The sequence below is a fragment of the Demequina lignilytica genome (assembly GCF_030418305.1).
Lineage (GTDB): Bacteria > Actinomycetota > Actinomycetes > Actinomycetales > Demequinaceae > Demequina > Demequina lignilytica.
The window spans coordinates 568,938-680,944 of record NZ_JAUHPX010000001.1 but is presented as its reverse complement, the minus strand read 5'-3'; the positions used below and the strand labels follow the sequence as shown (position 1 = coordinate 680,944).

At 73.3% G+C, this 112,007-nt stretch carries 109 protein-coding genes and 2 tRNA genes (1 of these 111 only partly in view); 79 read left to right on the top strand and 32 right to left on the bottom strand.

What is annotated here, in order from left to right; genetic code table 11:
* Positions 1–388: 388 nt before the first annotated feature.
* The 3 genes from QQX10_RS03170 (at position 389) to QQX10_RS03160 (ending at position 2,098) form a co-directional block, all read left to right on the top strand.
* Positions 389–461 (top strand) — tRNA-Glu (locus tag QQX10_RS03170).
* 178 nt (positions 462–639) lie between these two features.
* A complete protein-coding gene (locus tag QQX10_RS03165) occupies positions 640–1,191 on the top strand; it encodes an RNA polymerase sigma factor (protein WP_301120058.1) in 552 nt (183 codons plus the stop codon).
* A 31-nt stretch (positions 1,192–1,222) separates the two neighbouring features.
* Complete coding sequence (locus QQX10_RS03160) at positions 1,223–2,098, top strand: hypothetical protein (RefSeq protein ID WP_301120059.1); 876 nt, start codon at positions 1,223–1,225, stop codon at positions 2,096–2,098.
* Here the strand turns inward: QQX10_RS03160 and QQX10_RS03155 are convergent.
* Positions 2,095–2,556, bottom strand: a complete 462-nt coding sequence (locus QQX10_RS03155) for a thiol-disulfide oxidoreductase DCC family protein (RefSeq protein WP_301120060.1) — start codon at positions 2,554–2,556, stop codon at positions 2,095–2,097. The two genes, QQX10_RS03160 and QQX10_RS03155, sit on opposite strands and share 4 nt — an antisense overlap.
* Positions 2,557–2,674: 118 nt before the next feature.
* On the opposite strand from QQX10_RS03155, the gene QQX10_RS03150 reads away from it, so the two are divergent.
* Entirely contained in the window at positions 2,675–4,576 is a 1,902-nt protein-coding gene (locus QQX10_RS03150) for an acyltransferase family protein (protein WP_301120061.1), read from the top strand.
* 18 nt (positions 4,577–4,594) lie between these two features.
* Here the strand turns inward: QQX10_RS03150 and QQX10_RS03145 are convergent, their stop codons facing one another.
* On the bottom strand, positions 4,595–5,317 hold the full coding sequence (locus QQX10_RS03145) for an IclR family transcriptional regulator (protein ID WP_301120062.1): 723 nt from the start codon (positions 5,315–5,317) through the stop codon (positions 4,595–4,597).
* A gap of 54 nt (positions 5,318–5,371) precedes the next feature.
* Between QQX10_RS03145 and leuC the strand changes: the two genes are divergently transcribed.
* The 4 genes from leuC to QQX10_RS03125 all read left to right on the top strand — a co-directional run bounded on the left by leuC (position 5,372) and on the right by QQX10_RS03125 (position 8,965).
* Complete coding sequence (gene leuC, locus QQX10_RS03140; RefSeq protein ID WP_301120063.1) at positions 5,372–6,796, top strand: 3-isopropylmalate dehydratase large subunit; 1,425 nt, start codon at positions 5,372–5,374, stop codon at positions 6,794–6,796.
* A gap of 16 nt (positions 6,797–6,812) precedes the next feature.
* Positions 6,813–7,454: a 3-isopropylmalate dehydratase small subunit gene (gene leuD, locus QQX10_RS03135; protein ID WP_301120064.1), complete on the top strand. Its 642-nt coding sequence runs from the start codon at positions 6,813–6,815 to the stop codon at positions 7,452–7,454.
* A gap of 78 nt (positions 7,455–7,532) precedes the next feature.
* Positions 7,533–8,327 carry a CPBP family intramembrane glutamic endopeptidase gene (locus QQX10_RS03130; RefSeq protein ID WP_301120065.1) on the top strand — a complete coding sequence of 265 codons (795 nt, stop codon included), beginning with the start codon at positions 7,533–7,535 and terminating at the stop codon, positions 8,325–8,327.
* On the top strand, positions 8,324–8,965 hold the full coding sequence (locus QQX10_RS03125) for a nucleoside/nucleotide kinase family protein (protein WP_301120066.1): 642 nt from the start codon (positions 8,324–8,326) through the stop codon (positions 8,963–8,965). Before QQX10_RS03130 ends, QQX10_RS03125 begins: the two co-directional genes overlap by 4 nt.
* A gap of 12 nt (positions 8,966–8,977) precedes the next feature.
* On the opposite strand, the gene QQX10_RS03120 is transcribed toward QQX10_RS03125, so the two are convergent.
* Positions 8,978–9,850, bottom strand: coding sequence for a PfkB family carbohydrate kinase (locus QQX10_RS03120; RefSeq protein ID WP_301120067.1), 873 nt, complete (start codon positions 9,848–9,850; stop codon positions 8,978–8,980).
* 59 nt (positions 9,851–9,909) lie between these two features.
* On the opposite strand from QQX10_RS03120, the gene murA reads away from it, so the two are divergent.
* From murA to QQX10_RS03100, 4 genes are read left to right on the top strand one after another with little or no spacing between them, the layout of a single operon-like run.
* A complete protein-coding gene (gene murA, locus QQX10_RS03115; RefSeq protein ID WP_301120068.1) occupies positions 9,910–11,220 on the top strand; it encodes a UDP-N-acetylglucosamine 1-carboxyvinyltransferase in 1,311 nt (436 codons plus the stop codon).
* 4 nt (positions 11,221–11,224) lie between these two features.
* On the top strand, positions 11,225–11,950 hold the full coding sequence (locus tag QQX10_RS03110) for a lysophospholipid acyltransferase family protein (protein ID WP_301120069.1): 726 nt from the start codon (positions 11,225–11,227) through the stop codon (positions 11,948–11,950).
* Positions 11,947–12,948, top strand: coding sequence for an NAD(P)H-dependent glycerol-3-phosphate dehydrogenase (locus tag QQX10_RS03105; RefSeq protein WP_301120070.1), 1,002 nt, complete (start codon positions 11,947–11,949; stop codon positions 12,946–12,948). Before QQX10_RS03110 ends, QQX10_RS03105 begins: the two co-directional genes overlap by 4 nt.
* Positions 12,948–14,042 carry a D-alanine--D-alanine ligase family protein gene (locus QQX10_RS03100; RefSeq protein WP_301120071.1) on the top strand — a complete coding sequence of 365 codons (1,095 nt, stop codon included), beginning with the start codon at positions 12,948–12,950 and terminating at the stop codon, positions 14,040–14,042. The genes QQX10_RS03105 and QQX10_RS03100 overlap by 1 nt, the downstream gene beginning before the upstream one ends.
* Before the next feature lie 167 nt (positions 14,043–14,209).
* Here QQX10_RS03100 and QQX10_RS03095 read toward each other — a convergent pair whose 3' ends face one another.
* Positions 14,210–14,680: a DUF3515 family protein gene (locus tag QQX10_RS03095; protein WP_301120072.1), complete on the bottom strand. Its 471-nt coding sequence runs from the start codon at positions 14,678–14,680 to the stop codon at positions 14,210–14,212.
* A 54-nt stretch (positions 14,681–14,734) separates the two neighbouring features.
* Between QQX10_RS03095 and QQX10_RS03090 the strand changes: the two genes are divergently transcribed.
* Positions 14,735–16,087 carry an MATE family efflux transporter gene (locus tag QQX10_RS03090; protein ID WP_301120073.1) on the top strand — a complete coding sequence of 451 codons (1,353 nt, stop codon included), beginning with the start codon at positions 14,735–14,737 and terminating at the stop codon, positions 16,085–16,087.
* 6 nt (positions 16,088–16,093) lie between these two features.
* On the opposite strand, the gene QQX10_RS03085 is transcribed toward QQX10_RS03090, so the two are convergent.
* Both QQX10_RS03085 and QQX10_RS03080 read right to left on the bottom strand, forming a co-directional pair.
* Positions 16,094–16,714 (bottom strand): YitT family protein, encoded by a 621-nt coding sequence (locus QQX10_RS03085; RefSeq protein WP_301120075.1) that lies wholly within the window; start codon positions 16,712–16,714, stop codon positions 16,094–16,096.
* Positions 16,715–16,814: 100 nt separating this feature from the next.
* Positions 16,815–17,150: a TfoX/Sxy family protein gene (locus tag QQX10_RS03080; RefSeq protein WP_301120077.1), complete on the bottom strand. Its 336-nt coding sequence runs from the start codon at positions 17,148–17,150 to the stop codon at positions 16,815–16,817.
* Between the two features lie 51 nt (positions 17,151–17,201).
* On the opposite strand from QQX10_RS03080, the gene QQX10_RS03075 reads away from it, so the two are divergent.
* A complete protein-coding gene (locus tag QQX10_RS03075) occupies positions 17,202–18,143 on the top strand; it encodes a thiamine-phosphate kinase (RefSeq protein WP_301120079.1) in 942 nt (313 codons plus the stop codon).
* Between the two features lie 72 nt (positions 18,144–18,215).
* Here the strand turns inward: QQX10_RS03075 and rpmB are convergent, their stop codons facing one another.
* Positions 18,216–18,407 (bottom strand): 50S ribosomal protein L28, encoded by a 192-nt coding sequence (gene rpmB / locus QQX10_RS03070; protein WP_301120081.1) that lies wholly within the window; start codon positions 18,405–18,407, stop codon positions 18,216–18,218.
* A 220-nt stretch (positions 18,408–18,627) separates the two neighbouring features.
* Here rpmB and QQX10_RS03065 point away from each other — a divergent pair, with 220 nt between their 5' ends.
* The 10 genes from QQX10_RS03065 to QQX10_RS03020 all read left to right on the top strand — a co-directional run bounded on the left by QQX10_RS03065 (position 18,628) and on the right by QQX10_RS03020 (position 28,023).
* Positions 18,628–20,142: a DAK2 domain-containing protein gene (locus QQX10_RS03065; RefSeq protein ID WP_301120083.1), complete on the top strand. Its 1,515-nt coding sequence runs from the start codon at positions 18,628–18,630 to the stop codon at positions 20,140–20,142.
* Positions 20,139–22,364 carry an ATP-dependent DNA helicase RecG gene (locus QQX10_RS03060; protein ID WP_301120085.1) on the top strand — a complete coding sequence of 742 codons (2,226 nt, stop codon included), beginning with the start codon at positions 20,139–20,141 and terminating at the stop codon, positions 22,362–22,364. Before QQX10_RS03065 ends, QQX10_RS03060 begins: the two co-directional genes overlap by 4 nt.
* 96 nt (positions 22,365–22,460) lie before the next feature.
* Positions 22,461–23,714: an AGE family epimerase/isomerase gene (locus QQX10_RS03055; protein ID WP_301120087.1), complete on the top strand. Its 1,254-nt coding sequence runs from the start codon at positions 22,461–22,463 to the stop codon at positions 23,712–23,714.
* Positions 23,715–23,718: 4 nt separating this feature from the next.
* Positions 23,719–24,312, top strand: coding sequence for a 16S rRNA (guanine(966)-N(2))-methyltransferase RsmD (gene rsmD, locus QQX10_RS03050; protein ID WP_301120089.1), 594 nt, complete (start codon positions 23,719–23,721; stop codon positions 24,310–24,312).
* Positions 24,309–24,785: a pantetheine-phosphate adenylyltransferase gene (coaD, locus tag QQX10_RS03045; protein ID WP_301120091.1), complete on the top strand. Its 477-nt coding sequence runs from the start codon at positions 24,309–24,311 to the stop codon at positions 24,783–24,785. Before rsmD ends, coaD begins: the two co-directional genes overlap by 4 nt.
* Before the next feature lie 127 nt (positions 24,786–24,912).
* Complete coding sequence (locus QQX10_RS03040; RefSeq protein WP_301120093.1) at positions 24,913–25,467, top strand: YceD family protein; 555 nt, start codon at positions 24,913–24,915, stop codon at positions 25,465–25,467.
* Positions 25,468–25,469: 2 nt separating this feature from the next.
* A complete protein-coding gene (gene rpmF, locus QQX10_RS03035) occupies positions 25,470–25,664 on the top strand; it encodes a 50S ribosomal protein L32 (RefSeq protein WP_301120095.1) in 195 nt (64 codons plus the stop codon).
* Between the two features lie 31 nt (positions 25,665–25,695).
* Entirely contained in the window at positions 25,696–26,394 is a 699-nt protein-coding gene (gene rnc / locus QQX10_RS03030) for a ribonuclease III (RefSeq protein WP_301120097.1), read from the top strand.
* A 60-nt stretch (positions 26,395–26,454) separates the two neighbouring features.
* Positions 26,455–27,384: a bifunctional DNA-formamidopyrimidine glycosylase/DNA-(apurinic or apyrimidinic site) lyase gene (mutM, locus tag QQX10_RS03025; RefSeq protein WP_301120099.1), complete on the top strand. Its 930-nt coding sequence runs from the start codon at positions 26,455–26,457 to the stop codon at positions 27,382–27,384.
* Positions 27,385–27,405: 21 nt separating this feature from the next.
* Positions 27,406–28,023 (top strand): response regulator, encoded by a 618-nt coding sequence (locus tag QQX10_RS03020; protein ID WP_301120101.1) that lies wholly within the window; start codon positions 27,406–27,408, stop codon positions 28,021–28,023.
* Between the two features lie 18 nt (positions 28,024–28,041).
* Here the strand turns inward: QQX10_RS03020 and QQX10_RS03015 are convergent, their stop codons facing one another.
* The 5 genes from QQX10_RS03015 to QQX10_RS02995 are packed head-to-tail and all read right to left on the bottom strand — an operon-like array spanning position 28,042 to position 35,432.
* On the bottom strand, positions 28,042–29,664 hold the full coding sequence (locus QQX10_RS03015) for a GAF domain-containing sensor histidine kinase (protein WP_301120103.1): 1,623 nt from the start codon (positions 29,662–29,664) through the stop codon (positions 28,042–28,044).
* On the bottom strand, positions 29,657–31,318 hold the full coding sequence (gene cydC, locus QQX10_RS03010; protein WP_301120105.1) for a thiol reductant ABC exporter subunit CydC: 1,662 nt from the start codon (positions 31,316–31,318) through the stop codon (positions 29,657–29,659). Before cydC ends, QQX10_RS03015 begins: the two co-directional genes overlap by 8 nt.
* Entirely contained in the window at positions 31,315–32,913 is a 1,599-nt protein-coding gene (locus QQX10_RS03005; protein ID WP_301120107.1) for an ABC transporter ATP-binding protein/permease, read from the bottom strand. The genes cydC and QQX10_RS03005 overlap by 4 nt, the downstream gene beginning before the upstream one ends.
* Before the next feature lie 7 nt (positions 32,914–32,920).
* Complete coding sequence (gene cydB, locus QQX10_RS03000; protein WP_301120109.1) at positions 32,921–33,940, bottom strand: cytochrome d ubiquinol oxidase subunit II; 1,020 nt, start codon at positions 33,938–33,940, stop codon at positions 32,921–32,923.
* 13 nt (positions 33,941–33,953) lie between these two features.
* Positions 33,954–35,432, bottom strand: a complete 1,479-nt coding sequence (locus QQX10_RS02995; protein ID WP_301120111.1) for a cytochrome ubiquinol oxidase subunit I — start codon at positions 35,430–35,432, stop codon at positions 33,954–33,956.
* Positions 35,433–35,884: 452 nt separating this feature from the next.
* Between QQX10_RS02995 and QQX10_RS02990 the strand changes: the two genes are divergently transcribed.
* The 22 genes from QQX10_RS02990 to QQX10_RS02885 all read left to right on the top strand — a co-directional run bounded on the left by QQX10_RS02990 (position 35,885) and on the right by QQX10_RS02885 (position 57,981).
* Positions 35,885–38,545: an Rne/Rng family ribonuclease gene (locus tag QQX10_RS02990; RefSeq protein ID WP_301144498.1), complete on the top strand. Its 2,661-nt coding sequence runs from the start codon at positions 35,885–35,887 to the stop codon at positions 38,543–38,545.
* Entirely contained in the window at positions 38,427–38,720 is a 294-nt protein-coding gene (rplU, locus tag QQX10_RS02985) for a 50S ribosomal protein L21 (protein WP_301144519.1), read from the top strand. The genes QQX10_RS02990 and rplU overlap by 119 nt, the downstream gene beginning before the upstream one ends.
* Before the next feature lie 15 nt (positions 38,721–38,735).
* The gene (rpmA, locus tag QQX10_RS02980; protein ID WP_301120116.1) at positions 38,736–38,987 is read left to right on the top strand and encodes a 50S ribosomal protein L27; all 252 of its coding nucleotides are present in this window, start codon (positions 38,736–38,738) and stop codon (positions 38,985–38,987) included.
* 113 nt (positions 38,988–39,100) lie between these two features.
* Positions 39,101–40,627 (top strand): GTPase ObgE, encoded by a 1,527-nt coding sequence (gene obgE / locus QQX10_RS02975; protein WP_301120117.1) that lies wholly within the window; start codon positions 39,101–39,103, stop codon positions 40,625–40,627.
* 34 nt (positions 40,628–40,661) lie between these two features.
* Positions 40,662–41,777, top strand: a complete 1,116-nt coding sequence (gene proB / locus QQX10_RS02970) for a glutamate 5-kinase (RefSeq protein ID WP_301120118.1) — start codon at positions 40,662–40,664, stop codon at positions 41,775–41,777.
* Positions 41,778–41,843: 66 nt separating this feature from the next.
* On the top strand, positions 41,844–44,594 hold the full coding sequence (locus QQX10_RS02965) for a cation-translocating P-type ATPase (protein ID WP_301120119.1): 2,751 nt from the start codon (positions 41,844–41,846) through the stop codon (positions 44,592–44,594).
* Between the two features lie 64 nt (positions 44,595–44,658).
* Complete coding sequence (locus QQX10_RS02960; protein ID WP_301120120.1) at positions 44,659–45,945, top strand: glutamate-5-semialdehyde dehydrogenase; 1,287 nt, start codon at positions 44,659–44,661, stop codon at positions 45,943–45,945.
* A 54-nt stretch (positions 45,946–45,999) separates the two neighbouring features.
* Positions 46,000–46,146: a hypothetical protein gene (locus QQX10_RS02955; protein WP_301120121.1), complete on the top strand. Its 147-nt coding sequence runs from the start codon at positions 46,000–46,002 to the stop codon at positions 46,144–46,146.
* A 4-nt stretch (positions 46,147–46,150) separates the two neighbouring features.
* Positions 46,151–46,741 carry a nicotinate-nucleotide adenylyltransferase gene (gene nadD / locus QQX10_RS02950; protein WP_301120122.1) on the top strand — a complete coding sequence of 197 codons (591 nt, stop codon included), beginning with the start codon at positions 46,151–46,153 and terminating at the stop codon, positions 46,739–46,741.
* A complete protein-coding gene (locus tag QQX10_RS02945; RefSeq protein WP_301120123.1) occupies positions 46,734–48,611 on the top strand; it encodes a hypothetical protein in 1,878 nt (625 codons plus the stop codon). The genes nadD and QQX10_RS02945 overlap by 8 nt, the downstream gene beginning before the upstream one ends.
* Positions 48,611–48,973: a ribosome silencing factor gene (rsfS, locus tag QQX10_RS02940; RefSeq protein ID WP_301120124.1), complete on the top strand. Its 363-nt coding sequence runs from the start codon at positions 48,611–48,613 to the stop codon at positions 48,971–48,973. Before QQX10_RS02945 ends, rsfS begins: the two co-directional genes overlap by 1 nt.
* Entirely contained in the window at positions 48,970–49,584 is a 615-nt protein-coding gene (locus QQX10_RS02935) for a histidine phosphatase family protein (protein WP_301120125.1), read from the top strand. The genes rsfS and QQX10_RS02935 overlap by 4 nt, the downstream gene beginning before the upstream one ends.
* Entirely contained in the window at positions 49,581–50,186 is a 606-nt protein-coding gene (locus tag QQX10_RS02930; RefSeq protein ID WP_301120126.1) for a histidine phosphatase family protein, read from the top strand. Before QQX10_RS02935 ends, QQX10_RS02930 begins: the two co-directional genes overlap by 4 nt.
* 66 nt (positions 50,187–50,252) lie before the next feature.
* A tRNA-Ala gene (locus QQX10_RS02925) sits at positions 50,253–50,325 on the top strand.
* Between the two features lie 113 nt (positions 50,326–50,438).
* The gene (locus QQX10_RS02920; RefSeq protein WP_301120127.1) at positions 50,439–50,870 is read left to right on the top strand and encodes a hypothetical protein; all 432 of its coding nucleotides are present in this window, start codon (positions 50,439–50,441) and stop codon (positions 50,868–50,870) included.
* Between the two features lie 70 nt (positions 50,871–50,940).
* Positions 50,941–52,497, top strand: coding sequence for a succinic semialdehyde dehydrogenase (locus QQX10_RS02915; protein ID WP_301120128.1), 1,557 nt, complete (start codon positions 50,941–50,943; stop codon positions 52,495–52,497).
* 32 nt (positions 52,498–52,529) lie between these two features.
* Positions 52,530–53,342, top strand: coding sequence for an SDR family oxidoreductase (locus QQX10_RS02910; protein ID WP_301120541.1), 813 nt, complete (start codon positions 52,530–52,532; stop codon positions 53,340–53,342).
* 145 nt (positions 53,343–53,487) lie between these two features.
* Entirely contained in the window at positions 53,488–54,489 is a 1,002-nt protein-coding gene (locus QQX10_RS02905) for a hypothetical protein (RefSeq protein WP_301120129.1), read from the top strand.
* Positions 54,473–54,829, top strand: coding sequence for a GntR family transcriptional regulator (locus QQX10_RS02900; protein WP_301120130.1), 357 nt, complete (start codon positions 54,473–54,475; stop codon positions 54,827–54,829). Before QQX10_RS02905 ends, QQX10_RS02900 begins: the two co-directional genes overlap by 17 nt.
* 124 nt (positions 54,830–54,953) lie before the next feature.
* Positions 54,954–56,639 (top strand): FAD-binding protein, encoded by a 1,686-nt coding sequence (locus QQX10_RS02895; protein ID WP_301120132.1) that lies wholly within the window; start codon positions 54,954–54,956, stop codon positions 56,637–56,639.
* A gap of 82 nt (positions 56,640–56,721) precedes the next feature.
* On the top strand, positions 56,722–57,486 hold the full coding sequence (locus QQX10_RS02890; RefSeq protein WP_301120134.1) for an SGNH/GDSL hydrolase family protein: 765 nt from the start codon (positions 56,722–56,724) through the stop codon (positions 57,484–57,486).
* 9 nt (positions 57,487–57,495) lie between these two features.
* A complete protein-coding gene (locus QQX10_RS02885; RefSeq protein WP_301120136.1) occupies positions 57,496–57,981 on the top strand; it encodes an NUDIX hydrolase in 486 nt (161 codons plus the stop codon).
* A 6-nt stretch (positions 57,982–57,987) separates the two neighbouring features.
* On the opposite strand, the gene QQX10_RS02880 is transcribed toward QQX10_RS02885, so the two are convergent.
* The 3 genes from QQX10_RS02880 to QQX10_RS02870 all read right to left on the bottom strand — a co-directional run bounded on the left by QQX10_RS02880 (position 57,988) and on the right by QQX10_RS02870 (position 62,047).
* Positions 57,988–58,860, bottom strand: coding sequence for an HAD hydrolase family protein (locus QQX10_RS02880; RefSeq protein ID WP_301120138.1), 873 nt, complete (start codon positions 58,858–58,860; stop codon positions 57,988–57,990).
* Positions 58,861–58,870: 10 nt separating this feature from the next.
* Positions 58,871–60,322, bottom strand: a complete 1,452-nt coding sequence (locus QQX10_RS02875; protein ID WP_301120144.1) for a glycoside hydrolase family 43 protein — start codon at positions 60,320–60,322, stop codon at positions 58,871–58,873.
* A gap of 156 nt (positions 60,323–60,478) precedes the next feature.
* A complete protein-coding gene (locus QQX10_RS02870; RefSeq protein ID WP_436968549.1) occupies positions 60,479–62,047 on the bottom strand; it encodes an MDR family MFS transporter in 1,569 nt (522 codons plus the stop codon).
* Positions 62,048–62,205: 158 nt separating this feature from the next.
* Between QQX10_RS02870 and QQX10_RS02865 the strand changes: the two genes are divergently transcribed.
* The 5 genes from QQX10_RS02865 to QQX10_RS02845 are packed head-to-tail and all read left to right on the top strand — an operon-like array spanning position 62,206 to position 68,215.
* Positions 62,206–63,222: a hypothetical protein gene (locus QQX10_RS02865; protein WP_301120148.1), complete on the top strand. Its 1,017-nt coding sequence runs from the start codon at positions 62,206–62,208 to the stop codon at positions 63,220–63,222.
* Between the two features lie 26 nt (positions 63,223–63,248).
* The gene (locus QQX10_RS02860) at positions 63,249–63,902 is read left to right on the top strand and encodes an NADPH-dependent F420 reductase (protein WP_301120152.1); all 654 of its coding nucleotides are present in this window, start codon (positions 63,249–63,251) and stop codon (positions 63,900–63,902) included.
* 42 nt (positions 63,903–63,944) lie between these two features.
* Entirely contained in the window at positions 63,945–65,912 is a 1,968-nt protein-coding gene (locus QQX10_RS02855; RefSeq protein ID WP_301120153.1) for a family 43 glycosylhydrolase, read from the top strand.
* Complete coding sequence (locus QQX10_RS02850) at positions 65,909–67,177, top strand: glycoside hydrolase family 43 protein (RefSeq protein ID WP_301120155.1); 1,269 nt, start codon at positions 65,909–65,911, stop codon at positions 67,175–67,177. Before QQX10_RS02855 ends, QQX10_RS02850 begins: the two co-directional genes overlap by 4 nt.
* Before the next feature lie 15 nt (positions 67,178–67,192).
* A complete protein-coding gene (locus QQX10_RS02845; protein WP_301120157.1) occupies positions 67,193–68,215 on the top strand; it encodes a glycerate kinase family protein in 1,023 nt (340 codons plus the stop codon).
* Here the strand turns inward: QQX10_RS02845 and QQX10_RS02840 are convergent.
* The 5 genes from QQX10_RS02840 to QQX10_RS02820 are packed head-to-tail and all read right to left on the bottom strand — an operon-like array spanning position 68,190 to position 71,778.
* A complete protein-coding gene (locus tag QQX10_RS02840; RefSeq protein WP_301120159.1) occupies positions 68,190–69,107 on the bottom strand; it encodes a pirin family protein in 918 nt (305 codons plus the stop codon). The two genes, QQX10_RS02845 and QQX10_RS02840, sit on opposite strands and share 26 nt — an antisense overlap.
* A gap of 17 nt (positions 69,108–69,124) precedes the next feature.
* On the bottom strand, positions 69,125–69,412 hold the full coding sequence (locus tag QQX10_RS02835; RefSeq protein WP_301120161.1) for a GNAT family N-acetyltransferase: 288 nt from the start codon (positions 69,410–69,412) through the stop codon (positions 69,125–69,127).
* A complete protein-coding gene (locus QQX10_RS02830; protein ID WP_301120164.1) occupies positions 69,412–70,113 on the bottom strand; it encodes a CE1759 family FMN reductase in 702 nt (233 codons plus the stop codon). Before QQX10_RS02830 ends, QQX10_RS02835 begins: the two co-directional genes overlap by 1 nt.
* Positions 70,110–70,580, bottom strand: a complete 471-nt coding sequence (locus tag QQX10_RS02825) for a MarR family winged helix-turn-helix transcriptional regulator (protein ID WP_301120184.1) — start codon at positions 70,578–70,580, stop codon at positions 70,110–70,112. The genes QQX10_RS02830 and QQX10_RS02825 overlap by 4 nt, the downstream gene beginning before the upstream one ends.
* A gap of 10 nt (positions 70,581–70,590) precedes the next feature.
* A complete protein-coding gene (locus tag QQX10_RS02820; protein ID WP_301120186.1) occupies positions 70,591–71,778 on the bottom strand; it encodes an LLM class flavin-dependent oxidoreductase in 1,188 nt (395 codons plus the stop codon).
* Positions 71,779–71,907: 129 nt separating this feature from the next.
* Between QQX10_RS02820 and QQX10_RS02815 the strand changes: the two genes are divergently transcribed.
* From QQX10_RS02815 to QQX10_RS02805, 3 genes are all read left to right on the top strand, one after another.
* Positions 71,908–72,552: an MBL fold metallo-hydrolase gene (locus QQX10_RS02815; protein WP_301120188.1), complete on the top strand. Its 645-nt coding sequence runs from the start codon at positions 71,908–71,910 to the stop codon at positions 72,550–72,552.
* Between the two features lie 98 nt (positions 72,553–72,650).
* Positions 72,651–73,004: an ArsR/SmtB family transcription factor gene (locus QQX10_RS02810; RefSeq protein ID WP_301120190.1), complete on the top strand. Its 354-nt coding sequence runs from the start codon at positions 72,651–72,653 to the stop codon at positions 73,002–73,004.
* Between the two features lie 11 nt (positions 73,005–73,015).
* Entirely contained in the window at positions 73,016–74,641 is a 1,626-nt protein-coding gene (locus QQX10_RS02805) for a SulP family inorganic anion transporter (RefSeq protein ID WP_301120192.1), read from the top strand.
* Positions 74,642–74,677: 36 nt separating this feature from the next.
* Here the strand turns inward: QQX10_RS02805 and QQX10_RS02800 are convergent, their stop codons facing one another.
* The 3 genes from QQX10_RS02800 to QQX10_RS02790 all read right to left on the bottom strand — a co-directional run bounded on the left by QQX10_RS02800 (position 74,678) and on the right by QQX10_RS02790 (position 79,038).
* Positions 74,678–75,448: a fructosamine kinase family protein gene (locus QQX10_RS02800; RefSeq protein ID WP_301120194.1), complete on the bottom strand. Its 771-nt coding sequence runs from the start codon at positions 75,446–75,448 to the stop codon at positions 74,678–74,680.
* A gap of 75 nt (positions 75,449–75,523) precedes the next feature.
* A complete protein-coding gene (locus tag QQX10_RS02795) occupies positions 75,524–76,765 on the bottom strand; it encodes an MFS transporter (RefSeq protein WP_301120196.1) in 1,242 nt (413 codons plus the stop codon).
* Positions 76,766–76,794: 29 nt separating this feature from the next.
* Positions 76,795–79,038 (bottom strand): glycoside hydrolase family 3 N-terminal domain-containing protein, encoded by a 2,244-nt coding sequence (locus QQX10_RS02790; protein ID WP_301120198.1) that lies wholly within the window; start codon positions 79,036–79,038, stop codon positions 76,795–76,797.
* Between the two features lie 125 nt (positions 79,039–79,163).
* Between QQX10_RS02790 and QQX10_RS02785 the strand changes: the two genes are divergently transcribed.
* The 3 genes from QQX10_RS02785 (at position 79,164) to QQX10_RS02775 (ending at position 81,194) form a co-directional block, all read left to right on the top strand.
* Positions 79,164–79,754, top strand: coding sequence for a TetR family transcriptional regulator (locus tag QQX10_RS02785; RefSeq protein WP_301120543.1), 591 nt, complete (start codon positions 79,164–79,166; stop codon positions 79,752–79,754).
* A 133-nt stretch (positions 79,755–79,887) separates the two neighbouring features.
* Positions 79,888–80,469: a DoxX family protein gene (locus QQX10_RS02780; RefSeq protein WP_301120200.1), complete on the top strand. Its 582-nt coding sequence runs from the start codon at positions 79,888–79,890 to the stop codon at positions 80,467–80,469.
* A gap of 170 nt (positions 80,470–80,639) precedes the next feature.
* The gene (locus tag QQX10_RS02775) at positions 80,640–81,194 is read left to right on the top strand and encodes a DoxX family protein (RefSeq protein ID WP_301120202.1); all 555 of its coding nucleotides are present in this window, start codon (positions 80,640–80,642) and stop codon (positions 81,192–81,194) included.
* Between the two features lie 21 nt (positions 81,195–81,215).
* Here QQX10_RS02775 and QQX10_RS02770 read toward each other — a convergent pair whose 3' ends face one another.
* Genes QQX10_RS02770 through QQX10_RS02760 form a run of 3 tightly spaced genes read right to left on the bottom strand, consistent with a single transcriptional unit; the run spans position 81,216 to position 84,249 of the window.
* A complete protein-coding gene (locus QQX10_RS02770) occupies positions 81,216–82,010 on the bottom strand; it encodes an SGNH/GDSL hydrolase family protein (RefSeq protein ID WP_301120204.1) in 795 nt (264 codons plus the stop codon).
* A complete protein-coding gene (locus QQX10_RS02765; protein WP_301120206.1) occupies positions 82,007–83,131 on the bottom strand; it encodes a glycosyltransferase in 1,125 nt (374 codons plus the stop codon). The genes QQX10_RS02770 and QQX10_RS02765 overlap by 4 nt, the downstream gene beginning before the upstream one ends.
* Positions 83,128–84,249 carry a glycosyltransferase family 4 protein gene (locus QQX10_RS02760; RefSeq protein WP_301120208.1) on the bottom strand — a complete coding sequence of 374 codons (1,122 nt, stop codon included), beginning with the start codon at positions 84,247–84,249 and terminating at the stop codon, positions 83,128–83,130. Before QQX10_RS02760 ends, QQX10_RS02765 begins: the two co-directional genes overlap by 4 nt.
* A 117-nt stretch (positions 84,250–84,366) precedes the next feature.
* On the opposite strand from QQX10_RS02760, the gene QQX10_RS02755 reads away from it, so the two are divergent.
* From QQX10_RS02755 to QQX10_RS02655, 21 genes are all read left to right on the top strand, one after another.
* Positions 84,367–84,981 (top strand): copper resistance CopC family protein, encoded by a 615-nt coding sequence (locus QQX10_RS02755; protein WP_301120210.1) that lies wholly within the window; start codon positions 84,367–84,369, stop codon positions 84,979–84,981.
* Between the two features lie 2 nt (positions 84,982–84,983).
* Positions 84,984–85,652 carry a metal-dependent transcriptional regulator gene (locus tag QQX10_RS02750; protein WP_301120212.1) on the top strand — a complete coding sequence of 223 codons (669 nt, stop codon included), beginning with the start codon at positions 84,984–84,986 and terminating at the stop codon, positions 85,650–85,652.
* A gap of 7 nt (positions 85,653–85,659) precedes the next feature.
* On the top strand, positions 85,660–86,880 hold the full coding sequence (locus tag QQX10_RS02745; protein ID WP_301120214.1) for an MFS transporter: 1,221 nt from the start codon (positions 85,660–85,662) through the stop codon (positions 86,878–86,880).
* 26 nt (positions 86,881–86,906) lie between these two features.
* Entirely contained in the window at positions 86,907–87,824 is a 918-nt protein-coding gene (gene hemC / locus QQX10_RS02740; RefSeq protein WP_301120216.1) for a hydroxymethylbilane synthase, read from the top strand.
* Positions 87,821–88,618 carry a uroporphyrinogen-III synthase gene (locus QQX10_RS02735; protein ID WP_301120218.1) on the top strand — a complete coding sequence of 266 codons (798 nt, stop codon included), beginning with the start codon at positions 87,821–87,823 and terminating at the stop codon, positions 88,616–88,618. The genes hemC and QQX10_RS02735 overlap by 4 nt, the downstream gene beginning before the upstream one ends.
* Positions 88,618–89,589: a porphobilinogen synthase gene (hemB, locus tag QQX10_RS02730; protein ID WP_301120220.1), complete on the top strand. Its 972-nt coding sequence runs from the start codon at positions 88,618–88,620 to the stop codon at positions 89,587–89,589. Before QQX10_RS02735 ends, hemB begins: the two co-directional genes overlap by 1 nt.
* Positions 89,586–90,890 carry a glutamate-1-semialdehyde 2,1-aminomutase gene (gene hemL, locus QQX10_RS02725; protein WP_301120222.1) on the top strand — a complete coding sequence of 435 codons (1,305 nt, stop codon included), beginning with the start codon at positions 89,586–89,588 and terminating at the stop codon, positions 90,888–90,890. The genes hemB and hemL overlap by 4 nt, the downstream gene beginning before the upstream one ends.
* Positions 90,891–91,381: 491 nt before the next feature.
* Positions 91,382–92,782, top strand: a complete 1,401-nt coding sequence (locus QQX10_RS02720; RefSeq protein WP_301120224.1) for an MFS transporter — start codon at positions 91,382–91,384, stop codon at positions 92,780–92,782.
* Position 92,783: 1 nt separating this feature from the next.
* The gene (locus tag QQX10_RS02715) at positions 92,784–94,982 is read left to right on the top strand and encodes a molybdopterin oxidoreductase family protein (RefSeq protein ID WP_301120226.1); all 2,199 of its coding nucleotides are present in this window, start codon (positions 92,784–92,786) and stop codon (positions 94,980–94,982) included.
* Positions 94,979–96,472, top strand: coding sequence for an FAD-dependent oxidoreductase (locus QQX10_RS02710; RefSeq protein WP_301120228.1), 1,494 nt, complete (start codon positions 94,979–94,981; stop codon positions 96,470–96,472). Before QQX10_RS02715 ends, QQX10_RS02710 begins: the two co-directional genes overlap by 4 nt.
* Entirely contained in the window at positions 96,472–99,042 is a 2,571-nt protein-coding gene (gene nirB / locus QQX10_RS02705) for a nitrite reductase large subunit NirB (protein WP_439710122.1), read from the top strand. Before QQX10_RS02710 ends, nirB begins: the two co-directional genes overlap by 1 nt.
* Positions 99,039–99,422: a nitrite reductase small subunit NirD gene (locus QQX10_RS02700; protein ID WP_301120232.1), complete on the top strand. Its 384-nt coding sequence runs from the start codon at positions 99,039–99,041 to the stop codon at positions 99,420–99,422. Before nirB ends, QQX10_RS02700 begins: the two co-directional genes overlap by 4 nt.
* Positions 99,419–100,633 (top strand): uroporphyrinogen-III C-methyltransferase, encoded by a 1,215-nt coding sequence (gene cobA, locus QQX10_RS02695; RefSeq protein ID WP_301120234.1) that lies wholly within the window; start codon positions 99,419–99,421, stop codon positions 100,631–100,633. The genes QQX10_RS02700 and cobA overlap by 4 nt, the downstream gene beginning before the upstream one ends.
* A 24-nt stretch (positions 100,634–100,657) precedes the next feature.
* A complete protein-coding gene (locus QQX10_RS02690; protein WP_367281252.1) occupies positions 100,658–101,773 on the top strand; it encodes a uroporphyrinogen-III synthase in 1,116 nt (371 codons plus the stop codon).
* Positions 101,770–102,462: a sirohydrochlorin chelatase gene (locus tag QQX10_RS02685; RefSeq protein ID WP_301120237.1), complete on the top strand. Its 693-nt coding sequence runs from the start codon at positions 101,770–101,772 to the stop codon at positions 102,460–102,462. The genes QQX10_RS02690 and QQX10_RS02685 overlap by 4 nt, the downstream gene beginning before the upstream one ends.
* Positions 102,452–103,171 (top strand): HesA/MoeB/ThiF family protein, encoded by a 720-nt coding sequence (locus QQX10_RS02680; protein ID WP_301120239.1) that lies wholly within the window; start codon positions 102,452–102,454, stop codon positions 103,169–103,171. The genes QQX10_RS02685 and QQX10_RS02680 overlap by 11 nt, the downstream gene beginning before the upstream one ends.
* A 5-nt stretch (positions 103,172–103,176) precedes the next feature.
* Complete coding sequence (locus QQX10_RS02675; RefSeq protein WP_301120241.1) at positions 103,177–104,376, top strand: molybdopterin molybdotransferase MoeA; 1,200 nt, start codon at positions 103,177–103,179, stop codon at positions 104,374–104,376.
* Entirely contained in the window at positions 104,373–104,846 is a 474-nt protein-coding gene (gene moaC / locus QQX10_RS02670; RefSeq protein WP_301120247.1) for a cyclic pyranopterin monophosphate synthase MoaC, read from the top strand. The genes QQX10_RS02675 and moaC overlap by 4 nt, the downstream gene beginning before the upstream one ends.
* Entirely contained in the window at positions 104,843–105,430 is a 588-nt protein-coding gene (gene mobA / locus QQX10_RS02665) for a molybdenum cofactor guanylyltransferase (RefSeq protein ID WP_301120249.1), read from the top strand. The genes moaC and mobA overlap by 4 nt, the downstream gene beginning before the upstream one ends.
* Positions 105,427–105,684 (top strand): DUF6457 domain-containing protein, encoded by a 258-nt coding sequence (locus tag QQX10_RS02660; RefSeq protein WP_301120250.1) that lies wholly within the window; start codon positions 105,427–105,429, stop codon positions 105,682–105,684. Before mobA ends, QQX10_RS02660 begins: the two co-directional genes overlap by 4 nt.
* Entirely contained in the window at positions 105,681–105,944 is a 264-nt protein-coding gene (locus QQX10_RS02655) for a MoaD/ThiS family protein (protein WP_301120251.1), read from the top strand. The genes QQX10_RS02660 and QQX10_RS02655 overlap by 4 nt, the downstream gene beginning before the upstream one ends.
* A 40-nt stretch (positions 105,945–105,984) precedes the next feature.
* Here QQX10_RS02655 and QQX10_RS02650 read toward each other — a convergent pair whose 3' ends face one another.
* Positions 105,985–107,562: an HNH endonuclease gene (locus QQX10_RS02650; RefSeq protein WP_301120252.1), complete on the bottom strand. Its 1,578-nt coding sequence runs from the start codon at positions 107,560–107,562 to the stop codon at positions 105,985–105,987.
* A gap of 177 nt (positions 107,563–107,739) precedes the next feature.
* Here QQX10_RS02650 and QQX10_RS02645 point away from each other — a divergent pair, with 177 nt between their 5' ends.
* Positions 107,740–108,957, top strand: a complete 1,218-nt coding sequence (locus tag QQX10_RS02645) for a mechanosensitive ion channel family protein (RefSeq protein ID WP_301120254.1) — start codon at positions 107,740–107,742, stop codon at positions 108,955–108,957.
* 5 nt (positions 108,958–108,962) lie between these two features.
* Here the strand turns inward: QQX10_RS02645 and moaA are convergent, their stop codons facing one another.
* The 5 genes in view from moaA to QQX10_RS02620 are tightly spaced (at most 10 nt apart) and all read right to left on the bottom strand, a layout consistent with a single transcriptional unit that may run on beyond the window.
* Entirely contained in the window at positions 108,963–109,958 is a 996-nt protein-coding gene (moaA, locus tag QQX10_RS02640; RefSeq protein WP_301120256.1) for a GTP 3',8-cyclase MoaA, read from the bottom strand.
* Positions 109,955–110,374, bottom strand: coding sequence for a molybdenum cofactor biosynthesis protein MoaE (locus QQX10_RS02635; protein WP_301120258.1), 420 nt, complete (start codon positions 110,372–110,374; stop codon positions 109,955–109,957). The genes moaA and QQX10_RS02635 overlap by 4 nt, the downstream gene beginning before the upstream one ends.
* Positions 110,374–110,865 carry a MogA/MoaB family molybdenum cofactor biosynthesis protein gene (locus tag QQX10_RS02630; protein ID WP_301120260.1) on the bottom strand — a complete coding sequence of 164 codons (492 nt, stop codon included), beginning with the start codon at positions 110,863–110,865 and terminating at the stop codon, positions 110,374–110,376. Before QQX10_RS02630 ends, QQX10_RS02635 begins: the two co-directional genes overlap by 1 nt.
* A gap of 10 nt (positions 110,866–110,875) precedes the next feature.
* Positions 110,876–111,934 carry a sulfate/molybdate ABC transporter ATP-binding protein gene (locus tag QQX10_RS02625; protein ID WP_301120262.1) on the bottom strand — a complete coding sequence of 353 codons (1,059 nt, stop codon included), beginning with the start codon at positions 111,932–111,934 and terminating at the stop codon, positions 110,876–110,878.
* Positions 111,931–112,007: the end of an ABC transporter permease gene (locus tag QQX10_RS02620; protein ID WP_301120264.1), read on the bottom strand. The gene runs 688 nt beyond the window's last position; 77 of the gene's 765 nt are visible here — the last part of the coding sequence; its start codon lies beyond the right edge, outside the window; the stop codon is at positions 111,931–111,933. The genes QQX10_RS02625 and QQX10_RS02620 overlap by 4 nt, the downstream gene beginning before the upstream one ends.

Here is a 112,007-nt window from a genome sequence, read left to right as displayed (position 1 = left end):
CGGGGTTGAGCCGCCTGCACTCAACTTTACATAACGCCCAGCCGATGCGCAAGGATCACCCGGCCGGGGGGAGGGCTTGCCCGGCACATCGGAACGCGCGTTCCCCGGTCCGGTCGGGGAGTCTCACGGTCGATCTCGCGCCCCCTCGGCCCGGCAGGGGAGGCTGAGCGTGGGCACGCCGCGATCGCGGACGCTGAGCCTCCCCTGCGATGCGGTTCCCGGCGGCGCGCGTCCCTCAGGCTCCGTTCCCGATGCGAGGATGGAGGGGCCGACCGTGGGCGAGCCGCGGGCGTGGAGAGCGGCGCTCGAGCGGATTTTGGAATCGGCTCGCGGTCGTGTACAGTTTTATCTCGCGCCAGCCGCCCGAAACGGCAGCCGGAGCAGCTAGGGCCCCGTTGTGTAGCGGCCTAGCACGCCGCCCTCTCAAGGCGGTAGCGCGGGTTCGAATCCCGTCGGGGCTACTCATCGAACTCCTCGCCGTCAGCGGCGGGGAGTTTCGTGCTTTCCGGCAGGTTCCGGACCGGCGCCGTGCCCGCGTCGGTTTGCGCGTCGCGCTGGAGCCGGTGCTACCGTCGCCGCCATGCACGCCCCCCTCTCCCGTGCGGCTCGCCGCTCCGCGCGCTCCCGAGGAGCGCGCGCGTGACGCTCGGCGCCGCCTTCGACGGCGTGCTCGCGGCCGCGCGCACCGGCGAGGAGTGGGCGTGGACGCGCCTCTACCAGGACCTCGCCGGGCCGGTGCGCGGCTACCTCGCGGGTCGGGGCTCTCCGGACCCGGAGGACGAGGCGGCGGACACCTTCCTCCACATCGCGCGCGGCCTCTCGTCGTTCAAGGGCGACGAGGCGGACTTCCGCGCGTGGGTGTTCTCGATCGCGCATCGTCGGATGGTCGATGCGCATCGCAAGGCTGGCCGGCGGCCGCAGGTGACGTCGGGCGAGCCCGATGACCGGCTCATGCGCGAGACGGTCCCCTCGGCGGAGCAGCAGGCGCTCCTGCGTGACGAGGCCAAGGCGGCGGCCGCGCTGCTCGAGGGCCTGAGCCGGGACCAGCGGGAGATCCTGCTCCTGCGCGTGGTCGGCGAGCTCTCGGTGCGTGAGACCGCGGAGGTGATGGGCAAGAGCGAGTCCGCGGTGAAGGTGTCGCAGCATCGGGCGCTCCAGTCGCTCCGCGTGCGGCTCGCGCGGCGGATGTAACCTTTCCGGCCGCTCGTGCGATGACACAGGCATGACGAGCAACGACTTCACCGACCGCGACGCGGAGCGCCTCCTGCGAGGGAACGCGCCCGAGGCCCTGCAGGACGCCGCGCCCGCGGTCGACGCGCTCCGCGCGCTGTCGATCGCGCCCGACGGCTCCGAGGCCGCCCGCGCGGGCGCCGTGCTCGCAGCTGTCGCCGCGGGGGCCGCGGGCCCCCTCCCCGTGCCCGCGGCGGCGCCTTCGCGCTGGCGCATCCGTGCCGCGATCGCGGGCGCCTGCGCGCTGGTGGGTGCGGGTCTGCTCGGCACCGCCGCCGCAGCGGACGATGCGGCGCCCGGCGACCTGCTGTACCCGGTCGACAAGGCCCTCGAGGACCTGGGCATCGGGGACGGCGGCACCGAGGAGGCGTGTGAGGAGGCCGAGAAGCTCGCCGAGGAGGGCGAGGTCGAGGAGGCCGTCGAGCACCTGGCCGAGGCCGTCGAGGAGGACGAGGACCTCGACGAGGGCTCCGCCGCCGCGCTCATGGCCGCCGCCGAGAAGATCCGTGAGAACGGCTCCGAGGCCTCCGCCGAGGTCCACGAGCGCGTGGCCGCGATGCTCGAGTGGATGGCCACCACCGACTCCACCGGCAAGGAGTTCGGCCAGGGCGTCTCGCAGCACGCGCGTGGCGTCTGGGTCGACCCCGAGGACCAGGCGGTCGAGGACGACGCCGCGGCGACGGACGAGGCCAGCGAGGCCGACGAGGCCGACGAGAAGTCCACGGGCAAGCCCGAGACCACCGGCAAGCCCGAGACGGCAGGCAACAGCGGCAAGGCGCCGGGCAAGCCCGACACCGCAGGCTCCTCCGAGAAGACCACAGGGAAGCCCGAGAGCACGGGCAAGCCCGAGACGACCGGCAAGCCCTAGGCGCCGGCCGACAGCTGAGGGAGCCGCCTCGCGTCCTCCACGGACGCGAGGCGGCTTCGCCATTCCTGGGCCAGCCCGGGCGGCGGCGTGCCGCAGGCGGGGTCCTCGGCCGGGCGGCGCGGACGCCGACGGGCGACGGCGTCGTAGACCGCGTCGCGCATCCGCCGCGGGACGGCGCGCAGGACCATGCCCGCCCGCCAGGGCCACGGCAGGCCTGCCGTGACCCTCGCCACCGCATCGGATCGCAGTGCTGCCGCCTTGCCGTCCCACACCACGAGCGACGATGCCGCGATCGATGCGGGAAGCCCGCCAGCCTCGAGCACGGCGCGCCCGGGAGCGCCCGCGCTGCCCGCGATCAGGAACCGCCTTCGGCGATCGCGCCTGATCAGCCAGGCGACGAAGCCGTTGCACAGCCCACAGTCGCCGTCGAACACCACGATCGCGACCGCCTCCGTCATGGTCACGACCCTACGCGTGGCGGAGAGCACGGTCTGGCACGCCGGTGCGCGCGGCTCCCACGCATCGTCCCTGCTCGGACGTAGCCTGACGCCGTCGGAACCCGTGAAGGGAGGCGCCATGGCCGTCGCCGCACCGCCCGTGGTCAGCCGCCATCGCGGCTCCGCGGACGACTACTCGTCGACCCCGATGCGCATCCGGGGGCTCGACGGGCTTCGCGCGATCGCGGTCGCCGCGGTCGTGGTCTATCACCTGGGGACGGGCGCCCTGCCCGGCGGCTTCCTCGGCGTCGACGTGTTCTTCGTCATCTCGGGGTTCCTCATCACCACCCTGCTCATGACGGAGCGCTCCCGGCACGGCCGGATCCGCTTCGGGCGCTTCTACCTGCGTCGCGCCCGCCGACTGCTGCCTGCGCTGCTGCTCATGCTCGCGGGCAGCGCCCTGCTCGCCGCGACCGTCGCCCGCGACGCCATCGAGGGGTTCCGCGGCAACGTCGCCGCGGCCCTGCTGTATGTGTCGAACTGGTGGTACATCGCCCAGGAGCAGTCCTACTTCGAGCTCATCGGCCGCGGCAACATGCTCGCGCACCTGTGGTCGCTCGCCGTGGAGGAGCAGTTCTACCTGGTGTGGCCCGCCGTGGTGGCGCTGGTGTGGGGCATCGCGCGTGCCCGCCGCAGCTCGGTGCGGCTCGCGCTGCTGGCGACGGCGGGGACCCTCGCGGTGCTGTCCACCGTCGCGATGACCGTGATGTCGATCCGGCACGGCTTCCCCCTCGACGCCGATCCGACGCGCGTCTACTTCGGCACCGACACCCACGCCATGTCCGTGCTGATGGGCGCCGTGCTGGCGGCGCTGTGGCGGCCGGGGCGCGCGTCCGCCCGCATCGCCGGCGGAGCCCGGGGTGCCCTCGGGCTGATGGGCGTGACGCTCCTCGCCCTCCTCGCCTGGATCCTGGTGGACGCGCACGAGTACAGCTCCTGGCTGTACCGCGGCGGCTTCCTTCTGGTGTCGATGCTCGTGGCCGCGATCATCGCGGTCGCGACGCACCCGGCGTCGCCGCTCGGGACGCTCCTCGACCACCGCGGCCTGCGCTGGATCGGCGAGCGCTCCTACGGCATCTACCTCTGGCACTGGCCGATCTTCCTGGTGACGCGGCCGGGGCAGGACATCCCCTGGCACGGCTGGTGGGTCGAGGCGATGCGCATCGCGCTGGTCCTGGTGGTGGCCGCCGCCTCGTACCGGTGGGTCGAGGAGCCGATCCGCCACGGCGCCCTCGGGCGCGGGTGGCAGCGGCTGCGCACCGACGGCCTGGTCGCGCACCAGCGCTCCCTGCTCACGGGGTTCGGCGTGCTGGTCGCGTTCGCGCTGATCGTCGGGGTGTCGTTCACGGTGGGCGTGCCGAAGGCGACGGATACCGCGCTCGGCTCCACCGTCGCGATCACCGCCGAGCCCGTGGTCGCGCGGTCGTCGGTCCCGCTGGAGACCTCCGAGGCGACGTCGTCCGGGGACCCGGCCTCCGCATCGTCCACCCCGACCGTCACCACCGAGGACGTGGCCATCTACGGCGACTCGGTCTCGCTGTGGTCTGCCGAGGTGCTGAAGGCGGAGATCTCCGGATCGACGGTCGACGCGGCCATCAACCGGTCGCCCGGCAACATCATGGGCGCGGTGCTCGACGCGCAGCGCGCCGGCACCTTGCGCCCCGTGGTGATCATGCACATGGGCACGGCCGGGCCGGTCAAGGAGGGCGCGCTGCGCGACACGCTCGACCAGCTCGCCGATCGCGACCGGGTGGTGCTGGTCGACTCGACGGCACGCTTCGCGTACGTCCAACCGTCGAACGAGGCGATGGAGCGCGTGGCCGCCGACTACGGCAACGTGGTGTTCGCCGATTGGCGCGGCTACGTCGCGGGGCACGACTCGTGGCTCGAGGACGGCCTGCACCTCACCGAGGAGGGCAAGCCCGAGTTCGCCGCGTTCCTCAGGTCGCTGGCGCTGACGGGGGAGCCGCCGACCGCCTGACCCGGGCGATGAGGCCGATCAGGCGATGACGGTGCGCTGCAGCACCTCGGTGAGCTGGCGGGCGGCGTCGACCACCGCGCCGGCGTGGATCGCGCCGGGGTTGGACGTGAGCCGCTCGGCGGGCCCGGAGATCGAGACCGCGGCGATGACCGTGCCGGCGGCTCCCCACACGGGAGCCGAGACCGAGGACACGCCGGGCTCGCGCTCGCCGGAGCTGTCGGCGTAGCCCTGGTTGCGGACCTTCTCGAGCTCGGCGGCGGTGAAGCGGGCGCGGGCGAGGCCGCGGTGCATGCGCTCGGGCTCGGCCCAGGCCAGCAGCACCTTCGCGGCCGAGCCCGCCGTCATGGTCATCGTGGTGCCCACGGGGATGGAGTCGCGCAGGCCGACGGGGCGGTCGGCGGAGGCGATGCAGATGCGCTCCTCGCCGTGGGGGCGGTAGAGCTGCGCGGACTCGCCCGTGCGGTCGCGCAGCACGGTCAGCACGGGCTGCGCGGCGGAGACCAGCCGGTCCTCCGACACGGTCGCCGCGAGCTGGGCGAAGCGGCGACCGAGCACGAACGCGCCGTTCACGTCGCGGCCCACCAGGTGGTGGTGCTCGAGCGCCAGCGCGAGCCGATGCACGGTCGGGCGCGCAAGATGGGTGGAGGCGACGAGCTCGGCGAGCGTCGCGGGCCCCTTCTCGAGCGCACCGAGGATGGCGGCGGCCTTGTCGATCACGCCGACTCCGCTATGATTGTCCATAGTTCGATACTAACGTCTCAATATCTGAGATGTCGACAGGTCAAGGAGATCGCCATGGGAACCACCCTCGCCGAGAAGCTCTGGGCCAGCCACCTGGTCCGCAAGGGGGAGGACGGCGCCCCTGACCTCATCTACATCGACCTCCACATGTGCCACGAGGTCACCAGCCCGCAGGCGTTCGAGGGCCTCCGCCTCGCCGGTCGCCCGGTCCGTCGCCCGGACCTCACGATCGCGACCGAGGACCACAACACCCCGACGCTCGACATCGACCTGCCGATCGCGGACGAGACCTCGCGCGTCCAGATCAACACGCTGCGCAAGAACGCCGAGGAGTTCGGCATCCGCATCCACTCGCTGGGCGACGCCGACCAGGGCGTGGTCCACGTGGTCGGCCCGCAGCTCGGCCTCACCATGCCGGGCATGACGGTGGTCTGCGGCGACTCGCACACCTCGACCCACGGCGCGTTCGGCTCGTTGGCCTTCGGCATCGGCACCTCGGAGGTCGAGCACGTGCTCGCCACGCAGACGCTGCCGCTCAAGCCCTTCAAGACCATGGCGATCAACGTGAACGGCGAGCTGCCCGAGGGCTCCACCGCGAAGGACATCATCCTGGCGATCATCGCCAAGATCGGCACCGGCGGTGGCCAGGGCTACGTGCTCGAGTACCGCGGCGACGCGATCCGTGCGCTCTCCATGGAGGCGCGCATGACCATCTGCAACATGTCGATCGAGGCGGGCGCCCGCGCCGGCATCATCGCCCCCGACCAGACCACCTTCGACTACGTGCAGGGCCGTCCCCACGCCCCCGAGGGCCAGGACTGGGACGATGCGGTGGCCTACTGGAGCACCCTGGTCACCGACGACGACGCCACCTTCGACACCGAGGTGAACCTCGACGCGGCCGACCTCGAGCCGTTCGTCACCTGGGGCACCAACCCGGGCCAGGGCCTGCCGCTCTCGGCCGCGGTCCCCAACCCCGCCGACATCCCCGACGAGGTCGACCGCGAGGCCGCCGCCAACGCGCTCGAGTACATGGGCCTCACCCCGGGCACCCCGCTGCGCGAGATCGCCATCGACACGGTCTTCCTCGGCTCCTGCACCAACGGGCGCATCGAGGACCTCCGCGCTGCCGCCGACGTGATCAAGGGCCGCACCAAGGCCGAGGGCGTTCGCTTCCTGGTGGTCCCCGGCTCGGCTCGCGTGCGCCTGCAGGCCGAGGCCGAGGGCCTCGACCGGGTCTTCCTCGACTTCGGCGCCGAGTGGCGCAACGCCGGCTGCTCGATGTGCCTGGGCATGAACCCGGACCAGCTCAAGCCGCAGGAGCGCTCGGCGTCCACGTCGAACCGCAACTTCGAGGGCCGTCAGGGCAAGGGCGGCCGCACCCACCTGGTGTCGCCGCTGGTCGCCGCCGCCACCGCGGTCCGCGGCACGCTGTCCAGCCCCGCCGACCTGGTCGACGCCCCCGCGGCGCTGGTCTGAGACAAGGAGAACAGTCATGGAGAAGTTCACGACCCACACCGGCGTCGGCGTCCCGCTGCGCCGCTCCAACGTCGACACGGACCAGATCATCCCCGCGGTCTACCTCAAGCGCGTCACCAAGACGGGCTTCGACGACGCCCTGTTCGCCGCCTGGCGCGGCGACTCGGAGTTCATCCTCAACCAGGACGCCTACAAGCACGGCTCGGTGCTGGTCGCGGGCCCGGACTTCGGCACCGGCTCCTCGCGCGAGCACGCCGTGTGGGCCCTGAAGGACTACGGCTTCAAGGTGGTGCTGGCCTCCCGCTTCGCGGACATCTTCCGCGGCAACTCGGGCAAGCAGGGCCTGCTGACCGGCATCGTCTCCCAGGAGAACATCGAGCTGCTGTGGAAGCTGCTCGAGACCGAGCCCGGCAAGGAGATCACGGTCTCCCTCGAGGACCGCACGGTCACCTGCGGCGAGCTCACGGTCCCGTTCGAGATCGACGACTACGTCCGTTGGCGCCTCATGGAGGGCCTCGACGACATCGGCCTGACCCTCCAGCACGAGGAGGACATCACGGCGTTCGAGGGCACCCGCGCCGCGTGGCGTCCGCAGACGCTCCCGGCCAAGACCCTGCCCAAGGTCGAGATCGAGGCGGCGCGTCCCGTCGACGCCTGACCCCGCGCCGCGCATCGTCCGTCGAGGCCCGCACCCCGCCCGGGGTGCGGGCCTCGACGCATCTGGCATAGTCCCTGCATGAGGTTCGCGCTGAGGGTCGCCGCCGCCGTCCTGGTGGTGGGCGCCGCGGTGCTGCTGTTCGCCGTGCACGTGCGCCCGCTCGGCTACGTGCCGCTCGCGGCGGGCGTGGTGCTGGGTCTGATCGTCGATCGGGCGCTCGGCCGCGACCTGGGGCTGATCGCGCTCGGCCAGGTGATCATCTCCACCATCTCCCTCAAGGCGGACCTGTCGGACGCCGGGATGATGCGCTTCACCCTCGCGCTCGGCGCGGCCGTCCTGGTGCCGACCCTGATCTCGCGGCTCGTCTTCAAGGAGTCGACCATCCAGTTCCCGATCGGCACCGGCCAGCGATGGACCCGGACCATGTGGATCTACCTCGGGATCGTGGTGCTCGCGGGCTATCTGATCCTGCCGTTCTACTTCATCTCCTCGGGCGTCTACGCGAACTGGCCGGACCTGGACAGCGGGGGAGAGATCGCGCGGCTGTTCGTCGGCGTCAACGCGGTGGGCCTGTGGGACGAGCTGTTCTTCATCTGCGTCGTCTTCGCCCTGCTGCGCCGCCACTTCCCGATGCCGCTCGCCAACGTGCTCCAGGCCGTCGTCTTCGTCAGCTTCCTGTGGGAGCTCGGCTACCGGTCCTGGGGGCCGCTGCTGACCATCCCGTTCGCGCTGGTGCAGGGCTGGATCTTCGCGCGGACCAAGTCCTTGCCGTACGTTGTGGCCGTGCACCTCCTCTTCGACGCCGTCGTGTTCGGCGTGCTGGTCCACGCGCACCATCCGGAGCTGCTGGACATCTTCGTGACCGCGCCATGATCAAGATGCTCGCCGAGCGGGCGCGCGCCCTCGCCGCGGGCGGCGGCCGCGTGGTGATCGGGATCGCGGGCATCCCGGGCTCCGGGAAGTCGACGGCGGCGACCGCGCTCGTGCGGCGGCTCGGCGCCTACGGCACGCCCGCGGCGTACCTGCCCATGGACGGCTTCCACCTGTCCGCGTCCACGCTGGCCGCGCAGGGCCTCGCCGACCGCAAGGGCGCGCCCGACACGTTCGACGTCGACGGCTACGTCGCGCTGCTGCGTCAGGTGCGCTCGGGGTTGGGCATGGCCCAGTGGGCGCCGGACTACGACCGCGAGAGCCACGACGTGGTGCCCGCACGGATGCTCATCCACCCGGATGCGCGCGTGGTGATCACCGAGGGCAACTACCTGGCGCTGCCCGAGGGGCCGTGGGCGGCCGTCCGACCGCTCCTGGCCGAGCTCTGGGGCATCGAGGCGTCGTGGGAGGGCGCGCGGGAACGGCTCATCGAGCGGCGCGTCACGACGGGGAGGACGCTCGATGAGGCGGTGGCGTGGGTGGATCGCGTGGATGCCGCGAACGCGGCGCTGGTCGCCCCGACGATCGACCTGGCGGACGTGGTCGTCGCGTTCGACGAGATGCACCCCGAGTCCGTCTGAGCCGGCCGCCGGTCAGGCCAGCCAGGCCCGGGTGCCGAAGCTGCCGAGCGACTCCGCGACCACCGCGGAGGCGAACGCGATGTCGTCGGCGAGCCGCGCATCGTCCCGTCCCAGCGACGCGATGCGCCACGTCAGCGCGCCGTGGAAGAAGTCTCCCGCGCCGAGGGTGTCGACCACGGGCGAGACCCGGGGGACCTCGACCTCGCCGGACGATGCGGGCGTCGAGAACAGCACGGAGCCGCCGCCGCGCGTGATGACGGCGGTGGCGACGCCGAGGCCGGCGAGGTAGGCGAGCACGGCCGACGGCTCGCCGCCGGTGCCGGGCGGCGCGAAGTCATCCGAGACCACAGCGATGTCGCAGGCGGCGACCACCTCATCGGTGTGCGGCTTGTGCGACCCGGCGTCGAGGATCACGGGGATGCCGGCGTCGCGGGCGCGCCGCGCGATCGGCAGCGACACGTCCGGGAAGTAGCCGTCGACCAGCACGGCCCCGATGCCGTCGATCGGGGTCTCGCGCTCGGCGGCCACACCGCCGGCGGTCGCGATCCCGCTGGGCGAGACCACGGCGCGGTCGCCGGTCGCCCGCGTCACCATGATCGAGGCCGTCACGGGCGGGCCGTCGTACGCCGCGACCGCCTCGAGCCGGACGCCGCACCGGTCGAGGTCCGCGCGGATGAGCGCGCTGAGGTCGTGGCGCGGGAGCGCGGTGACCAGGGCCGGTGCGCCGCCGCAGCGCGCGAACGCGACCGCGGCGTTCGTGGCGGGCCCTCCGGCCGCGACCAGGAAGTCCAGGGCCGCGACCTTCTGATTCGACGCCGGCAGGCGCTCGACCAGCTGGACGATGTCCAGCGTGCTCAGCCCGGCGAAGATGGCGGCGGCGGTCACGCGGCGAGTCTACGTCGGACGATGCGTGAGGCCGCCGCGAGTAGGGGATGATGGTCCCCATGACCGATTCCATCCGGGTCACCGGCGGGCGCCCCCTCACGGGCGAGATCACCGTCCGCGGGGCCAAGAACTTCGTGTCCAAGGCGATGGTCGCGGCGCTGCTCGGCAGCACTCCGTCGACCCTGCGCAACGTCCCCGAGATCCGCGACGTCGCGGTGGTGTCCTCGCTGCTGCGGCTGCACGGCGTCGGCGTCGACTACGACGTCGAGACCGGCGTGCTCGGCATGGACACCAGCGAGCTGGTGAAGGCGGACGCCGCGCAGATCGCGGCGCACGCCGGCTCCTCGCGCATCCCGATCCTGTTGTGCGGGCCGCTGCTCCACCGGCTCGGCCACGCCGTGATCCCCGACCTGGGCGGGTGCCGGATCGGCGACCGGCCCATCGACTTCCACCTCGAGATCCTCACCAAGTTCGGCGCCCACGTCGAGCAGATGGAGGACGGGCTCTACCTCACCGCGCCGAGCGGCCTGAAGGGCATCAAGCACAAGCTCTCGTACCCGTCCGTCGGGGCGACCGAGCAGCTGCTGCTGACCGCCGTGATGGCCGAGGGCATCACCCACCTCGAGGGCGCGGCCGTCGAGCCGGAGATCAAGGACTTGATCGACACGCTCCAGAAGATGGGCGCGATCATCTCGGTCGACACGGACCGCTCGATCACCATCGAGGGCGTCAAGCGCCTCCACGGCTACGACCACTTCTCGCTCACCGATCGCATCGAGGTCGGCTCCTGGGCGTCCGCGGCGCTCGCGACCAAGGGCGACATCTTCGTCCACGGCGCCCAGCAGCGCACCATGGGCATGTTCCTCAACGTGTTCCGCAAGGTGGGCGGCGAGTTCGACGTGGTGCGGGACGGCATCCGGTTCTACCACCCGGGCGGCGACCTCCGGTCGATCGCGCTGCAGACGGATGTGCACCCCGGCTTCATGACGGACTGGCAGCAGCCGCTCGTGGTGGCGCTCACGCAGGCCAAGGGCCTCAGCATCGTCCACGAGACGGTCTACGAGCAGCGCTTCGGCTTCACGCAGGCGCTCAACCAGATGGGCGCACACGTGCAGCTGTTCCGAGAGTGCCTCGGGGATCGCGCCTGCCGGTTCGGCGCCCGCAACTTCAAGCACTCCGCGGTGATCTCCGGGCCCACGCCGCTCGCGGCGGCCGACATCGAGGTGCCCGACCTCCGGGGCGGGTTCTCCCACCTGATCGCGGCCCTCGCGGCGGAGGGGACCTCGACCGTGCGCGGCATCGGCATCATCGACCGCGGGTACGAGAGCTTCCGCGGGAAGCTCGCCGCGCTCGGGGCGGAGGTCGAGTAGCCGCATGGCCACCGCACCCAGCCGGTTCTATCGCAACGCCGCGAGACCGCTCCAGGCGCTGATGACGTCCGTGACCCGCAAGGACTGGCACGGCGCCGAGCACCTCCCGTCGGACACGGGCTACATCGCCGTGTCCAACCACGTGACGTACGCGGATCCCATCACGCTCGCGCACTTCCTCTACAACAACGGGCAGGTGGTGCGGTTCCTCGCCAAGTCGTCGCTGTTCTCCGCCCCCGTGATCGGGGCGGCGCTGCGCGGCTTCGACCAGATCCCGGTGTACCGCGGCACGTCGCGCGCCAAGGAGGCCGTGGACAAGGGCGTCGAGGTGCTCGAGCGGGGCGACATGATCGCGATGTTCCCGGAGGGCACGCTCACCCGCGATCCCGACCTCTGGCCGATGGCGGGCCGCACCGGCGTCGCGCGCATGGCGCTCGAGACCGGCGTGCCCGTGATCCCCGTCGCCCAGTGGGGCGCGCATCGGCTGCTCGGGCGCTACGAGAAGGTGCCGCACCCGTTCCCGCGCAAGACCATCACGGTGGTCGCCGGCCCGCCCGTCGACCTCGACGAGCTCCGCGCCCGGGTGGCCGGCGGGAAGGTCGACACCGAGACGCTGCGCGCCGCGACGGACCGCATCATGGCTACGCTGACGAGCATGGTCGCGGAGATCCGAGGCGAGACGCCGCCCGAGAAGCCCTACGACATGCGGGCGCAGGGGGAGAAGCGGTGACCCGCGCCGCGGTGCTCGGCGCCGGCGCCTGGGGCACCACCTTCGCCGCCGTCCTCGCGGACGCGGGCACCGACGTCACCCTGTGGGGCCGCGACGAGGCGGTGATCCGTGCGGTGCGTGACGAGCGTCGCCACGACACGTCGCTGCCCGGCATCGAGCTGCCCGCCGGGATCCACGCGACCACGGATGCGACGGAGGCGCTCGCGGACGCGGAGCTCGTGGTGATCGCGGTGCCGTCGCAACGGGCGCGAGCGATCCTCGAGCCCTTCCGCCCGCTGCTCGCGGACCACGCTCTCGCGGTGTCGCTCATGAAGGGCATCGAGCTCGGCACGCACGAGCGGATGTCGCAGGTGATCTCCGAGGTGTGGGGCCTGCCCGACGACCGTGTGACGGTGGTGTCGGGACCGAATCTCGCGCGCGAGATCGCCGAGCGGCAGCCGACCGCGACGGTCGTGGCGTCGACGAGCACCGAGGCGGCCGAGCGCGTGGCCGCCGCCACGGCGTCGTCGTACTTCCGTCCCTACACCAACGCCGACGTGGTCGGCGTGGAGCTCAGCGGCGCCTACAAGAACGTCATCGCGGTCGGCGTGGGCGTCGCGGACGGCCTGGGCTACGGGCACAACACGACCGCGACGGTGATCACCCGCGGGCTCGCGGAGATCACCCGGCTCGGTCTCGCGCTGGGTGCTCGTCCGGAGACCTTCTCGGGGCTGGCGGGGATGGGCGACCTCATCGCCACGTGCGCGTCGCCGCTGTCCCGCAACCACACGCTGGGCGCGCACATCGGGCGCGGTGCCTCGCTCGAGGAGGCCATCACCCTGACCCGTGGCACGGCCGAGGGCGTGAAGACCGCGCAGTCGATCCGCGAGCTCGCGGCCTCCGCGGGCGTCGAGGTCCCCATCTGCGACGGCGTGGTGCGGATGCTCTCCGGCGAGGTGCCGCCGTCGACCGTGGTGGAGACGCTCCTGTCGCGTCCCCGCAAGGCCGAGGTCGGCTGATGGGCCGACCCCGGGTGGCGGTGCTGTTCGGAGGCCGCTCGTCGGAGCATGGCGTGTCCTGTGTCACCGGCGGCGGCGTGCTGGGCGCGATCGACCGCGACCGGTGGGACGTGGTCGCGATCGGGATCACGCGCGACGGACGGTGGACGCGGGTGTCCGACCGGCCCGAGGACTGGCGGATCGTCGACGGCGAGATGCCGTCGGTCGCCCCGACCGACGCGGTCGTGGTGCCGCCCTTCGAGGCCGGGGTGAGCGAGTGGCGCGAGGTCGCCGACTCGGGGTCCGTGAGCTCGCTCGGATCGATCGATGTGGTGTTCCCCCTGCTCCACGGCCCCTGGGGCGAGGACGGCACCATCCAGGGCGCGCTCGAGCTCGCCGACGTCCGCTACGTCGGCTCCGGCGTGCTCGCGTCCGCGCTCGGCATGGACAAGCAGTTCATGAAGATCGCCTTCCGGGCCGCCGGCCTGCCCGTGGCGGACGATGTGGTGGTCACCCCCGCGCTCGGCGCCGATGAGCAGCGGGAGGCGATCGAGGCGCTCGGGCTGCCGGTGTTCGTCAAGCCCGCGCGCGCCGGCTCGTCGATGGGGATCTCGAAGGTGTCGTCGTGGGATGCGCTCGACACGGCCCTCGCGGAGGCAGTGCGGCACGACCCGAAGGTGCTGATCGAGGCCGCCCAGGTGGGCCGCGAGATCGAGACTGCGGTGCTGGCGACGCCCGACGGGCTGCTCGCCTCGCCCGCCGGTGAGATCGTGACGGGCGGCGACCACGAGTTCTACGACTTCGAGGCGAAGTACCTCGACGAGGACGCGGTGCAGCTGCTGTGCCCGACGTTCCTCGAGCCGGACGTGGCGAACGTGGTCGCCGACTTCGCGCGCCGCGCCTTCGTCGCCGTGGGGGCCGAGGGCCTCGCGAGGGTCGACGTGTTCGTGGCGCCCGACGGTGGCGTGGTGGTCAACGAGATCAACACGATGCCCGGCTTCACCACCACCTCGATGTACCCGCGGATGGCCGCGGCGGCCGGGATCGCGTACCCGGCGCTCGTCGAGACGCTCCTCGCGACCGCGATGGCGCGCCCGGCGGGCCTGCTGCGCTGAGCTTCAACCCGCGCCTCGGCCCGACCTCCCGCCCCCGGACAGCCCGCACGGAACCGGGGCCGACACGCCGTCCGGGGGACGCGCATCGTCGCTCCTGACCGGCGTGTCGCGCCCAGATCCGTGCGGAGTGTCCGGGAAAGGGCCGGGCGGGACCGGATGGGACCGGGTCAGCGGCACTCGAGGCCGTTGGCGGGCGCGAGGGCGGCCGCCGGGGAGACCTCCGCGAGCACGTCGCCCAGCGCGTCCTGCGCCCGCTCCTTCGGCACCACGAGCTCGACCGCAGGGGAGCGCCCGAAGGTCACGGTGCGCCACGTGCCGCCCTCGTCGATCACCAGCCAGTCGACGGTCGCGGCCGACGTCTCGATGCTGAGGCACTCGTCGGTGGTGGGCCCGGGCGGCTCGACGCCGCAGCGCATGACGAGCGGGTACTCCTCGCCCCACGCGGCGGTCGCCTGCGAGCTCGTGGGCTGCCCCGGCAGCCCTCCCAGGTCCTCCGGCATGGCCAGCATCACGCGCGCGCAGTCGACGTCGGCGGCGTACGGCGCGGGGTCGACCACCAGCGGCGACGCGCAGCCCGTCAGCAGGGGTGCGGCGGCCGCGGCGAGCACGGCTGCGGCGGCTGCCGGACGGGGGATCATGCCTCTCAGCCTAGGGGCGTCCGGGGCGTCCGCCGGACCGGGTAACGTCGCCGTGTGACACCCGCGCCGCTCCCGCATCGCCGGGCCTTCTCCCTGGCCTGGCCCGCGATCGTCGGCAACGTCACGGTGCCGCTGGTGGGCCTCGTCGACACCGCGATGCTGGGCCATTTCTCGACCGCGACGCACATCGGCGCCGTGGCGCTCGGCTCGACGGTCCTGAGCGCGCTGATGTGGCTCGTCGGGTTCCTGCGGACCGGCACCACGTCGCTGGTCGGACGCGCGCGCGGCGCGGGACGGGACGATGCGGCGCTGACGCACGCGCAGCGCGCGGCGCTGCTCGCGGTCGCCCTGGGCGCGGGGGCCCTGGTGCTCCAGTGGATCGCCATCCCGGCCCTGATGTCGGTGCTGGCGCCCGCCGGCGACGTGCGCGAGCTCGCGATCCAGTACGCGTGGATCCGCATGACCTCGGTGCCCGCGGCGCTCCTCACGCTGGTGATCAGCGGATGGTTCGTGGGCTCGGGCGACACCCGCCGCCCGCTCGCGATCGTCGCCACCGTCAACGTGGTGAACCTGGGCCTCGACGTCGCGTTCGTCGGCGGGCTCGGGTGGAACTCCGCGGGCGCGGCCTGGGCGACCGTGATCGCCGAGTGGCTGGGCCTCGCGCTGGCGCTCGTGCTGTGGTGGCGGGCGGCACCGTCCTCGCTGCGCGCGGGGGCGCGGCGCTGGCGCGGCCGCGGGCTGCGCTCGGGATGGCGCCGCCTCATGGCGATGAACACCGACCTGGTGATCCGCACGGCGCTGATCTACGCGGTGCTCATGTTCGTCACCGCGTACGGCGCCCGGCTGGGCCCCGAGATCCTCGCGGCGAACGCGATCCTGATGCAGCTGATGCTGCTCGCCAGCTACGGCCAGGACGGCTACGCGCACGCCGCCGAGGCGATGGTGTCGCGCGAGATCGGCGCGCGCGACGTGCCCGCCTTCCACCGGGCGGTCGCCGCCTCCGCCCTGCCGGCCGTCGGTATCGGCGCGGCGTTCTCGCTGCTGTACCTGGTCGCCTCCGGCCCGTTCGTGTCGGTGCTGACCTCCCTGCCCGAGGTGACGCAGGCGGTCGACGACTACATCGGCTGGGTGGTGTGGCTGCCGCTGGTCTCCGCGGGCGCCTACCTTTTCGACGGCGTGTTCCTGGGATCGGGACGCACGCGCGCGATGGCGTGGACCATGGCGGCCTCGGTGATCGTCGTGTTCGTGCCGGTGCTGCTCGCGGGGCTCGCCTGGATCCCCGACGGCCGCAACCACGACCTGTGGCGCGCGTTCCTGCTGTTCAACGCCGCGCGCGGGGTCTTCCTGGGGATCGCGTACTGGCGGATCACGCGCCGGGGTGCGTGGCTGCACGCCGCGGAGGCGTGAGCGGGCTCAGTAGCCCGTGTACCGCCCGGGCTTGTGGTTCATGGTGATGATGACGCTCAGCGCGATGGCGCCCAGAGCGGAGATCGCCACGACCCACGGCTCGCGCACGGTGAAGGACAGCAGGATCACCGAGGTGTCCAGCACCATCAGCACGTGACCGGCGCGGATCCGCGTGCGCTCCTGCAGCATGACCGCGATCACGGAGAAGCCGCCGACGGAGGACTTGTGGCGGAAGATGATGAGGATGCCCACGCCGCAGATCACGTTGGCGGCGATCGCGGCGAACACCGTGTCGACGTTCTCGATGTGCAGGAACTGCTGGGCGACCGCCGAGGTGATCGACACGAGCCCGACGGTCGCGGCGGACCGCAGCGCGAACGTCCAGCCCGACTTCCATGCGGCCAGCGCGATGAACGGCAGGTTGACCAGGATGAGCAGGACCGGCAGCGGCACGTGCATCGCGTAGCTCAGCAGCAGCGACAGACCCGCGGTGCCGCCGGTGACCAGGCCGCCGGCCTTGAGCAGCACCAGGCCGACGCCGAGGAGCGTGCAGCCCGTGAGGACGCCGACCACGTCCTCGAGGACGGTGTGCGGCGTCCCGGCGGGGGCGGTGGTGGGCTCGGTCATGAAGGCGCTCCTCGGATGCTGACGGGATGAGCGCGCGGCGATGGGCGCACCGCAGAGGATACCGGGCGCCGCGCCGGGACCCGCGCCGGCCGCGTCCCGGTCAGCGGCGGGGCGGCTTCGGCGGCAGCGTCGCGACGTAGGCGAGCGCCCGGTCGGTCTCCTCGCCGGACTCGGCCGCGAGCGGCAGGGAGACGTACTCGCGCATCGTCCGTCCGCCGGGCGCGAAGGGCGCGGCCTCGGGGCGGGACAGCGCGGCCTCCAGGGCCGGCTCGTCGAGCTTGAACGCGACGCGGTCGCCGAACAGGCACATGAACATGTTCCCGCCCACGAACGCGGCGAGCTGGCCGAACATCGGTCGCACCTCGACGCCGGGCGCGTCGGGCACCAGCGAGCGGAAGGCGTCCTTCTGGGCGTCGGTCGGGCGGGGCATCTCCATGCCGCCAGCGTAGGTGTCCGGACCCGGTCCCGCCCGGCCTACGCTGGCCCCATGACGACGATCGGCGAGATGGGGGAGGACGCGCTCATCGCGGCGTTCGCCCCGCGGCTGCCCGTGACGGACTCCGAGATCCTCGGGCCGGGCGACGATGCGGCGGTGGTCGCCGTCGACGGCGACCTGGTGGTCTCCTCGGACATCCTGGTGCAGGACGTCCACTTCCGGATGGACTGGTCCAGCCCCGAGGACGTGGGGTGGCGGGCGGCCATGCAGAACCTCGCCGACATCGACGCCATGGGTGCGGTCCCCACCGCGCTGCAGGTCACGCTCGCGGCGCCCGCGTCGCTCGACGCGGACTGGGTGCTGCGCTTCGCCGACGGGCTGCGCGAGGCGTGCGAGCCGCACGGGGTGGGCGTGGTGGGCGGCGACCTGTCCGGCGCGCGCGACGTGATCGTCTCCGTCACGGTGCTCGGCGAGACCCACGGGACCGAGCCGATCACGCGCGCCGACGCGCTGCCCGGGCAGCTGGTCGCGGTCTCGGCGCCGCTCGGCGCGGCGGCCGCCGGCTACGTCCAGCTCGCCGAGGGCCGGGAGATCGACGCCGAGAGCATCGGGCTGTTCCGCCGACCGCGGCCGCGGATCGGCGCGGGCCTCGAGGCGGCCCTGCACGGCGCCACCGCGCTGATGGACATCTCCGACGGCCTGCTCCGCGACGCGGCACGTATCGCGCGCGCGTCCGAGGTGGGCATCGAGATCCTCGGCGCCGACGTCCCGCTGCACGAGGGCGCGCGGCTCGTCGCCATCGAGCTCCAGGTGGACCCGCGCCCGTGGGCGCTCACCGGCGGCGAGGACCACGCGATGCTCGCGGTCTTCCCGCGCGCCTCGATGGTGCCCGGCGGGTGGACCGTGGTGGGCGAGACGACGGACGCGTTCGCCGGGATCCGGGTCGACGGCGAGGAGCCGGACCGGCTGGGATGGGACCACTTCGGCGCCTGAGCCGGCGCCGCGTGAAAAAGAAAACGGACGCCCCCGTCAAGGGAGCGTCCGTCGGGGACGGGCAGGTCCGCGTCAGATGGCGCGGGTGACCTTGCCGGCCTTGAGGCACGAGGTGCACACGTTGACACGCTTGGGGGTGCCGGCGACCACGGCACGCACGCGCTGGATGTTCGGGTTCCAGCGACGCTTGGTGCGGCGGTGCGAGTGCGAGATGGAGTGACCGAAGGACGGTCCCTTGCCGCAGACGTCGCAATTTGCAGCCACGATAGTTCTCCTAGAGTCGGCGCAGGCCGATAGGTGCCTGCAAATCTGTGGGGCCCGGGTGCTCGGGCAACCGCACTAGGGTAACCGACGCATCCCGGGTCCGGCAAATGCGCGCGCGAGGGGCCTCGCGGCGTCGCCGGGTGCCCGCCGTGTCGGCGGGCCGTGCCACGATAGTACGCGGGCGGCCACCGCTGCGCCGGCCCGCGACCGGAGGTGTTCAGTGAGCGAAGCGCACGCCCTGCGCCGCTGGCTGCGCTCGGGTCTCGAGGCCGTGCATTCGTCGCGCGGCGAGCTCGACGCGATCAACGTGTTCCCGGTCGCCGACTCGGACACCGGCACCAACGTCTACCTCACGCTTCAGGAGGGCAGCCGCGCCATCGCGCGCCTGCCCGCGGACGCCTCCCACCGCGATGTGGCCGCCGCCTTCGCGCGAGGCGTGCTCATGGGTGCGCGGGGCAACTCCGGGGTGATCGTCAGCCAGTACCTGGGCGCGCTGCTCCGGGTGCTCGACGACCGCGGCGGGCTGGAGGAGGTCGACTCGCACGGCATCGCGCAGGCGCTCGCCCGCGCCGCCGAGGCCGCCTACGCCGCGGTCAGCACCCCGGTCGAGGGCACGATCCTCACGGTGGCGCGCGCCGCGGCGCGGTCGGCCACCGACGTCGCCGCCGAGCGCGGCACCCGCGAGGCGGTGATCGTCGCCGCCGTCGAGGGGGCGCGTGCCGAGCTGGCCCGGACCCCCGAGAAGCTGCCGAGCGCGCGCGAGGCCGGGGTGGTCGACGCCGGTGCGGCGGCGCTCGTGCTCCAGCTCGAGATGCTCGCGGAGACCATCGCCGGGCCCGACGCGCTGAAGGACTTCCCCGAGGTGAAGTGGGAGCTGCCCGGCCGTCGGCGGCGTACCGCGCAGCCGGGGCACCTCGACCATGGCCAGGAGCACGGCGGCGCCTACGAGGTGATGTTCGTCGCCGAGCGTGCCGAGGACCTCCGCGCCCAGCTGATCGCGCGCCTGGAGGAGGTCGGCGACTCCGTCACCGTGACGGCGGGCCACGGCCTGGTCCACGCCCACGTCCACACCGACCACCCGCACCGCGCCGTCGACATCGCCGCCGAGACCCACGCCCACCAGATCGTGGTCCGCTCGATCGCGATGAGCATCGGGAACGACCGCGCCGCCACCGGGGTGGTCGCGCTCACCGTGTGCCCCGGGCTCGCGGAGCCCCTCGCCGACGCGGGCGCCGTGGTGCTCGTGGTGCCCGACCCGGGAGCGCTCGGCAGGCGCGACCTCGCCCGCGCCGTGCGCGACGCCTCGGGCGCCGAGGCGATCGTGGTCGCGGGCGACGCGCAGCTGCTCGGCGCGGCGCGCGCCCTCGCGGCGAGGAAGGGACGGCCGCGCCTGGTGGTGATCGACGCGTCGCACGAGGCCCACGTGATCGCGGCCGTCGCGGCCTCGGCCCTCGCCACGCCCGGCGAGGACGTCGTCGCGCTCATGCGCGCGGCGGTCGCCGCCACCACGGTGGCGGACAGCACGGGCGACGCCCTGGACGATGATCTCGACCGGATCGTCGACCGGGACACCGACGTCGTGACGCTCATCCTCGGCAGGGGTGTGGAGATGGGCGTCGCCGACCACGCGCGGCTGTCGCTCGAGGCGCGGGCCCCGGAGGCCGAGGTCGTCGTCCACGCCGGGGGTCAGGTGTGGCCGCCCGTCCTCATCGGGGTGGAGGCGGCGCCGGGATGACCGGCCTGCTCGCGGAACCGCTCGCGAAGGTGCTCGGCGCCCGCACGGCCGACTCGCTCGAGAAGCTGGGGCTCATCACCTCGGGGGACCTGCTCCGCCACTACCCGCGCCGCTACGGCGCTCCCGGCGAGCTGACAGCGCTGGGCGACCTCGCGCTGGGCGAGCATGTCACCGTGATGGCGCAGGTCAGGTCCGCGACGGTGCGGCAGATGCGCTCGCGGGGCGGCGCCATGCTGGAGGCGATCGTGACGGATGGCCGCGACTCGCTGCAGCTGACGTTCTTCGCCAAGCGGGCGGGCGTGCTCCGCATGCACGAGGACAAGCTCCGCCCCGGGCGGCGCGGGCTGTTCACCGGGACGGTCGGCGACTACCGCGGTCGCCGCCAGCTCACGCATCCCGACTACCTGATCGTCGGGGTCGACGCCGCGGATGAGGATCAGGCGATCGCCGAGGCGTCCCGCCCGATCCCGCTCTACCCGGCCGCCGCGTCCGTGCCCACCTGGCGCATCGCGCGCGCCGTGCGCGCCGTGCTCGATCCGCTGACGGAGCAGGACGTCCCCGACCCGATCCCCGCGGACCTGCGCGAGACGCGCGGGCTGCCCACGCTGCTCGAGGCGCTGCGCCTGGTGCACACGCCCGAGACGGAGTCCGACCACCGTCGCGGGCGCGACCGCCTGCGCTTCGAGGAGGCGCTGGTGCTGCAGACCGCGCTCGCGCGACGGCGGGCCGACCATGACGCGCTCGCCGCGGTGCCGCGACCGCGCGCCGCCGACGGCCTGGTCGACGCGCTCGACGCCAGGCTCCCGTACGCCCTCACCGCGGGCCAGCGGTCGGTGGGCGAGGAGATCGCGGCGGACCTCGAGCGCTCGACGCCGATGCTGCGGCTCCTTCAGGGCGACGTGGGCGCCGGCAAGACCGTGGTGGCGCTGCGCGCGATGCTGCAGGTGGTGGACGCCGGCGGGCAGGCCGCGCTCCTGGCGCCCACCGAGGTGCTCGCCGCGCAGCACGCCCGATCGCTGCGCGACCTGCTCGGCCCGCTCGCCGACGGCGGGCTGCTCACCGCGGCTGACCGCGCGACCCGGGTGACGCTGCTCACCGGCTCGCAGGGGTCGAAGGAGCGTCGGGCGGCCCTCGCGGAGGCCGCCTCGGGCGCCGCCGGCATCGTCGTCGGCACCCACGCGCTGCTCGGCGACACCGTCCAGTTCGCGGACCTGGGCCTGGTGGTCGTCGACGAGCAGCACCGCTTCGGCGTCGAGCAGCGCGACGCGCTCCGCGCACGGGGCGAGCGCGTGCCCCACACGCTGGTCATGACGGCGACGCCCATCCCGCGCACGGTCGCGATGACGGTCTTCGGCGACCTCGAGACATCCGTGCTGAGCGAGCGGCCCGCCGGGCGTCGGGAGACCGTGACCCACGTGGTCCCGGCCGGCAACGCCGCCTGGGTCGAGCGGATCTGGGGCCGCGTGCGCGAGGAGATCGACGCGGGCGGTCGCGCGTACGTGGTGTGCCCCCGGATCGACGGCGACACCGAGGAGGAGCCGGAGGACGTCCCGTTGGACGCCCCGGGGGACCGGGACGATGCCGGGGACGACGAGCCGTCCCGCCCGCCGCTCGCGGCGGTCGCCGAGGTGGCGGCCGAGCTGCACGGCGTGCCCGCGCTCGCGGGGGTCGGGATCGGGGTGATGCACGGACGGCTGTCGCCCGACCAGAAGGACTCCGCGATGCGCGCCTTCGCGGACGGCGCGGCGCCCGTCCTGGTCGCCACCACCGTGATCGAGGTCGGCGTCGACGTGCCGGCGGCGACGGCGATGGTGATCCTCGACGCCCAGCACTTCGGCATCTCCCAGCTCCACCAGCTGCGCGGCCGTGTGGGCCGCGGCGACCGGCCGAGCCTCTGCCTGCTCGTGTCGGCGGCGGAGCCGGGCACCGTCGCCCACGAGCGGCTGGCCGCGCTGGCCGCGACCACCGACGGGTTCGAGCTCGCGGAGAAGGATCTGGAGCTGCGCCGCGAGGGAGACGTGCTCGGCGCGGCGCAGTCGGGCGGGCGCAACTCGCTTCGGCTGCTGCGCGCCGTCCGCGACGCCGCGATCATCTCGGAGGCGCGCGACCTGGCGTCCTCCCTGGTGCGGGAGGATCCCGAGCTCGCCGCCCAGCCGGCCCTCGCCGCCGCGATCGCGGAGATGCTGGACCCGGAGCGGGAGAAGTTCCTCGACCGCGGATGACGCCGATGCAGGCCCTGCACGATGTGATCAATCCCACGGGCGCGCCGGGACATAACGATGTCCCCGCCGGGAATGTTAGCGGTTACATTGGACGCCATGCTCGACCGTGACGACCTCCAGCTCCGCGCGCTGCGCCAGATGGCCCAGCGCGAGCTCGCCGCCGACATCCTGCCGTTCTGGGAGGCGCACGCCTTCTCTGCCGAGGGCGCCCTGCGAGGGGGCGTGACCGGCCGCCTCGAGTACGTCGACGAGCTGCCGCGTCACGCCGTGCTCGCCGCCCGCATCCTGTGGACCTTCGCCGCCGCGGCCGAGGCGCTGCCCGAGCAGCGCGAGCGCCTGCTGGCCACCGGGCAGAAGGCGCACGACGCGCTGACCGGCCCGATGTGGGACAGCCTCCACGGAGGCGTCTTCTGGTCGCTGGGCGCGGACGGCGCGGTCGTCGACCCGCGCAAGCAGGTGTACGCGCAGGCCTTCGCGGTCTACGGGCTCGCCCGCTGGGCGCGCACCACCGGGGACGCGGCGGCGCTCGACCGTGCCCTGTGGCTGGCGGCGGCGCTGGACTCGAGCGCGCGCGACCGCGAGTACGGCGGCTACGTCGAGGCGCTGGCGCGCGACTGGACGCCCACCGAGCGGACCGCGCTGTCCGAGCGTGACCCCGACGTCCCCAAGTCGATGAACACCAACCTGCACGTGCTCGAGGCGCTCACCGAGCTGCTCCGCGCCAGCGGTGACGCCGCGGTGCGCGAGTCGCTCGAGACGCTGCTGCGGACCACGCTCGAGGCGATCCTGGTCGAGGAGCCCTTCCCGCACTGCGGCCTGTACTTCGACGAGTCCTGGGAGCGTCGCGACGCGGGCGTCTCGTACGGGCACGACATCGAGGCGTCGTGGCTCCTGTGGGACGCGTGGACCGCGCTCACCGAGCACGGGATCGAGGACCCGGACCTCGAGTGGGGGGCCCGCGAGGCCGCGCTCGGGCTTGCCGCGGCGGTGCGCGAGCGCGGCGTCGACCGCGACGGCGCAGTCATGTACGCGGGCACCGTCGACGGGCCGACCGACACGGACCGCCACTGGTGGCCGCAGGCGGAGGGCGTGGTCGGCTGGCTGAACGCCTATGCGGTCGGCGGGCGGCCGGAGGACCGCAAGGCCGCGATCCGTGCCTGGGACTTCATCGAGACTCACGTGGTGGACCGCGAGAACGGCGAGTGGTTCGCCCGCCTCGATGCGCAGAACCGGCCCCTGGCGGACGACGACGGCGACCTCAAGATGGGGCCGTGGAAGTGCCCGTACCACAATGCGCGTGCGTGCCTGGAGGTGCTGCGGCGCATCGCGGCCGAGCCCGCCTACGCTTGAGGGCGTGACCAGGATCATCGCGGGCCGCTGGGGCGGCCGGAGGCTCGCCGTGCCGCCGCGCGGCACCAGGCCCACCACCGACAGGGTGCGCGAGGCCGTCTTCAGCCGGCTCGACCACGGCGGCCACCTGCGCGGGGCGCGCGTGCTCGACCTCTTCGCCGGCTCCGGGGCGCTCGCGTTCGAGGCGCTGAGCCGGGGGGCGTCCGAGGCGACCCTGGTCGAGTCCGACGCGCGCGCCGTCAGCGTGCTGCGTGCCAACGCCCGCGACCTGGCGGTGGGACCGGACGCGCGGGTGGTGAAGGAGCGGGTCAGGCCGTTCCTGGGACGCGCCGCGGGCCCGTGGGACGTGGTGCTCCTCGATCCCCCCTACGACATCGCGCGGGACGAGCTCGCCGCGGTGCTCGAGGGGGTCGCCGAGGCGGTCGACGCCGACGGCATCGTGGTGCTGGAGTGGTCCACGCGGGCGGGCGACGCCCCCTGGCCGTCGGCGCTCGAGGAGGTCGCCGCAAAGGCCTACGGGGAGACCACCGTGCGCTACGCGGTGCCGCGTGCCGGCGGTCCCGACGTGTCCGTCGGAGGAGGTAGCGTCGAGGCATGACCACCGCAGTCTTCCCGGGCACGTTCGATCCGGTGACGTGGGGGCACGTCGACATCGCGACGCGCGCCCGCGCCGTCTTCTCCCACGTCATCGTCGCCGTGGCCCACAACTCGACCAAGACCCCGCTGCTGGACCTCGAGACGCGCGTCGCGCTCGCGCGCCGCGCGGTCGGACCGATCGACGGGGTCGAGGTGGTGCCGGTCGACGGCCTGCTGGTCGACTTCTGCAAGCAGGCGGGCGCGACCGTGATCGTCAAGGGCCTGCGCGGCGGCACGGACTACGACTACGAGCGCCCCATGGCGCTCATGAACCGCTCGCTCACCGGCATCGAGACCGTCTTCATCACGGGAGACAACGCCCTCAGCCACGTCGCATCGTCCCTGGTGAGGGACGTCGCCCGGCACGGCGGCCCGATCGGCCGCTACGTGCCGGACGGCGTGGTCGAGGCGGTCGACGAGGCCCTGCGTCCCTGAGCGCCGGCGCCGTCGCCGCGCGGGTTGGCCGAATCGGCCCGGATCCCGTACGATAGTGCGCTGGCCCTGCCGTTCGGGTGCGGGCCGAGGTCCTTGCGGACCGGAAGCGAACTTGGAGGCGCGTGTGGTGCACACTTCACGCCCCGCCGCATCGCCGTTCCAGTTCTCTGCGCGTGACATCGTGCGGCGTCCTGGTGCGCAGCGGCTCGTCTCCGAGACGTTCCCGGCCCCTGCGGTCCTCGGCACCGACGTGATCGGTGTGCCCGTCGGCACGGACGTGACGCTCGACCTGAGCTTCGAGTCCGTGCAGGAGGGCATCTGGGTCTCCGGAACCGTCAACGCGACGGCGACGGGGGAGTGCGGACGATGCCTCGACGAGGTGCGGCAGGATGTTGCCGCTCCTCTGCAGGGACTGTTCGAGTACCCCGACGTGCGGCGTGACGACGAGGACGAGACCTCGGAGGACGTCTTCGAGTTCGATGGCGAGAGCCTCGATCTCGAGGAACTGGTGCGGGACGCGGTGGTGACGAACCTCCCGTTCACGCCCCTGTGCGGACCGGACTGCCCGGGACTGTGCGACCAATGCGGCGCACGGCTCGCGGACGACCCGGACCACACGCACGAGGTGCTGGATCCCCGATGGTCCGCACTCCAGAGCTTGATCGACGAGAAAGAGAGTTAGCCGTGGCTGTTCCCAAGCGCAAGATGTCGCGCAGCAACACGCGTGCACGTCGCTCGCAGTGGAAGACGACCGCTGCCAACCTTTCGACGTGCCCGCAGTGCAAGGCTGAGAAGCTGCAGCACACCGCGTGCCCGTCGTGCGGCGCCTACAACGGTCGCCAGTACGCCGAGGCGCTGCGCACCGAGCACGAGGCCTGAGCGCCTCCGCCGTGAGGCGTGAGGTGGGCGCATGACGTTCGCGGGGCAGCAGCACGCTGATGCCCTGATCAGCAGGTTGGGAGTCCAGGTGGACCCCGACCTGCTGATTCTTGCGCTCACGCACCGGTCGTTCGCCTACGAGGCCGGCGGCCTTCCGACCAACGAGCGGCTCGAGTTCCTGGGCGACTCCGTGCTGGGCGTGGTGGTCACCGACCGGCTGTACCACGCGCACCCCGACCTGCCCGAGGGCGAGCTCGCCAAGATGCGCGCCGCCTGCGTGTCCCAGCGCGCCCTGGCCGAGGTCGCCCGCCAGATCGAGCTCGGCCCCTGCATCCTGCTGGGCAAGGGCGAGCGCACGACCGGTGGCCACGACAAGGACTCGATCCTCTGCGACGCGTTCGAGGCGGTCCTGGGCGCGATCTACCTCACGCACGGGATCGAGGTCTCGCGCGAGGTGGTGCTGCGGCTGGTCGGCCCCAGCCTCGAGGCCGCGGCGCAGTCGGGTGTCGCGCTCGACTGGAAGACCTCATTGCAGGAGGCCTGCGCCGAGCGCGGCCTCGGCAGCCCCGTCTACGACGTCGTCGGCGAGGGCCCCGACCATGCGCGCCGCTTCACCGCCACCGTCCTGGTCGGCGGCGAGCCGTGCGGATCCGGCACCGGCACCGCCAAGAAGCACGCCGAGCAGGAGGCCGCGTCCCAGGCCTACGCCGCGGTCACCGCGAGCCCCTGAGCCGCGCCGTGCCGCGCATCGTCCCCTCCGCGCCGACACCGCGCATGACCGATCCGAGCCATGCCCGAGCTGCCTGAGGTCGAGACCGTCCGCCGCGGCCTCGAGGGCCTGGTCGCGGGCGCCCGCATCGACGGTGTCGAGATCTACCGCGACTCGTGCGTCCGGCTGCTCCCCGGCGGGGCGGCGGAGATGACCGCCGAGATCACCGGGCTGCGGCTGTCGCGGCTCGCGCGCCGCGGCAAGTTCCTGTGGGCCGAGCTCGCCCCGGACGCGGGCGACGGCTCCCCGCTCCTCGCGCTGTCCGCCCACCTCGGGATGTCCGGGCAGTTCCGCGTCCACGCCGACGCGCCCGCGCCGCATCGCCACTGCCGCGCGCGGCTGACCCTCGGCGACCCCGCGCTCACCCTCGACTTCCTCGACCAGCGCACGTTCGGATACCTGCACGTGGAGCCGCTGGTGCCCACCCGCGACGGGAGGCCCGCCGGCCAGGGGACTCCGCTGCCGCTGCTGCCCGCCTCCGTCGCGCACATCGGCCGGGACGTCCTCGACCCGGCGTCGGACGATGCGGCGGTCGCCCGGGCGCTGCGCCGCGGGCGGCGCGGCATCAAGCAGGTGCTGCTCGACCAGACGGTCGTGAGCGGGATCGGCAACATCTACGCGGACGAGGCGCTGTGGCTCGCCCGAGTCCATCCGGAGCGGCCCGCGGAGGCGGTGACACCCGCCCAGGCGCGCGCGCTGGTCGCCGCCGCGCGCGCCGTCATGGAGCGGGCGCTGTCGCAGGGCGGCACCAGCTTCGACGCGCTCTACGTCAACGTGAACGGCGAGTCCGGGTACTTCTCGCGCTCGCTCGAGGCCTACGGGAGGGCGGGCGAGCCGTGCTCGCGATGCGGGACGCCGCTGCGCCGCGAGACCATCGGCGGCCGCTCCACGCACTGGTGCGCGCGCTGCCAGCGCCGCTGGAGCGCGCGTCGCAAGGGTCCCGGGTCCTAGGACCGCGCTACCATCGGGGTTATGTCTGACATCACCGTGCTGGTCCTCGACGACCATGAGGTCGTCCGCCGTGGCATCTGCGACATCCTCGAGCGTGCCGATGGCATCGCCGTGGTCGCCGAGGCGTCCACCGTCGCGCAGGCCGTGCGCCGCGCGGAGGCCGTGCGCCCGCAGGTGATCCTGTCCGACCTGCGCCTGCCCGATGGCACCGGCCTCGACGTCATCGGCCACGTGCGCGGCAAGCTGCCCGACACGCGCATCGTCGTGCTGACCAGCTACGACGACGACGAGGCCCGCGCGGCGGCCCGCAGCGCCGGCGCCGACGTCTTCCTCGCCAAGACCGCCGGCCCCAACGAGATCCTGCAGGCGGTCCGCGACGCCGCCTCCGGCCGCGAGCACGGGCAGCACATCTCCGTTCACGAGGACGACGTGGTCGCCCGCCTCACACCGATGGAGCGCCGGGTGCTCGACCTGGTGGGCGCCGGGCTGGCCAACCGCGAGATCGCGGAGAAGCTCGGGATCGCGGAGAAGACCGTCAAGAACCACGTCACCAGCGTGCTCGCGAAGATGGGCCTGCAGCGCCGCACCCAGGTGGTCGCGTGGGCGACCGCCAAGCGCGCGCACTCCTTCCGCGGCTGACGCGAACGGCGCCGGGTCCTAGCCCTGCGCCTCCACGTTCCACTCGGCGACGGTTCCGGGACGCTCGGCGCCGGGACGCGACGGCGCCAGGGTGAACGTGCCGTTGCGCCGCAGCGCACGATTCGCCAGGTTCGAGGTCCCGGAGTGACGGTTCGTGGCGCCGCCCGGGCCGATGCCGTCGTCCGTGACCTGGACCGCGAGCCTCCCGTCCGCGCCGGACAGCGACATGGTCACCGCCGTCGCGCGCGCGTGCCGCGCCACGTTCGAGAGCATCTCGCGCACCACCGCGACCACGTCGTCGGAGAGGGTCGGGTCGCCCGCGATGGCGTGCGAGACCTCCGCCCAGTCGACCTGCACGCGGGGCGCGAAGCCCAGGGAGTCCTGCGCGAGCACGATCTCGCGGCGGATGCGCTCCGAGATCGGCTCGGAGGTGCGCTGGCCCGCGAGCGATCCCATCACGCCGCGCACCTCGCGCTGGGCCCGCTTGACGTGGTCGAGCGTGCGCAGCAGCCGGTCGCGCAGGGCGTCGGGGCACTCGTCGGCGATCGACTCGATCTGCATCGCGGTCGCGAACAGCTCCTGTGACACGAAGTCGTGCAGGTCGTCCGCGAGCCGCTGCCGCTCCTCGAGCATCGAGGTCATGTTCTTGACGTGGGACAGCTCGGCGACGGACAGCGCCATGGCGGCCTGGTTGGCGAAGCGCTGCGCGATCGCCAGGTCGTCGGGGGAGAAGACCGCGGCGCCGCGGTCGCGCCACAGCATCAGCAGGCCGACAGTCCGCCGCTCCGCGCGCAGCGGCGCGTACATGGTCGGGCCGAAGGACTGGACCACGTCGAGCACGATCGCTCCCGGCGGCTCCGCCGAGATGACGCCCTTGCCCGTCTCGATCGCGTTGACCGCCATGCCCTTGGGCGGGAGCTGGAGCCCCAGCAGCTCCGCGAAGCGCGGTCCCGACGTGATCTCCATGGTCCATGAGCCGTCGACCCCCGGCAGCACCAGCGCCGCGTGCTGCGCGTTCGACAGGTCCTTCGCGGCCTCGACGATGGTCTCGAAGACCTCCTCGTCGCCGGGGTCGGCCAGCAGCGCGGTCGTGATGTTCTGGGAGGCCTTGAGCCAGTTCTCGCGATGGAGCGCCTGCTCGTACAGCTGGGCGTTGTCGATCGCGACGGACGCGGCGGCGGCGAGCGCCTCGACCACGTGCTCGTCGCGCTCGGTGAAGCCGCCCTCCTTGCTCGCGAGGTAGAGGTAGCCGAACACCGACCCGCGCACCTTGAGCGCCGTGCCGAGGAAGGAGCCCATGGGCGGGTGATCCTTGGGCATGCCGCGGAAGGCGGGGTGCATCGTCAGGTCCTCGAGCACGAGCGATCCCTCCGCGGGGATCTGCCCGAGCACGCCCACCGCGTTCGGGGCACGACCGATGCTGGCCCACACGCCCTCGGGCATGCCGCGGAAGTGGAACTCGACGCTCTTGCCGTCGTCGTCCAGCACGTTGATCGCGGCGAACTTCGCGCCCGTGTGCTCGGTCGAGGCCGTGAGGAACATGTCGAGCGTGTGCGCGAGGTCCAGCTGGGCGTTGAGGGAGACGATCGCCTCGGTCAGGGCGTCGGCCACGGGTCCGTCCTTCGGGGTGAGGTCAGTCATCGAGGGACACCACCGTATCGGCCACGTCGAGCAGACCGAGGTCGTGGGTCACGATGACCACGCTACGGCCTTCCGCACGCATCCTCGCGACCATGGCGCGCAGCGCGGCCGCGCCGGACTCGTCCAGGTGCTCGGCCGGCTCGTCGATCAGGTGCACGGGTGCCGGGGCGAGCGCCGCCCGGGCGAGCAGCAGGCGACGTCGCTCGCCGCCGGAGACGGTGCGGCCGCCGCTGCCGAGCTCGGTGTCGAGGCCGTCCGGCAGGCCCCGCACCCATCCGGCGAGGCCGACGAGCTCGAGCGCCTCCCACGCCTCGTCCGTGGACACGTCGCCGCGGGCGACGCGGAGGTTCTCGAGCACGGTGGTCCCGAACACGTGGGCGTCCTCCGCGGTCATCGCGACCACCGCACCGGTGTCCGCGGGCCCGACCGGGTCACCGTCGAGCCGCACCGCGCCGCCGACCGGCGGGAGCGCCCCCGCGAGAGTCGTGAGCAGCGTGGTCTTGCCGATGCCGGACCGGCCCACGACCGCGAGCACGCCGCCCGGCGGCACCGTGGCGCTCACCGGCCGGGTGGGAGCCATGCCCGGCCAGGCGGCGCTCAGCCCGTCGAGCACCAGCGTCGGGGTGGACGATGCGGGCGAGGCCTCCTCCGGGCGGATCGCCGCGGCGTCGGCGGGGGTCTCGAGCTCGGCGAGGCGTCGGGCGGCGGCCGCCGACCGGTAGAGCTGCATGACGGCGGTCGGGACGGCGCCCACCGCCTCGAAGGCGGCGAGCGGCAGCAGGGCGACCACGGCGGCCCACGGGCCGTCGACGTCGCCCGAGCGGACCGCCAGCACGCCGAGCGCGACCAGCCCGACCAGCGCGAGACCGGAGAACAGCGCCTGCGCGCCGGCGGCCCAGGCGGTCGGACGGGCGGCCAGCTCCTCGGCGCGCTCGGCCTCGCGATCGGCGGTCCGCAGCTCCTCGGCGGCGGCCGCGCTCGTGCCCCACACGCGGTGCTCGACGGCGCCGTCCATCGCGGACAGCGCCGCGGCCGAGACCTCGGCGCGCGCGCTGGTGCCGACCCGAGCCGCGATCCGGGCGGAGCGTGCCGTCAGCACCGCGGGCACGATCCCCGCGAGGAGGATGCAGGCGGCGAGCACCAGGCCGGCGAGCGGCAGGATCGCCGTGACGATCCCGACCGAGATCGCGGACACCGTGACGGCGACGCCGAGCGGGATGATCGCGCGGACCACGGCGTCGCCCACGGCGTCGAGGTCCGCCCCCATGCGGGCCACGATGTCGCCGCGGCGCAGCCCGAGCACCCGGTCCGCCGAGGCGCCGGCGAGCCGGGCGTACGCGCGCTCGCGCAGCGTGACCACGCCGCGCAGCGCGGTGTCGTGCGACGCCAGCCGCTCGAGGTAGCGGAACAGACCCCGGGAGATGCCGAAGAAGCGCACCGTGGTCGCGGCGAGCGCGACGTCCGCGGGCGAGGGCATCTGGGCGGCGCGCGCGATCAGCCAGGCGGCGACCGCGGCCAGTCCGACCGCCGAGCCGAGCGCCATGGTGCCCGCGAGCGTCGCACGGATGACGGGCCAGGGCCGCACGCCGGTGTCGCGCAGCGCCGCACGCAGCGCCGCCCCGTCGGACACGGGCCGAGGCGCGGGCGCGCTCATGACGCCTCCTCCGAGGCGACCGCGGCGCCGACGACGTCGACCACCGCGTCCGCCGCCGCCAGGACCTCGTCCTCGTGGGTCGCGACCACGACCGTGGCGCCGCGGTCGGCCAACGCACGGATCCGGTCGATCACCTCGGCTCGCGCGCCCCGGTCGAGGTGCGCGGTCGGCTCGTCGAGCAGCACGAGCGGACGGCCCGAGTCGAACGCACGGGAGAGCGCCACCCGCTGACGCATCCCCAGCGACAGCGTGCGGCCCTCGACGCCGAGGTCCGGCCGCTGCGGGACCCACGCGACCTGCGCCAGCCACCCGTTGAGCTCGACGGCCGCATCGTCCGTCAGCACGTCGACCCCGCCGACGGCGACCGTGCCGCCGTCCGGGCGCAGCAGCCCGGTGATCGCGAGCAGGGCCGTCGACTTGCCCTCGCCGTTGGGGCCGCGCAGCGCGGTCACCTTGCCGGGCCTGGCCTCGAAGGTGAGGCGAGCGGGCGCGAGCCGGGCGCCGTCGGGGGTGAGCACGTCGAGTGAGCTCACGCGGACGGTGGCCCCGGTGAGCGCGGGAGCGGCGCCGAGCGAGCGACGGGCGCCCGCCGGGTCGGCGTCGTCCACGAGCGCGAAGGCCGCGTCGGCGGCGGCCAGGCCGTCCGCGGAGGCGTGGAAGTGCGTGCCGACGTTGCGCACCGGGAGGTAGACCTCGGGCGCGAGCACCAGCACGGCGAGCGCCGTCTCGACGCCGATGTCGCCGTGGATGAGCCGGAAGCCCATGGTCACGGCGACGATCGCGACCGCGAGGGTGGTGAGCAGCTCGAGCACCATGCCCGACAGGAAGGCGATGCGCAGCGACCCCATGGTCGCCTTGCGCTGGGCGTCACCGAGGCGGCGCACGCGCTCCGCCGGCCCGCGCTCGCGCCCGAGCGCCTTGAGGGTGGGGATGCCCTCGATCAGGTCGAGGGTGCGCGTGCCGAGCCGCTGCATCGCCTCGAGGTGCCGGGCGCTGCGCTCGCGGGTGAGCAGGCCGACCAGGACCATGAACAGCGGGACCAGCGGCAGCGTCGCGACGACGATGACCGCCGAGAGCCAGTCGAGGCCGAGCACGACGACGATCATCACCGGGGTCACCGTGACCGCCAGGGCGAGCTGGGGCAGGTAGCGCACGAAGTAGGGCAGGAGGTCGTCGAGCCCGCGGGTCACGAGCGTCACGACGTCGGCGGTGCGCCCGCTCGCGTTCCAGCGGGGCCCGAGCCCGGCGACGTGGGCGACGACCATCTCGCGCATCTCGGAGATGACGCGGACGCCGGCGCGATGCGCGAGGCGCTCCTGCAGCCAGGCGACCGCGGTGCGCGCGGCGACCACCGCCCCCAGCCACGCGAGCCCGACCGCGAGCTCGCGCGCGGGCTCGGCAACCAGCCAGCCCCACCACCGCAGGCCGTCGTCGGACAGCGGGGCGGGGGAGAGGACCGGGGCCAGCAGCCGCGCGATGAGCAGGGCCTGGACCAGGATGAGCAGGGCCGTCAGAAAGCCCAGGCCCGCCGTCACCAGGATGTAACGGCGGGCCGGGCCGATCCGACGGATGAGACGCGGATCGAGGGGACGCATCAAGCGGTCAGCTCTTCGAGAACGTCAGCTCGGAGTGCTCCGGGATGTGCTCCATCGACAGGCGGCGGCGGAACACCCAGTAGGTCCACGCCTGGTAGGCGAGGACGATCGGGGTCATGATCGCCGCGACCCACGTCATCACGGTCAGCGTGTAGTCGGTGGACGACGCGTTGTCGACCGTGAGGGAGTTGACCCCGTCGATGTCGGGCAGCACGTCCGGGTAGAGCGAGCCGAAGATCAGCGCCACGGCGCCGACGATCGCGACGGCGTTCGCGATGAACGCCCAGCCGAAGCGTCCCTGCAGCGACGAGTACCAGGCGCCGGCGAGGCCGAGCGCGGCGACCACCACGGCGGCCCAGGTCCACGCCACGGAGAAGGCGAGCTGCAGCCAGATCGCCCACACCGCGGCCGCGGCGAGCGATGCGAGCGAGATCTTCTTGGCGAAGGCCTCGGCCCGCGCACGGATCTCGCCGTCGGTCTTGAGCGACAGGAAGATCGCGCCGTGCGAGAGGAACAGCAGCAGCGTGACCACGCCGCCGAGCAGCGCGAACGGGTTGAGGAATGTGAAGAAGTTCCCGACGAACTGGTGGTTCTCATCGAGCGGCACGCCGCGGACGATGTTCGAGAACGCCACGCCCCACAGGACCGCGGGGATCCAGGCGGTGATGATGATCGCCCAGTCCCAGCGCGTGCGCCACGTCTCGTCGTTGATCTTGCCGCGGTACTCGATCGCGACAGCGCGCACGATCAGCGCGAGCAGGATCAGGAACAGCGGCAGGTAGAAGCCGGAGAACATGGTGGCGTACCACTCGGGGAACGCCGCGAAGGTCGCGCCGCCCGCGGTGAGCAGCCACACCTCGTTGCCGTCCCACACGGGGCCGATGGTGTTGAGCACCACGCGGCGCCCCTTGTTGGACTTGCCGATGATCGGCATGAGCATGCCGACGCCGAAGTCGAAGCCCTCGAGCACCAGGTAGCCGGTCCACAGGACCGCGATGAGGATGAACCAGACGAGTGCGAGATCCATGAGCGGGGACTCCTTAGTACGCGAACGACATCGGCTTGGCCGCGTCGTCGTCGTCGGACTGGACGGTGGGCTCCTCGACCTGCGGCGCGCCCTCGACGGCGTAGCGCTGGATGAGTCGGAACCAGAAGACCCCGAGGATCGCGTACACGACCGTGAAGATCACGAGCGAGGTGATGACCTCGCCGGCGCTCACCGAGCTCGAGTAGCCGTACTGGGTCAGGAGGAACACCTGGTCCGATCCGGTCGGGTTGGGCGCGACCACGAACGGCTGGCGGCCCATCTCGGTGAAGATCCAGCCGAAGCTGGCCGCCAGGTACGGCATCGGCAGCGAGACGATCGCGAGCGTCTTCATCCAGCCCGGCATGCCCGAGGCCTTCTTGCGCGTGAACCAGAGGATGCCGAGGGCGAGCGCCGCGGAGAACGCCGCGAGGCCGATCATCAGGCGGAACGACCAGTAGGTCACGGCGAGGTTCGGCTGGTAGCTGATCTCGTTGCCCTCGGTGTCCGTCGCGCCGTAGCGCTCGGCGTAGGTCTCCTGGAGCTCGTCGAGACCGGTGACCTCCGCGTTCCAGTCGCCCGTCGCGAGGTACGACGTGAGGCCCGGGACGGTCAGGATGTGCGACACCGAGGAGCAGTCGTCGCCCGCGAGGTTGCCGATGGTCAGCAGGGAGAACTGCGCGGGCTGCTCGGTCTCGCACAGCGCCTCGGCGGCCGCCATCTTGATCGGCTGCTGCTCGAACATGAGCTTGGCCTGCACGTCGCCGGTGACGATCACGGCGATGCCGGAGATGATCATCACCAGCGCGCCGAACCGGGCCGCGGTGCGGTACATCGGCAGGTCCGCCGAGTCCTTGTCCTTCCGAGCGGTCTTCACCATCCAGAACACCGCGATGCCGCCCACGAAGGTGCCCGCGACCAGGAAGGCCGTCGCGATCACGTGCGGGAAGGCCACCAGGGTGGTGTTGTTGGTGAGGACGGCGAGGATGTCGTTCATCTCGGCGCGGCCGGTCTCGGGGTTGTACTCCGCCCCGACGGGGTGCTGCATCCACGAGTTCGCCGCGATGATGAAGTACGCGGACAGCACGGTGCCGATCGAGAACAGCCACACGGTCAGCAGGTGGAGCTTCTTGGGCAGGCGGTCCCAGCCGAAGATCCATAGGCCCAGGAAGGTGGACTCCAGGAAGAAGGCGAGCAGCGCCTCCATGGCGAGCGGGGCGCCGAAGATGTCGCCGACGAACCGCGAGTACTCGGACCAGTTCATGCCGAACTGGAACTCCTGCACGATTCCGGTCGCGACGCCGAGCGCGAAGTTGATCAGCAGCAGCTTCCCGTAGAACTTGGTGAGCCGCAGCCACTTCTCCTTGCCGGTGCGCACCCATGCCGTCTGCATGATCGCGACCAGGATCGAGAGGCCGATCGTCAGCGGGACGAGGACGAAGTGGTAGACGGTCGTGATGCCGAACTGCCAGCGGGCAAGCTCCAGCGCTTCCATAGGTGGGGACCTTCCTGTGTCAAGGTATGCCAGAAAACTACCCGGGGTGCCCGAAAAACGCACCGGGACGTAGGTCCCGGACGGGGTCACGTTCGGGTAAACCACCTGGGGTATCACCGTCATGCCTGATCAGGCCCCCGCGCGTGGCCCGGACCGGTCCGCGCGGCGCGCGGCGTGCCTCGCCTGACGTGTCGGCGGGGCGGCATGTGACACAATGTCCCTCAGGTCAGACCTCCAGCCACACCGGGGGTCAAACCACTCGGCAGACGCAGCGACTGCGCAGCAGCCAGTCCCGCCGGATCCCGCAGGGCTACCGCCCTCCGCGGCGATATCGGGGATGGGCGCTCGAGATCGCCGCCGCCCGCCGTGACCAGCAGACTTCCGTGGCCACGAGCCGCGAACGACGATGAGGTCGGGACCGCGTGTGGGCGGTCTCGATTCGAGGTACCCGCGTGAGCGAGGACAGCACCACCGCACCCGAGACCGCCGCACCGTCGGTCACCGCCCCGATCTTCCAGGCGCCCGAGCCCCAGCGCTCGCGTCGCGCCTCCGCGCCGGCCGGCCCGCCCGCTTCCGCGGCGGCCCCCACCGAGTCGCCGTTCGCGCCCCCGGCGTCCGCGCCGGCGAAGGACGCGAAGGAGCAGGGCGAGGCAGACGACGCTCCCGCGAAGCCGAAGCGCAAGCGCTCGAGCGGCAAGAAGAAGACCCAGGCCGCGGACGCGGCGCCGGCCGCCGAGGCCCCCGCCGCCGACCAGGACGCCACGGACGCTGCCTCCGCCGATGGCGAGCAGGGCGACGGCTCTGCGGATGGCGACGACTCGGGCGAGGGCGGTCCCCGCCGCCGGCGCCGCCGCGGCGGCCGAGGGCGCGGCAAGAAGAAGCCCGCCGACGAGTCGGGCGAGACCGAGCAGCAGGACGAGTCCGAGGGCTCCGACCAGCCCGACCAGGGCTCCGACGCCGAGGGCGACGACTCCGCCGACGGCGACGAGTCCGGCGAGGGCGGCTCGCGTCGCCGTCGCCGCAGCCGCAGCCGCGGATCGCGCTCGTCCTCCGGTGGCTCCTCCGCATCGTCCGACGACCAGCTCCAGGGCTCGACGCGCCTGCAGGCCAAGCGCCAGCGCCGCCGCGACTCCCGCGACGGTCAGCGCCGCCGCCCGGTGATCTCCGAGGCCGAGTTCCTCGCGCGCCGCGAGTCCGTCAAGCGCTCGATGGTGGTCCGGGAGAAGGACTCCCGCGTCCAGATCGCCGTGCTCGAGGACGACGTGCTGGTCGAGCACTACGTGTCGCACCAGGCCCAGCAGTCGATGGCCGGCAACGTCTACCTGGGCCGCGTGCAGAACGTGCTGCCCGGCATGGAGGCCGCGTTCGTCGACATCGGCCGCGGCCGCAACGCCGTGCTCTACGCCGGCGAGGTGAACTGGGACGCCGCCGGGCTCGAGGGCAAGGCCAAGCGCATCGAGCTCGCGCTCAAGCCCGGCGACCAGGTCATGGTGCAGGTCACCAAGGACCCGATCGGACACAAGGGCGCACGCGTCACGTCGCAGATCTCGCTGGCGGGCCGCTTCCTGGTCTACGTGCCCGGCGGCGGCGTCACCGGCATCTCCCGCAAGCTCCCCGACACGGAGCGCAACCGCCTCAAGAAGCTGCTGCGCGAGGTGATCCCGTCGGACGCCGGCGTGATCGTCCGCACCGCCGCGGAGGGCGCCTCGGAGGAGGAGCTGCGCGCGGACGTCGAGCGCCTCAAGCGCCAGTGGCAGACCATCCTCGACGAGTCGACCGGCAACGCCAAGGCGCCCAAGCTGCTGCGCGGCGAGCCCGACATGGCGATCCGCGTGGTGCGCGACATCTTCAACGAGGACTTCGACTCGCTGACCATCCAGGGCGAGGACACGTGGAACTCGCTGTCGATGTACGTCGGCCAGGTCGCCCCGGACCTCGCGCAGCGTCTCCACCGGTTCACCGGTGACCGCGACGTGTTCGCCGAGGCCCGGATCGACGAGCAGCTCGCCAAGGGCATGGACCGCAAGGTCTGGCTGCCCTCCGGCGGGTCCCTCGTGATCGACCGCACCGAGGCGATGACGGTCATCGACGTCAACACGGGCAAGTTCGTCGGCAAGGGCGGCACGCTCGAGGAGACGATGACGCTCAACAACCTCGAGGCGGCCGAGGAGATCGTGCGCCAGCTGCGGCTGCGCGACATCGGCGGCATCATCGTCATCGACTTCGTCGACATGCTGCTCGAGGCGAACCGCGATCGCGTGCTGCGCCGCCTCATCGAGTGCCTGGGCCGCGACCGCACCAAGCACCAGGTCGCCGAGGTGACCTCGCTGGGCCTGGTGCAGATGACGCGCAAGCGCGTGGGCCAGGGCCTGGTCGAGGCGTTCTCCGAGACCTGCGAGCACTGCAAGGGCCGCGGCTTCCTGGTGCACGGCGAGCCCGTGGCGGAGGCGACCGAGAAGCAGCCCGAGGCGAGGCGCTCGCGCGGCTCCCGCGGGGGGGCAGCAGGGCAAGGGCCAGCAGCAGCAGGCCAAGCCGCAGCAGCAGCCCGAGCCGAAGAACGACGCGCACGTGCACGCGCCCATCCAGGGCGAGACGCACGCGCTCGACGACCGCGAGGAGGCGCGGGCCGCCGTCAAGGCCACGCTCGCGTCCATCGCCGCGGCCGCGGAGAAGGCCCACCACCACGAGGACGAGCCCGGCTCCGAGCCCCTGCCGGGGGCCGAGGACCGGGTCGAGCTCGAGGTGCCGGTGGTGCTGCCGGACCGCTCCGACGAGCCCGCCGACGCCCCCGTGGCCGAGGACTCCGAGGAGCAGTAGCCGTCGGGCGCGTCTGGTTTGACCGGACGCCGTCAGAGCGGGTACATTTGTACGTCGGCGCGCCGCGCGCCAATGCCCTGCCAGCGCCCTCGACGGGAGCGGCTGCGGCAGGAAATCCGATCCCGCTCGGGATCGAACAACGAGTTTCACGAGGAATAGATCATGGTGTACGCGATTGTGAAGGCCGGTGGCCGCCAGGAGAAGGTCTCCGTCGGCGACATCGTCGTGGTCGACCGTCTCCAGGCGGAGACCGGGGCGACCGTCGAGCTGGCTCCGCTGCTGCTCGTCGACGGTGAGAAGGTGACCTCCGACGCGAAGTCGCTGGCCAAGGTCAAGGTGACCGCCGAGGTCGTGCGCGACGAGCGCGGCCCGAAGATCACCATCCTCAAGTACAAGAACAAGACTGGCTACCGGAAGCGCATGGGTCACCGTCAGGACCTCACGCGCCTCAAGGTCACCGGCATCAAGTAAGGCGAGGAGACACTCATGGCACACAAGAAGGGCGCGAGCTCCTCGCGCAACGGCCGCGACTCGAACCCCCAGTACCTGGGCGTGAAGCGCTTCGGCGGCCAGGCCGTCAACGCCGGCGAGATCATCGTCCGCCAGCGCGGCACCCACCACCACCCGGGCCACAACGTGGGCCGCGGCAAGGACGACACGCTCTTCGCGCTCGTCGCCGGCACCGTGCAGTTCGCGCAGCGTCGCGGCCGCAAGGTCGTCGACATCGTCGAGGCGTAAGCACTCGACCACGCAACTTCTCGTCAGGGGCGCGCCGACAGGCGGCGCCCCTGACGTGTTTCTAGGCTAGGGACGATGCGCATCGTCCCGCCGGATCGACCACAGGAGGACCCATGGCCACGTTCGTGGACCGCGTGACGCTGCACGTCACCGCGGGCAACGGCGGCCACGGCGTCGCCTCCGTGCACCGCGAGAAGTTCAAGCCGCTCGGCGGACCCGACGGCGGCAACGGCGGCCGGGGCGGCTCGGTCATCCTGGTGGTCGATCCTCAGGTCACCACGCTGCTCGACTACCACCACGCCCCCCACCGGACGGCGGAGAACGGCAAGCAGGGCGCCGGCGACATGCGTCACGGCGCCAACGCCGCCGACCTGCGCCTGGGCGTTCCCAACGGCACCATCGTGAAGTCGCGCGACGGCGAGTTCCTGGCCGACCTGGTCGGCGACGGTGCCGAGTACGTGATCGCCGCGGGCGGCCGCGGGGGGCTCGGCAACGCCGCCCTCGCCACGCAGAAGCGCAAGGCCCCCGGCTTCGCGCTGCTGGGCGAGCCGGGTGACGAGGCCTCGGTCGTCCTCGAGCTCAAGTCGATCGCCGACGTGGCGCTCGTGGGCTACCCGAGCGCGGGCAAGTCCTCGCTGATCGCTGCGATGAGCCGCGTGCGCCCCAAGATCGCGGACTATCCGTTCACCACGCTGGTGCCGAACCTGGGCGTGGTCGAGTCCGGCGGCACCAAGTTCACCATCGCCGATGTGCCCGGGCTGATCGAGGGGGCGTCCGAGGGGCGCGGTCTCGGCCACGACTTCCTGCGTCACATCGAGCGCTGCTCGGTGATCGCGCACGTGCTCGACACGGCGACCCTCGAGAGCGATCGCGACCCCATCCGCGACCTCGAGGTGATCTCGAAGGAGCTGCGCGCCTACACCGGCGACGAGGCGATCAGCGGCGTGCCGCTCGCCGAGCGCCCGCAGATCATCATCCTCAACAAGATCGACGTGCCGGACGGCCGCGACCTCGCCGCGATCGTGCGTCCCGAGCTCGAGGAGACCGGGATGCCGATCTTCGAGGTCAGCGCCGTGAGCCACGAGGGCCTCCGCGAGCTCGGATTCGCGCTCGCCGCGATGGTGTCCGAGGAGCGCGCGAAGGCGCCTGTGCTGGAGGCCGCGCCGATCGTGCTGCGCCCCCGGGCCGTCGACGAGTCGGGCTTCACCGTGACGCACGTCCGCGACGGTGCCGAGGACTACTACCAGGTGCGCGGCACCAAGGTCGAGCGCTGGGTGAAGCAGACCAACTTCGCCAACGACGAGGCCGTGGGCTACCTGGCCGACCGCCTCGCCAAGGCGGGGGTCGAGGAGGCGCTTTTCAAGGCGGGCGCGACGCCCGGCTGCGAGGTGGTGATCGGCCCGCGTCAGGGTGGCATCGTCTTCGACTGGGAGCCCACCATGATGGCGGGCGCCGAGCTTCTCGGACAGCGCGGCTCCGACCTCCGCATCGAGCAGCACGAGCGCACCCAGCGCGCCACCCGCGCCGAGAAGCGCGAGCAGTTCAAGGAGAAGATGGACGGGCGCGCCGCCGCACGCGAGGAGCTGTGGACCGAGCGCGACGCCGGCCACTGGACCGATCCGGCCGAGGACGACGAGTAGCCTTCTCCCAGGCATACGTCCCCCAGGAGGTCAGGTGAGCGAGGCGCGCGCGAGCGTGGCGCAGGCACGGCGCATCGTCGTCAAGGTCGGGTCGTCGTCGCTGACCGGGTCCGACGGCACGCTGGACGAGGTGCGCCTGGGCGCGCTGGTCGACGCGCTCGGCGACATCCGGACGCAGGGGCGCGAGGTGCTCCTGGTGACGTCCGGCTCGATCGCCGCGGGCATCGGCCCGCTCGGCCTCGAGGCCCGGCCCACCAACCTCGAGCTGCAGCAGGCCGCGGCCTCCGTCGGGCAGGGCAAGCTCATCCACGCGTACACGGTCGCGTTCGCGCGGTACGGACTCACGGTCGGGCAGGTGCTGCTCACCGCCGACGACATGGTGCGGCGCGCCCACTACGGCAACGCCCGCCGCGCGCTCGAGTCGCTGCTCGGGCTGGGCGTGGTGCCGATCATCAACGAGAACGACACGGTCGCGACGGACGAGATCCGGTTCGGCGACAACGACCGGCTCGCCGCGCTGGTGGCGACCGCGGTGCGCGCCGACGCGCTGGTCCTGCTCACGGACGTCGACGCGCTGTACACCGCGGCCCCGGACTCGCCCGGCGCGCGTCGCATCGCGGAGGTGCGCAGCCCCGAGGATCTCCAGGGGATCGACATCTCGCGGCGCGGCTCCGCCGTGGGCACCGGCGGGATGATCACCAAGATCGAGGCGGCCTCGCTCGCCACCAACTCCGGCGTCACGGCGGTGCTCGCCGCGGCCACCGACGCCGCGCGCGCGGTCGCGGGTGACGACGTCGGCACGGTGTTCCTGCCCACCGGCAAGGCGGAGACGACCCGCCTGCAGTGGCTCGCCGACGCGGCGAAGACCCGCGGCGGGATCGTGCTCGACTCGGGCGCCGTGCGCGCCTTGCGCGGGCGGCAGGCGTCGCTGCTCGCCGCCGGCGTGGTCGAGATCCGCGGCGACTTCGAGGCGGGGGAGCCGGTCGACCTGCTCGGTCCCGACGGCGCGCTCGTCGCGCGCGGCTTCGCGGGCTTCTCCTCGGAGGAGGCCGACCGCATGAAGGGCCTCAGCACGGAGGCGCTCGGCGAGGTGCTCGGCGACGCGTACGCGCGCGAGCTCATCCACATCGATCACCTCGTCGTGCTGTAGCCCGCGCGCGCCCACCTGCGTCTGTCTAGACTCGACAGCGGGGGAGAGCGACGCAAGGGGCCTGCTATGAGTGCTGATGGACCGACGACCGGCGCCGTGACGCCGTGGTGGACGCTCGAACCCGCGGACGCCGCGGCGCGTCTCGACGCCTCCCTCGACGGGTTGAGCGCCTCCGAGGCCGCCTCGAGGCTCGCGTCCCACGGGCGCAACGAGCTCACCGCGGCGAAGGCCGCGACATTCTGGCAGCTGGCGCTGCGCCAGCTGGCCGACCCCATGAACCTCATGCTCGTGGCGGTCACGGCCATCTCGGCGGCGATCGGGCAGGTCTCCACCGCCATCATGGTCGGGCTGCTGGTCGTGTTCAACGTGCTGTCGGGCGCGAGCCAGGAGCGCAAGGCCCAGGCCAGCGTCGACGCGCTCGCGACGATGCAGGTGCCTCAGGTGCGCGTGCGTCGCGACGGTGCCGTGACCGCGGTTCCCGCACCGGAGCTGGTGCCCGGCGACGTGATCGAGCTCGAGGCCGGGGACATCGTGCCCGCCGACGCCCGCATCGTCCGCGCCTCGGCCCTCGAGACCCAGGAGGCCGCGCTCACCGGGGAGAGCGCGCCGATCGAGAAGTCCGCCGCCGCGCTCGCGGATCCCGCCACCGCGCTCGGCGACCGTGCGTCGATGCTCTTCCAGAACACCTCGGTCACCCGCGGCACCGCCACGGCGCTCGTCGTGGCCACCGGCATGTCGACGGAGATGGGCGCGATCGCCACGATGCTCGCCGACGTCGAGCGCGTGCCGTCGCCGCTCCAGCGCGAGCTCGGCTCCCTGACCCGCGTGATGGGCCTGGTGGCGTGGGGGGCGGTCGCGGTGATCGTCCTCATCGGCATCGGCCGCGGGCAGTCCTTCGCGGACCTCATGTTCCTCGGCACCGCCGTCGCGATCTCCGCCATCCCGACGGGTCTGCCGACCTACGTGCAGATGATGCTCTCGTGGGGCGCCTCGCGGCTCGCGGAGGCGAAGGCCGTGGTCGCGTCGCTCAACGACGTCGAGACGCTGGGCGCGACCAGCGCGATCTGCTCGGACAAGACCGGCACGCTCACCATGAACGAGATGATGGCGCGCAGCGTGTGGGTCGGGGGCGAGACCTTCACCGTCGACGGCGCCGGGTACTCCTTCGACGGCCGCGTGCGACGGTCGCAGGGTGACGAGGTGCCGCTGGGCGCCCCGATCGCCTACGCGCTCGCCCTGCCGAACGACGCGACGGTGAGCGCCGACGGGGTGGTCGTCGGCGACCCCACCGAGGCCGCGTTCGTCGTGCTCGCGGAGAAGCTCGGCGTCGACGTGCCCGAGGTGCACCGGCGGTTCCCGCGCGAGGCGGAGGTGCCGTTCGACTCCGACTACAAGTTCATGGCGACGTTCCATCACGTGCAGTGGCAGGGTGAGCGGCGGCTCATCGGCGTCGTCAAGGGCGCTCCCGACGTGCTGCTCTCTCGCTCGGCCCGGGCGTTCCTGGCGAACCGCGACACCGTCCCGATCGACGAGGTGGCGGACGCCGTGACGGACGAGATCGAGCACCGGTCGTCGCAGGGGCTGCGCACGCTGGCGCTTGCGCTGCGCGTGTACGACGTCGCCGAGGAGGACGCGGTGATCGCCGACCCGATGGCCGCGGTGAGCGAGCTCGGGTTCGTCGGGGTCGTCGGCATCGTCGACCCGCTGCGGCCCGAGGCGAAGGTCGCGGTCGATGAGGCGCACGCCGCCGGGATCGACGTCCGGATGATCACCGGCGACCACGTGGTGACGGCGACCGCGATCGGTCGTGAGCTCGACCTGCCGGGTGAGGGGATGTCCGGGGCGGAGTTCGCCGCGCTGAGCGACGCCGAGGTCGACGCCCGGCTCGACCGGCTGTCCGTGTTCGGGCGCGTGACCCCGCAGGACAAGCTCCGGCTGGTCCAGCGGCTCCAGGCGCGCGGCGAGGTGGTCGCCATGACCGGCGACGCCGTGAACGACGCGGCCGCGATCAAGCAGGCGGACATCGGCGTGGCGATGGGCTCCGGCTCCGAGGTCACCAAGCAGGCCGCGAAGCTGGTGCTCACCGACGACAACTTCGCGACGCTCGTCCACGCGGTCCACCTGGGTCGGGTCGTCTACGGCAAGATCGCGGCCTACATCACCTTCCAGCTCTCCCAGCTCATCGCGCTGGTGCTGCTGTTCCTGATGGCGAGCCTCGTGAACCTCAACGAGGGCGTCGCGCTGACACCCGTCCAGGTCCTCGTGCTCAACTTCGCCGCCGCGGGCTTCGCGGTCGTGGTGATCCTCCTGGAGCCCTCGGCGCCTGGGCTGATGCAGCGCCCGCCCCGCGATCCCGCGGCGGGAGTCGCCTCGCGTGCGAACGTGGTGCGCTGGCTCATCTACGGCGGCGCGCTCTTCGTGGCCGCGTCGGTGCCGCTGATCGTCGGCAGCGACGAGCTGTCGCCCGACGAGGCGTCGCAGCCGATGACGATGGCCTTCGTGGTGGTCGCGCTCGGCACGCTCACCACGGGCCTCCAGCTCAGGCGCGATCCCGAGACCGGGCTCAGGGCCCCGTGGGGCCGAGGCGTGCGGCTGCTGCTCTGGCCCGTCGGGTTCGTGATCCTCGCGACGGAGCTGCCCTTCCTCGCCGGATGGATGGTGCTCTCGCCGCTCACCGGTCTCGAGTGGATCGCGTGCCTGCTGCTGGTCGGGGCGGTCATGGCGGTCATCGAGGGCGACATGGCGATCCGTCGACGCCGGGAGGTCGTCCCGACCCCCACGGTCGCGGAGGCGGTCGCGCCCCGGCGCGCCCGCTGAACCGCGCCGGATGGTGCCACCCCAGCCTGGGCAGGCACCCGCCTGGCACCTAGAATCGGATGCCATGACCGAGACCGCGACCCCCACCGACATCGAGTCCGCCGTCCTCGAGGCCTGCCGCCGAGCCAAGCTGGCCTCCAGGGCGCTCGCGACCGCCACGACCACCGTCAAGAACGACGCGCTCCACGCCATGGCGGACGCGCTCGTGGCCCACGCCCCGCGCATCGTCGAGGCGAACGCCCTCGACCTCGAGCGCGGCCGCGCGAACGACATGTCGCCCGGACTGCTCGACCGGCTTGCCCTGGACGCCGACCGCATCGCGAAGATCGCCGAGGCGCTGCGCTACGTCGCCACCCTGCCCGACCCGGTCGGCGAGATCCGTCGCGGCTCGACCCTGCCCAACGGCCTGCGCCTGGTGCAGAAGTCGGTTCCCATGGGTGTGGTCGGCATGATCTACGAGGCGCGGCCGAACGTGACCGTCGACGCCGCCGGCCTCGCGCTCAAGTCGGGCAACGCCGCGGTGCTGCGGGGCGGCTCTGCCGCCGCCAGCTCCAACGAGGTGATCGTCGCCGTGCTCCAGGAGGCGCTCGAGGGCGTCGGCCTGCCGAAGGACGCCGTGCAGTCGATCGACGCCTACGGCCGTGAGGGCGCGCGGGTGCTCATGAACGCCCGCGGGCTCGTGGACGTGCTGGTGCCGCGCGGGGGCCGGAGCCTCATCCAGGCCGTGGTCCGGGAGTCGACCGTCCCCGCCATCGAGACCGGCGAGGGCAACTGCCACGTGTACCTCGACGCGTCCGCGCCCCTCGAGCGCGCGGTGCCGATCGTGCTCAACTCCAAGACCCACCGCGTGGGCGTGTGCAACGCTGCGGAGACGCTGCTGGTGCACCGGGACGCCGCCCCGTCGCTGCTGCCGGCGGTGCTCGGGGCGCTGCATGAGGCGGGCGTCACCCTGCACGTGGACGAGGCGGCGGCCGGGTTCGCGCCCGACGGCGTCCCGACCGTCGCGGCCACCGAGGACGACTGGGCGACCGAGTACCTCTCGCTCGACCTCGCGGTGCGCGTCGTGACGGACATGGACGAGGCGATCCAGCACATCGGCCGCTACTCGACGGGCCACACAGAGGCGATCGTCACGAGCGACATCGACGCGGCGCAGTCCTTCGTGGCACGCATCGACTCCGCCGCGGTGATGGTGAACGCGTCGACGCGGTTCACCGACGGTGGCGAGTTCGGCCTCGGCGCCGAGATCGGCATCTCGACCCAGAAGCTCCACGCCCGCGGCCCCATGGGCCTCGGCGAGCTCACGACGACCACCTGGGTGGTCTACGGCGACGGGCACATCCGCCCCTGACGTCCGAGCGCGCCGAGTGATGCCATAATCGCGTCAGACGGAAGGAGTCCCCCCATGATCACCGAGGCTGTCGAGACCACGTCGCATGTGGTGAACGAGCTGCCCATCCCCGCGCCCGCGTTCGGCCTGCTGGCCTTCACCGCGCTGATGGGGCTGTTGTTCGTCACCTTCGCCTTCCGGAGCGTCGGCACCCGCCACTGACGCCGTGACGGGCGAGCGCATCGGAGTCCTCGGAGGAACGTTCGACCCGGTGCACCTGGGGCACCTGGCGGCAGCGTCCGAGGTGTGCGACCGGCTGGGCCTCGACCGCGTGCTCCTGGTGCCGACCGCCGCTCAGCCCTTCAAGGTGGACGAGCCCGCGGCGCCCTCCGCGCATCGTCTCGCGATGTGCGAGCTCGCGGCGTCCGGCGACCCGCGGCTGGGGGTCTCGACGGTCGACCTGGACCGCGGGGGAGTGACCTACACGGTGGACACCCTCGCCGACCTCCACGCCCTCCATCCCGACGCCGAGCTGTTCTTCATCACGGGCGCCGACGCCCTCGCGCGGCTCGACGAATGGAAGGATGCGGACAAACTGCTCGAGTCCGCGACCTTTGTGGGAGTGACGCGCCCGGGTCATGCGTTGGATCAGTCGGATAGGCCACATATCCTGGTCGAGGCGCCCGCCCTGGCGATATCCTCGACCGATGTGCGTCGGCGGGTCCGGGCGGGCAGGACGATCCGCTACCTGGTCCCGCACGGGGTGGCCGACTACATCGCTGCGAACGGGCTCTACGACGGAGGAATAGATGACTGACCAGGGCCGGCCCCTGTCGCGCCGCGCGCGTCGTGAGGCCGAGGCCAGGGCGGCCGCTCCCGACGAGCCGACGACGCCGATCCCGCGCGCCGACCCGTCGACCTTCACCAACCCCGACGGCACCCCGCTGACGCGTCGCCAGCGTCGCGAGATCGAGCGGCAGGACAGCCCCCTCGAGACGTGGACCGCCGAGGAGGAGCTGATCGCGACCGGTCAGCTCCCGACGATGACGCCCGACCTGCTCGCCGCGCAGGAGATGGTGGAGCGCCGTCGCGCCGAGGAGCGGGCGGAGCAGCCGGCTGCGGAGCCCGCCGAGCCCGAGCAGATGGTCGACCGCGCCCGGTCGATGTTCAGGCCCGAGCCCGAGCCGGAGCCTGAGGTCGCGGAGGAGCCGGAGCCTGAGGTCGTGGCGGAGCCGCAGCCCGAGCCTGAGCCGGAGCCCGAGGTTATGGCGGAGAGCGTCGAGCCCGAGCCCGAGCCCGAGCCCGAGCCTGAGCCGGAGCCCGAGCCTGAGCCTGAGGTTGTGGCGGAGAGCGTCGAGCCCGAGCCCGAGCCCGAGCCCGAGCCCGAGCCTGAGCCGGAGCCCGAGCCTGAGCCTGAGGTTGTGGCGGAGAGCGTCGAGCCCGAGCCCGAGCCCGAGCCCGAGCCGGAGCCGGAGCCTGAGGTCGTGGCGGAGCCGGAGCCCGAGGTTCTGGCGGAGAGCGTCGAGCCCGAGCCCGAGCCCGAGCCCGAGCCTGTCGACATCACCGAGGCGCCGACGCAGGTGCTCGAGCCCGAGCCGGAGATCGCCGAGGCCCCCGCCGAGCAGGCCCCGGCGACCGACGCCATCCCCGAGCAGTACCGGCACCTGTTCCCGCCGGGCTCGCTCCAGGCGAGGCGTCTGCAGGAGCGGCTCGAGCGCGGGGAGAGCATCACCCCGCCGTCCGGCACGCCAGCGCCGGCCGCGCCCGCCGGCGAGGACCCCGCCGAGGAGATCCGCCGACTCACCGCGGCCGCCATGGCGGGCATCACCCGCGCCCAGCAGGCGCGACAGCCCGAGCCGCAGCCTGAGCCTGAGGCCGTGGCGGCGCCCGAGCCCGAGCCGGAGGCGGTGGCGGCGCCGGAGCCGGAACCGCAGCCCGAGTCTGAGGTCGTGGCCTCCGAGCCTGAGCCCGAGCCCGAGCCCGAGCCCGAGCCCACCACCGCATCGTTCTTCGCTCCCGTGCTGCCTCCCGAGGGCGCCACCGAGCCCGACGACGCCGGCGTGCCCTACGCGCCCGAGATGCCCGCGCGCGCCGACGAGATCGACCCGACGACCGCCCTGCCGCAGCGTGGGGGCGTCCCGATCTCCGAGCAGCCGACGCAGCCGATGCCGCCGATCGCCGCGCCCGAGATGCAGCCGCAGTCGCAGCCGGGGCCGGAGGCCGAGACGGAGCCGGAGCCGAAGGCTCAGCCCGAGGCGCAGGCGCCCGCTCCGATGGCGCCCCCGGCGCTCCGGCCCGCGGGGATGCCCTCTAGCGGCGAGGTTCAGACGGCAGCAGCGGCGGCGCCGTCCCTGTGGGCGAACCACCCGCTCGCCGTCGCGCAGCCTCGTGAGGTTGCCGACTACGCCCCGTCGCAGGACATCCCGATCCCCGACTTCACCAAGATCATGCACGGCTACGCGTCGACCACGTCGTCGGCCGGCACCGCCCCGGTCGGGCAGGTCGGCGACGAGCCCACCGGCACCGACATCCCGGCGCTCACCGGCGGCATCGAGGTGCCGCGGCGTGCGCTGCCGGAGGAGCACGAGGAGGGCGGCCACGGCTTCGGCTGGCAGCACCTCGCGGTGATCGCCGCGGCGGCGTTCCTGCTCGGCGTGCTCGTGTGGAACCTGACGGGGAACGCCTGATGGCGGCGACCGAGCGCACCCTCGAGCTGGTGCAGGCCGCCGCGCGCGCGGCCGACGCCAAGAAGGCGGAGGGGATCGTGGCGCTCGACGTGTCCTCGCATCTGCCGCTCGCGGACGCCTTCCTCATCGCCTCGGCGTCCAACGAGCGGCTCGTGGCCGCCGTGGCCGAGGCCATCGAGGAGGAGCTCGCCAAGCACGGCGCAGACGCGGTGCGGCGGGAGGGCGTCCGCGAGGGACGCTGGGCTCTGCTCGATTTCAACGACGTGATCGTGCACGTCATGCACGAGGAGGAGCGGTCCTACTACGAGCTCGAGCGGCTGTGGAAGGACTGTCCCGTGATCCCCGTCGAGACGGGCGAGTGACCCGGATCTTCGTCGTCCGTCACGGCCAGACGGACTGGAACCTGGCGGGACGGCTGCAGGGCTCCTCCGACATCCCGCTCAACGGGACGGGCCGCGCGCAGGCGCGAGCCGCGGCATCGTCCCTGTGGCCCGCGCTGGGGCCTCGCCCCACGTTCGTGTCCTCGACTCTCGGCCGGGCCGTCGAGACCGCGCGCATCATCATCGGCGACACCGATGCGTCGCTGCATCAGGACGCGCGGCTGGGGGAGCGCCGCTACGGGCCCTGGGAGGGGCTCCTGGCGACGGAGCGCAAGGAGCGCTTCCCGGACGACCACGCGGCGTGGAGCGCCGGTCTCGAGCCGGACTTCGAGGGGTACGAGAACCACGCCACGGTCGCCGCGCGGATGACCGCGGCCGCGCACGAGTGGACGGCCCGCGTGGACGGCGACCTGGTGCTGGTGGCGCACGGCTCGTCGGGCCGCATGCTGCTGCTCGCGCTCCTCGGGTTGCCGCTGCACGGACGCACGCTGGGGAACCTCGAGAACGCCGCGTGGTCACGCCTCGTGGCCTCGCCGGCGGGTGGCTGGTCGCTCGAGCGTCACAACGTCGGGGCGCCGGCGGTGACCGCGTGACCGTCCTGGTGCTGCTCCGGCACGGGCAGACCGAGTACAACGCGGAGGGGCGCCTGCAGGGGTCCCTCGACGTGCCGCTCGGCGAGCACGGCCGGAACCAGGCGGCGGCCGCCGCCCGCGCGATCGTCGACGGGTACGGCGTGCCCGACCGGATCGTCACCTCGCCGCTGTCGCGCGCGCGCGACACCGCGGCCGCCGTCGGTGCGCTCGTGCCCGTCCCCGTCACGGTCGACCGTCGCCTCCGCCAGCGGTCCTACGGCGAGTGGGAGGGTCTCACCTGGGACGAGGTCAAGCTCCGCTGGCCGCGCGACTACGAGCGCCGCCTGCGCGGCGAGGACCCGCAGATCGCGGGCTGGGACGTGGCCGCCGAGGTCTCCGCGCGCGTCTCCGAGGCGCTTGCCGAGGCCTGCGACGGTGCACGACTGGTGGTGGTCGTGAGCCACGGCAGCGCCATCATGCTGGGCTCGCTCGCGCTGCTCGGGCTGGACGCGCATGCGACCACGCTGGGCAAGCTGCCCCACGCCCATTGGAACGTCCTCGCGACCGCCCACGGCGGCTGGTCGCTCGCACGCTACGGGCTCTCGGCCGCGGCCGCCGATTAACACCTGCGCCCGAATCTGGGCTACTATCTCTCTTGCTCTCAGGAGCACGGGATCCGCGAGGATCACGGGGCTGTGGCGCAGCTGGTAGCGCACCTGCATGGCATGCAGGGGGTCAGGGGTTCGAGTCCCCTCAGCTCCACGAAGTGTTGAGACAGCACTGATCGAAGGGCCGCCCTCAGGGGCGGCCCTTCGTGTTTCCCCCCGAGGCCGGGCCTGCCGTGCGACGATGCCGGGGAGCGAGGGAGGCGCGACATGGCCGGTGACGGCTCGGTCCGGCGCACCGCGGACGACGTGGACGCCTTCCTCGCGGCGAGCCCTCGCGCAGGCACCCTGCAGGCGGTCGACGCCGCGCTGCGTGCGGGCATGCCCGGCGCGCCGCGCACGCTGTGGCGGGGAGTCTTCTGGGGCGGCACGGATCAGGCGATCGTCGGCTACGGGGACATCCGGCAGCCGCGGCCCCGGGGCGCCGACGTCGACTGGTTCCTCATCGGCCTCGCCGAGCAGAAGAACCACGTCAGCCTGTACGTGAACGCGGTCGCCGACGGCGCCTACCTCGCACACCGCTACGCGGAGCGCCTCGGCCGGGTGAAGGTCGGCTCGGCGGTCGTGACCTTCAGGCGGCTCGAGGACCTCGACCTGGCCGTGGTGACGGAGATGGCGGCGCGGGCGTACGGCCCGTCCTGAGCCGCGTGGTCGGGCGGTGCCGCGTGGCGTGAGCGCGACCGTGCACCGGGTGTCACCTAGAGTGCGTGGCATGACGACGACGTCCTCCCTGCCGGCCGCGGCGCTCGACCCGGCCCGCGCATCGTCCCTCGCCGCGCTCGCGACCGGCGGGGGTGAACCCCTCGCCTCGACCTGCCCGTGGGACGGCACGCTGCTCGGCGAGCTGCCGACGGCCACGCGTGAGGACGTCCTCGCCTCCGTGGAGCGGGCGCGCGGCGCCCGACGCGCGTGGGACGCGACCCCGCTGCGCGAACGTGCCGCCATCGCCCGGCGGGTCGCGGTGCTCGCACGCGACCGTCGAGACTCCCTCATGGATCTGATCCAGCTCGAGACCGGCAAGAACCGGCTGAGCGCGTTCGAGGAGGTCGGCGACGTCATCCTCAACGCCGCCTACTACGCGCGCACGGCCCCGCGCGCGCTCCGGTCGAGGCGGCGGCGCGGCCTCATGCCGGTGCTCACCTCCGCGATCGAGCATCGCCTCCCGGTGGGGGTGGTGGGGATCATCACGCCCTGGAACTACCCGCTCACGCTCGTGGTGTCCGACGCGCTCCCGGCGCTGCTGGCCGGCAACGCCGTGGTGCTCAAGCCCGACTCGCTGACGCCGCTGACGGCGCTCGCCGGGCTCGAGCTGCTGCGTGACGCGGGACTGCCCGACGGCCTGATGCAGGTGGTCCCCGGCGCCGGACGCGACATCGGGCCGACCCTGGTCGACGCGGTCGACCAGCTCCAGTTCACCGGATCCACCGCGACCGGTCGCAAGCTCGCGGCGCGCTGCGGGGAGCGGCTCATCGGCTGCTCGATGGAGCTCGGCGGCAAGAACTCGATGGTGGTGCTCGAGGATGCCGACGTCGCCCGGGCCGCGGCGGGCGCGGTGCGCGCCTGCTTCTCCAACTCCGGCCAGCTGTGCGTCTCGATCGAGCGCATCCACGTGGCCGACGCGGTGCACGACGCGTTCGTCGAGGCGTTCGTCGCACGCGTGACCGAGATGACGATCGCGGGCGGCCTCGGGTGGGGTCCCGGCATGGGCTCACTCGCGTCGCCCGCGCGCGTCGCGGCGGTCATGGCGCACGTGGACGATGCGGTGGCCCGGGGCGCGACGGTCCTCGCGGGCGGCCGGGCGCGGCCGGACCTGGGCCCGGCGTTCGTCGAGCCGACGGTCCTGACGGACGTCACCGCGGAGATGAGGGTCGCGCAGGAGGAGACGTTCGGGCCCGTGGTGTCGATCTCCCGCGGCGCGTCGGAGGCCGAGCTGATCGCGTCCGCCAACGCCGGGGGCTACGGCCTCAACGCGGCGGTGTGGTCGCGGAGGCACGGCGCCCGGGTGGCGCCGCTGCTCGAGGCGGGCACCGTCAACGTCAACGAGGGGTACGCCGCCGTGTGGGGGTCCACGGACGCGCCGATGGGCGGGATCAAGGACTCCGGGCTGGGCCGCCGCCACGGGATCCACGGGCTGCACAAGCATACCGAGTCGCAGGCGGTCGCGACTCAGCGCGGGCTGCCGGTCGCGCCTCCACCGGGCTGGTCGGATCGCCGCTACGCCGAGGTCATGACACGGGCGCTCGCCGCGCTGACGAAGGTGCGTCCGTGAGGGCCGGCGGCCTGCCGCTCGCCGGCGCCCGGATGCTGATCACGGGCGGCGGGTCCGGGATCGGCCGCCTGATGGCGCTCGAGGGCGCCCGCCGCGGTGCCGAGGTGATCGTCTGGGACCTCGACGAGGCCGCCGGTGCCCGGGTGGCGGGCGAGATCGACGCGCGAGGCGGTCGCGCATCGTCCGCCGCGGTGGACGTGTCCCGGCATGACGAGGTGGCCGCCTCCGCGCGCGCCGCCGGCGACGTCGACGTGGTCATCAGCAACGCGGGTGTCGTGACCGGCGCCCCTCTGCTCGAGGCGAGCGAGGAGGGGATCGAGCGCACGTTCCGCGTCAACGCGCTCGCCCCCTACTGGATCGCGCGCGCCTTCCTGCCGGGCATGCTCGCCCGGAATCGCGGCACCGTGGTGACCGTCGCGTCCGCCGCGGGGCTGGTCGGTGTCGCGCGGCAGACGGACTACGCGGGGTCGAAGTGGGCGGCCGTCGGGTTCACCGAGTCGCTGCGGGCGGAGCTCCGCGCCCAGGGGTCGCAGGTGAGGACGTTGGTGGTGTGCCCGTACTACATCGACACGGGCATGTTCGCCGGGGTCCGGACGCGGGTGCCGGCGCTGCTGCCGATCCTGCGTCCGGAGCGCGTCGCCGAGCGCGTGATCGACGGCATCGAACGGGGTCGCGAGCAGATCGTGATGCCTCCGCTGGTGCGGGTGCTCCCCGTGGTGCGCGCGCTGCCCGTGCGCGCCTTCGACGCGGTGGTCGACGCGTTCGGGGTGAACCGGTCGATGGACGAGTTCACGGGCCGTCCCGCCGATGCTCCGCACGGATCGGGCTCCGACACGCCGAGGTGAGGGCGCGGGGCGGCGCGCCGAGCCGGCGTGTCGCGCGCGGAACCGTGCGGAGCATCGTGGGGGTGGTGCCGTGCTCGCGAGCGGTGGCGTCGCGCCAGCGGCTCCCTAGTGTTATAGTTCTTCTATAACAACTTCGGAGGTTCTCATGTCCGTCCCCCATGACACGGCCGCGTCCCGCGCGATCGCGGTCGGAGTGATCGCGCCGGTCGCCGTCGCTGCGACCGCGGTCGTCGTCCAGCTGCTCATGCTCGGGGACCTGCCCGACCCGGTCGCGACCCATTGGGGGCCGTCCGGGGTCGACGGCTTCGCGCCGGCATGGACCGTGCCGCTGATGACGGCGCTGCTCGCCGGCGGCCTCCCGCTGCTCATGTCGGCGATCGCGGTGCCGCCGATCCGCGCGGGCGAGCGCGGCTTCGTGCTTCGCCTCCTGATCGCGATGGCGGTCGGGCTGGGCGTCTTCCTCGCGCTCATCCTCACCGGGTCGCTCGTGCTGCAGCGTGGCCTCGAGGACGCCGCGGACGCCGGATCCGTGCTCCCGGTCGTGGCGATGGCGGTCCCGATCGGCCTCGCGGTCGGTGGGGCGGGCTGGTTGCTCCAGCCCCGCCACGAGGCGGCGCCCGTGGCGGCCACGCCCGTCGCGCCCCTCGAGCGCCGGCCGGGCGAGCGGACCATGTGGTTCGGGCGCGCGGAGATGGCGCCGCTCCCGCTGGGCGCCCTGCTCGGTGCGACGGTCCTGCTGGGCGTGCTCGCGCTCGTCATCGGCCTGACCTCGGATCCGGTCGCCGCGTGGGTCCTGGCGGGCACCGCGGTGCTCATCGGCACGCTGGTCGCGACGCTGACGGTGTTCCGCGTGCGCGTCGACGCCGCGGGCCTGACCGTGCGCTCCGCCGCCGGGCTGGTGCGGATGGGGGTGCCGGCGTCCGACGTCGCCGGCGTCGCCGTCACCGAGGTCAAGGGGCTGAGCCAGTACGGCGGGTTCGGGATCCGGTCCATCCCGGGGGCCACGGCCGTGGTGCTGCGATCGGGCGCCGCGCTGGAGGTCACGCGGGTGAACGGGCGCCGCTTCGTGGTGACCTTGGACGATGCCGGGGGTGCCGCCGCGGTGCTCGCCGCCGTCGCGGAGGACGCTCGTGCTGCTCAGGATTGACCCGGCCGCGGGCGCGCCGCTGTACGACCAGATCGCGGCGTCCATCCGCGCGGATGCCGCCACCGGCGCACTGGTCGAGGGGGATCGGCTGCCGTCCGCGCGGGAGGTCGCGGAGTCGCTCGACGTGAACCTCCACACGGTCCTCAAGGCGTACCAGATGCTCCGCGACGAGGGCCTGGTGGAGATGCGCCGCGGCCGCGGCGCCGTCATCGGTTCCGCCGCGGCCTCGCTCGCCGACCTCCGCGCCGACGCGCAGGCGCTCGCCGCCCGCGCCCGCGAGCTCGGCGTCGGACCCGAGGCGCTCGCCGCCCTGGTGCGGGCGGCCGCTCAGGAGTCCTGACGCCGGCTGCGGAGCCGCCTGGGGGGGCGACCGCGCCGGGACATCGATCCGGACAGTGATGTCCGGTAGGATGCGAGTCACCTCCGGACAGGGTTGTCCGGATCGAGTCTCCAGGGGAGTGGGCATGACGAGGTGGGATGAGGAGGTCGACCTGCTCGTGGTCGGCACCGGTGCGGCGGCGATGTCGGCGGCGATCGCGGCGAAGGACGAGGGCCTGGAGGTCCTCGTGGTCGAGGGCTCGAGCGAATGGGGAGGGTCCACGGCGATGAGCGGCGGCGGCTGCTGGCTGCCGAACCACCCCGGGATGAAGGAGATCGGCGTCGACGACTCCGAGGACAAGGTCCTGACCTACCTCGACGCCTGCGTGGGGACGCCGGAGGAGGTCGGCCCCGCATCGTCCCTCCCGCGGCGTCAGGCGTTCGTCCGCACCGCCCCGGTGGTCCACGCCTGGCTCGAAGGCCACGGCATGGTGTGGCAGACGGCGAAGAAGTACCCCGACTACTACCCGGACCTGCCGGGCGGGATCGCGGGCGGCCGGACGGTCGAGCCGGCCCCGTTCGACACGCGACGGCTCGGCGACTGGTGGGACCACGCCCGCAACGCGCTGCCGCCCATCCCGCTGTTCGCCGGCGACACCTACCTGCTCGCGCGCGCGTGGTCGACGTTCTCGGGCATGGTGGGCGGCGCGCGGCTCGTGCTCCGTACGCTCGGCGGCCTGGTGACGGGCAAGCGGCTGTCCGGGCTCGGCATGTCGCTCGCCGCCCGCCTCATGTGGATCGCGAGGTTCGAGCAGGGCACCGAGGTGCGGCTCGACACGCCGCTGACGGACCTGGTGGTCGAGGACGGGCAGGTGGTCGGCGCCGTGGTGGGCGGACCGGACGGCGAGCGCCGCATCCGCACCCGGGCCGGTGTCCACCTGGGCGCGGGAGGGTTCGACCACAACGCCGCGTGGCGCCAGGAGTACCAGGGACTCGACCAGGAGCACTCCTCCGGCAACCCCGCGAACAAGGGGACCGCGATCGAGATCGGCATGCGACACGGCGCGGACGTCGCGCTCATGGACGATGCGTGGTGGGGTCCGTCGGTGGTGCCCGCGGGCGAGCACGGGGCGACCTTCATCGTCTCGGAGCGCTCGATGCCGTTCACGATCGTCGTCGATCAGGACGGCCAGCGCTACGTCAACGAGTCCACCAGCTACGTCGACTTCGGCCACGCCATGATCGAGCGCGGGCTCGAGCGGACCAACCACTCGTGGATGATCCTCGACGTCCGCCACCGCCGGCGCTACCTCAACAACGCGTTCCTGGTCGGGCGGAAGGCCCTGTTCGCCGAGGGCGGGGCCGTGGAGGCGGACACCCTCGAGGAGCTCGCGGAGCGCATGGAGGTCCCCAAGGACGCCTTCCGGGCCACGATCCAGCGCTTCAACGCCTTCGCACGCGAGGGGGTCGACCGCGACTTCGGCCGCGGCCGGGACGCGTACGACAACTACTACGGCGACCCGTCCCACGGCCCGAACCCCAACCTGGGCGAGATCGCCCACGGGCCGTTCGTCGCGATCAAGATCATCCTCGGCGACCTGGGCACCAAGGGCGGCCTGCTCACGGACGAGCATGCCCGCGTGCTCGACACGGCGGGCGAGGTGGTCGGCGGCCTCTACGCCGCCGGGAACTGCTCCGCGGCCGTCGTGGGGCGGACGTACCCCGGCGCGGGCTCGACGCTCGGCCCTGCGCTCGTGTTCGGGCACATCGCTGGACGGCACGCCGCCTCGCGGCTCCGGCAGGCCGCGCCCGCCGACGCCGCCGGGGTCTGACGCGGGGCGCGCGGGTCCCGGTCGGGTGAGGGGCGGCCGGGACCGCGCGCGGGGTGCGGCGCACCGCGCTAGGGTCGACCGCATGAGATATGTCGCACTCGGTGACAGCTTCACGGAGGGCGTCGGGGACCCCGCCCCCGGGGGTGGCCTGCGCGGCTGGGCCGATCTGGTCGCCGCGGGCCTCGCCGCCGGGCGCGACGAGCCGGTGCACTACGCGAATCTCGCGATCCGCGGCCGGCTCATCGACCAGATCGTCGACCAGCAGCTCCCGGCCGCGCTCGCCCTCGAGCCGGCTCCCACGGTCATGACCTTCAACGGCGGCGGCAACGACATGATGCGCGCCGGTTGGGACACCGGGCACGTGGTCGACCTCTGCCTGCGCGTGGTGGCCGCCACGGCCGACGCCGGCGTCTCCCTGATCATGCTGAGCGGGCCGGACCCGACCGCGAGGCTGCCGCGCGGCCGGGTGTTCGCCGACCGGGCCGACGCGATGATGGCGGCCCTGCACGACCTGGGCGAGCGGCACGACCACGTGACCTTCGTGCACAACTACGGGGACGCGGAGATGCGGCGCGCGGCCTACTGGTCGCCGGACCGGCTCCACCTCAACCCCCTGGGCCACTCACGCGTCGCGGCCCGCGTGCTCACCGCGATGGGGGTGCCGACGGATCTGCCTCGCGACGATGCGCCCGATCCCTCGGCGCCCGGCGTCCTGGGCGAGGCGCGCTACGTCGCGACGTACGTGCTGCCCTGGTTGGCAAGGCGCCTCACCGGGCGGTCCTCGGGTGACGGCCGCGAGCCGAAGCATCCCGGCTGGGTCGAGGTGCCGCGCGCGTCGTCCCTCTAGGCTGGCCGCATGCCGACGCCCGACTTCATCCTGTCCCTGCGCGCCGCGGTGGGTCACGAGCTCCTGTGGCTGTCGGGGGTCACCGCGGTGGTGCTGCGGCCCTCGGCCGCGGGTGGGCGGGACGTGCTCATGGTGCGGCGGGCCGACAACGGGGCGTGGACGCCGGTGACGGGCATCATCGACCCGGGGGAGCAGCCCGCCGTGGCGGCCGCGCGCGAGGTGCTCGAGGAGGCCGACGTGGTGGCCGAGCCCGAGGCGTTGGTGCGCATCCACGCAGAGCCGCCGATCAGCTATCCCAACGGCGACCGGTCGCAGTACCTCGACCACACGTTCCGCTTCCGCTACGTCAGCGGGGAGCCGTTCCCGGCCGACGGGGAGAACACGGAGGCGCGCTGGTACCACGAGGACCGGCTGCCGATCATGAGCGCCGAGATGCGCGCCCGCGTCGGCGCGGCTCTGGCGCCGGGCGACGTCTGCGCGTTCGACCGCGCATAGGCGAGGTCAGGCGAGACCCAGCTCCTCGAACAGGGTGGCGATGCCCCCGCGCGTCGGCGACGGCGTGGTGCGGTCCGCCGCGGCGATCGCGCGCGGGTGGCCGTCCTCGATCGCGATGCCGAGCGCCGCGTACTCGAGCATCTCCACGTCGTTCGGGCCGTCCCCGACCGCGACGATCGCGGCGCGGTCGAGGCCCAGGTGCCGGCGCACGGCGTCGACGCCGACGGCCTTGTGCAGGGAGGCGAGGTAGATCTCGCCCGCCCCGTCACCCATGTCGGGCACGGAGCTCGGGAGGGCGGCGACCTCCGGACCGATCTCCTCGACCACCTCGGTGATGGGTGTCCGACCGCCGAAGCAGGTGATCTTGGAGAACGCGACGCCCGCGAGCGACTCGCGCGGCTCCATCGACGCGAGGACGTCCCGCAGGCCGACGGCGGTCGACGGGTCGATCCCCGCGGCGCGCAGGCGAGCCTCCCAGCGCTCGCGGAGCGCCTCGATCACGCCGGGCCGCGTGTGGTTGCGCTCGCCGGCCTCGAGCACGTACGTCGCGCCGTGCCGGTCGAGCACCTCGCGTGCCCGGGTCGCGAGCGGCTCGGGGAAGCGGACGTCGGCGAGGACGCGGTCGCCGACCAGGACATGCGCGCCCGCGCTCGCGACCATCCCGTCGAAGCCGGCGGCACGGATCGACGCGGGGATCATCGACACCGGCCGCCCGGTGCTGAGGAACACGAGGTGGCCTGCCGCGCGGGCGTCGCGCACGGCGCGCGCATGCTCGGGGGGCACCACGCCGTGGTGCGCGTAGGTTCCGTCGATGTCGAGGAAGACCGCGCGGCGGGACGATGCGCCGGCGGCCGTGCCGCGGGAGGTCGCTGGGGTCACGCGCCCCAGCCTACGAAGGGTCGACGTCCTTGCGCGCCCAGACGGGGGTGCCGTCCGCCGTGAGGACCGAGATGCCCCACGTCCACGCGTCGGCCGTGGGGTTCCACGCGCGCATCGCGACGCCCGTGAATGTCGCCTCCGAGGTCTCGATGGTCACGTGCCCGCCGTCCTCGAGGGTCCACGTGCCGTCGAGGACGCCGCTCACGTTGCCGTCGGGCTCGAGCGCCAGGGGGGCGGACATCGGCGTCAGCGGTGAGATCACGCGGTCGAAGGTGATCGCCTGCCATGTCCCCGCGAGGTCGTCGGGTGACGCGGTCTCCGACGCCTCGCCGGCGTAGCGGCCCGGGGACACCACCGGCCAGCCGTCGACGGTCAGGTACGTCCGGTGGACCCGGACCTGATGCATCTCGCCCGTGCCGGGGAACCGCGAGTGGAAGACCAGCGAGGTCGCGCCCGTCTCGGGGGCGCGGTACCAGGAGTTGTGGCCCGGCGACACGTATCCGGCCTCGACGCCGACCGCCGGGGCGTCCGCCCACTCGTACCCGCCCAGGATCTTGACCCCGTACGGCTCGATCGACGCATCGTCGAACACGGTGCCCGGCGCGCCGGCGACGTCCGCGGCGGGGTTGCCCTGCGCGTCGACGTACGGGCCGCCGGGATGCTCCGAGCGGAACACGCGCACCTCGTAGCCGCCGGACGCGTCGAGGCCGCCGAAGGACACGTAGAGGTAGTAGTACCCGGTCTCGGGCGCGTACTGGACGGTCGGGCCCTCGATGCGGGCGTGGTTGCCGCCGAGCAGGTGGGTGCCGTAGCCCTGGCCCTCGAGCGGCAGGCCGGTGGCGGGGTTCATCTCGAGGATGAAGATGCCGCCGGAGTACGAGCCGTAGACCATCCACATGGCGCCGTCGGCGTCGTAGAACGCGTCGGGGTCGACCGCGTTGGGATGGACGGTCGCGTCGTACATCTCGCCGGGGTTCTCGGACTCCTGGTCCCACATCCCGGACCTCAGCAGGATCCCCTGGTCGACGTAGGGGCCGTCGACCGTGTCGGCGATCGCGAGCCCGAGCGCGGAGCGGGGGGAGTCGCCCTTGCAGGCGTTGTAGTACATCGCGTAGCGGCCGTCCGGGAGCTCGATCACGTCGGCCGCCCAGAGGGTGTCCGTCTGGGCCCACTCGAAGGTCTCCGCGAGCTCGGCGTAGACGTCCCCGAACAGCGCGTTGTCGGGGTCCGCATGCAGGTCGACGGTGTGCTGGGTCCACGCGATGAGGTCGGAGGAGTGCGCGGACGCGCCGTGGGAGCCGAAGATCCAGACCCGGTCGTCCGACGTGACCACGGAGGGATCGTGGACGGTGACGTCGGCGAGCTCGGGGGCGGGGGGCGGATCCGCGGGCCCGGCGCATCCCGCGAGGGTGGCGCCGGCCAGGGCGATGAGGGCGATCGCAGCGGCGGCGCGGCGGGTCACGGTGCTCTCCTGTTCGTCGTCGGACAGGGCGCGAGGTGGCGCGCCGGGGATTACTCTACAACGATGTAAATCGGCGGGTCAAAGCGACGGCGGGAGGGGGTGGCGTCGGGCGCGTGCCCGGCGGTGTGCCTGCGACACCGGACCCGCGCCGCGGCGTCAGTGACCGACCGGCGCGGAGGCGGCGTCGTCCGGGGTGCGCACCGCGAGGGCCGCGCCGATCGACACCGTCGCGAGGATCGCGGCGATGGTGAAGGCGCCTCGCATGCCGGCCGACTGCGCCGCGGCAGGGTCGACCCCCTCGGCGACGCGCGCGGCACCGATCGACGCCATCGTGGACACGAAGAGGGCCGTGCCCGCCGCGCCCGCCACCTGCTGCAGCGCCGAGACCGTCGCGGACCCGTGCGAGTACAGGCGCGCCGGAAGCGACCCCAGGCTGGCCGAGAACAGCGGCGTGAACAGGAGCGCCAGCCCCACCGACATCGCGGAGTGCGCCGCGACCAGCTGCCACCACGGTGTGGTCGGGGAGAGGATCGCGGCCAGCACCCAGAGCACGCCGGCGGTGACGATCGCGCCGGGCAGCACCAGCGGGCGTGCCCCGATGCGGTCGTACGCGCGGCCCACGATCGGACCCATGAGCCCCATCACGAGGCCTCCTGGCAGCAGCATCAGGCCGCTCTGGAGCACGCTGAGGCCCAGCACGTCCTGCATGAAGAGCGGCAGCAGGATGATCATCCCGAACAGCGCCATCATGCTCACGATGAACATCACCACCGCGACCGAGAACGTCGGCGTGCGGAACGTGCGCAGGTCCAGGAGCGCGTCGTCCACCCGCTGCAGCACCAGCTGCCGCCAGATGAAGGCGCCCACCCCGAGCCCGCCGACCGCGAGCGCGACCACGGTCTCGGGAGCCACGCCGCCTCCGCCCTCGCCGACCGTGCTGAGGCCGTACACGAGCCCGCCGAAGCCGACCGCGGACAGCGCCACCGAGAGGAGGTCGAGCGGGGCCTTGCGCGGCTCCGTGACGTTCTCCATCAGGCGCCAGCCGATCGCGAGGACCGCCACCGCGATCGGCAGCACGAACACGAACATGAAGCGCCAGCTGAACGCGTTGAGGATCAACCCGGAGATGGTGGGGCCGATCGCCGGGGCGACGGCGATCACCACCGTGATCGATCCCATGCGCCGGCCGCGCGTCGCGGGCGGCTCGAGCTGCATCACCGTGGTGATGAGCAGCGGCATCATGATCGCGGTGCCGCTCGCCTGGATCACGCGCGCCGCGAGCAGGACCTCGAAGCCCGGCGCGAGGGCGGCGACCAGCGTCCCGAGGGTGAAGAGCGCCATCGCCGTGAGGTACACCGGCCGGGTGTGGAACCGCTGCAGGAGGAAGCCGGTGATCGGGATCACCACCGCCATGGTCAGCAGGAAGGCCGTGGTGAGCCATTGGGCGTCGACGGCGGAGATCCCGAGGTCGTCCTTCAGATGAGGGATGGCGACGCCCATCACCGTCTCGTTCAGGATCACCACGAAGGCCGCGATGATCAGGGTCCAGATGACGACCGCGTGGCGTCGCCTCAGGTCGTGCGGGGCGTCGGGCTGGGCGGCGGTCTCGACCGGGGCAGGGGTGGCATCCACCGGTCGATTGTCGCAGGGGCGGCCGACATCGGGGACCTTGGTCCCTGGCGCCCCCCGAAAGTAGGGGGTTGTCCTGGGCGGGTGACCATGCATAGCATCGTTCTCGACACGCCGGGGGAGCGACACGCTGAGGAGCCTCCGGATCTCGCGTCTCAAATGGGGGCGGCCTACGGGCCGGGAGAATGCGGAGGTGGATCGTGGCACGGATGCCTGAGGGGGCTCTCCGGGACAGGATCGGGCAGGACGAGCGCATGAGCGCGCTCGCGGTGCACGTCGGGAGCGCGTCGATCGAGCCCAGCGGGCTGCGTGTGCTGCGGATGAGCGTCGCCGACGAGTCGGACGATGATCCGGCCGGCGGCGCCGCCTACGCCGCCATGTTCGAGCAGTGGGAGGCGGATCTGCGCGCGATGCGCCGGCCCGCGCGCCCCGAGATCCGCAGCGGCGGGATCGTGATCGGATCGCTCAACGGCGTCGCTGCACGGATCTACCACTCGCCGGCGCTCGCGCACTGGGCGCGCAGGCTGGTCTCCGGCGGGGCCCTCGCGAACGTGTTCCTGCCCCATCAGCGGCGCCTGCTCGCGTTGGGCGATGACGGTTCGCTGTTCGCCGGCCAGGAGCTCGACGACTTCGAGCGGGGATTCTTCCTGCACGCGATCGACGCGCGCGGCGCGCGGGCACGCGCCCGGATCCAGCAGTGGCTCGCGGCGCGCACCCTGCTCGACGTCAACCGCCCGCAGGCGTGGACCTCAGTCGGCTGCGGGGCCGCGCTGCCGATGGTGGGCGCGGTGGCCGACGCCGGCGAGTCGGGCGCGTCCGTCACCGCCGGCTTCTTCGACGGGTGCGGCGACGCGCGGGAGCTGGCGCGGCGCGCGCTGGCGGCCGCCGGCGTGGACCCGTCCTGCCATCGCCTGCTCAACTGGCGCATCGCGTCCCGCGAGGGCCTGGACGGCGTGGTCGGGCCGGAGTCGCAGGATCTGGTCGACCTGGTCGCCGTGACGGACCTGCTCGCCGACGGGCGAGCGGTCGAGCTGCTGCGTCGGGGCTACGCCGCGGTGCGCCCGGGGGGTGTCCTCATGTTCTCGGTCTCCCTTCCCGACCGTCCGCTGCCGCTCATGCTCGAGTACGGGATCGGCTTCGCGGGCTCGCACCCTCGCTCGCTCGAGAAGGCGGCCGCCATGCTCGAGTCGGCGGGGATCGACGTGCGCGACGCGATGGCGTGCCTGACCCCCGAGGGGTTGCACGCCGTGATCGAGGTGCGCAAGCTCTGACCGCGCGTGCATGGCACGATGCGCGCATGGCACCACGCGTCGGCATCCTCGGCAGGGGCCGCTTCGGCGGCGTGATCGCGGGCCTGTGCGTGCGCGCGGGCCTGGAGGTCGACTCGACCGGGTCGGGCGACGCCGATGCGTTGGCGCGGGTGGCGACGGCTGACATCGTGATCCTCGCGCTCCCGCTCGGGAGGCTGGAGACGGTGCCGCCGCACGCCCTCGCGGGAGCGCTCGTGGTGGATGCGACCAACTACTGGTGGGAGCTCGACGGGGCGCGTCCCGACCTCGAGGACCCGCGCACCTCGACGTCCGAGTCCGTGCAGCGGTGGCTGGCGGAGTCCCGGGTGGTGAAGGCGTTCGGCCATGCGAGCGCATGGGAGCTCGAGAACCTGGGGCGGCCCGCCGGGGATCCCGCCCGCCGCGCCCTCGCGATCGCGGGGGACCACCCGGACGACGTCGCCCGCGTGGGCGCGCTGGTGGACGCCCTCGGGTTCGATCCCGTGCCGATCGGCCCGCTCGCCGCCGGCGCGATGGTCGAGCCCGGCACGGAGACGTTCGGTGCCGACGTGGGCGCGGAGGAGCTGCGGGAGATCATCGCCCGCTTCCCGCGGTCGCAGCGGGGGAGGGTGATCGCGCGCGCACGCGGCGTCGACCCCTCGCGGCTGCCGGCGCTTTGGTAATCGTTGTAAATTCGGGTCTTCCGGGGCTAGACTCCTGGCCTTGTGACCGGAAATCCGCCCGGCGCCGATGAGGGCGCCACTCCCGACGCACCCGCATCCGACACGTCCGTGAGGCTCGCGGCCTACCACCGAGCGCCCACCTCGGAGGCGGAGGCGAACAACGCGGACATCGCGCTCAGCCTGCACCTCGCGATCGAGCGCGAGGCGGGCTGGGAGCCGCTGTTCGACAACTACGGGGTGTTCTTCGCCCGCACCTCGGAGACGCCGCCCGCGCTCGGTACCTCCGATGAGATCATCCGCTCGCTCGTCGACCCGTGCCTGCTCGCGACGCCGGACGGCGGCTACGCGGTCGTCGCCACCCGGGTCGCGCGCGGCGGCGGGCCGGACGGCACGGAGAGGTCGAGCGTGCTGGTGGCGGTCTCGCCCGACCTGCTCGAGTTCCGCGAGGTCGGGCTGCTCGAGCTGCCGACGGCGGCGGGCGTGCACCGCCCCGCTGCCGCCTACGACGCCGCGGCCGGCGCGTACGTCCTCACCTGGGTGGACGAGGCGGGGAGCCCGTTCCACTGCACGGTCGGAGACCTGGGCGACGCGTCGACGGTCGGCGCGCCCGTGCCCGGCGAGGCCGCGATCCCCGGCCTGATCGACGCCGCGGGCATCCCCGGAGCCGCCGACCGTGCGAGCACCCTGCGCGTGCCCGCTGACGTGGCGCGGGCGCTCGAGATCCGCCTCGGCCCCATCCGCAACACGGGCGCCGAGCCCCTGGCCGCGATCGAGGTCCCGGCCGGCGCGACGCTCGCACCGGCGATGCTCCCCGCGCGCCTCCACCTGACCTACGACGACGGCTCCACCGGCTCGCTCGCGATCGCCTGGGACCTCGACGCGCTCGCCGCGATCGACACCGCGGCCGCTGGCGACCACGAGGTGCCCGGCGCCGTGATCCAGCCCGTGTATCCGACGCCGTTCGCCGACGAGCGGGCCGACCCGAGCATCGTCCCCGTCGAGGTGGACGGCGAGCGGCGCTTCCTCATGATCGCGACCAAGGATCTCCACATGGACCCGGTCGCGAACTCGGGCGAGCCCGTCGGGATGCCGATCCGGATGGCCGCGCGCATCGAGGACCTCTCCGACGAGGCGCTCGAGGCGGGCCGCGTCGCCGAGGTCGACCTGCTGGTCCACGGCTCGCTCGACGCCCGCGGGGAGGCGATGACCGGATGCTTCTGGGCGCCCGAGATCCACCTGATCGACGGCACCCTGTCGATCCTCTTCATGCCGAGCTACGGCGACCCGACGGACATGTGGACGGGGCGCGCGAGCATCGTCCAGCTGCGCAAGGCCGCCGACGGCCGGCACCTCGACCCGACGGTGCCCGCCCACTGGACCGCGGCGCGCCAGGTGGTCCGCGCGGACGGATCCGCGCTCAACCACCTCCAGGGCATCTCCCTCGACATGACCTACCTCGAGGACTCTGGCACGCACTATTATTCCTGGCAGATGCTCGGTTCGGTGTTCATCGCGACGTTCGACCCCGCGGATCCGACGCGGCTGACCTCCGACCCCGTGCGGATCCTGGCGCCGGAGTTCGCGTGGGACAACCTCATCGCGGAGGGCCCGAACATCCATCGCCGCGGTGACACCCTCCACCTGCTCTACTCCGGCTCGTCGGTGGGCGACAGCTACACCACGGGCCTCGCGACCGCGCCCGCCGGGGCCGGCGTCGACCTCACCGACCCCGCCGCGTGGCGCCGGCTGGGCCACCCGATCCAGAAGTCGGGGCCCTACAACGGCGAGATGCAGCTCGGCACCGGTCACGGCATGTGGTCGGAGGACGAGCACGGCAACCTGCTCTACGTGTTCCACGCCCGCACGGACCACAAGGGCCTGACGGGTCGCGACACCTTCGTGCGGAGGGTGCACTGGGCCGCCGACGGCATGCCGGTGCTCGACATGGAGACCGAGGAGGAGCTGCTCCCGGAGCTCCGCGACGTCAGCGTGACGGTGCGCGTGCGATGAGCGGCGAGGAGCCCTACGGCTACCTCATGGTGCACTTCGTCGAGGACGCCGAGGGTTACCGCGAGAAGGTCCACCTGTCGCTGTCGCGGGGCGACGATGCGGAGGCCTGGGACCGCCTCAACGGCGGGGAGCCGGTGCTCGCCTCCCACCTGGGTACCACCGGGGTCCGCGACCCCCACCTGACGTTCGACCCGGCCACCGGCCGGTACTTCATCATCGCCACCGACCTGCGGGTGTTCGGCGGCGACGACCTGGGCTGGGACGCCTGGACGCACGGCTCCTCGACGCTGATGAACGTGTGGGAGTCGCGCGACCTGATCGTCTGGAGCCCCCTGCGCCAGCTCGACGTGTGCCGGGGCGCGGACGGCGCACCCGCCCCCGGGGTGCCCGCGCTCGACATGATGTGGGCGCCGGAGAGCACCTGGGTGCCGGACCTGCTCGGCCCGGGCGAGGGCGGCTTCGTCGTCTACTTCTCCGCCGGCGTCGCCGGCGGTCACCACCGCATCGTCTGGGGCACTACCACGGACTTCACCCAGGAGACGTGGCGGTACGGCGGCATCCTCCTCGACACCGGCGACCACGCGATCGACTGCTCGATGATCGAGCACGCGGGCCGCACGTACCGCGTCACCAAGGACAACGGCGCGACCGCGCGGGGCATCGTCATGGAGCGCACCGAGGCGGCGCGCTGGTGGGAGGCCGACGCGGTGTGGGAGCCCGTGCAGGACCGGCTCGGCGAGGAGCACGCGCGCGGCCACGGCGTCGAGGGGCCGCTGATGTTCCGCGCGCATGGCCGGGACCGGTGGTACCTCTACGTCGATGTGATCCCCGACGGCGGCTACCGACCGCTGGTGGCCGCCGACCTCGACGCGGAACGCCCCTGGAGGATCCTGGACAGCCCCGGATTCGACCTCCCGCCCGCCACCAAGCACGGCGGAGTCATCGGGCTGACCCGGGCGCAGCACGAGGCGCTACGGCGCGCCGACGCGCGCGCGGCGGTGACGCCCGACCTCGGGGCCGTCGCGGTCCTTCCGCCGACCGTGCAGGCGCACCTTCACGGCGGCGGCACCGCGTCGTTCCCCGTCGTGTGGGGAGCGGCCGCGGCCGACGGGTCCGTCGAGGGCGTCCTGGCCGGGACGCTCGGCGCGAACCTGAACGCCTGGGTGGGCGAGGGTGGCTCGACCGCGTGGGACGCGCCGGGCAAGGTCCCGCTCAGCACCACCGCGATCCGGGTGCGCGCGACCCTGGTGGGTCCGCGCGCGTAGTGCCAGGGTGATCCCATGGCCACCGTGGTGATCGCGCCCGACTCGTTCAAGGGCACGTGCCCGTCCGAGCGCGCGGCGGCGGCCATCGCCCGGGGCTGGCGGTCCGTGCGACCGGACGATGCGGTGGCCGAGATCCCGCAGGCGGACGGCGGGGAGGGGACCCTCGCCTGCGTGAGGCGCGCGGTGCCGGGCGCTGAGCTGCGCGCGGTGCCCGGCGGCACGGTGACGGGGCCGGCGGGATCACCCGTCCCGGGAGTCTGGCTCGACCTGGGCGACGGCACGGCACTGTGCGAGCTCGCCGTCGTGGCAGGACTGCACCTCATGCCCGCGCTCGACGCCCTGGCGGCGACCTCACGGGGGCTCGGCGAGGTGATCGCCGCGGCGATCGACGCGGGATGCGAGAGGCTGGTGGTCGCGATCGGCGGGTCGGCCTCCACGGACGGCGGGATGCCGGTGCTCGAGGCGCTCGGGTCGCGTCGCCCGCCGGTCGGGGGCGCGGTGGTGCTCACCGACGTGACGGCACCGCTGCTCGGGCCGAGCGGCGCGGCGGCGGTCTTCGGGCCTCAGAAGGGCGCGTCACCCGCGCAGGTCGAGGCGCTCGAGAGCCGCCTCGAGGCGGTGGCCGCGCGCCTGGGGTCGGACCCGACGGCCCCCGGCGCGGGTGCCGCCGGCGGCGTGGGGTACGCGCTGCTCCACTGGGGGGCGACGCTCACGCCGGGCGCGGCGGCGGTGGCCCGGATCACCGGGCTCGCGCAGGCGGGCGTGGCCGCCGACCTCGTGATCACCGGCGAGGGCCGCTTCGACGCGCAGTCCAGGACGGGCAAGGTGGCCGGGCACGCGCTCGACGCGTTCCCACGCGTCGCGGTGATCGCCGGCGAGGTGGCCGCGGACCCGGGGTGCTGGTCGGTGTCGCTGACGGCGCTCGCGGGGTCCGCCGAGGCAGCGATGGCCGCACCCGAGCACTGGCTCGAGCGGGCAGGAGCGCTCGCCGCCGGCCAGCCGTGGGCCGCCGTCAGATCGCCCGGCGTCGCGCCGTGAGCCGAGCCGTCGGGAGGCCGGGTGCGGGGATGCGCGACGTGTGCCCCGGGACCTCGGCGAAGCGCCCGGTCCGCGCTGTCCAGTCGTGATGGGCGGCGACGATCTCCTCGTGCGAGCGGCCCACGAAGTTCCACCACATCACGAGGTCCTCGCCGAAAGGCTCCCCGCCGATCAGCATCATGGTCGCGCCTGCCTCGGACGCGGCCGTCACCGCTGAGATCCCCTCGCCCAGGAACAGGATGCCGCTCGTCGGGGGGCCGGGGAGGGGAGACCCGTCCGCCGAGAGGCTCACGTCGCCGGACAGCAGCAGGATGCCGTGCTCCCAGCTCGGGTTCAACGGGAGCTCGGTGGAGGTGCCCGCGGCGAGATCGATCTGGGCTCCGACGATCGGGGTGTGCACCGTGGCAGGGGAGAGCGCACCGGCCAGCTCGCCCAGCATCACCGTCGCCACGGCGCCCCCGGCCGTCGAGGGGAGCGCGACCCGGGGCAGCTCGGTGTGGGTCTCGAACGCGGGAGCCCGGTGGCGCGCATGGTCGGGGAGCGCGACCCAGAGCTGGACGCCGTCGGCCGGAGACGGGACGGCGCCGGTGGCGTACTCGGAGTGGGCGATCCCCGCGCCGCTTGTCATCAGGTTGAGCTGGCCTGGGCGCAGGACCACGTCGGAGCCGAGCCCGTCCCGGTGGCGGATCTCTCCGAGCAGCGGCCACGTGACGGTCTGGAGGCCGATGTGAGGATGCGGGTCGACCCGCATGAGCGAGTCCTCGGGGCCGAAACGGTCCACGAAGCACCATGCCCCGATGCTCGGCATCCCCCGCTGGGGGAGCGAGCGCTGCACGCTCATCGCGCGCAGGCCGCCCAGCGGCACCTCGCGTGGTGCGAGGACGCGCGTCACTGGCCCAGCCGGCACCGTCATGCCCGGTTGGGCACCACGCGCACGCCCTCGACGGTGTGCTTCTTGAGGTACGCGCGGATGTAGGGGCACTGCGCGCGCACCGCGAGCCCCCGCGCGGTCGCGTCCGTCAGCGCGCCGTGAGCCAGCACGCCCGCCAGCCCCTTGCCTTGGAAGCCGTGGGAGATCTCGGTGTGCGTGAAGGTCGCGACGCCGTCGGCGACGGCGACATCCGCGAAGCCCGCGAAGGCGCCGTCGGCGCGCAGCTCGTAGCGCGACTCGTCCTCGTTCCAGGTGACGTCCGCCATCAGGCCCGCCGCGGGTCGAACGGGTCGTCGTCGGAGTCGCGGAGCGAGCCGCCTGTCGCGAGGCGCATCATGTCCGAGGACAGGTCGATGTCGAGCTCCGTGCCGCCGGCGGAGCCGTAGGAGTGCTGATACGAGTCCCACGACTCGTCGCGCACGGCGCGGGCGAAGCCGGACTCCATGAGCAGCACCAGCTCGCGTCCGGCGCGCTCGATCCGAGCTCCGAGCGCCTTGTCCGTCCAGTCCTCGGTGGAGGCGAACAGGCTGGTCGGCACGGGCAGCGTGCGCAGGTAGGCGAACAGGGCACGCATCTCCTCGTCGACCACCAGGGCGTGGCGGGCGGTGCCCGCGGTGGCGCCGAGGATCACCGGCTTGCCGATCAGCAGGTCGTTGTCGATGACCTGGAAGAAGCTGGTGAACAGGCCGGACAGGCCCGCCTTGTAGACGGGGGAGGCGACCACCAGGCCGTCCGCCCGGACCAGGGCGTCGACCGCACGGGTGAAGCGCGGCCCGAGCAGCTGGCTGGACATGGCCGCAGGCAGCTCGGGCAGGAGCTCCCGCAGGTCGATGACGGTGGTGGTGACGGTGTGGCCACGCTTTTCAGCGAGTGAACTCACTCGTTGGGTGGCGCGGTCGGCGAGCAGGCGCGTCGACGACGGGTCGGACACGCCCGCGCTCACGATGACGAGCCGGAAGTCGGTCATGATCGGTGCTCCTGGGACAGCTTGTGGGTGAGGGACTCGAGGAGCGTGAGCTCCTCCTCGGTGAGGGCCGCGGTCATCGCCCTGGCGACCGAGGCGCCGTGCCGGCGCCCGATGCGGCGCTGGAGGTCGCGGCCCGTCGGGGTGAGGGTCAGGTGGGCGGCACGCGCATCGGACGGATCCGCGCATCGTGCCACCAGCCCGCGCTCGACCAGCCGGTCGACCAGGCGCGACAGCGCCGGCTGGCTCAGCAGGACGTGGCGCCCCAGCTCGGACAGCCGCTGGGGCTCGTCGCACTTGGACAGCGTGTACAGGACGTCGTACTCGCGCATCGACACGTCGGACCACAGGTCCTCGGCGGCGAAGCGGCGCATGAGCGTCGCGTGCGCGGCCATCGTCGCCTCCCAGGCGTCGTTCGCGAGATGCGAGCGTGCGCGCGCGGGGGCCGCGGCGGGTGCGGTGGCGGTCATCGCATCGTCCCTACAGGGTGGGGTAGGCGGAGACCTCGGTCTCCGAGTCCTGGTAGGGCGAGCCTCCGGTGACGTTGTCGCCGCGGTTGGCGTTCGGGCGCGGCTGGCGGGCGCCGGCGTCGCCGTACTTGGCCTTCACCAGGTCGGCGTGCGACGGCGGGTTCGCGGGCGACTCGGGGTCGCGGCGCTTCTCGAGCTCCTCGCGCAGCACCGGCACCACGTGCTCGCCCAGCAGGTCGAGCTGCTCGAGCACGGTCTTCAGCGGCAGGCCGGCGTGGTCGACCAGGAACAGCTGGCGCTGGTAGTCGCCGAAGAACTCCTGGAACGTCAGCGTCTTGTCGATGACCTCCTGCGGCGAGCCGACGCTCAGCGGCGTCATCTTCTCGAAGTCCTCCATGGACGGGCCGTGTCCGTACACGGGAGCCTCGTCGAAGTAGGGGCGGAACTGCGCATGCGCGTCCTGGCTGTTCTTCGCGATGAACGACTGCCCGCCGAGGCCCACCACCGCCTGCTTCTGGGTGCCGTGGCCGTAGTGCTCGAAGCGCTGGCGGTAGAAGCGGATCAGGCGCTGGTAGTGCTCCTTGGGCCAGAAGATGTTGTTGGCGAAGTAGCCGTTGCCGTAGAACGCGGCCTGCTCGGCGATCTCCGGCGTGCGGATCGAGCCGTGCCACACGAACGGCGGGACGTCGTCGAGCGGGCGCGGGGTCGAGGTGAATCCCTGCAGCGGAGTGCGGAACTGACCCTCCCAGTCCACGACGTCCTCGCGCCACAGGCGGTGCAGCAGGTTGTAGTTCTCGAGCGCCAGCGGCAGCCCCTGGCGGATGTCCTGGCCGAACCACGGGTACACGGGCGCGGTGTTGCCGCGGCCGAGCATCAGGTCCATGCGGCCCTTCGCGAGGTGCTGGAGCATCGCGTAGTCCTCGGCCAGGCGCACCGGGTCGTTGGTGGTGATGAGCGTGGTGCTCGTGGTCACCTGGAGGCGCTCGGTGAGCGCCGCGATGTGCGCCAGCAGCGTCGTCGGCGAGCTCGAGAAGAACGGCGGGTTGTGGTGCTCGCCGATCGCGAAGACGTCGAGGCCCACCTCCTCCGCGTGCACCGCGATCCTGACGATCGCGTCGATGCGCTCGGCCTCGGAGGGCGTGTGGCCGCTGACGGGGTCGCGGGTGATGTCCGAGACGGACATGATGCCGAACTGCATGATCTCTCTCCTGACGCGAGGGCGGGGTCTTCGCCGCCGATTATATGCATTTGCATGTAACTAACGCCAGGTCGCGGTATTCATTCCCGGCGCGGCGTGGTTGGCTTGGGCTGGAAGAGAGGAGCGCGCATGCGCCTCACGAAGCACGCCCACGCGTGCGTGGAGATCGACGCCGGCGACGGGCACCTCCTGATCGACCCGGGCGGCTTCACGCCGGACGCCGACGAGCTGATCGCGCGGACCTCGGTGATCCTCATCACGCACGAGCACATGGACCACGCCAACGTGGGGGCGATCGGAGAGGCGCTCGAGTCGCGTCAGGACCTGCGGGTCTACGGGCCGCAGGCGGTCGTGGGCGAGTGGGCCGAGCGCCTGCCCGCCCAGGCGAAGGTGGTGGCGCCGGGCGACGCCCTGCTGATCGACGGGATCGAGGTCACCGTGCACGGGGGCCTGCACGCGATCGTGCATCGCGACCTGCCGCGCGTGGCGAACGTCGGCTACCTCATCGACGGCACCGTGTTCCACCCCGGAGACTCGTTCGAGGTGCCCGGCGTCCTGATCGACGTCCTGCTGCTCCCGGTCTCGGGTCCGTGGATGAAGCTGTCCGAGGCGATCGACTACGTCCGGGCCGTGGCTCCGGCGCGGGTGATCGGGATCCACGAGCGTGCCACGAGCGAGATCGGGCTGCGGCTGCTCGGCTCGCACTTCCGGCCGGGCGGGCTCGTGGAGATCCCGCTCGAGCTGCCCGCGCCCGGGGAGCTGGTCGAGCTGTAGCGGAGCGCGGTCGAGGGCATGGCAATGGCACTCCCGACTTGGTGGCATGATGAAATCATCAAGTCGCGCCACCGGGCGGCGCGGGGACGAGGTGGGTCATGCACACGGGGCGGCCGCTCAACGAGGTCAAGGCGGACCTGTTCAAGGGGCTCGCCCATCCGGTGCGCATCCGGGTCCTCGAGCTGCTCGCCGAGTCGGACGAGACCACGGTCGCCGACCTGCTCGATCGCACCGGGCTCGAGCCGTCGCACCTGTCCCAGCACCTGCGCGTGCTGCGGGGCTACGGACTCGTCCTGTCCGAGCGCACCGGGAGCTCCGTGTCCTACCGGTTGGCCCACCCGTCCGTCGCCGGTCTGCTCGCCGCCGCCCGCATCGTCCTGCGCGACGTCCTCGAGGCGCGCGGCGCGCTCGCCGAGCTCGACCGTGCCGACGCCGTGACGCCGGCGCGATGACCGGAGGATCCATGATCGCCGGGATCCGCGGGCTGCTGCCCGGTCCCACGGACTACGCCGGGTTGCGCCGCTCGTGGCGAGGGGACCTGCTGGCGGGCGTCAGCGTCGGCGTCGTGGCGCTGCCGCTCGCGCTCGGGTTCGGCGTGACCTCGGGCGCGGGAGCCGAGGCGGGCCTGATCACCGCGATCGTCGCCGGCCTGGTCGCCGCCGTGTTCGGCGGGTCGGGCATCCAGGTGTCGGGGCCCACCGGCGCGATGGTGGTGGTGCTCGCCCCGATCCTCGCCAAGGAGGGCGCGGGTGCGCTCGCGCTCGTCACCGTCATGGCCGGAGTGATCGTGATCGCCGCCGGAGCGCTGCGGCTGGGCCGGCTCGTCGGCCTGATCCCGTGGCCGGTGATCGAGGGCTTCACGCTCGGCATCGCGCTCATCATCCTCCTGCAGCAGGTCCCTGCCGCCGTGGGGAGCACGGAGGGCGCGCACGGGGCGAAGGCGTGGGCCGCGGCATTCGCGGCCGTGACGCACGCCGACTGGTCGGCGGCGTGGCGGACGCTCGCGCTCGTGGCGTCCGTGGTGGTCATCATGGCCGTCTGGCCGCGGGTCTCGCGGGTGGTGCCCGGCACGATCGTCGCGATCGTCGTCGCGACCGGCGCCGTCGTGGTGCTCGGCTGGGAGGTTCCCGTCATCGGCGAGCTGCCCGCGGGGCTGCCGGCGCCGGCTCTGCCCGAGACGAGCCTGGGCGCGCTCGAGGCCCTCGCGATGCCGGCGCTCGCCATCGCTGCGCTCGCGGCGATCGAGTCGCTGCTGTCCGCGCGCGTGGCGCATGCGCGCGCCGTTGTGAGCGGCTACGACGCGGACCGCGAGCTCGTCGGTCAGGGGCTCGCCTCGATCGCCTCGGGCCTCGTCGGCGGGATGCCCGCCACGGGTGCGATCGCGCGGACCGCGGTCAACGTGCGATCCGGCGCGCGGACGCGGCTCGCGGCCGTGACGCACGCCCTGGTGCTGCTCGGCGTGGTGGTGGTCGCTTCCGCGGCGGTCGCGCGGGTGCCGCTCGCGGCGCTCGCGGGGGTGCTGATGGTCACCGCGGTCACCATGGTCCGCCCGGCCGTGGTGCGCTCCGTGATGCGGGCGTCGCGACAGGATGCCGTCCTCTTCGTCGTGACCGCGCTCGTCACGGTGAGCGTCGACCTGATCTATGCGATCGCGATCGGCGTCGCCGGTGCGGCGCTGTTCGCGCTGCGCGCGGTTGCGCGGGCCGCGGGAGTCCACCGCGAGGAGCTCCCGGGTGACGCGGCGCACGGCGACGAGCGCATCGCGCTCCTTCGCCTCGACGGAGCCCTGTTCTTCGGCGCCGCGGACCGGGTGCTCGAGCGCGTGGCTCGCGTCCACGGGGTCGAGGTGGTGATCCTGCGCATGTCGCAGGTGCGCATGCTCGACACCACGGGCGCACAGGTGCTCGGCGAGGTGGTGGCGTCGCTGGAGAGGCGAGGCGTCACCGTGCTCGTCAAGGGTGTCCAGCCTCGCCATCTGCCGTTGCTCGAGCACACGGGCGCGCTCGATGCGCTCGCCGACACCGACCACCTGGTCGACGATCTCGATGCCGCGGTCGCGAAGGCCAGGGCGGTCGTGTCCGCGGGCTGATCCGCGTGGTCGGCGCCGCGAGCTAGGCGTCACGAGCTAGGCGTCACGCAGCGCGAGGGTCGCGCGCGCCGCGTCGGCCAGGGCCGCCCCGTAGGCGCGGCCGTGCCCCGCCGCGTGGACGGCGAGGGGATGCAGCTGGTGCACGGGGACCCTGCTCCTCCACCCTGCCCGCAGCGGCGCCGCCTCCGCGTAGCCGGCCACCGCATCGTCCAGGAACGGCAGCCCGAACAGGGCGAGCATCGCGAGGTCGGTCTCGGGGTGCCCGCCGTGCGCGGCCGGGTCGATCAGCACCACGCCGTCGGGCGACCAGAGCACGTTGCCCGACCAGAGATCGCCGTGGATCCGTGCGGGAGGCGCGGGGTCGTCGAACGCGCCCGAGGCGATCAGGTCGCAGGCGTCGCGGACGATGCGCGCCTCGCCGTCGTGCAGGTAGCCGGCGGCGAGCGCCGGCGCGAGGAACGGCAGCACACGTGCCTCGGCGTAGAACGCGCCCCAGCTGTCCGCGGCGGTCGTGGGCATCTCCCGGCTGCCGATGAAGAGCGGTCCGTCCCAGCCGGCGGGGCGGGCGCCGAACGCGTGCGCCCCCGCGGCGTGCGTGCGGGCGAGGGCACCGCCGAAGGCGTGGGCGGCGGCCGGCGACGGCCGTGCCGGGACGATGCGCTCCAGGACGATGCGCCCCGGCGCGACCTCGACGACCGTCACGGTGCGCGCGCCGCCGGGAGCCGTGGCGAGCCAGGCGAGGCCCGCCGCCTCGGCCTCGTAGAAGCCCGATGGGGCGCCGGGGTCGGTCTTGAGATGAGTGTCCATCGGTCCTCAGTGTCCCGCAGCGCGCGCCGCGGCGCTCTCAGCGGTCCTGAGTGTCTTGGCGGGTTGGTGGGGGGGTCAGGTGGCGGCGCGCGGCAGCACGCGCGCCAGGATCAGCACCGCCACCGCGGACAGCGGCATGAGCATGAGGCCGTAGCGGATTCCCGTGGCGTCCGCGATCAGACCCACCAGCGGGGGCGAGACCAGGAAGCTCGCGCGCAGCAGCCAGCCCATGTAGGTCAGCGCGGAGCCGTGCTTGAAGCCGGGGAGGTCGTCGGCCGCGGCCATCGCGGACGGGATGAGCGTCGCGACCCCGAAGCCGGCGGCGCCGAATCCGATCACCGTGCCCCACACGGTCGGGAAGGCGAGCGCCGTGCCCATGCCGGCCAGGCCGATCGCGGCGCCGGCGCGGGCGACGGCCCGCTGCCCCCAGCGGTCCACCATGCGGTCTCCCGTCAGGCGGCCGACCATCTGCATCGCCTGGAGCGACACGAAGCCGAGCGCGGCGATCGAGGCGATGGCGCCCAGCTCGTCTCGCAGGTAGCTCGCGCCCCACGTCGCGCCCGCGTCCTCGACCCAGGTGCCCGACATGGCGATGATCCCGAGCGCCACCAGCAGCGCCCAGGTCCGGCCCGAGACGGAGGTCCGAGCGCCGCGCGGGCCCGGCCCGGCGGGCGCGTCCGACGGGGAGCCGTGCGCCTCGGGGGTCGAGGCGCTGACGTCCCCGCGCGGATCGGGTCCGCGCATCAGCAGGCGGTGACCCGCGACGTTGATGATCGCCACGAGCGCCGCGACCACGCCCAGGTGGGCGCTCAGCGGCAGCCCGAGCCCCGCCGCGGCCCCGCCCGTGAGGCCGCCGACCACCGCGCCCATCGACCAGACGCCGTGCATCGCGTTGAGGATCGAGCGCCCGTAGCCGCGCTGCACCCGCAGCCCGTGGGAGTTCTGCGCGACGTCGGTGAGCGAGTCGAAGGCGCCGGCGAGGAACAGGGCTCCGGCGAACAGGATCCCCGTGGGCGCGACGCCCGCCAGCGCGGACGCCACCGCGAGCGCGATCGCGCCCGCCGTCGCCACGTTGCCCGAGTGGAAGCGGCGGATCAGCGGTGCGGCGGCGAGGCCGAGCGTGAGCGCGCCCACCGGCATCATCGCGATGGCGAGGCCGAACTGCGTGTAGCTCAGCCCGAGCTCGGTCCTCACCTCGGGCAGGCGGGGCACCAGGTTCGCCCAGGCGACGGCGTTGGTGAAGAACAGCAGCGTCACGCCCAGGCGGGCGCGGCGGAGGTGCGGGGCGACCATGCCCCGCTCGCGGGGAGCGGTCACAGCGAGACCCTACCGGCGCGGTCCGTGGGTCACGCGACCATCTCGACGTCGGCGACCAGCAGGGCGTCCGGGCGCGAGGACGGGCCGACGAGCACCTGGAAGGCGCCCGGCTCGACGATGCGCTCGCCGCGCGCGGTCACCATGGTGCAGTCCGCCACGGGGATCGCGACGGTCGCCTCGACGCTCTCGCCGGCGGCGAGGTCGACCTGCGTGAAGCCCTTGAGCTCGCGGTCGGCCCAGGTCGCGGACGTGGTGACGTCGCGGACGTAGGCCTGCACCGTCTCCCGCACGGGACGGGTGCCGGTGTTGGTGACGGTGACGGTCGCCTGGATGGTGTCCGCGAGGGTCAGCCTGCCGGCGGCGAGACGGAGGTCCGCGTAGGCGACGCTCGAGTACGACAGGCCCTCGCCGAACACCCAGCGGGGCTCCTGCGTGAGGTCGGCGTAGCGGTATCCGTGCTGCGCCTCGATCTGGTTGTAGAACGTCGGCTGCTGGCCCACGTGGCGGGGCCAGGAGATCGGCAGGCGGCCCGAGGGCTCGATCGCGCCGAGCAGCAGCTCGGCGAGGGCGGTGCCGCCGGCCATCCCGGGGTTCGCCGCCCAGATCACCGCGGCCGTACGCTCGGCAGACGGGGGCAGCACGTGCGGCTTCGACGCGAGGACCACCAGGATCACCGGGGTGCCGGTCTCGACGAGCGCGTCGAGCAGCGCGACCTGACCGCCGAGCAGCTCGAGCGTCGCCGTCGACTTGCCCTCGCCCACCAGCTCGATGCGGTCGCCGAGCACCGCGACCACGGCATCCGCGCCCGCGGCCGCCGCGACGGCCGCGTCGATCATCTCGCTGTCCGGCTCGACGGGCATCGCGATGTGCGGGCGCGGCTGCCCGTCGGGGAAGAACGCGCCCTTCGGGTCGGGGCCGGTGGTGATGATCTCGGCGCCGCGTGCGTGGCGGACCTCGCTGCCGGCCGGAGCGGCGGCGCGGAGGCCGTCGAGGACGGTCGTCGTCAGCTCGCGCGGGTGGCCCTCCGCGAGCCAGTCGGCCTGCCCCGAGCGGCCCGCCCAGTCGCCGAGCATCCAGTCCGCGTCGTCGGCGTTGGGGCCCACGACGGCGAGGGTGAGCGGACGGTCGTCGGGGAGAGGGAGCAGCCCGTCGTTCTCGAGCAGCACCAGCGATCGGCGCGCCACCTCGAGGTTGAGCTCGCGGTGGGCGGGAGCCTGGATCACCGCGGCCTGGCGCTCGGGGTCGGCGGCGCGGCGGTCCTCGAAGAGCCCGAGCTCGAACTTCAGGGTGAGGATGCGCGCGACGGCCTGGTCGATGCGCGACTCCTCCAGGAGCCCCTGCGCGACCGCGTCCTGCGCGCCCTGGAAGAAGGCCGGCGTGGTCATGATCATGTCGTTGCCGGCGTTCACCGCGGCGGCGGCGGCGTGCGCGTAGTCCGGGAACAGGCGCTGCTCGCGGACCAGGTTGCCGACGTTGTCCCAGTCCGTGATGAGGGTGCCGCCGTAGCCCCACTCGTCGCGGAGGACGTCCTTGAGCAGCCACTCGTTGACGGTGATCGGGACCCCGTCGATCGCCTGGTAGCCGAGCATGAACGTCCCGCAGCCGGCGCGCGCGACGCGCTCGAACGGCGGCAGGTACCAGGAGCGGAGCTTGCGCGGGGAGATGTCGGCCTCGGAGGCGTCGCGTCCGCCCTGCGTCTCGGAATAGCCCGCGAAGTGCTTGGCGGTCGCGAGGATCGCCGTCGGGTCCGACAGCCCGTCGCCCTGGTAGCCGCTCACCATCGCGGCGCCCAGCTCGCCGAGCAGGTACGGATCCTCGCCGAACGTCTCGGAGACACGTCCCCAGCGCAGGTCGCGCGCGATGCACAGGACGGGGGAGAAGGTCCAGTGGATCCCGGTCGCCGAGACCTCGACCGCCGTGGCGCGGGCGACCCGCTCGACCAGCGCCGGGTCCCAGGTCGCCGCCATGCCCAGCTGGGTCGGGAAGATGGTCGCGCCCTTGAAGAAGGAGTGGCCGTGGATGCAGTCCTCGCCGATCAGCAGCGGGATCCGCAGCCGGGTCTGCTCGACCAGCGCGTGGGCGAGCTCGAGACGCTCGGGCGACGCGTGGAGGATCGAGCCGACGTGCAGCTCCTCGATCAGGTGCGGGACGCCCGAATAGGTGTGCATCTGGATCATCTGCCCCACCTTCTCGGGCAGCGTCATCCTCTCCAGCAGGTCGGCGACGCGGTCGGCGACGGGGAGCGAGGCGTCCAGGTACTGGGGTGCGGTCACGGCGGGTCCTTTCGCGCGGTGAGGGCTGCTGGTGTCAGAGTTCTACCACATGGTAAAACAGAAGTCGAAACGTTGCGACAGCGGTCCGCGACGCGCTCGGCGCGACGGACGATGCGGGGGTGGAGATGGGCGGGCACGAGCTCAGCGCGAGGGGCGCGGGGACGCGGGCGCTCATCCTGGACGCGGCCGTCGACGCCTTCGCCGAGTCCGGTTACGCCGCGGCCTCGGTCCGCGAGATCGCCGCGCGCTGCGGGCTCACGCATCCGGCGCTGCTCTACCACTTCCCGACCAAGGCGGCGCTGCTCATGGCGGTGCTCGAGCGCCGCGACAGCGTGGGTGCGCCGGGCGGCGGCATGGACGCGCTCCACGGCGAGGACCTGCTCGCGCACCTGGTCGAGACGGCCGCCCGCAACGCCGCGGCGCCCGGGATCGTCGAACTGTTCGCCACGCTCGCGGGCGAGGCGACCGCGCCGTCCCATCCCGCCCACGACTTCTTCGTCGCCCGCTACGCGAGCCTGCTCGGGATGGTCGAGCGCGCCTACCGCGAGCTCGCGGAGGACGGCCGGCTGACGCCCGGCGTCGACCCGGCGGACGCGGCGCGCCGCCTCGTCGCCGTGATGGACGGGCTCCAGGTCCAGTGGCTCCTCGACCGCTCGGTGGACATGGCGGCGGGCGTGGCGGCGCAGGTGAGCGCTCACATCGTCACTCCTGGTTGACGACCCTTTTCGACGGACGTCCAGAAGTCGGGACGGAGGTCCCGCGATAACTGGATGATGCATCAATAAGTTGGCCGCAGGCGCTACCCCCAGCGCCGCCGGGCCCCGGCCCGCACCTCATCTGGAGAGAACAATGGCAGACACCGTTCAGACCGCGGAGGCCGCGGTCGTCACCCGCTCGAAGGTCGGCTGGACGCTGCTGAGCGTCACCCGCATCGCGCTCGGCTTCTACTTCCTGTGGGCCTTCCTCGACAAGCTCCTGGGCCTCGGCTACTCCGTGTGCCGGACCGTCGCCGAGGACGGGACCTTCACGATCGACGCCTTCTGCGAGAGGGCGTGGGTCAACGGCGGGTCCGTGACCGAGGGCTACCTGGTCTACGGCGGCAACGTCAACAGCCCGTTCCACGAGTTCTTCGTGAACCTCGGCGCCGAGCGCTGGACCGACTGGCCGTTCATGCTCGGCCTCGCCGGCGTCGGCGTCGCCCTGATGCTCGGCATCGGCACCAAGATCGGCGCGTGGTCGGCCGGCCTCATGCTGTTCTTCATGTACCTGACGCAGATGCCGACGGTCACCAACCCGATCCTCGACGAGCACCTCATCTACATCCTCGCGATCGCCGCGATCGTGCTGGTCGAGAAGGAGCGCCAGTCGGTCGGCCTCGGCCGCTGGTGGCGCTCGCTGCCGGTCGTGCAGAAGAACGGCTGGTTGGTCTAGCCGACCGCTCGTCGAGCCCCCGGTCCGCCACCCTCCGCGGCGGACCGGGGGCTCGTCGCGTGTGGCGGTCGCGTGTGCCCTGGAAAATCCGTGTACGCGGAGTACCGTGGACCTTGCGGACACCGGTGTCGCACCTGGCGCCGTGCCGTCTCATGAAGGGGGATGCAGTCATGGCAACAGCGGAACCGACCACCACGAGCGAGGTCACGCGCAGCCGCGCGGGATGGGCGCTCCTCAGCATCACGCGCATCGCGCTGGGCTTCTACTTCCTCTGGCCGTTCTTCGACAAGCTGATCGGGCTCGGCTACTCGACCTGCAAGGACTCGGAGACCGGCGTCACCACCGTCATGTGCGACCGCGCCTGGCTCTCCGGCGGTCACGTGACCGAGGGCTACCTCGGCTCGGCCACCGGGCCCCTCGCCGACTTCTACTCGAACCTCGGACAGTACAGGTGGACCGACTGGATCTTCATGATCGGTCTCGCCGGCATCGGGCTCGCGCTGATGCTGGGCATCGGCACCAAGGTCGCCGCGTGGACGGCGCCGCTCATGCTGCTCATGATGTACACGTCGCACCTGTGGCCGACCACGAACCCGTTCCTGGACGACCACATCATCATGGGCCTCGCGATCCCTGCGATCGTGCTGGTGGAGCTCGAGCACCAGTCGATCGGCCTCGGCCGATGGTGGCGCGGGATGGTCGGCGAGAAGAGCTGGCTGGTCTGAGCCCAGCCGCCCGGGGCCTCCTCAGCCGGCTCCGGGCAACGTACGGCGGGTGCGCCCCTCGCGGCGCGCCCGCCGTTCGTGCCTCAGCTCGCGCGCGACCACCAGGGTGACCTGGGGCAGCAGGTCACGGGAGCGCTTCACCGCCCACGGCAGGCCGTTGACCACGAGCCACGCGACCACGGCGAGAGCGCCGGGCGGCGCCGGTGCCGCGGGGATCCCCTCCACGGCGGGCCACTCGCCCTCGACCGCCCGCGCGCCGGCGCGAGCGAGCGCGCGGTGTCCGGCCGGCGAGGGATGGATCCGGTCGACGTGCCACGCGCGGCGACCCAGCGACGCCAGGAGCGTCGCCCCGTCGATCACGACCGCGTCGGTGGGTGCCACCGCCCGCGCGATCGCCCCGTTCACGGCGCCGATGCGCGCCGCCATGGCCTCCGCGACGGCCTTCGGGGCGAGGTCGAACAGCCCGATCCGGTCGAGGGAGACGGTCACCACGCGGCAGCCCGCATCCTCCAGGACGTCGATGACCTGCCCGAGCGCGGTCTCCAGCTCGACCGGGGAGAAGTCGCCCCGCAGCGCATCGTTGCCGCCGACGGTGATGAGCGCGAGGTCGGGCATGGCCGCCAGCGCGGCGGGGAGCTGACGGTCGCGGAGATCGCGCGCGCGTGCGCCGTTGCGGGCCAGGTTCAGGAACGAGGCCGCGCCGAGCGCGCGGGCGGCCAGCGCCGCCCATCCGACGTCGCCGCGCGCGTCCTGCACCCCGTCACCGACGCCGAGCGTGATCGAGTCGCCGAGCGCGACCACGCGGGGCCCCGTCATCGCAGGCCCGCCAGCGCGCCGACGTGGAGCGCCCGCATCCGCGCGACGGTCGCGTGCCACGGCAGCTCCTCCGCGCGCGAGCGTGCGGCGAGCCGGCGCTCGCGCCCGTCCCGCGCGAGGATCGCCTCGACGCCGTCGGCGAACGCGTCGGGCGTGCCCTCGGCGCCGATCCCGGCGGCGCCGACCACCTCGGGAAGCGCCGACGCGCGATTCACCACCGCCGGGGTGCCCGAGGCGAGCCCCTCGAGCGCCGCGAGCCCGAAGGTCTCGATGGGACCCGGTGCGACCAGCACGTCCGCGCTGGCGAGCAGGGCGGCATAGGTGCGGCGGTCGTCGACGAAGCCGACGAACTCCACCGGCAGGTCGCGCGCCCGGCGGCGCAGGCGACGGTCCAGCGGGCCGGAGCCTGCGACGACGAGCCGGACGGGGCGCCCTCGCGCGGCGAGCTCGCGCACGGCCTCCACCGCGATCTCGGGCCGCTTCTCCGAGGACAGCCGGGACGCGAGCACCACGAGCGTCTCCTCGGGGCGCGCAAGTGCGCGGCGCGCGAGGGGCGAGTGCCGCCGCGGATCGAACGTCAGGAGGTCGACGCCCAACGGGACGGTGTCGACGCGCGCGCCCGCCCGAGCGAGCTCCTCGCCGGCGAACGAGGTGGTGGCGACCACGAGGTCGAACCGGCGGGCGACGTCGCGGGAGTGAGCGGCGGCCAGCCGCCGTGCGGCTGCCACCCCGGCGCGCGGCGCGAGGCCGGCGAGGACCCCGTCGGCCCGTTCGTGCGCGACGAAGGCGGTCACGACGCGGCGCCGTCGCGCCCAGTCCGCGAGCGGGATCAGCGTGGTGCGATCGTGGACCTCGAGCGCGTCGGGAGCGAACCTCGCCAGGATTTCCTTCACGGCGGCGAGCCTCGTGATCACGCGATAGCCGCCGGAGCCGGGCAGCGCCGGGCTGTGCAGGGTCACGAGGTGCCCCTGCGGCGTGTCCTCGGCGTGATCGCGGTCGCCCGGCACCACGAGCAGCACGTCGTCGCCGCTGTCGACGTAGCCGCGTCCCAGCGCGCGCAGCGCCGTCCGCAGGCCGCCGGAGCGGGGGCCGTGGAAGTTGGCGACCTGGGCGATCCTCATCGGTGCGCTCCCGTGGGCGCCGTGACGGCGCGGTAGTGGTCGACCAGGGTGGCGCACACGCGCGGCCAGGTGCGGCCCTCCACCGAGACGCGGGCATGAGCGCCCATCAGGAGGCGCAGGTACGGGTCGTCCACCAGGGACTGGACGGCGTGAGCCATCTGGTCGAGCCGTCCCGGCGCGTAGAGGAACCCGTTCTCACCGTGCCGGATGAGATCCACCGGGCCGCCGGCACGAGGCGCGATCACCGGCACCCCGGCGGCCAGCGCCTCCTGCACCGACTGCCCGAAGGTCTCGAGCTCGCCCGGGTGCACCATGACGTCGAGGCTCGCGACGGCGCGGGCGAGCTCGCCGCCACCGAGGAACCCTGCGAACTCCGCCTCGGGGACCCGGCGGCGGAGGCGGGCCCCCTCGGGTCCCTCGCCGATCACCACCACCCGGACGCCCGGCATCCGGGCGATCCTCGCCAGGTCGCCCACGCGCTTCTCGGGGGCGAGGCGCCCGACGTAGCCCACGACGACCTCGCCGCCCGGCGCCCACCGCGCGCGGAGCGCGGCGTCGCGGCGGGACGGGTCGAACCGCACCGTGTCCACGCCGCGGGGCCAGAGCGCGAGCCGGTCGACGCCGAGAGCCCCGAGCTGGGCGATCGCCGCGGTCGACGGCGCGAGGGTGAGGTCGGCTGCGGTGTGGATGCTGCGCACGCGATTCCAGAGGAGCGGCTCGCCCCAGGGGGCGCCGTACGCCGCCGCGTAGGACGGCACGTCCGTCTGGTACACGGCGACAGCCGGCACGCGGACCGCGGCGGCCGCGCGCACCGCGGCCCAGCCGAGCACGAACGGCGACGCGAGGTGGACCACGTCCGGCGCGGTCCGCTCGAGCACCCGCGCGAGGGTGCGGACGCCGCGGGTGGCGACCCGCACGTCGCGGTAGCCCGGCCAGCCGACGGCGGGCACGTGGACCACCGGGGCGTCGCCCACGCGGTCGGGCGCCCCGGGTGCCTCGGGTGCGATCACCACGGCGTCGTCGCCGCGGGCGGCGAGGTGATCCAGGACCCGCAGGAGCGAGTGGGTGACCCCGTTGGTGTGGGGGAGGAAGGACTCTGCGACCAGCGCGATCTTCACACCCTCACGGTGACAGCCGCGGACGACGGAACGGTGACCGCCCGCTTGAGCGCCGGTGACCATCGGGTGACCATCCGGTGACGAGGCCGCCGATGCGGCCCGTGCCAGACTTGCCCCATGTCCGTCACTGCTCTGGTCCGTCACGGCCTCGCCGCGGCGGCGGCGCTGCTGGCCGCGCTCGCGCTCGCGGCGCCGGCGGCCGCCCACACCGCGCTCGTCTCCTCCAGCCCCGCCGACGGCGACACCGTCACAGAGCTCACGGAGGTCTCCCTCGAGTTCACCGAGCAGCTGCTCGACATCGGCAACGAGCTGGTGCTGGTGGCGCCCGACGGCACCCCCACCGAGCTCGAGATCGGTGACGTGACCGAGACCGTCACCGCGCCCGTGCCGGAGGGAGCGATCGCGCCGGGGGAGAACACGCTGCGGTTCCGCGTCGTGTCGGCAGACGGCCACCCGATCGAGGGATCGATCGCGTTCACCTACGCGCCCGAGGAGCCCACGCCGAGCCCCGCGCCCGTGGTGACGGTGACGGCGACGGCGACGCCCGGATCGTCCCCCTCGGCCTCGGAGACCCCGGAGTCGTCCTCGCCGACCCCGTCGGCGACGCCCGACGCTGTCGCCGCGACCGCGGGGGTGCCCGGCTGGGGCTGGATCCTGGGGGGCGCGGGCGCCATCGCCGTGGTCGCCACCGCGGTGATCCTGATGCGAGGTCGCGGCGCGGGACGGGGGTGACGATGCCGATCGACCCGCAGACCCTCTCCGCCACGGCGCAGGACTACGTGAAGATCGTGTGGGGCGCCACCGAGTGGTCGGACGCGCCCGTGACCACCAAGATGCTCGCGGAGCGCCTCGGGGTGTCCGCCCCGACCGTGTCCGAGAACGTGCGCAAGCTGGCGGCCGCGGGCCTGCTCGATCACGAGCCCTACGGGGCGATCACGCTCACCGCCGACGGCGAGCGGTGCGCGCTCGACATGGTGCGGCGGCACCGCCTGATCGAGACGTTCCTGGTCACGCAGCTCGGCTACGGCTGGGACGAGGTCCACGACGAGGCGGAGGTGCTCGAGCACGCGTGCTCCACCCGCATGATCGATGCGCTCGACCGCATGCTGGGCCACCCGACCCGGGATCCGCACGGCGACCCGATCCCGACCCGCTCCGGGCGCATCGAGGTGCTCGACGGCACCGGCCTCGACGCAGCCGACGCGGGGCAGTGGCGCGTCACCCGCCTGTCCGACGCCGACCCCGCGGTTCTGCGGGACCTCTCGGCCCTAGGATTGGTGCCGGACGCAACGATCCGGGTGCTGGGGAGGACCTCGGAGGGTGTCCAGGTCGCCGTCGATGGTGAGGCGGAGACCGCCACCATCCCTCCGGCCACCGCGGTGGCCGTCTGGCTCATCCGCTAGGACGCTCATGACCGCTCTGCCCCCGGCCTCCGAGGCCGGCGCCCCGCGCTGGCTGCTGCCCCGGACCGCTCACGCGGCCCACCCCGGGCTGGTGCTGGCGGGGTTCGTCATCGCGGGCCTGGCGATCGGGCTGTCGCAGCAGGGCGCCGCCGGCGTGATCCAGGACCAGGTCAGGTCCTTCGGCACCACGGTGGACATGATCGGCTACACGATCGTCGCGTACGCGCTCGGCGTGGTGGTCGGGGCCCCGGTCCTGATGGTCGGGCTGGCCCGGTGGAACCGGCGCCGGCTGCTGCTCGCGATGTCCGCGGTGTTCGTCGTCACCTCCCTGCTCACGGTGATCGCGCCGTCGGTGCAGGCGCTGCTCGTGATCCGCTTCCTGGCGGGCCTGCCGCACGGCGCGCTGCTCGGCACCGCCCTGTACGTCGGGGTGCTCGTGCTGGGCCAGGAGCGCCGCGGCCAGGTCATCGCGACCGTGATGTACGGGCTGACGGCCGCGACGGTGATCGGGGTGCCGGGCATGCAATGGCTCTCCGAGGCCGCGGGCTGGCGCCTCTCGTACGTGGTGGTGACGGTGGTGGGCCTCGCCGGGTTCGGGCTCATGTGGGCCTTCGTGCCCTCGGTCCCCGGGGCGGCGGGGGGCGGGTTCCGGCTCGAGATGGCCGCGCTGCGCGGGCGGCTGCTGTGGACGGCGATCATCACGGTGACGGTCGGCTTCGCGGGTCTGGGCGCCGTGCAGTCCTACATGGTGCCGCTGCTCGAGGAGACCAACGGGTTCGCGACGTCGACCGTCACCCTGGTGCTCGCGGTGTTCGGCGTCGGCATGACCGCGGGCGCCTTCGTGGGCGGGCGCCTCACGGACTGGTCGGTGGTCGGCACGGCGCGCCTGTCGCTGGCGGGCATCGCGATCATGCTCGCCGTGCTCGGCGTGGTGGGCGACGACGGCTGGCCGGTGGTGCCGGCGCTCGTGCTGCTCGGGGTGTGCATCCAGACCTTCTCGCAGGCCGCACAGGCGCATCTCATGGACGTGGTGCACACCTCGCCGTCCCTCGGCGCCGCGCTCGCGCACTCCTCGCTGAACGCGGCGACGGTGGTGGGCACCGGCCTGGGCGCGGTGGTCATCGGGGCCGGCCTGGGCTACCTGGCGCCCGCCTGGATCGCGATGGCGCTGGCGCTCGTCGCGCTCGTGCTCGCGTTCCTGGGACCCGGGTACCGCGGCGCGCGGTGACCGCGACGCCCACTACCCTGGACCGCATGAATCTGCGCCTGGGCACCCGAGGATCCGCGCTCGCCACGGCTCAGGCGGGACAGTTCGCGGACGCCGTGGTCGCCGCCGGCGCCGCCCAGGGTGTCGAGGTCTCGGTCGAGCTGGTGACGGTGACCACCAAGGGCGACGTGGACAAGGGCTCGCTCGTCGGGCTGAGCCAGACCGGCGTGTTCGTGACCGCCCTGCGCGAGGCGCTGCTCGCCGACGAGTGCGACTTCGTGGTGCACTCGCTCAAGGACATGCCGACCGCGCCGTTCGACGGGCTCGAGACGGTCGCGATCCCCGAGCGCGAGGACCCTCGCGACGTGCTCTGCACGGAGGGCGAGACGCTCGAGGAGCTGCCGCACGGCGCGCGGGTGGGAACGGGCTCGCCGCGTCGCGCCGCCCAGCTGCTCGCGCTGCGCCCGGACCTCGAGGTGGTGCCGATCCGCGGCAACGTCGACACCCGCCTGGGCAAGGTCGGCGAGGAGCTCGACGGCGTGGTGCTGGCGGCGGCGGGGCTCAACCGCCTGGGCCGCGGTGCCGAGGCGACGGAACCGCTCAGCGTCGACCGGATGGTACCCGCGCCTGGCCAGGGTGCGCTCGCGGTCGAGATCCGCAGCGACGCCGCGCCCGCGCTGCGCGACCTGCTCGGCTCGCTCGATCACGCCGACACCCGCGCGGCCGTCACCGCGGAGCGATCCGCGCTCGCGACGCTCGAGGCGGGATGCGCGGCCCCGGTCGCCGCGTACGGCACCGTCGCGCGCGGACGCCTGACGCTTCATACCCGCGTGATCGGCGCCGACGGGCGGCTGGCGCTCAACGAGCGCAACATCGGCGTGCCGTCGGAGGCGGCCTCGCTGGGCCGGTCCTCCGGCTACTCGCTGCTGGGCCGCGGCGCCGAGCGCCTCATGAGGAGCTCGTGACCGCGCCGGGCGCCGGACCGCTCGCAGGCCGACGCCTGGTGGTCCCCGTCACCGCGGAGCGCCGGGCCTTCGCCGAGCAGCTCGAGGCGGAGGGCGCGGCCGTGGACGCGGTCGAGCTCATCGCGATCGCGCCGCCCGAGGACCCCGCCGCTCTCGCGGAGGCGACCCTCGCCTGGCTCGACGGCGCGTACGACTGGATGACGGTGACGAGCCGCAACGCCGTGATCGCGATGGACCGGATCGCCCGATCGCACGGCCGCGCGCTCGGCGAGCCGCAGCCCGGCGCGCGGGTGGCCACCGTGGGCGAGGCGACCCGCGGCGTGTGCGCCTCCGTCGGACTGACGGTGGACCTGGTGCCGACGTCGCGCGCCGACGCCCGTGGCATCGTGGCCGAGATGCCCGAGGGGACGGGCCGCGTGCTCGCGCCCCTGGGCAACCTCGCGTCGCCCGTGCTGGCGCGCGGCCTCGCGCGGAAAGGCTGGGCGGTGGACGCGGTCGAGGCCTACCGGACCGTCGACGGCCCGGGGATCGACGATGCGGTGGTCGCCGCCGTCGCCGCCGGCGAGGTCGACGCGATCCTGCTGACGTCGGGCTCGGTCGCGGAGCGGGTCGCCGCGGCATGCCCGGTGGTCGGACCCGGCACGCGCATCGTCGCGATCGGGCGCACCACGGAGGCCTCGGCGCGGGCCGCCGGGCTGCGCGTGGACGCCGTGGCGACCGAGCCGTCGTACGGTGGGATCCGGGCCGCGCTCGACGCGGCGATCGACGCCCAGGAACCCCAGGAGAACGCGTGATGCAGCATCGTCCCCGCCGCCTGCGTACCACGCCCGCGATGCGGCGCCTGGTGCGCGAGGTGCGCCCGCACGCCGCCGAGCTGGTGCTGCCGGTGTTCATCCACGAGGACCTCGCGGAGTCGCGTCCCATCGCGTCGCTGCCGGGCGTGTCGCAGCACCCGCTGAGCGCGGTGCCGGAGCTGGTGGCGGCCTGCGTCGCGGCGCGCATCGGAGGGATCATGCTGTTCGCGATCCCGTCCGTGCGCGACGCCGAGGGTTCGGGCGCCTGCGCCGCGGACGGGATCCTCAACCGCGCGATCGCGTCGGCCGCGGAGGCTTCCGGGGAGCGGCTGGTGGTCATGGCCGACCTGTGTCTGGACGAGTTCACCGACCACGGCCACTGCGGCGTGCTCGCCGCGGACGGCTCCGTCGACAACGACGCGACGCTCGAGGTGTACGCGCAGATGGGCGTCGCACAGGCGCGCGCCGGCGCCCACGTGCTCGGCCTCAGCGGCATGATGGACGGCCAGACCGCGGCCGTGCGCGCGGAGCTCGACGCGGCCGGCCTCACCGACGTGTCCCTGCTCGCGTACGCCGCCAAGTACGCCTCGGCGTTCTACGGGCCCTTCCGCGACGCGGTCGAGAGCCAGCTCGAGGGCGACCGGCGGACCTACCAGATGGATCCCGCCAACGGCCGCGAGGGTCTGCGCGAGGCGGAGCTCGACGCGCTCGAGGGCGCCGACATCGTCATGGTCAAGCCCGCGCTGCCCTACCTCGACGTGGTCGCCGAGGTGGCCGCGGAGTCGCGGGTGCCCGTCGCGGCCTACCACGTGAGCGGGGAGTATGCGCAGATCGAGGCGGCGGCGGCGAACGGCTGGATCGACCGTCGCGCCGCGCACCTCGAGGCGTTGACGTCGATGCGCCGGGCAGGCGCGGACATCGTGGTGACCTACGCGGCGCTCGAGCTCGCCGCCTGGCTGGAGGACCTGTGAGCAGCTATTCGGAGCGCGCCCGCGCGATCCTGCCCGGCGGCGTGAACTCGCCGGTGCGCGCCTGGAACGGCGTCGGGGGGGAGCCGGTGCCGATCGCGGCGGCGCGCGGCGCCCGGGTGGTCGACGCCGAGGGGCGCGAGCTGATCGACCTGGTCGCCTCGTGGGGTCCGGCCATCCTCGGGCACGGCCATCCCGAGGTCATCGCGGCTGTCCAGGAGGCGGCGGCGCGCGGCCTGTCCTTCGGGGCGACCACCGAGGCGGAGGTCGAGCTCGCGGAGCTCATCCGCGACCGGTACGCCCCGGCCGAGCGCGTGCGGCTGGTCTCGACCGGCACCGAGGCGACCATGACCGCGATCCGTCTGGCGCGCGCCGCGACCGGTCGCGAGGTGATCGTGAAGTTCGCGGGCTGCTACCACGGCCACTCGGACGCGCTCCTGGTGGCTGCGGGCTCCGGTCTCGCGACCGCGGGGGTGCCCGACTCCGCCGGCGTGACGCGGGGCGCCGCGCAGGACACGCTGGTGCTGCCCTACGGCGACGAGGCGGCGCTCACCGACGCCTTCGCGGAGCACGGCTCGCGCATCGCGGCGGTGATCACCGAGGCGGCGCCCTGCAACATGGGCGTGGTGCGACCGCCGGTGGGCTTCAACCGCCTGATCGCGACGCTGTGCCGCAACGAGGGCGCGGTCATGATCCTCGACGAGGTGCTGACCGGCTTCCGCGCGGGGCCCGCCGGCTGGTGGGGCGTCGAGCGCGCCCACGACCTTGAGGCCGGCCTCGACCCGTGGACACCCGACCTGGTCACGTTCGGCAAGGTCATCGGCGGCGGCATGCCGGTCGCCGCGATCGGTGGACGCCGTGACCTCATGGAGCAGCTCGCGCCGCTCGGACCCGTCTATCAGGCGGGCACGCTGTCGGGGAACCCGGTCGCGGTGGCCGCGGGCATCGCGACCATGGGCCTGCTGGACCAGGCCGCGCACGAGCGCCTCGCGGCGCTGGCGGACGCGACGGTCACGGGGGTGAGCGAGGCGCTCAGCCGGCACGGCATCGTCCACGCGGTGGGCCGGGCGGGGACGCTGTTCTCGATCTTCCTGGGCCTCTCGGAGCCGCCGGCCACCTTCGACGAGGTGTCCACGCAGGACACGGCGCAGTTCGCGCGGCTGTTCCACGCGCTGCGGGACGCGGGGATCTCCCTGCCCCCCAGCGCGTACGAGGCGTGGTTCCTCACCGCGGCGCACACCGCGGCGGACGTGGAGGCGATCGTCGCGGCGGTCGACGCCTGGGCGGCGACCGAGGCGGCCTGAGCCCAGCCCTCCCTCCCTCGTCCCTCCCACCCTCCCCCCCGCCGGGACACTCAGTACTGGTTTCTCGAGGTCGTTGCGCGGCACGGGACTGTGAGTACTTCTCGCGGCGGGCGTGGAGCTGGGAGGTGCCGGATCTCCCTCCGGTACTGACTGTCCCGTGGCGCGCAACCGGCGCCGAAGATCGGTCCTGAGCGTCCCGGCGAGATGGGGGGGCGAGATGGTGGGCGGCGGGGGATGTTACGGGGTTACTGTCTGCTCACACCGAGCGGTCGCGCGCGGTGAGCATCATCATCCCTGGTAGACATCCTTCTTCACGGACCTTGGTCCCGGGTGCAGAAGTTCTCACCTGGGCGGCCCTCGAGGTGTGAGGGAAAGTTCTCCCAAGTTTCATCTGGCGCGCCTGGTGGCGAAACACTCGCTCCCTACCTTCAGGAATGTCCGATTCGCATCGGGGTCCCCGCCCCGGTCGGACCCAAGTCCTGGGAGGGGCTATGACCACCACTGACAAGACCGACCTCACGGCCGTCGAGCCGGGCGTCGTCGGCAAGGGGCGCTGGATCGAGCGCTGGGAGCCCGAGAACGAGCTGTTCTGGGAGGCCCGCGGCAAGGCCATCGCGTTCCGCAACCTTGTGTTCTCCATCATCGCCGAGCACATCGGATTCTCCGTGTGGCTGCTCTGGTCGATCGTCGTCGTGCGCATGTACGGCACCTACGACGCCGCCACGGGCGAGCTCGTCGCCGCCGGCGCGAACGGCTGGGCGCTGACGGCCAGCCAGGGCTTCACGCTCCTCGCGGTGGCCTCCGGAGTCGGCGCGTTCCTGCGCATCCCCTACACCTTCGCGGTGCCGATCTTCGGCGGCCGCAACTGGACCGTCATCTCGGCGCTCCTGCTGCTGATCCCGACCCTGGGCCTCGCCTGGGTGGTGCAGGACCCGACCACGCCGTTCGGCATCCTGGTCCTCATCGCCGCGACCGCCGGCTTCGGCGGCGGCAACTTCGCCTCCTCGATGGCGAACATCACCTTCTTCTACCCGGAGAAGGAGAAGGGCTGGGCGCTCGGACTCAACGCCGCTGGCGGCAACATCGGTGTCGCGGTCGCGCAGAAGATCGTGCCCCTCGCGATCGGCATCGGCGCCCTGGGCCTCTCGGCCGCGGGCCTCGTCTACGTCCCGCTGTCCCTCGCGGCAGCGATCCTCGCGTTCCTGTTCATGGACAACCTTCGCGAGGCGAAGGCCGACCCGAAGCCCACCGCCAAGTCGCTCCAGCACGGCCACACCTGGCTGATGGCGTTCCTCTACATCGGCACCTTCGGCTCGTTCATCGGCTACTCGGCGGCGTTCCCCACGCTGCTCACCGTGGTCTTCGAGCGCGCCGACATCGCCCTCGGCTGGGGCTTCCTCGGCGCCCTCATCGGCTCGTTGGCCCGCCCGTACGGCGGCAAGCTCGCCGACCGTGTCGGCGGCTCCGTCATCACGCTCGCGTCCTTCCTGGTGATGGCCGGCGCGGGCTTCACCGCGGTGCTCGGGGTCCAGCAGAAGTCGCTGCCGCTGTTCTTCGTCAGCTTCATGGTGCTGTTCCTCGCGACCGGCATCGGCAACGGCTCGACCTACCGCATGATCCCGTCGATCTTCGCCCGCCTCCACAAGTCCAAGGGCGAGGACACCGAGGCCAGCCGCCTCGACTTCAAGCGCCAGTCCGCCGGCGCCGTCGGCATCATCTCCGCGATCGGCGCCTTCGGCGGCTTCGCGATCCCGTTCGTCTACAAGCTCTCGAAGGACATGTCGGGCACGATCGTCCCGGCCCTCCAGATCTACGTGGGCGTCTTCCTGGTCATGGCCCTCGTCACGTACGTGGCCTACCTCCGCAAGAACGCGACGATGCGGAACGTCTGAGATGACCACCCCTCAGGGCGTGGCGGCGCCGGGATCCGCTCCCGGCGCCGCCGTCGCCTCCCACTGCCCCTACTGCGCGCTCCAGTGCGCGCAGACGCTCACCTCGACACCGGGGGAGCGCCTCCCCGTCGCGGTCAGCGGACGGCAGTTCCCCACCAACCGGGGCGGCCTGTGCCAGAAGGGTTGGACCTCCGCCGAGGTGCTGCGGGCCTCCGACCGCATCACCACCCCCCGGATCCGCACGGCGGACGGCGGCTTCCGGACCGCGACCTGGGTCGAGGCGCTCGACCTGGTCGCGGGCCGGATCCGCCAGATCCAGGCCGAGTCGGGGGACGATGCGGTGGCCGTCTTCGGCGGCGGCGGCCTCACCAACGAGAAGGCCTACGCGCTGGGCAAGTTCGCGCGGCTCGCGCTTCACACCCGCCTCATCGACTACAACGGCCGGTTCTGCATGTCCTCGGCGGCGGCTGCCTCGAACCGCACGCTCGGCATGGACCGCGGCCTGGCGTTCCCGCTGTCCGACCTGGGCGGCGCCGACGCGATCCTGATCCTCGGGTCGAACATGGGCGTGACCATGCCGCCTTTCGTCCAGCACCTCGCGGGGGTGCGCGAGCGCGGCGGCCTGATCGTGGTCGACCCGCGCGCCACCGTCACCGCGAAGCTCGCGGCGAACGGCGCCGGCGTCCACCTGGCCCCCGTCCCCGGGTCGGACATGGTCGTGCTGCTGGCGCTGCTGCACATCGTCCTCGCCGAGGGCCTCGCCGATCTCGACTACCTGGAGGTCCGCGTGAACGGCCTCGACGCGGTCCGCCGCTCCGTCGCCCAGTGGTGGCCCGAGCGCGCCGAGGCGGAGACCGGCATCCCCGCCGACACCCTCCGCGAGGTCGCGCGCCTCCTCGCCGCCGCCTCCCCATCGCGCGGCGGCCGGGGGGCGTACATCCTCACGGGACGCGGCGTCGAGCAGATGTCCCAGGGCACCGCGTGCGTGAGCGCCGCGATCAACCTCGCGCTCGCGCTCGGCCTGGTCGGCCGCGAGGGCTCGGGATACGGCCCGGTCACCGGCCAGGGCAACGGCCAGGGCGGCCGCGAGCACGGCCAGAAGTCGGACCAGCTGCCCGGCTATCGGATGATCACGGACCCCGCGACCCGCGCGCACGTGGCGGCGGTCTGGGGCGTCGACCCCGCGCGGATCCCCGGGCCCGGCGTGCCCGCCGTCCAGCTGCTGAGCTCCCTCGGGACCCCCGGCGGGCCGCGCGCGCTGATGGTCCACGGCAGCAACGTCGTCGTGAGCGCCCCCAACGCGACCCGCGTCGAGGAGCGCCTCAAGGCCCTCGACCTGCTGGTGGTCTGCGACCTGGTCCCCTCCGAGACCGCGCTGCTCGCCGACGTGATCCTCCCCGTCACGCAGTGGGCGGAGGAGGACGGCACCATGACCAACCTCGAGGGCCGGATCATCCGCCGCCGCGCGGCGGTCGACGCCCCGGGCGAGGCCAGGTCCGAGCTCTGGATCCTGGGCGAGCTGGCCCGCCGGCTCGGCTGCGACGCGGTGTTCTCCGACGAGCCCGAGGTGATGTTCGACGAGATGGCCCGCGCGTCAGCAGGCGGCAAGGCCGATTACAGCGGCGTCACCTACGCTCGCCTCGACGCAGGCGAGGAGCTCTTCTGGCCGGTTCCCGCGGCCCCCGCGGGCGACGCACCGCACCCCGGCACGCCACGTCCGTTCCTCGACCGCTTCCCGACGCCCGACGGCAGGGCCACCATGCACGCCGTCGCCCACCACGGCCCCGCCGACGACGTCCGCCCGGGGATGACCACGTACCTGGTCACCGGGCGCGTCCTCCAGCACTACCAGTCCGGGGCGCAGACGCGCCGGGTGAAGGAGCTGGTGCAGGCGCAGCCCGAGCCGTTCGTGGAGATGCACCCCCTTCTCGCCGAGCGGTACGGGCTGTCCGAGGGCGCGGTCGCGTTCCTCGCGAGCGAGCGCGGCGAGGCCATGGCGCGGGTGCGCCTCACCACCGACATCCGCGTCGACACGGTGTTCATGCCGTTCCACTGGGCGGGCGCGGGCTCCGCGAACCGCCTCACCAACGACGTCACGGATCCGACCTCGGCGATGCCCGAGTTCAAGGTCACGGCCGTCGAGATCCGCGCGGCCCACCAGCTGCGCACCACCCCGCAGCTGGAAGGAGCGGTGCGATGAGGATCGTCGTGCTGGGCAACGGCATGGTCGGCTCGCACTTCGCGCAGGAGGCGGCCCTCCGGGTCCACGGAGCCGAGGTCACCGTCCTGGGCAAGGAGGACTGCGCGCCCTACAACCGCGTGCTGCTCTCCAGCGTGGTCGCAGGCAAGACCGACGAGCGGTCGATCGCCCTCGAGGCCCCCGAGGTGCCGTGCCTGCAGGTCCGTCAGGGCGTCCACGCCGTGGCCATCGACCGCGAGGCGCGCGCCGTGACCGGCTCGGACGGCGAGACGTATCGCTACGACCGCCTGGTGCTCGCCACCGGCTCCGCGGCGCGCATCCCCCAGATCCAGCACGTCGCCGGCCCGGATGCACTCGTCCCGGGCGTGAGCGTGCTCAAGGACCTCGCCGATGCCCGCGGGATCGTCCAGGGGCTGCCGCGCACGCGCCGCGCCGTCGTGCTCGGCGCGGGCGTGCTCGGCCTCGAGGTGGCGACCGGCCTCGCATCGCGCGGCGTCGCCGTCACGCTGGTGCACCACGCCGACCGCCTGATGGAGCGCCAGCTCGGCTCGGTCGCCTCGCAGATCGCCACCGGCTCCCTCAACCGCCTCGGCATCACGGTGCACACGCAGAGCTCGGTGAGCCGGGTGATCGAGCGTCGCGGACGGATCAGCGCCGTCCAGCTGAGCGACGGATCCGAGCTCCTGACCGACCTCCTGGTGATGTGCGCCGGCACCATCCCCGAGACGGCCCTCGCGCGCCGCGCAGGCCTGCCGTGCGAGCGCGGCGTGCTCGTGGGCGAGGACCTCGCCTCGCCCGCCGACCCCGACGTCTTCGCGATCGGCGACTGCGCGCAGCCGCCCGAGGGCGGCACGGGTCTCGTCGCGCAGGGCTGGGACCAGGCGGCGCGGCTGGTCGACGCGTGGGCGGGCACCACCACCGCGCGCCCGCACGGCGACGATGCGGAGCACGACATCACCAACGTGGTCCGGGTGAAGTCGCCCGGGCTCGAGGTGGTCACCATGGGGCTGTCGGGCAAGTTCGACCACGGCGAGCGCGAGCTGCGCGCGGTGCGGATCTCGGACCCCGCGGTGGGGCGCTTCGTCGAGGTGGTCGTCTCGCATGGGATCCTCGTCGGCGCGACGGTCGTGGGGGACAAGGCCACCGCGACCGAGCTCTCCGCGCTCTACACGCGCATGCTGCCGGTGCCGACAGACCCGGCCCACCTGATCGTCCGCCCCATCCCGGGGGCGGCGCCGGCGCGCAGGAGCGCGGCCGAGCTGGAGCCGGACGACACCGTCTGCCAGTGCAACGGCGTGTCCAAGGGCCGGATCTGCGACGCGATCGCGGACGGCTGCACGTCCCTCGAGGACATCTCGCGCGCGACACGCGCATCCACCGGCTGCGGCGACTGCAAGCCGCTGGTGAAGGAGCTGATCGGTACGCAGGTCGGGGCGAACGCCACGGCCGAGAAGGTCCCCGCGCTCGCGGGGGCGGGGGAGAAGGCATGATGACCACCGAGCGGATCGTCGTCGTGGGCGGCGGAATGGTCGCCCACCGGTTCACCGAGGCGCTGCGCGCGCGCGACGCCGAGGGGCGCTTCTCGGTCGAGGTGCTCGCGGAGGAGCCGCGCGCGCCGTACGACCGGGTCGCGCTGACCAGCTACTTCAAGGGAGCGAGCCCCGAGGACCTGCACCTGGGCGACCCCGCCCTGTGGCACGACCCCCTCGTGACGCTGCACCGCGACACCCGCGCGACCGGCATCGACCGCGACCGTCAGGTCGTCGAGGTCGAGGGCGGCCGCGAGTTCGGCTACGACCACCTGGTCCTCGCGACCGGCTCGTACGCCTGGACCCCGCCGACCGCGGGCAGCGAGCTGCCGGGCGTGTTCGTCTACCGCACGCTCGACGACGTGGCGGCGCTGCGGCACTACGTCCAGGAGCGACGCGAGAAGCTCGGCCGCACGGTGCGCGGCGCCGTGATCGGCGGCGGCCTCCTCGGCCTCGAGGCCGCCGGCGCGCTCCAGGAGCTCGGCGCCACCAGCACCGTCATCCAGTTCGCCGACCGGCTGATGAACCTGCAGGTGGACGAGGGCGGCGGCGAGGCCCTCAAGCGGCTCATCGAGAACCTCGGCGTCACGGTGCGCTGCAGCACCGCCACCCAGGAGATCAAGGCGGGCAAGGACGGCCACGTCGGCAGCCTGCTGTTCGCGGACGGCGCCGAGCAGCTGTGCGACGTGGTCGTCTTCGCCACCGGCGTGCGCCCGCGCGACGAGCTCGGCAAGGAGTCGGGTCTCGAGATGGGCGCCCGCGGCGGGGTCGTCGTCGACGACACGTGCCTCACCGCCGACCCGGCGGTCTCCGCGATCGGCGAGGTCGCCTGCATCCAGGGCGCCTGCATCGGCCTGATCGCGCCCGGCAACACCATGGCCGAGATCGCCGTCGACCGCCTCCTCGGCGGCGCCTCGACCTTCCCGGGCGCGGACACCGCCGCCAAGCTCAAGCTGCTCGGCGTGGACGTCGCCTCCTTCGGCGACGCCTTCGCCACCACGCCCGGCGCGCTCGAGATGGTCTATGCGGACCCGGTCAACGGCGTGTACAAGAAGCTGGTCCTGACCGACGACGCGAGCACCCTGCTGGGCGGCATCCTCGTGGGCGACGCCTCGGCCTACGCCTCGCTGCGCCCCATGGTGGGCGCCCACCTGCCGGGCGACCCGGCGGGCTGGCTGCTCCCCGAGGGAGCGATCGAGCGCCCCAACGTGGACCTTCCCGACGAGGCGGGGGTCTGCTCCTGCAACAACGTCTCCGCCGGCTCCATCCGCGGCGCCGTCAACGACCACGACTGCCACGACCTGGGCGCGGTCAAGGCCTGCACCAAGGCCGGCACCTCCTGCGGCTCCTGCCTGCCGCTGGTGAAGAAGATCATGGCCACCGAGCTGGAGAAGTCGGGCATCGAGGTCTCGAACGCCCTGTGCGAGCACTTCTCGATCTCCCGGGCGCAGCTCTTCAACGCGATCAAGGTCTCCGAGCTCACCACGTTCACCGAGATCATCGACCGCTTCGGCACCGGCCGGGGCTGCGACATCTGCAAGCCGACGGTCGGCTCGATCCTCGCCTCGCTGTACAACGAGCACGTGCTCGCGGGCGACCGGGCGGCCCTGCAGGACACCAACGACCGCATGATGGCGAACATGCAGAAGGACGGCACCTACTCGGTGGTCCCGCGCATCCCCGGCGGCGAGATCACCCCCGAGGGCCTCATCACCATCGGCGAGGTGGCCCGCGACTTCGGGCTCTACACGAAGATCACCGGCGGTCAGCGGATCGACATGTTCGGCGCCCGGCTCGAGGAGCTCCCGAAGATCTGGAAGCGGCTCGTGGACGAGGGCTTCGAGTCCGGCCACGCGTACGGCAAGTCGCTCCGCACGGTGAAGTCCTGCGTGGGATCCACCTGGTGCCGCTACGGCGTCCAGGACTCCGTCGGCATGGCGATCGCACTCGAACTGCGCTACCGCGGCCTGCGCAGCCCCCACAAGCTCAAGCTCGGAGTGTCCGGCTGCGCGCGCGAGTGCGCCGAGGCCCGCGGCAAGGACGTCGGCGTCATCGCCACGGACAACGGCTGGAACGTCTACGTCGGCGGCAACGGCGGCTTCACGCCGGTCCACGCGCAGCTGCTGGTGGAGGACGTCAGCGACGAGGAGGTGTTCCGCGTGATCGACCGCTACCTCATGTACTACATCCGGACCGCGGACCGCCTGCAGCGCACGGCGCCCTGGCAGCAGGACCACGAGGGGGGCCTCGACCGCATCCGCGAGATCGTCGTCGACGACTCGCTCGGCCTCGGCGAGGAGCTCGACGCGCACATGTCCCGCCACATCGACACCTACGAGGACGAGTGGAAGGCGGTGCTGAGCGACCCGGTGCGGCTCCGCCAGTTCGCCTCCTTCGTCAACGCCCCCGACCAGCCGGACCCGTCGCTCGCGTACGTCGAGCAGCGCGGCCAGCGCCGCCCCGCCACCCCCGCGGAGCGGGAGAACGGCCCCGTCCTCATCGCCCCGACCACCCTGGAGGTCCGCTCATGACCGCCGCGCCCGACGTCGCATCGTCCGCCGCCACTCTCGTGTGCCGGGTGGAGGACCTCACCCCCGACCTGGGCGTCGCGGCCCTCGTGGGAGGGGAGCAGGTCGCGATCTTCCTGCTGGGAGACGGCTCGGTCCACTGCGTCCAGAACCTCGACCCCTTCTCGGGGGCGTACGTGCTGTCGCGCGGCATCACCGGCTCGCGCGGCGAGGTCCCGACCATCGCCTCGCCGCTGTACAAGCAGGTGTTCTCGCTGGTCGACGGCACGTGCCTGGTCACCATGGACAAGTCGCCCAAGCCCGGACACGCGCCCGACTTGGTCGTTCACACGGTTCGCCTCGACAATGGCGCCGTGTGGATCGATCTTGCGGGTGACAGGTGACGGCTCTCTTCGGACTCGACCTGCGCGGCCGCCGCGTGGTGGTCGCCGGCGGAGGCACCGTCGCGTCCCGGCGCGTGCGCAGGTTCCTCAGCGAGGGGGCCGCCGTGGTCGTGGTCGCCCCGGACGCGAGCGACGACCTGCGCCGCCACGCCCAGCACGGCGACCTCGAGTGGCGTGACCGGGGGATCGTCGAGGAGGACCTCAACGACGCCTGGTTCGTGCTCGCGGCGACGGACGATGCGGGGCTCAACGACCAGGTCGCGGCGTGGGCCGAGGCTCGGCGAGTGTTCTGCATCGACGCCTCCGACGCGTCGCGCGGCACCGCGCGTCAGGCGGCGGCGTCGACGCACGGCGACCTCGCGATCGGGGTCATCAGCACGGACGCGCCCGACCCGGCCCGCATCCGCGCGGTGCGCGACGCGCTCGCCGCGCACGTCGACGCGGGCGCCGTGGATCTGCGCCGTCACCGCGACGGGACCGGTCGCGTCATCCTGGTGGGCTCCGGTCCCGGCGACCCGGGTCTGATCACGGTGAGAGGTCGGCAGGCGCTCGCGGAGGCCGACGTGGTGGTCACCGATCGCCTGGGCGCCACCGAGCTGCTCGTGACCGTGCCCTACGACGTCGAGGTGATCAACGTCGGCAAGTCTCCCGACAACCACCCGGTCCCGCAGGCCGAGATCAACCGCATCCTGGTCGAGCACGCCCTGGCGGGCCGCACGGTGGTCCGGCTCAAGGGCGGCGACCCGTTCGTGTTCGGCCGTGGCGGCGAGGAGGCGCACGCGTGCATCGTCGCCGGCGTTGACGTCGAGGTGGTGCCGGGCGTCACGTCGGCGCTCTCGGTCCCGGCACGGGCGGGGATCCCCGTGACGCAGCGCGGCGTGGCGACGTCGGTCCTGGTGACGTCGGGGCACGCGGGTGCGGATCGCGCCGCGGTCGCGGCGATGGTGTCGGGGGCGACGGTGGTGATCCTCATGGGCGTCTCGGCGCTGCCGGAGATCGTGGCCGCCGGTCTCGCCGGGGGCGCGAGCCCCGAGACACCGGTGGCGATCATCGAGAAGGGGACGATGCAGGGGGAGCGGGTCACGCGCGGAAACCTTGCGGACATCGCCGACAATGCAACGGAAACCGGTGTGAAACCTCCCGCCGTTATCGTCATCGGAGACGTGGCACGACCGGAGCTCCTGGCCTCCGAGATCGCCGCGACGCCTTAGCCCGACGAGCCCAAGGAGGTCCCGGTGAGCGTGGTGGGGGAGCCACTCGCGGGGTGCGTGATGGTGATCACGGCGGATCGGCGCAAGCGTGAGCTGGCGTCGGCGCTGGAGCGGCGTGGGGCGATCGTCCGTCACGCGCCGGCGCTCAGCACCATCCCGCACATGGACGACGAGCGGTTGATCGCCGACACCCGTGCGCTCATCGCGAGCCCTCCGGACATCGTGGTCGCGACCACCGGCATCGGCTTCCGGGGGTGGATCGAGGCGGCCGATGCCGCGGGGCTCGCCGAGGACCTCATCGATGCCATGCGCGGTGCGCGCCTGGTCGCGCGCGGCCCCAAGGCTCGGGGCGCGATCCAGCAGGCGGGGCTCGAGGCTGACTGGGTCGCCGAGTCGGAGACCGCGGCCGAGCTCCGCGACTACCTGCTCGCGGAGGGGGTCGCGGGGCTGCGGGTCGCGGTCCAGCACCACGGCAACGGCTCGGACGGCCTCGACGAGGCGTTCACCCAGGCGGGCGCCGACGTCCAGAGCCTCCTCGTCTACGGCTGGGGCGAGCCTCTCCAGGCCGACCTGCACCGCGAGTGGGTCGGTCAGGCGGCGGCGGGTGGCTGCGACGCCGTGCTCTTCACCTCCGCCCCGGGCGCGGAGTCCTGGCTCGCGGAGGCGCGAGCGCAGGGCGTGCTCGCGACGATCGCCGCACGGGCGGCGGCGGGCGAGCTGGTGCTCGCCGCGGTGGGTCCGGTCACGGCGGCGCCGCTGCGCGAGGCGGGCCTGCTCGTGGCGTTCCCGGACCGGTGGCGCCTCGGCGCGCTGGTGCGGATGCTCGTCCAGCAGTTCACGGACAGCGCGGTGGGGGTGCCGACACCCGACGGTCCTCTCGTCATGCGCGCCACGGCCGCCGTGCTCGAGGGCAGGGTGCTGCCGCTGACGCCGACCGGGCTCGAGATCCTGCGCGCGCTCGCCCGCGCCAAGGGCAACGTGCTCACCCGCGAGCAGCTCGGCGCGGTGCTCCCCGGCGCGCAGGCCGGTCCGCATGCCGTCGAGGCCGCCATCAACCGCCTGCGCGAGAACTCGGGTGCGCCCACGCTGGTGCGCACCGTGGTCAAGCGGGGCTACGCGCTGGCGGTGACGGCCGCATGAAGCCGGTGCTGATCGCGTGCGCGCACGGCACGCGCGACCCCGACGGGCAGGCCACCATCCACGCGGTGATCGAGGCGGTGCGGACTGCCATGCCGGACGTCGACGTGCGCGAGGCGTATGTCGACGTGCACGGTCCCGAGCTGCAGGACGTGGTCGACGAGGTCACGCCCTCCTCCCTCGGCACGGCCGCCGTGGTGGTGCCGCTGCTGCTCGCGGGCGGCTATCACGTCTATCACGACATCGCGAAGGCGGTGGAGAGCAGGGAGGACATCTCGCCTGCCCCCGCCCTCGGCCCCGACCCGCGGCTCATCGACATCGTCATGGAGAGGATCCACGAGGCGGGCGTCCACCCGACGTCGACCGTGATCCTGGCGGCGGCCGGGTCCTCGGACCCGCGGAGCCAGGCGGACACGGCCGAGGCGGCGGAGATGCTCCGCGCCCGGTGGGACGGCCCGGTGCGCGTGGGATACGCGGCGGGGATCAGCCCGACGGTCGCGGAGGCGGTCGCCGAGGCGCGGCAGTTCGGCGAGGAGGAGCCGGTGGCGGTCGCATCGTTCCTGCTCGCTCCCGGCTTCTTCCAGAAGCGGCTCGAGGACTCCGGCGCCGACCAGGTGACGGGTTCGCTCGCGCCGCACCCGAAGCTGGTCGAGATCATCCTCGAGCGCTATCACGACGGTTATGGGGCCTGACCCCTACGTGCGGCAGCGGGCGCTCGGAGGCTTCGGCCCCGAGGGTCAGCGGGCGCTGTCCGAGGCGGCCGTCGTCGTCGTCGGCGTCGGCGGCCTGGGCTGCCCGGCCGCTCTCGCGCTCGCGGCCGCCGGCGTGGGCGAGCTGGTGCTGGTCGACTCGGATCACGTGAGCATCACCAACCTTCACCGGCAGACGCTGTACGGTCCCGACGACGTCGGCTCCCTCAAGGTCGTCGCGGCCGAGCGCGCCCTTCGCCGGATCGCGCCGGGGCTGAGGGTGACGGCGGTCAGCGAGCGGCTGACGGAGGCGTCGGCGCAGGGGCTGCTCTGCGGCTCCGACGCGGTGCTCGACTGCACCGACAACTTCGAGGCGAGGTACGCGGTCGCGGACGCGGCGGCGGCCTCCGGCGTGCCCGTGGTCTGGGGCGCGGTGCAGGGCTGGCACGGGCAGGTCACCGTGTTCGACACGGCCGTGGGGCTGCGCGACGTCTTCCCCGAGCCGCCCCGCGCGGAGCTGGGGGCATGCGAGGGCGGCGCCGTGATGGGCCCCGTCTGCGCGCAGGTCGGGTCGGCGATGGCCACCGAGGCGATCAAGGCGGTGACCGGAGCGGGCGAGACCCTGGCCGGGACCATCGCGATGCTCGACGGCCGTTCCGGCCGGTGGCGCGACATCGCGGTCGCGCGCAGCCGGCAGGCGGTGGGACGCTGAGCGTCATGCGATCGGTCGTCGAGCATCGTGCCGCCGCGCTCACGCTCGCGGGCGCGCCGCGGAGCGAGCAGGTTCCGGCGGCCGCGGCCCTCGGTCGGGTGCTCGCGCATGACGTGAGGACCCTGGTCGACGTGCCGTCCTTCACCAACTCGGCGATGGACGGCTACGCGGTGCGCGTCGCGGAGGCCGCGGCCGGCGCGATCCTGCCGGTCTCGGCCGACATCCCCGCGGGGGTGTTCCCGGCTCCGCTGGCGCCCGGCACCGCCGCGCGGATCATGACCGGCGCCCCGGTGCCGCAGGGGGCCGATGCGGTGGTGCCGCGCGAGGTCACCGACGACGGCCTGGAGCGGGTCCGCGTCACCGTGGCTCCGGCGCCGGGTGCGCACATCCGGCTCGCGGGAGAGGACGCGCGGGCGGGGGACCTGGTGCTCGGCGCCGGGACGGTCCTCACGCCGCCGAGGCTCGCCGCGATCGCGGGGGCCGGCCACGCGGAGGTGTCGGTGCGGGCCCGGCCCCGCGTGGTGGTGGTGAGCACGGGCGACGAGCTCCGCGCGCCCGGCGAGGAGCTCGCACCCGGTCAGATCTTCGACTCCAACTCGACGTTGATGGCGGCGCTGGTCGAGCAGGCCGGTGGGGAGGTCGCGGCGGCGTTGCGGCTGGGCGACGACCCGGTCGCCTTCCTCGCGGCGGTCGAGACGGCGTCCGCGGGGTGCGACCTGATCCTCACCGCCGGCGGGGTGAGCGTGGGCGCCTACGACGTGGTCAAGGCTGCGCTCGCCGACGCCGGCGTCGAGTTCGTCCCTGTCGCGATGCAGCCGGGGAAGCCGCAGGGGCTGGGACGCGTGGGTCGGGTCCCGATCGCATGCCTTCCCGGGAACCCGGTCTCCGTCGCCGCATCGTTCACCGCCTTCGTCGAGCCGTTGCTGCGGACGATGCTCGGGTTGCCCGCGCGCGAGCCCGAGGCCGCGGTCGCGGGCGAGGGCTGGGTGTCTCCGCCGGGACGCGAGCAGCGGATCCCGGTGGTGATCGAGCCCCCGGTGCCGGGCGGCACGGCGGCGCCGGTGGTGCGTCCCGCGACCGCGGGCGGCTCGCGCTCGCACCTCGGGCTCCGGCTCGCGGTGGCGGAGGGCTGGGCGATCGTCCCGCCCGACGTCCAGCGCGTCGAGGCGGGCGATAGCGTGGGCCTCATGAGGTTCCTCCCATGACCCGCTTCACGCACCTGGACGACTCGGGTCACGCCCGCATGGTGGACGTCACCGAGAAGCAGCCCACTGTCAGGGCGGCCACCGTCGAGGGCTTCGTCGCGTGCCCCGCTCACGTGGTCGCGGCGCTGCGGGACGGCACGGTTCCCAAGGGGGACGTGCTCGCGGTCGCGCGGGTGGCGGGGATCGCGGCGGCCAAGCGCACCCCCGAGCTGCTGCCGCTCGCCCACGTGATCGGCGTCCACGGCGTGGTCGTGGATCTCGCGGTCGAGGATGGCGGGGTGAGGATCGTCGCGACGGTGCGGACCGCGGACCGGACCGGGGTCGAGATGGAGGCGTTCACCGCGGTCTCGGTCGCGGCGCTCAACGTGGTCGACATGGTCAAGGGGATCGACAAGTCGGTCTCGGTCGAGGGCGTGCGGCTGATCGCCAAGGTGGGCGGCAAGTCCGGGTCGTGGAGGCGCGAGCCGTGAGGGATGCCGCACGCGCGTCGATCGCCGCGATCGTGCCGGCGGGAGGGCGCGCGCGCCGGTTCGGATCGGACAAGACCCTCGCGTCGATCGGCGGTGCCACCCTGGTCGGCCGCGCGGTCGACGCATGCCGTGCGGCGGGCGCGGAGCCGATCGTCGTGGTCGGCCCGCCCGAGAACGCGGTGCCCGGCACCGTCGGCGCGTGGGAGGAGCCGCCGTTCGGTGGTCCGGTCGCGGCGATCGCCGCCGGGTTGTCGCGGCTCGACGAGGCGGACCTGGTCGCCGTGGTCGCGGCCGACATGCCCTTCGCGGGAGACGCCCTCGCGGTGCTCGTGGCCGCAATCGCCTCGAGCGACGGGATCGACGGCGCCTGCGCGGTCGACACCGAGGGCCGACGCCAGCCGCTGCTCGCGGTGTATCGCACACGGGCGCTGAGCGACGCGCTGGCGGCGCTCGGGGAGCCCGCCGGAGCGGCGATGCGCGCGCTGACCCGTTCCATGACCCTGGTGGAGGTGCCGTGCGGCGCCGCCGCGATCGACATCGACACGCCCGAGGCACTGGCCCGGGCGGGAGGGAGCGCACCATGAGCGAGCCGTCACAGCTGGACGCGTGGAGCGCCGCGCTCGCGCGGGAGCTCGGCATCGAGGAGGAGTCGCTCGGCCACACCGGCGCGCTGCTCGACGTCGCGCGCGACGCCGCGCATGCCGTGGCGCGTCCGGCGGCGCCCCTGACGACCTTCCTGGTCGGGTGGGCGGTCGGCACCGGGAGGGTGACGGTCGACCAGGGCGTCGCCGCCGTCGAGCGGTTGGCGGCCAGGTGGACCGAGGAGATGCCCGGATGATCCCCTCGGCCACGGTCCGTGGGAGCGTCACCGTGCGCTTCTTCGCCGGCGCGGCGGAGGCGGCGGGCGAGGACCAGACCCTCGCCGAGGCCGGCACGGTCGCCGACCTGCGCGCCGCGCTCGCCGACCGCTACGGCGCCGAGCTCGAGCGGGTGCTCACCCAGTGCTCGATGATGAGCGGGGGTGGGCGCCTCGAGGAGGGCGCCGTGATCGAACCGGGCGCGACCGTCGATGTGCTCCCTCCCTTCGCGGGCGGCTGACCTCGTCGCCTCCGTTCCGGGCATGGACGGGCCATCGCGGCTAGAAGAGGTGGGCGCCTCCATCGCTGGGTGATCTCTCTTCTTCAGGTGCCCCGTCACCGCCCGGCGGGGCATCGGCGTCCTGCGTCGAGGCGGCGGGCGGGGGTGCTCCCGGTCTGTTCCCGTCGGTCCCGGTGCGCTCGCGGGCGGCCGGCATCGGCGTGCGATCCGGGTCGACGTGCGCCGGTGGGATGATCCATGTCCTGCCGTGACGGCGCGTGATGGTCCAGTCCGTGGTGTGGATGCGCGTGTGGCAGGACCGGCAGAGCAGCGCCATGTTGTCGAGATCGGTGCCGCCGCCGTCCGACCAGTGACGAAGGTGGTGGGCATCGCACCAGGCCGGCGGCGCTCCGCACCAGACGCAGGCGCCGTCGCGCGCGACGAGCGCGAGCTTCTGCGCAGGCGATGCCAGGCGCTGTGCCCGGCCGAGATCGAGAGGCTGCGACGGGCCGCCCAGGACGGCGGGGATGACCCCCGTCTCCGCACACCACCGCCGCAGGTGCCCGGCGTCCATGGTGGTGCCGGTGGTGTGGTTGGTCGCGAGCCCGGCGCGCGCGACCAGGCTGTCGAGATCGACCTCGACCAGGATCGTGGTGGTGACCCCGGTGGGCGCCGCCGTGCAGCCGATCAGGTGCTCCGCCATCAGCGCGAGCGCATCGGCTCGCATCTGCGGGGCAGTTCGCGTCTCCGGGATGTCCAGGTCGCGCGCGGCGCGGAACTCGCGGGTGACGTAGGCCGTGCAGAATGCCATCACGCCGGCCGCGGTGGAGGGGTCCAGCGAGCCCGACAGGCGGACGGAGCCGTCGGCCTGCGGGGTGAAGAACACCCCGCGTCCCTCGAACAGCCGCGTCGCGCGGGCGTGCGTCTGCGCCGCGTCGAAGCCGGCCGCAGCACGGTCGCACGCGCTGCGGAGCCGTCCGAGGTTCGATCGCAGGGCGCGACGCACGAGGGTCGCCTCGACGTCGGCCTTGCGTGCCCGCAGGTCGTCCGTGTCCGCGATCAGCCCCTCGAGGGTCGTGCGGATCACCGCCGCGGCGTCCGCCGTGATCTCGCCGTCCTCGAGCGCGCGTGCCAGCGGTGTCAGCGCGGCTCGCCGTGCTGCCTCGCGAGCACGCGCGCGCTCCTCGCGCGCCCGCTCGCGTTCGGCCTCGCGTCGCTCCGTCTCCAGGCGCTGCCGCTCGCGCTCGGCCTCCTCGAGCTCCTCGTCGTCGTACGAGGGCGCGTCCTCGCCGCCTGAATCCTCGTCGTCATCGTCATTCTCGGGCTCCGCGTCCAGGACGGTGCGTCCGGCCTCGATGAGCATCCGAGCCTCGGCGAGCGTGCCGCCGAGGCCGGCCGCGACCATCTGCTCCGGCGAGCCGAAGCCCTGACTCCGGGCCAGCCCTCCTGCTCCCGGCGCGGACCGAGCGGCGATCTGAGCCGCGACGGGGGCATAGAGCCTCTTGAGCTCGACGAACACCTCGGCGAATGTCCTGTTCGCGCTCACGAGCTCTCCTCCCGCGAGGTCGCGCACGTCGACCCCGTCCAACGTCAGCACGCCGCTGACGCCGGAGGCGAATCGAGAGGTCGAGAGGCTCATGACACCATCAGATCACCACCGTCTGACATCGCCGACGGATCATCCACCCTGGTAGACATGTGAATTGTGGGCGTTCCGATCGTGCCTGGGGACATCGGTCGCGGTGGCCGGCGGTCACACGCCTGAAACACCCCTCACGTACGGTCGAGATCCCACCTCCACCCCGAGAGGAGAGACATGCTCGAGGACTGGTTCGGATTCGGAGTCGCCGCGGGCGTCGGGCTGGGAGTGGCGGTGCTCGTCGCCCTCGCGGTCGAGACCGTCATGCGCCTCATCGCCAAGCGCACGGCCTGGGCGCGCTCCCTGATGGTCCATGCGCGTCGACCCTTCTGGATGCTGAGCATCCTGCTCGGCCTGTGGATCGGGGTGCGCGCGCCGCTCCAGGGCATCGACTGGTGGGCCGCCGTCATGCGGATCTTCACCATCGCGGTGATCGCCACCCTCGCGTGGCTGCTCATCGGCTTCGTGCGCTTCCTCGCCGATCTGGCGCTCGAGCACAACCGGATCGACGTGCCCGACAACCGTCTCGCCCGGCGGCTGCGCACCCAGACCCTGATCGTCAAGCGCCTCGCGATCGCCCTGATCGTCGTCATCGCGGTCGGAGCGTCGCTCTTCACGTTCGACGAGGTGCGCGCGCTCGGGGCGAGCGTCCTCGCGTCCGCGGGCATCGCCTCGATCGTCGCGGGCCTCGCGGCGCAGTCGGTGCTGGGCAACATGTTCGCGGGGATCCAGCTGGTCTTCAGCGACGCGCTGCGTGTCGACGACGTGATCGTGGCCCAGGGCGAGTGGGGTCGCGTGGGCGAGATCACCCTGAGCTATGTGGTGCTCGACCTGTGGGACGACCGCCGCCTGGTCCTGCCCTGCACCTACTTCACCACCACGCCGTACGAGAACTGGACCCGCCAGGGCTCCGAGCTGCTCGGCTCCGTCGAGTTCGACCTGGACTGGCGCGTGTCCCCGCAGCGGATGCGCGAGCACCTCGAGCAGGTCCTGACGGAGACGCCCCTCTACGACGGCCGCGCGTCCGTCCTGCAGGTCACGGAGGCCACCCAGGGCTACGTCCGCGTCCGCATCCTGGTCACCGCCCACGACGCGCCCACCCTGTACGACCTGCGGTGCTTCGTGCGCGAGGCGATGGTCCTCTGGATCCAGAGCGTGATGCCCGACGCTGCCCCCGCCCAGCGCGTCCTGGTCACGGAGCAGGCGGCCGGTCGTCCCGGTCGCCGAGGCGCCCGGCAGGCCGCGGAGCAGGCGGGGGAGTCCGGCCTGTTCACCGGCAGCGCCTCCGCCGAGGAGCGGGCCAGCCAGTTCACCCACGGCACGCCGAGGGAGACGCGGGGCGGGGACGATGCGGTGGTCGAGCCGGCGACGGACGAGGCCGCGGCGAGAACCTGAGGCCGCTAGCCGCCGATCGCGCTCATCGGGCGGTCCGGCTGGAGGAAGCCGGGGTCGTCGATCCCATGCCCGGCCTTCTTGAGCCGCAGCGCGGCCTGCATGGCGTCGGCCAGCGCCGCATCGTCCGCCCCGGACCGCAGCAGCGCCCGCAGGTCCGACTCCTCGCGCGCGAACAGGCAGTTACGGATCTGCCCGTCGGCCGTGAGGCGGATGCGGTCGCAGGTCCCGCAGAACGGTCGCGTCACCGACGCGATCACGCCGACCGTCGCGGGCCCGCCGTCGAGCGAGAACAGGCGGGCGGGCGCGTGAGGATCGGCGTCTGCGGGGGAGAGCGACCACCGGTCGCCGAGGGCGTCGAGGATCTCCTCACGCGTCACCATCGACGCGCGGTCCCACGTGTGGCCCGCGTCGAGGGGCATCTGCTCGATGAACCGCATCTGATAGCCGCGGTCGGCGGCGTAGGCGGTGAGGTCGACGATCTCGTCGTCGTTCACCCCCCGCATCGCGACGGCGTTGATCTTGATCGGGGACAGGCCGGCGGCGTCGGCCGCCGCGATGCCCGCGAGCGTGTCGACGAGCCGGTCGCGCCGCGTCAGCTCGAGGAAGCGATCGCGACGCAGGGTGTCGAGCGAGATGTTCACGCGGCGCAGGCCGGCGTCGACCAGCGGCGCGGCCAGCGCGGGCAGCCGCAGGGCGTTCGTGGTGAGGGACAGCTCCACCGGCCCGGCGGGTCCCGTCAGCGACGCCAGCCGCCCGACCACGTCGACCACGTCCGGGCGCAGCAGCGGCTCCCCGCCGGTCAGGCGGATCTCGGTCACGCCGAGCCCGACCGCCACCGACGCGAGCCTCACCAGCTCCTCGGTGCTGAGCAGCGAGTCCTTCTGCAGCCACGGCACCCCGTCGGCGGGCATGCAGTACGTGCACCGCAGGGAGCAGCGGTCGGTCAGCGAGATCCGCAGGTCGCGGTGCACGCGCCCGAAGCCGTCGACAAGCCCGCTCATCGCAGACCCACCCACGTGTGGCTGCCGTCCGCCAGGATCTCGCGCTTCCAGATCGGCACCTCCGCCTTCACTCGCTCCACTGCCTCGCGGCACGCCTCGAAGGCCTGCGCGCGGTGCCCGGCGCCGGCGGCACCGACGATCGCGACGTCGCCCACGCCGAGCAGCCCGACCCGGTGCGTGACGGCGAGCACCGCGCCGTACGCGTCCTCCACCTCGGCGACGATCCGCGCCAGCACCGCCTCCGCATCCGGATGCGCCGAATATTCCAAGTGAGTCACCTCACCCACAACGCTGGGGTCGTGATCGCGCACCATGCCGACGAACGTCGCCACCGCGCCGTGGCGCGGCGAGGAGACCGCCGCGACATGCGCGTCGAGCGACAGGGACGATGCGGTGACCGCCGCAAGCGCGGGCATCAGTGGTCCCCTCCCGCCAGCTGGGCGAGCGCGTGGGGGAGCACGGCCCCGAGCACCACGGCGGCCGATCGGGCCGCGCCCGTCGAGCCCGCGACGTTGACGACCACGACGCCCTCCTCGGTCACCCCCGCGAGCCCGCGCGACAGCGCCGCGGTCGGCACGGCCTCGGCGTCGACCGCGCGCAGGCGCTCGGCCACCCCGGGCAGCGGTCGGGCAAGAAGCGGCGCCGTCGCCTCCGGCGTGAGGTCGCGCGGGGCGAGCCCGGTGCCGCCCGTGGTCACCACGGCGCGGGCGCCGGCCTCGACCGCCGCCCGGATCGCGCCCCTCACGCTGTCGATCCCGTCCGGCACGATGCGCGCGGTCACCTGCGCGCCGAGCGTCATCAGGGCCTGGACGAGGATCGGGCCCGATGCGTCCGGACGTGCGCCCGCCGCGCTCCGATCGGAGACGGTGATCACGTGCGCGGGGACGCCGGCGAGATCCGGGGACATGGACCCGAGTCTACGAAGCGGGTGTTTCGTCGGGGTTGCCGTCGCCTGGCGCGCGCGGCTCGGGAGCGGTGAGCGGGTAGGCGTCCAGCCCGTGCGGGAGCCCGAACCTCACCGGTCCGCCGACCACGAGCTCGCCCGCGCGGGACACGTCGACGTCCGCCGCGGCCACCCGTCCGGTGACGCGGAGCTCGTCACCGCGCGGCTCGACGGTGACCACCGCATCGTCCACCCAGGTCAGACGCGGATCCGCCGCGCCGCCCACGACGACCTGGGCGGGCCGCACGGCGACCGCCGCCACCTCGCCGGCGCCCGGTCCGCCCGTGACCGGCAGGCGTATCCCGCCGCCGAGGGCGAGTGTCCCGCCCCGCATCTCGCCGGTGAGCAGCACCCTCGCCGCCATGCGGGCCGCGAACGGCGTCCGCGGTCGCGACAGCACCTCGGAGGCCGTTCCGTGCTCGACCACGCGACCCGCGTCCATCACGGCGACGTCGTCGGCGAAGGCGTAGGCGTCCAGCACCTCGTGGGTCGCGATGATCGCGGTGCGCTCCCGCAGCAGCTCGGCGACAAGCGCGCGGACGCCGCTCGCGGCGGGCACGTCGAGGCCGGCGAACGGCTCGTCCAGGAGCAGCACGCGCGGATCCGCGGCGAGCGCCCGAGCGATCGCGACGCGACGCGCCTGACCGCCCGAGAGCGCGCCGGGCCGGCGGTCCTCGAGCCCCGCGAGCCCGACGCGGTCGAGCCAGCGTCGCGCGACCGCGTCGGCCTCGAGGCGGGCCGCGCCGCGGGCGCGCGGCCCGAAGGCCACGTTGCCCAGGACGCTCATCGTGGGGAACAGCGCATCGTCCTGCGACAGCAGTCCGACCCCGCGGGTGCGGGCCTCGCCCAGCGCCGCCCCGTCGAGCCGGACCTCGCCCACGGCGCCGGGCAGGATCCCCGCGATCCCTTCGAGCAGCGTGGACTTGCCCGATCCGTTCGGGCCCAGCAGGACCAGGGTGCGTCCGGTGGCGACGCCGAGCCGCACGTCGACCCCACGGGAGGCGATGGCCACACGCGCGTCGAGCCCGCTCATCGTGAGCCCCTCAGCGGCCGGTAGGCGAGGGCGACCACGGCTATCGCCACGGCTACGAGCACCAGGGACAGGG

Bases quoted from the DNA above. Each gene is read 5' to 3' on its own strand.
- QQX10_RS03160 (WP_301120059.1), top strand. From the start codon at position 1,223: ATGACGAGCAACGACTTCACCGACCGCGACGCGGAGCGCCTCCTGCGA.
- QQX10_RS03155 (WP_301120060.1), bottom strand. From the start codon at position 2,556: ATGACGGAGGCGGTCGCGATCGTGGTGTTCGACGGCGACTGTGGGCTG.
- QQX10_RS03150 (WP_301120061.1), top strand. From the start codon at position 2,675: ATGGCCGTCGCCGCACCGCCCGTGGTCAGCCGCCATCGCGGCTCCGCG.
- QQX10_RS03145 (WP_301120062.1), bottom strand. From the start codon at position 5,317: ATGGACAATCATAGCGGAGTCGGCGTGATCGACAAGGCCGCCGCCATC.
- leuC (WP_301120063.1), top strand. From the start codon at position 5,372: ATGGGAACCACCCTCGCCGAGAAGCTCTGGGCCAGCCACCTGGTCCGC.
- leuD (WP_301120064.1), top strand. From the start codon at position 6,813: ATGGAGAAGTTCACGACCCACACCGGCGTCGGCGTCCCGCTGCGCCGC.
- QQX10_RS03130 (WP_301120065.1), top strand. From the start codon at position 7,533: ATGAGGTTCGCGCTGAGGGTCGCCGCCGCCGTCCTGGTGGTGGGCGCC.
- QQX10_RS03125 (WP_301120066.1), top strand. From the start codon at position 8,324: ATGATCAAGATGCTCGCCGAGCGGGCGCGCGCCCTCGCCGCGGGCGGC.
- murA (WP_301120068.1), top strand. From the start codon at position 9,910: ATGACCGATTCCATCCGGGTCACCGGCGGGCGCCCCCTCACGGGCGAG.
- QQX10_RS03110 (WP_301120069.1), top strand. From the start codon at position 11,225: ATGGCCACCGCACCCAGCCGGTTCTATCGCAACGCCGCGAGACCGCTC.
- QQX10_RS03100 (WP_301120071.1), top strand. From the start codon at position 12,948: ATGGGCCGACCCCGGGTGGCGGTGCTGTTCGGAGGCCGCTCGTCGGAG.
- QQX10_RS03095 (WP_301120072.1), bottom strand. From the start codon at position 14,680: ATGATCCCCCGTCCGGCAGCCGCCGCAGCCGTGCTCGCCGCGGCCGCC.
- QQX10_RS03085 (WP_301120075.1), bottom strand. From the start codon at position 16,714: ATGACCGAGCCCACCACCGCCCCCGCCGGGACGCCGCACACCGTCCTC.
- QQX10_RS03080 (WP_301120077.1), bottom strand. From the start codon at position 17,150: ATGGAGATGCCCCGCCCGACCGACGCCCAGAAGGACGCCTTCCGCTCG.
- QQX10_RS03075 (WP_301120079.1), top strand. From the start codon at position 17,202: ATGACGACGATCGGCGAGATGGGGGAGGACGCGCTCATCGCGGCGTTC.
- QQX10_RS03060 (WP_301120085.1), top strand. From the start codon at position 20,139: ATGACCGGCCTGCTCGCGGAACCGCTCGCGAAGGTGCTCGGCGCCCGC.
- QQX10_RS03055 (WP_301120087.1), top strand. From the start codon at position 22,461: ATGCTCGACCGTGACGACCTCCAGCTCCGCGCGCTGCGCCAGATGGCC.
- coaD (WP_301120091.1), top strand. From the start codon at position 24,309: ATGACCACCGCAGTCTTCCCGGGCACGTTCGATCCGGTGACGTGGGGG.
- rnc (WP_301120097.1), top strand. From the start codon at position 25,696: ATGACGTTCGCGGGGCAGCAGCACGCTGATGCCCTGATCAGCAGGTTG.
- mutM (WP_301120099.1), top strand. From the start codon at position 26,455: ATGCCCGAGCTGCCTGAGGTCGAGACCGTCCGCCGCGGCCTCGAGGGC.
- QQX10_RS03020 (WP_301120101.1), top strand. From the start codon at position 27,406: ATGTCTGACATCACCGTGCTGGTCCTCGACGACCATGAGGTCGTCCGC.
- QQX10_RS03015 (WP_301120103.1), bottom strand. From the start codon at position 29,664: ATGACTGACCTCACCCCGAAGGACGGACCCGTGGCCGACGCCCTGACC.
- cydC (WP_301120105.1), bottom strand. From the start codon at position 31,318: ATGAGCGCGCCCGCGCCTCGGCCCGTGTCCGACGGGGCGGCGCTGCGT.
- QQX10_RS03005 (WP_301120107.1), bottom strand. From the start codon at position 32,913: ATGCGTCCCCTCGATCCGCGTCTCATCCGTCGGATCGGCCCGGCCCGC.
- cydB (WP_301120109.1), bottom strand. From the start codon at position 33,940: ATGGATCTCGCACTCGTCTGGTTCATCCTCATCGCGGTCCTGTGGACC.
- QQX10_RS02995 (WP_301120111.1), bottom strand. From the start codon at position 35,432: ATGGAAGCGCTGGAGCTTGCCCGCTGGCAGTTCGGCATCACGACCGTC.
- rpmA (WP_301120116.1), top strand. From the start codon at position 38,736: ATGGCACACAAGAAGGGCGCGAGCTCCTCGCGCAACGGCCGCGACTCG.
- obgE (WP_301120117.1), top strand. From the start codon at position 39,101: ATGGCCACGTTCGTGGACCGCGTGACGCTGCACGTCACCGCGGGCAAC.
- QQX10_RS02965 (WP_301120119.1), top strand. From the start codon at position 41,844: ATGAGTGCTGATGGACCGACGACCGGCGCCGTGACGCCGTGGTGGACG.
- QQX10_RS02960 (WP_301120120.1), top strand. From the start codon at position 44,659: ATGACCGAGACCGCGACCCCCACCGACATCGAGTCCGCCGTCCTCGAG.
- QQX10_RS02955 (WP_301120121.1), top strand. From the start codon at position 46,000: ATGATCACCGAGGCTGTCGAGACCACGTCGCATGTGGTGAACGAGCTG.
- QQX10_RS02945 (WP_301120123.1), top strand. From the start codon at position 46,734: ATGACTGACCAGGGCCGGCCCCTGTCGCGCCGCGCGCGTCGTGAGGCC.
- rsfS (WP_301120124.1), top strand. From the start codon at position 48,611: ATGGCGGCGACCGAGCGCACCCTCGAGCTGGTGCAGGCCGCCGCGCGC.
- QQX10_RS02920 (WP_301120127.1), top strand. From the start codon at position 50,439: ATGGCCGGTGACGGCTCGGTCCGGCGCACCGCGGACGACGTGGACGCC.
- QQX10_RS02915 (WP_301120128.1), top strand. From the start codon at position 50,941: ATGACGACGACGTCCTCCCTGCCGGCCGCGGCGCTCGACCCGGCCCGC.
- QQX10_RS02910 (WP_301120541.1), top strand. From the start codon at position 52,530: ATGCTGATCACGGGCGGCGGGTCCGGGATCGGCCGCCTGATGGCGCTC.
- QQX10_RS02905 (WP_301120129.1), top strand. From the start codon at position 53,488: ATGTCCGTCCCCCATGACACGGCCGCGTCCCGCGCGATCGCGGTCGGA.
- QQX10_RS02895 (WP_301120132.1), top strand. From the start codon at position 54,954: ATGACGAGGTGGGATGAGGAGGTCGACCTGCTCGTGGTCGGCACCGGT.
- QQX10_RS02890 (WP_301120134.1), top strand. From the start codon at position 56,722: ATGAGATATGTCGCACTCGGTGACAGCTTCACGGAGGGCGTCGGGGAC.
- QQX10_RS02885 (WP_301120136.1), top strand. From the start codon at position 57,496: ATGCCGACGCCCGACTTCATCCTGTCCCTGCGCGCCGCGGTGGGTCAC.
- QQX10_RS02870 (WP_436968549.1), bottom strand. From the start codon at position 62,047: ATGCATGGTCACCCGCCCAGGACAACCCCCTACTTTCGGGGGGCGCCA.
- QQX10_RS02865 (WP_301120148.1), top strand. From the start codon at position 62,206: ATGAGCGCGCTCGCGGTGCACGTCGGGAGCGCGTCGATCGAGCCCAGC.
- QQX10_RS02860 (WP_301120152.1), top strand. From the start codon at position 63,249: ATGGCACCACGCGTCGGCATCCTCGGCAGGGGCCGCTTCGGCGGCGTG.
- QQX10_RS02850 (WP_301120155.1), top strand. From the start codon at position 65,909: ATGAGCGGCGAGGAGCCCTACGGCTACCTCATGGTGCACTTCGTCGAG.
- QQX10_RS02845 (WP_301120157.1), top strand. From the start codon at position 67,193: ATGGCCACCGTGGTGATCGCGCCCGACTCGTTCAAGGGCACGTGCCCG.
- QQX10_RS02835 (WP_301120161.1), bottom strand. From the start codon at position 69,412: ATGGCGGACGTCACCTGGAACGAGGACGAGTCGCGCTACGAGCTGCGC.
- QQX10_RS02830 (WP_301120164.1), bottom strand. From the start codon at position 70,113: ATGACCGACTTCCGGCTCGTCATCGTGAGCGCGGGCGTGTCCGACCCG.
- QQX10_RS02825 (WP_301120184.1), bottom strand. From the start codon at position 70,580: ATGACCGCCACCGCACCCGCCGCGGCCCCCGCGCGCGCACGCTCGCAT.
- QQX10_RS02820 (WP_301120186.1), bottom strand. From the start codon at position 71,778: ATGCAGTTCGGCATCATGTCCGTCTCGGACATCACCCGCGACCCCGTC.
- QQX10_RS02815 (WP_301120188.1), top strand. From the start codon at position 71,908: ATGCGCCTCACGAAGCACGCCCACGCGTGCGTGGAGATCGACGCCGGC.
- QQX10_RS02810 (WP_301120190.1), top strand. From the start codon at position 72,651: ATGCACACGGGGCGGCCGCTCAACGAGGTCAAGGCGGACCTGTTCAAG.
- QQX10_RS02805 (WP_301120192.1), top strand. From the start codon at position 73,016: ATGATCGCCGGGATCCGCGGGCTGCTGCCCGGTCCCACGGACTACGCC.
- QQX10_RS02800 (WP_301120194.1), bottom strand. From the start codon at position 75,448: ATGGACACTCATCTCAAGACCGACCCCGGCGCCCCATCGGGCTTCTAC.
- QQX10_RS02785 (WP_301120543.1), top strand. From the start codon at position 79,164: ATGGGCGGGCACGAGCTCAGCGCGAGGGGCGCGGGGACGCGGGCGCTC.
- QQX10_RS02780 (WP_301120200.1), top strand. From the start codon at position 79,888: ATGGCAGACACCGTTCAGACCGCGGAGGCCGCGGTCGTCACCCGCTCG.
- QQX10_RS02775 (WP_301120202.1), top strand. From the start codon at position 80,640: ATGGCAACAGCGGAACCGACCACCACGAGCGAGGTCACGCGCAGCCGC.
- QQX10_RS02770 (WP_301120204.1), bottom strand. From the start codon at position 82,010: ATGACGGGGCCCCGCGTGGTCGCGCTCGGCGACTCGATCACGCTCGGC.
- QQX10_RS02765 (WP_301120206.1), bottom strand. From the start codon at position 83,131: ATGAGGATCGCCCAGGTCGCCAACTTCCACGGCCCCCGCTCCGGCGGC.
- QQX10_RS02755 (WP_301120210.1), top strand. From the start codon at position 84,367: ATGTCCGTCACTGCTCTGGTCCGTCACGGCCTCGCCGCGGCGGCGGCG.
- QQX10_RS02750 (WP_301120212.1), top strand. From the start codon at position 84,984: ATGCCGATCGACCCGCAGACCCTCTCCGCCACGGCGCAGGACTACGTG.
- QQX10_RS02745 (WP_301120214.1), top strand. From the start codon at position 85,660: ATGACCGCTCTGCCCCCGGCCTCCGAGGCCGGCGCCCCGCGCTGGCTG.
- hemC (WP_301120216.1), top strand. From the start codon at position 86,907: ATGAATCTGCGCCTGGGCACCCGAGGATCCGCGCTCGCCACGGCTCAG.
- hemB (WP_301120220.1), top strand. From the start codon at position 88,618: ATGCAGCATCGTCCCCGCCGCCTGCGTACCACGCCCGCGATGCGGCGC.
- QQX10_RS02720 (WP_301120224.1), top strand. From the start codon at position 91,382: ATGACCACCACTGACAAGACCGACCTCACGGCCGTCGAGCCGGGCGTC.
- QQX10_RS02715 (WP_301120226.1), top strand. From the start codon at position 92,784: ATGACCACCCCTCAGGGCGTGGCGGCGCCGGGATCCGCTCCCGGCGCC.
- QQX10_RS02710 (WP_301120228.1), top strand. From the start codon at position 94,979: ATGAGGATCGTCGTGCTGGGCAACGGCATGGTCGGCTCGCACTTCGCG.
- nirB (WP_439710122.1), top strand. From the start codon at position 96,472: ATGACCACCGAGCGGATCGTCGTCGTGGGCGGCGGAATGGTCGCCCAC.
- QQX10_RS02700 (WP_301120232.1), top strand. From the start codon at position 99,039: ATGACCGCCGCGCCCGACGTCGCATCGTCCGCCGCCACTCTCGTGTGC.
- QQX10_RS02685 (WP_301120237.1), top strand. From the start codon at position 101,770: ATGAAGCCGGTGCTGATCGCGTGCGCGCACGGCACGCGCGACCCCGAC.
- QQX10_RS02680 (WP_301120239.1), top strand. From the start codon at position 102,452: ATGGGGCCTGACCCCTACGTGCGGCAGCGGGCGCTCGGAGGCTTCGGC.
- QQX10_RS02675 (WP_301120241.1), top strand. From the start codon at position 103,177: ATGCGATCGGTCGTCGAGCATCGTGCCGCCGCGCTCACGCTCGCGGGC.
- moaC (WP_301120247.1), top strand. From the start codon at position 104,373: ATGACCCGCTTCACGCACCTGGACGACTCGGGTCACGCCCGCATGGTG.
- QQX10_RS02660 (WP_301120250.1), top strand. From the start codon at position 105,427: ATGAGCGAGCCGTCACAGCTGGACGCGTGGAGCGCCGCGCTCGCGCGG.
- QQX10_RS02655 (WP_301120251.1), top strand. From the start codon at position 105,681: ATGATCCCCTCGGCCACGGTCCGTGGGAGCGTCACCGTGCGCTTCTTC.
- QQX10_RS02650 (WP_301120252.1), bottom strand. From the start codon at position 107,562: ATGAGCCTCTCGACCTCTCGATTCGCCTCCGGCGTCAGCGGCGTGCTG.
- QQX10_RS02645 (WP_301120254.1), top strand. From the start codon at position 107,740: ATGCTCGAGGACTGGTTCGGATTCGGAGTCGCCGCGGGCGTCGGGCTG.
- moaA (WP_301120256.1), bottom strand. From the start codon at position 109,958: ATGAGCGGGCTTGTCGACGGCTTCGGGCGCGTGCACCGCGACCTGCGG.
- QQX10_RS02635 (WP_301120258.1), bottom strand. From the start codon at position 110,374: ATGCCCGCGCTTGCGGCGGTCACCGCATCGTCCCTGTCGCTCGACGCG.
- QQX10_RS02630 (WP_301120260.1), bottom strand. From the start codon at position 110,865: ATGTCCCCGGATCTCGCCGGCGTCCCCGCGCACGTGATCACCGTCTCC.
- QQX10_RS02625 (WP_301120262.1), bottom strand. From the start codon at position 111,934: ATGAGCGGGCTCGACGCGCGTGTGGCCATCGCCTCCCGTGGGGTCGAC.